The organism is Halorientalis litorea (assembly GCF_023028225.1).
In the GTDB taxonomy this organism is placed as follows: domain Archaea; phylum Halobacteriota; class Halobacteria; order Halobacteriales; family Haloarculaceae; genus Halorientalis; species Halorientalis litorea.
This window is the reverse complement of sequence record NZ_CP095482.1, coordinates 2,416,940-2,529,553: the sequence shown is the minus strand read 5'-3', so window position 1 is coordinate 2,529,553 and position 112,614 is coordinate 2,416,940. Positions and strand designations below refer to the sequence as shown.

The 112,614-nt window shown below is 65.7% G+C and carries 109 protein-coding genes and 1 tRNA gene (1 of these 110 running past the window's edge); 66 read left to right on the top strand and 44 right to left on the bottom strand.

Translation table 11 applies throughout. The annotated features are described in order from the left end of the window. From MUG95_RS13520 to MUG95_RS13510, 3 genes are all read right to left on the bottom strand, one after another. Positions 1-473, bottom strand: partial view of an ABC transporter ATP-binding protein gene (locus MUG95_RS13520; RefSeq protein ID WP_247008662.1) — the 5' portion only. The gene continues 211 nt to the left of window position 1, outside the view; 473 of the gene's 684 nt are visible here — the first part of the coding sequence; its start codon is at positions 471-473; the stop codon falls past the left edge of the window. Between the two features lie 517 nt (positions 474-990). Next, the gene (gene rdfA, locus MUG95_RS13515) at positions 991-1,614 is read right to left on the bottom strand and encodes a rod-determining factor RdfA (protein ID WP_247008660.1); all 624 of its coding nucleotides are present in this window, start codon (positions 1,612-1,614) and stop codon (positions 991-993) included. Positions 1,615-1,808: 194 nt separating this feature from the next. Then, the gene (locus MUG95_RS13510) at positions 1,809-2,573 is read right to left on the bottom strand and encodes an IclR family transcriptional regulator (protein WP_247008658.1); all 765 of its coding nucleotides are present in this window, start codon (positions 2,571-2,573) and stop codon (positions 1,809-1,811) included. Positions 2,574-2,688: 115 nt separating this feature from the next. Here MUG95_RS13510 and MUG95_RS13505 point away from each other — a divergent pair, with 115 nt between their 5' ends. The 3 genes from MUG95_RS13505 to MUG95_RS13495 are packed head-to-tail and all read left to right on the top strand — an operon-like array spanning position 2,689 to position 6,214. Beyond that, entirely contained in the window at positions 2,689-3,888 is a 1,200-nt protein-coding gene (locus MUG95_RS13505) for an acyl-CoA dehydrogenase family protein (RefSeq protein WP_247008656.1), read from the top strand. A 1-nt stretch (position 3,889) separates the two neighbouring features. Then, positions 3,890-5,230, top strand: a complete 1,341-nt coding sequence (locus MUG95_RS13500; RefSeq protein ID WP_247008654.1) for an MmgE/PrpD family protein — start codon at positions 3,890-3,892, stop codon at positions 5,228-5,230. A 54-nt stretch (positions 5,231-5,284) separates the two neighbouring features. Then, on the top strand, positions 5,285-6,214 hold the full coding sequence (locus MUG95_RS13495; protein WP_247008653.1) for an SDR family NAD(P)-dependent oxidoreductase: 930 nt from the start codon (positions 5,285-5,287) through the stop codon (positions 6,212-6,214). Here MUG95_RS13495 and scpC read toward each other — a convergent pair. The 5 genes from scpC to MUG95_RS13470 all read right to left on the bottom strand — a co-directional run bounded on the left by scpC (position 6,211) and on the right by MUG95_RS13470 (position 11,463). Then, positions 6,211-7,671 (bottom strand): succinyl-CoA:acetate CoA-transferase ScpC, encoded by a 1,461-nt coding sequence (scpC, locus tag MUG95_RS13490; RefSeq protein WP_247008651.1) that lies wholly within the window; start codon positions 7,669-7,671, stop codon positions 6,211-6,213. The genes MUG95_RS13495 and scpC overlap by 4 nt on opposite strands. Beyond that, a complete protein-coding gene (locus tag MUG95_RS13485; protein WP_247008649.1) occupies positions 7,664-8,242 on the bottom strand; it encodes a MaoC family dehydratase in 579 nt (192 codons plus the stop codon). The genes scpC and MUG95_RS13485 overlap by 8 nt, the downstream gene beginning before the upstream one ends. 461 nt (positions 8,243-8,703) lie before the next feature. Then, complete coding sequence (locus MUG95_RS13480; RefSeq protein ID WP_247008647.1) at positions 8,704-9,519, bottom strand: CBS domain-containing protein; 816 nt, start codon at positions 9,517-9,519, stop codon at positions 8,704-8,706. A 69-nt stretch (positions 9,520-9,588) separates the two neighbouring features. Next, positions 9,589-11,115 carry a DHH family phosphoesterase gene (locus tag MUG95_RS13475; protein ID WP_247008645.1) on the bottom strand — a complete coding sequence of 509 codons (1,527 nt, stop codon included), beginning with the start codon at positions 11,113-11,115 and terminating at the stop codon, positions 9,589-9,591. Positions 11,116-11,235: 120 nt separating this feature from the next. Next, a complete protein-coding gene (locus tag MUG95_RS13470) occupies positions 11,236-11,463 on the bottom strand; it encodes a hypothetical protein (RefSeq protein ID WP_247008643.1) in 228 nt (75 codons plus the stop codon). A 306-nt stretch (positions 11,464-11,769) separates the two neighbouring features. Between MUG95_RS13470 and MUG95_RS13465 the strand changes: the two genes are divergently transcribed. Both MUG95_RS13465 and MUG95_RS13460 read left to right on the top strand, forming a co-directional pair. Next, positions 11,770-12,438: an O-methyltransferase gene (locus MUG95_RS13465; protein ID WP_247008641.1), complete on the top strand. Its 669-nt coding sequence runs from the start codon at positions 11,770-11,772 to the stop codon at positions 12,436-12,438. 82 nt (positions 12,439-12,520) lie between these two features. Further along, entirely contained in the window at positions 12,521-14,179 is a 1,659-nt protein-coding gene (locus tag MUG95_RS13460) for a long-chain fatty acid--CoA ligase (protein ID WP_247008639.1), read from the top strand. 73 nt (positions 14,180-14,252) lie between these two features. Here the strand turns inward: MUG95_RS13460 and MUG95_RS13455 are convergent, their stop codons facing one another. Together MUG95_RS13455 and MUG95_RS13450 are read right to left on the bottom strand one after the other, a co-directional pair. Next, positions 14,253-15,983: a Na+/H+ antiporter NhaC family protein gene (locus MUG95_RS13455; RefSeq protein ID WP_247008637.1), complete on the bottom strand. Its 1,731-nt coding sequence runs from the start codon at positions 15,981-15,983 to the stop codon at positions 14,253-14,255. Positions 15,984-16,186: 203 nt separating this feature from the next. After that, complete coding sequence (locus MUG95_RS13450; protein ID WP_247008635.1) at positions 16,187-17,044, bottom strand: SDR family NAD(P)-dependent oxidoreductase; 858 nt, start codon at positions 17,042-17,044, stop codon at positions 16,187-16,189. A gap of 159 nt (positions 17,045-17,203) precedes the next feature. Here MUG95_RS13450 and MUG95_RS13445 point away from each other — a divergent pair, with 159 nt between their 5' ends. Beyond that, positions 17,204-18,352: an acyl-CoA dehydrogenase family protein gene (locus MUG95_RS13445; protein WP_247008633.1), complete on the top strand. Its 1,149-nt coding sequence runs from the start codon at positions 17,204-17,206 to the stop codon at positions 18,350-18,352. A 119-nt stretch (positions 18,353-18,471) separates the two neighbouring features. Here MUG95_RS13445 and MUG95_RS13440 read toward each other — a convergent pair whose 3' ends face one another. Beyond that, positions 18,472-19,224, bottom strand: coding sequence for a DICT sensory domain-containing protein (locus MUG95_RS13440; RefSeq protein ID WP_247008631.1), 753 nt, complete (start codon positions 19,222-19,224; stop codon positions 18,472-18,474). A gap of 223 nt (positions 19,225-19,447) precedes the next feature. Here MUG95_RS13440 and MUG95_RS13435 point away from each other — a divergent pair, with 223 nt between their 5' ends. From MUG95_RS13435 to lrpA1, 3 genes are all read left to right on the top strand, one after another. Further along, on the top strand, positions 19,448-21,361 hold the full coding sequence (locus MUG95_RS13435; protein ID WP_247008629.1) for a 2-oxoacid:acceptor oxidoreductase subunit alpha: 1,914 nt from the start codon (positions 19,448-19,450) through the stop codon (positions 21,359-21,361). A gap of 2 nt (positions 21,362-21,363) precedes the next feature. Further along, positions 21,364-22,299, top strand: coding sequence for a thiamine pyrophosphate-dependent enzyme (locus MUG95_RS13430; protein WP_247008627.1), 936 nt, complete (start codon positions 21,364-21,366; stop codon positions 22,297-22,299). Positions 22,300-22,417: 118 nt separating this feature from the next. After that, positions 22,418-22,846, top strand: a complete 429-nt coding sequence (gene lrpA1, locus MUG95_RS13425) for an HTH-type transcriptional regulator LrpA1 (protein ID WP_247008625.1) — start codon at positions 22,418-22,420, stop codon at positions 22,844-22,846. A gap of 21 nt (positions 22,847-22,867) precedes the next feature. Here lrpA1 and MUG95_RS13420 read toward each other — a convergent pair whose 3' ends face one another. Together MUG95_RS13420 and MUG95_RS13415 are read right to left on the bottom strand one after the other, a co-directional pair. Then, positions 22,868-23,431, bottom strand: coding sequence for a thioredoxin family protein (locus MUG95_RS13420; protein ID WP_247008623.1), 564 nt, complete (start codon positions 23,429-23,431; stop codon positions 22,868-22,870). Positions 23,432-23,470: 39 nt separating this feature from the next. Next, positions 23,471-23,887 carry an EamA family transporter gene (locus tag MUG95_RS13415; RefSeq protein WP_247008621.1) on the bottom strand — a complete coding sequence of 139 codons (417 nt, stop codon included), beginning with the start codon at positions 23,885-23,887 and terminating at the stop codon, positions 23,471-23,473. 130 nt (positions 23,888-24,017) lie between these two features. Between MUG95_RS13415 and MUG95_RS13410 the strand changes: the two genes are divergently transcribed. Then, complete coding sequence (locus tag MUG95_RS13410; RefSeq protein WP_247008620.1) at positions 24,018-24,731, top strand: YqjF family protein; 714 nt, start codon at positions 24,018-24,020, stop codon at positions 24,729-24,731. Positions 24,732-24,784: 53 nt separating this feature from the next. Then, positions 24,785-26,482, top strand: coding sequence for an AMP-binding protein (locus tag MUG95_RS13405; protein WP_247008618.1), 1,698 nt, complete (start codon positions 24,785-24,787; stop codon positions 26,480-26,482). 331 nt (positions 26,483-26,813) lie between these two features. On the opposite strand, the gene MUG95_RS13400 is transcribed toward MUG95_RS13405, so the two are convergent. From MUG95_RS13400 to MUG95_RS13385, 4 genes are all read right to left on the bottom strand, one after another. Then, a complete protein-coding gene (locus MUG95_RS13400; RefSeq protein ID WP_372608204.1) occupies positions 26,814-27,617 on the bottom strand; it encodes an energy-coupling factor ABC transporter ATP-binding protein in 804 nt (267 codons plus the stop codon). Between the two features lie 68 nt (positions 27,618-27,685). Beyond that, complete coding sequence (locus MUG95_RS13395; RefSeq protein WP_247008614.1) at positions 27,686-28,498, bottom strand: energy-coupling factor transporter transmembrane component T family protein; 813 nt, start codon at positions 28,496-28,498, stop codon at positions 27,686-27,688. A 2-nt stretch (positions 28,499-28,500) separates the two neighbouring features. Further along, entirely contained in the window at positions 28,501-28,824 is a 324-nt protein-coding gene (locus MUG95_RS13390) for a cobalamin transport operon protein (RefSeq protein ID WP_247008612.1), read from the bottom strand. Continuing rightward, positions 28,824-29,504: an energy-coupling factor ABC transporter permease gene (locus tag MUG95_RS13385; RefSeq protein WP_256463855.1), complete on the bottom strand. Its 681-nt coding sequence runs from the start codon at positions 29,502-29,504 to the stop codon at positions 28,824-28,826. The genes MUG95_RS13390 and MUG95_RS13385 overlap by 1 nt, the downstream gene beginning before the upstream one ends. A gap of 233 nt (positions 29,505-29,737) precedes the next feature. Here MUG95_RS13385 and MUG95_RS13380 point away from each other — a divergent pair, with 233 nt between their 5' ends. The 9 genes from MUG95_RS13380 (at position 29,738) to MUG95_RS13340 (ending at position 40,561) form a co-directional block, all read left to right on the top strand. Next, on the top strand, positions 29,738-30,226 hold the full coding sequence (locus MUG95_RS13380) for an Lrp/AsnC family transcriptional regulator (RefSeq protein WP_247008608.1): 489 nt from the start codon (positions 29,738-29,740) through the stop codon (positions 30,224-30,226). Beyond that, positions 30,226-31,365 (top strand): pyridoxal phosphate-dependent aminotransferase, encoded by a 1,140-nt coding sequence (locus MUG95_RS13375; protein ID WP_247008606.1) that lies wholly within the window; start codon positions 30,226-30,228, stop codon positions 31,363-31,365. The genes MUG95_RS13380 and MUG95_RS13375 overlap by 1 nt, the downstream gene beginning before the upstream one ends. A 183-nt stretch (positions 31,366-31,548) precedes the next feature. Then, positions 31,549-34,089 carry a type II/IV secretion system ATPase subunit gene (locus tag MUG95_RS13370; RefSeq protein ID WP_247008605.1) on the top strand — a complete coding sequence of 847 codons (2,541 nt, stop codon included), beginning with the start codon at positions 31,549-31,551 and terminating at the stop codon, positions 34,087-34,089. Position 34,090: 1 nt separating this feature from the next. Then, entirely contained in the window at positions 34,091-36,124 is a 2,034-nt protein-coding gene (locus MUG95_RS13365; protein WP_247008604.1) for a type II secretion system F family protein, read from the top strand. A gap of 211 nt (positions 36,125-36,335) precedes the next feature. Beyond that, a complete protein-coding gene (locus MUG95_RS13360) occupies positions 36,336-36,734 on the top strand; it encodes a DUF7287 family protein (protein WP_247008603.1) in 399 nt (132 codons plus the stop codon). Next, positions 36,728-37,348 carry a DUF7288 family protein gene (locus MUG95_RS13355; RefSeq protein ID WP_247008602.1) on the top strand — a complete coding sequence of 207 codons (621 nt, stop codon included), beginning with the start codon at positions 36,728-36,730 and terminating at the stop codon, positions 37,346-37,348. Before MUG95_RS13360 ends, MUG95_RS13355 begins: the two co-directional genes overlap by 7 nt. Next, complete coding sequence (locus tag MUG95_RS13350) at positions 37,342-38,304, top strand: hypothetical protein (protein WP_247008601.1); 963 nt, start codon at positions 37,342-37,344, stop codon at positions 38,302-38,304. Before MUG95_RS13355 ends, MUG95_RS13350 begins: the two co-directional genes overlap by 7 nt. Beyond that, on the top strand, positions 38,301-39,758 hold the full coding sequence (locus tag MUG95_RS13345; protein WP_247008600.1) for a PKD domain-containing protein: 1,458 nt from the start codon (positions 38,301-38,303) through the stop codon (positions 39,756-39,758). Before MUG95_RS13350 ends, MUG95_RS13345 begins: the two co-directional genes overlap by 4 nt. Then, positions 39,755-40,561, top strand: coding sequence for a DUF7289 family protein (locus MUG95_RS13340; RefSeq protein ID WP_247008599.1), 807 nt, complete (start codon positions 39,755-39,757; stop codon positions 40,559-40,561). Before MUG95_RS13345 ends, MUG95_RS13340 begins: the two co-directional genes overlap by 4 nt. A 48-nt stretch (positions 40,562-40,609) precedes the next feature. On the opposite strand, the gene MUG95_RS13335 is transcribed toward MUG95_RS13340, so the two are convergent. Next, positions 40,610-42,805: a vWA domain-containing protein gene (locus tag MUG95_RS13335; protein ID WP_247008598.1), complete on the bottom strand. Its 2,196-nt coding sequence runs from the start codon at positions 42,803-42,805 to the stop codon at positions 40,610-40,612. A 260-nt stretch (positions 42,806-43,065) separates the two neighbouring features. Beyond that, positions 43,066-43,137, bottom strand: a tRNA-Ala gene (locus MUG95_RS13330). A gap of 342 nt (positions 43,138-43,479) precedes the next feature. Between MUG95_RS13330 and MUG95_RS13325 the strand changes: the two genes are divergently transcribed. Genes MUG95_RS13325 through MUG95_RS13305 form a run of 5 tightly spaced genes read left to right on the top strand, consistent with a single transcriptional unit; the run spans position 43,480 to position 46,809 of the window. After that, on the top strand, positions 43,480-44,070 hold the full coding sequence (locus MUG95_RS13325; RefSeq protein ID WP_247008597.1) for a DUF7287 family protein: 591 nt from the start codon (positions 43,480-43,482) through the stop codon (positions 44,068-44,070). Position 44,071: 1 nt separating this feature from the next. Continuing rightward, positions 44,072-44,656: a DUF7288 family protein gene (locus MUG95_RS13320; protein WP_247008596.1), complete on the top strand. Its 585-nt coding sequence runs from the start codon at positions 44,072-44,074 to the stop codon at positions 44,654-44,656. Further along, positions 44,644-45,588, top strand: coding sequence for a DUF7261 family protein (locus MUG95_RS13315; protein WP_247008594.1), 945 nt, complete (start codon positions 44,644-44,646; stop codon positions 45,586-45,588). Before MUG95_RS13320 ends, MUG95_RS13315 begins: the two co-directional genes overlap by 13 nt. Next, entirely contained in the window at positions 45,581-46,048 is a 468-nt protein-coding gene (locus tag MUG95_RS13310; RefSeq protein WP_247008592.1) for a DUF7266 family protein, read from the top strand. The genes MUG95_RS13315 and MUG95_RS13310 overlap by 8 nt, the downstream gene beginning before the upstream one ends. After that, complete coding sequence (locus MUG95_RS13305) at positions 46,045-46,809, top strand: DUF7289 family protein (protein ID WP_247008590.1); 765 nt, start codon at positions 46,045-46,047, stop codon at positions 46,807-46,809. Before MUG95_RS13310 ends, MUG95_RS13305 begins: the two co-directional genes overlap by 4 nt. A gap of 33 nt (positions 46,810-46,842) precedes the next feature. Here MUG95_RS13305 and MUG95_RS13300 read toward each other — a convergent pair whose 3' ends face one another. Next, complete coding sequence (locus tag MUG95_RS13300) at positions 46,843-48,384, bottom strand: DUF7289 family protein (RefSeq protein ID WP_247008589.1); 1,542 nt, start codon at positions 48,382-48,384, stop codon at positions 46,843-46,845. Positions 48,385-48,682: 298 nt separating this feature from the next. Between MUG95_RS13300 and MUG95_RS13295 the strand changes: the two genes are divergently transcribed. Genes MUG95_RS13295 through MUG95_RS13280 form a run of 4 tightly spaced genes read left to right on the top strand, consistent with a single transcriptional unit; the run spans position 48,683 to position 51,197 of the window. Continuing rightward, positions 48,683-49,147: a 30S ribosomal protein S15 gene (locus MUG95_RS13295; protein ID WP_247008587.1), complete on the top strand. Its 465-nt coding sequence runs from the start codon at positions 48,683-48,685 to the stop codon at positions 49,145-49,147. After that, entirely contained in the window at positions 49,148-50,332 is a 1,185-nt protein-coding gene (locus tag MUG95_RS13290) for a hypothetical protein (protein WP_247008586.1), read from the top strand. After that, a complete protein-coding gene (locus MUG95_RS13285) occupies positions 50,329-50,547 on the top strand; it encodes a KEOPS complex subunit Pcc1 (protein WP_247008583.1) in 219 nt (72 codons plus the stop codon). Before MUG95_RS13290 ends, MUG95_RS13285 begins: the two co-directional genes overlap by 4 nt. Further along, positions 50,544-51,197 (top strand): 30S ribosomal protein S3ae, encoded by a 654-nt coding sequence (locus MUG95_RS13280; protein WP_247008581.1) that lies wholly within the window; start codon positions 50,544-50,546, stop codon positions 51,195-51,197. Before MUG95_RS13285 ends, MUG95_RS13280 begins: the two co-directional genes overlap by 4 nt. Before the next feature lie 52 nt (positions 51,198-51,249). Here the strand turns inward: MUG95_RS13280 and MUG95_RS13275 are convergent, their stop codons facing one another. After that, positions 51,250-51,690 carry a plastocyanin/azurin family copper-binding protein gene (locus MUG95_RS13275; protein WP_247008579.1) on the bottom strand — a complete coding sequence of 147 codons (441 nt, stop codon included), beginning with the start codon at positions 51,688-51,690 and terminating at the stop codon, positions 51,250-51,252. 86 nt (positions 51,691-51,776) lie between these two features. Between MUG95_RS13275 and MUG95_RS13270 the strand changes: the two genes are divergently transcribed. The 6 genes from MUG95_RS13270 (at position 51,777) to MUG95_RS13245 (ending at position 56,276) form a co-directional block, all read left to right on the top strand. Then, on the top strand, positions 51,777-52,046 hold the full coding sequence (locus MUG95_RS13270) for a hypothetical protein (protein WP_247008577.1): 270 nt from the start codon (positions 51,777-51,779) through the stop codon (positions 52,044-52,046). Between the two features lie 50 nt (positions 52,047-52,096). After that, positions 52,097-52,792 carry a protein sorting system archaetidylserine synthase gene (locus MUG95_RS13265; RefSeq protein WP_247008575.1) on the top strand — a complete coding sequence of 232 codons (696 nt, stop codon included), beginning with the start codon at positions 52,097-52,099 and terminating at the stop codon, positions 52,790-52,792. An 84-nt stretch (positions 52,793-52,876) separates the two neighbouring features. Next, positions 52,877-53,497, top strand: coding sequence for a peptide-methionine (S)-S-oxide reductase MsrA (locus MUG95_RS13260; RefSeq protein WP_247008573.1), 621 nt, complete (start codon positions 52,877-52,879; stop codon positions 53,495-53,497). An 85-nt stretch (positions 53,498-53,582) separates the two neighbouring features. Beyond that, complete coding sequence (locus tag MUG95_RS13255; protein ID WP_247008571.1) at positions 53,583-54,380, top strand: hypothetical protein; 798 nt, start codon at positions 53,583-53,585, stop codon at positions 54,378-54,380. A 38-nt stretch (positions 54,381-54,418) separates the two neighbouring features. Further along, positions 54,419-54,805, top strand: coding sequence for a rhodanese-like domain-containing protein (locus MUG95_RS13250; RefSeq protein ID WP_247008569.1), 387 nt, complete (start codon positions 54,419-54,421; stop codon positions 54,803-54,805). Positions 54,806-54,929: 124 nt separating this feature from the next. Next, positions 54,930-56,276 (top strand): HEAT repeat domain-containing protein, encoded by a 1,347-nt coding sequence (locus tag MUG95_RS13245; RefSeq protein ID WP_247008567.1) that lies wholly within the window; start codon positions 54,930-54,932, stop codon positions 56,274-56,276. Between the two features lie 33 nt (positions 56,277-56,309). On the opposite strand, the gene MUG95_RS13240 is transcribed toward MUG95_RS13245, so the two are convergent. Further along, complete coding sequence (locus MUG95_RS13240; RefSeq protein WP_247008565.1) at positions 56,310-57,464, bottom strand: RNA-guided endonuclease InsQ/TnpB family protein; 1,155 nt, start codon at positions 57,462-57,464, stop codon at positions 56,310-56,312. Between the two features lie 2 nt (positions 57,465-57,466). Continuing rightward, positions 57,467-57,856 carry an IS200/IS605 family transposase gene (gene tnpA / locus MUG95_RS13235; RefSeq protein ID WP_247010493.1) on the bottom strand — a complete coding sequence of 130 codons (390 nt, stop codon included), beginning with the start codon at positions 57,854-57,856 and terminating at the stop codon, positions 57,467-57,469. 192 nt (positions 57,857-58,048) lie between these two features. Here tnpA and MUG95_RS13230 point away from each other — a divergent pair, with 192 nt between their 5' ends. Both MUG95_RS13230 and MUG95_RS13225 read left to right on the top strand, forming a co-directional pair. Beyond that, positions 58,049-61,111 (top strand): FAD-binding and (Fe-S)-binding domain-containing protein, encoded by a 3,063-nt coding sequence (locus MUG95_RS13230; RefSeq protein ID WP_247008563.1) that lies wholly within the window; start codon positions 58,049-58,051, stop codon positions 61,109-61,111. A gap of 51 nt (positions 61,112-61,162) precedes the next feature. Next, positions 61,163-62,818 (top strand): phospholipase D-like domain-containing protein, encoded by a 1,656-nt coding sequence (locus MUG95_RS13225; RefSeq protein WP_247008562.1) that lies wholly within the window; start codon positions 61,163-61,165, stop codon positions 62,816-62,818. A gap of 7 nt (positions 62,819-62,825) precedes the next feature. On the opposite strand, the gene han is transcribed toward MUG95_RS13225, so the two are convergent. Next, positions 62,826-64,736, bottom strand: a complete 1,911-nt coding sequence (gene han / locus MUG95_RS13220; RefSeq protein WP_247008560.1) for a Hef-associated nuclease — start codon at positions 64,734-64,736, stop codon at positions 62,826-62,828. Positions 64,737-64,845: 109 nt separating this feature from the next. Here han and MUG95_RS13215 point away from each other — a divergent pair, with 109 nt between their 5' ends. Together MUG95_RS13215 and MUG95_RS13210 are read left to right on the top strand one after the other, a co-directional pair. After that, positions 64,846-65,346, top strand: coding sequence for a JAB/MPN domain protein-containing protein (locus MUG95_RS13215; protein WP_247008558.1), 501 nt, complete (start codon positions 64,846-64,848; stop codon positions 65,344-65,346). Further along, positions 65,343-65,780: an FAD synthase family protein gene (locus MUG95_RS13210; protein WP_247008556.1), complete on the top strand. Its 438-nt coding sequence runs from the start codon at positions 65,343-65,345 to the stop codon at positions 65,778-65,780. Before MUG95_RS13215 ends, MUG95_RS13210 begins: the two co-directional genes overlap by 4 nt. Before the next feature lie 151 nt (positions 65,781-65,931). Here the strand turns inward: MUG95_RS13210 and MUG95_RS13205 are convergent, their stop codons facing one another. Next, positions 65,932-67,125, bottom strand: a complete 1,194-nt coding sequence (locus MUG95_RS13205) for a pyridoxal phosphate-dependent aminotransferase (protein ID WP_247008554.1) — start codon at positions 67,123-67,125, stop codon at positions 65,932-65,934. Then, positions 67,122-67,523, bottom strand: coding sequence for a 6,7-dimethyl-8-ribityllumazine synthase (gene ribH, locus MUG95_RS13200; protein ID WP_247008552.1), 402 nt, complete (start codon positions 67,521-67,523; stop codon positions 67,122-67,124). Before ribH ends, MUG95_RS13205 begins: the two co-directional genes overlap by 4 nt. Positions 67,524-67,631: 108 nt before the next feature. Here ribH and MUG95_RS13195 point away from each other — a divergent pair, with 108 nt between their 5' ends. The 9 genes from MUG95_RS13195 (at position 67,632) to MUG95_RS13155 (ending at position 77,878) form a co-directional block, all read left to right on the top strand. Beyond that, positions 67,632-69,383 carry a flippase activity-associated protein Agl23 gene (locus MUG95_RS13195; RefSeq protein WP_247008550.1) on the top strand — a complete coding sequence of 584 codons (1,752 nt, stop codon included), beginning with the start codon at positions 67,632-67,634 and terminating at the stop codon, positions 69,381-69,383. Between the two features lie 46 nt (positions 69,384-69,429). Next, entirely contained in the window at positions 69,430-70,572 is a 1,143-nt protein-coding gene (locus tag MUG95_RS13190; RefSeq protein WP_247008548.1) for a 5-(carboxyamino)imidazole ribonucleotide synthase, read from the top strand. Then, complete coding sequence (locus MUG95_RS13185) at positions 70,569-71,210, top strand: AIR carboxylase family protein (protein WP_247008546.1); 642 nt, start codon at positions 70,569-70,571, stop codon at positions 71,208-71,210. Before MUG95_RS13190 ends, MUG95_RS13185 begins: the two co-directional genes overlap by 4 nt. Before the next feature lie 370 nt (positions 71,211-71,580). Next, positions 71,581-71,991 (top strand): NADH-quinone oxidoreductase subunit A, encoded by a 411-nt coding sequence (locus MUG95_RS13180; protein WP_247008545.1) that lies wholly within the window; start codon positions 71,581-71,583, stop codon positions 71,989-71,991. Continuing rightward, positions 71,988-72,686, top strand: a complete 699-nt coding sequence (locus MUG95_RS13175) for an NADH-quinone oxidoreductase subunit B (protein WP_247008543.1) — start codon at positions 71,988-71,990, stop codon at positions 72,684-72,686. Before MUG95_RS13180 ends, MUG95_RS13175 begins: the two co-directional genes overlap by 4 nt. Next, positions 72,683-74,353 carry an NADH-quinone oxidoreductase subunit D gene (locus tag MUG95_RS13170; RefSeq protein WP_247008541.1) on the top strand — a complete coding sequence of 557 codons (1,671 nt, stop codon included), beginning with the start codon at positions 72,683-72,685 and terminating at the stop codon, positions 74,351-74,353. The genes MUG95_RS13175 and MUG95_RS13170 overlap by 4 nt, the downstream gene beginning before the upstream one ends. After that, positions 74,353-75,402 (top strand): complex I subunit 1/NuoH family protein, encoded by a 1,050-nt coding sequence (locus tag MUG95_RS13165; RefSeq protein ID WP_247008539.1) that lies wholly within the window; start codon positions 74,353-74,355, stop codon positions 75,400-75,402. Before MUG95_RS13170 ends, MUG95_RS13165 begins: the two co-directional genes overlap by 1 nt. A gap of 46 nt (positions 75,403-75,448) precedes the next feature. Continuing rightward, positions 75,449-75,910: a NuoI/complex I 23 kDa subunit family protein gene (locus tag MUG95_RS13160; RefSeq protein WP_247008536.1), complete on the top strand. Its 462-nt coding sequence runs from the start codon at positions 75,449-75,451 to the stop codon at positions 75,908-75,910. A gap of 231 nt (positions 75,911-76,141) precedes the next feature. Continuing rightward, complete coding sequence (locus MUG95_RS13155; RefSeq protein ID WP_247008534.1) at positions 76,142-77,878, top strand: BGTF surface domain-containing protein; 1,737 nt, start codon at positions 76,142-76,144, stop codon at positions 77,876-77,878. 25 nt (positions 77,879-77,903) lie between these two features. Here the strand turns inward: MUG95_RS13155 and MUG95_RS13150 are convergent, their stop codons facing one another. Continuing rightward, positions 77,904-78,515 carry an ArsR/SmtB family transcription factor gene (locus MUG95_RS13150; RefSeq protein ID WP_247008531.1) on the bottom strand — a complete coding sequence of 204 codons (612 nt, stop codon included), beginning with the start codon at positions 78,513-78,515 and terminating at the stop codon, positions 77,904-77,906. Positions 78,516-78,566: 51 nt separating this feature from the next. After that, positions 78,567-79,871, bottom strand: a complete 1,305-nt coding sequence (locus MUG95_RS13145) for a S8 family serine peptidase (protein ID WP_247008529.1) — start codon at positions 79,869-79,871, stop codon at positions 78,567-78,569. 216 nt (positions 79,872-80,087) lie between these two features. Between MUG95_RS13145 and MUG95_RS13140 the strand changes: the two genes are divergently transcribed. Genes MUG95_RS13140 through MUG95_RS13115 form a run of 6 tightly spaced genes read left to right on the top strand, consistent with a single transcriptional unit; the run spans position 80,088 to position 86,100 of the window. Continuing rightward, a complete protein-coding gene (locus tag MUG95_RS13140) occupies positions 80,088-80,360 on the top strand; it encodes an NADH-quinone oxidoreductase subunit J (protein WP_247008527.1) in 273 nt (90 codons plus the stop codon). Beyond that, positions 80,357-80,692, top strand: coding sequence for a proton-conducting membrane transporter (locus MUG95_RS13135; RefSeq protein WP_247008525.1), 336 nt, complete (start codon positions 80,357-80,359; stop codon positions 80,690-80,692). The genes MUG95_RS13140 and MUG95_RS13135 overlap by 4 nt, the downstream gene beginning before the upstream one ends. 1 nt (position 80,693) lies before the next feature. Beyond that, positions 80,694-80,999: an NADH-quinone oxidoreductase subunit NuoK gene (gene nuoK / locus MUG95_RS13130; protein ID WP_247008523.1), complete on the top strand. Its 306-nt coding sequence runs from the start codon at positions 80,694-80,696 to the stop codon at positions 80,997-80,999. A 1-nt stretch (position 81,000) separates the two neighbouring features. Next, a complete protein-coding gene (gene nuoL / locus MUG95_RS13125; protein WP_247008521.1) occupies positions 81,001-83,055 on the top strand; it encodes an NADH-quinone oxidoreductase subunit L in 2,055 nt (684 codons plus the stop codon). Further along, complete coding sequence (locus tag MUG95_RS13120) at positions 83,056-84,588, top strand: complex I subunit 4 family protein (protein ID WP_247008519.1); 1,533 nt, start codon at positions 83,056-83,058, stop codon at positions 84,586-84,588. Beyond that, positions 84,589-86,100, top strand: coding sequence for an NADH-quinone oxidoreductase subunit N (locus MUG95_RS13115; RefSeq protein ID WP_372608176.1), 1,512 nt, complete (start codon positions 84,589-84,591; stop codon positions 86,098-86,100). A 165-nt stretch (positions 86,101-86,265) separates the two neighbouring features. Here MUG95_RS13115 and MUG95_RS13110 read toward each other — a convergent pair whose 3' ends face one another. After that, a complete protein-coding gene (locus MUG95_RS13110) occupies positions 86,266-88,422 on the bottom strand; it encodes an aryl-sulfate sulfotransferase (protein WP_247008515.1) in 2,157 nt (718 codons plus the stop codon). A 117-nt stretch (positions 88,423-88,539) separates the two neighbouring features. Here MUG95_RS13110 and mvaD point away from each other — a divergent pair, with 117 nt between their 5' ends. The 3 genes from mvaD (at position 88,540) to MUG95_RS13095 (ending at position 92,647) form a co-directional block, all read left to right on the top strand. After that, a complete protein-coding gene (mvaD, locus tag MUG95_RS13105; protein ID WP_247008513.1) occupies positions 88,540-89,514 on the top strand; it encodes a phosphomevalonate decarboxylase MvaD in 975 nt (324 codons plus the stop codon). Positions 89,515-89,555: 41 nt separating this feature from the next. Beyond that, a complete protein-coding gene (locus MUG95_RS13100) occupies positions 89,556-90,806 on the top strand; it encodes an NAD(P)/FAD-dependent oxidoreductase (RefSeq protein ID WP_247008511.1) in 1,251 nt (416 codons plus the stop codon). 83 nt (positions 90,807-90,889) lie between these two features. Continuing rightward, entirely contained in the window at positions 90,890-92,647 is a 1,758-nt protein-coding gene (locus tag MUG95_RS13095; protein WP_247008509.1) for a sensor histidine kinase, read from the top strand. Positions 92,648-92,658: 11 nt separating this feature from the next. Here MUG95_RS13095 and cysS read toward each other — a convergent pair whose 3' ends face one another. Together cysS and MUG95_RS13085 are read right to left on the bottom strand one after the other, a co-directional pair. Then, positions 92,659-94,140 carry a cysteine--tRNA ligase gene (cysS, locus tag MUG95_RS13090; RefSeq protein WP_247008507.1) on the bottom strand — a complete coding sequence of 494 codons (1,482 nt, stop codon included), beginning with the start codon at positions 94,138-94,140 and terminating at the stop codon, positions 92,659-92,661. A 33-nt stretch (positions 94,141-94,173) separates the two neighbouring features. Then, positions 94,174-94,668 (bottom strand): DUF7523 family protein, encoded by a 495-nt coding sequence (locus tag MUG95_RS13085; RefSeq protein WP_247008505.1) that lies wholly within the window; start codon positions 94,666-94,668, stop codon positions 94,174-94,176. Positions 94,669-94,826: 158 nt separating this feature from the next. On the opposite strand from MUG95_RS13085, the gene MUG95_RS13080 reads away from it, so the two are divergent. The 4 genes from MUG95_RS13080 to MUG95_RS13065 all read left to right on the top strand — a co-directional run bounded on the left by MUG95_RS13080 (position 94,827) and on the right by MUG95_RS13065 (position 96,652). Further along, positions 94,827-94,973 (top strand): hypothetical protein, encoded by a 147-nt coding sequence (locus MUG95_RS13080; protein ID WP_247008503.1) that lies wholly within the window; start codon positions 94,827-94,829, stop codon positions 94,971-94,973. A 49-nt stretch (positions 94,974-95,022) separates the two neighbouring features. Beyond that, complete coding sequence (locus MUG95_RS13075; protein ID WP_247008501.1) at positions 95,023-95,904, top strand: CbiX/SirB N-terminal domain-containing protein; 882 nt, start codon at positions 95,023-95,025, stop codon at positions 95,902-95,904. Positions 95,905-95,969: 65 nt separating this feature from the next. After that, a complete protein-coding gene (locus tag MUG95_RS13070) occupies positions 95,970-96,341 on the top strand; it encodes an ArsR/SmtB family transcription factor (protein ID WP_247008500.1) in 372 nt (123 codons plus the stop codon). A gap of 2 nt (positions 96,342-96,343) precedes the next feature. Then, on the top strand, positions 96,344-96,652 hold the full coding sequence (locus tag MUG95_RS13065; RefSeq protein ID WP_247008498.1) for a DUF7521 family protein: 309 nt from the start codon (positions 96,344-96,346) through the stop codon (positions 96,650-96,652). On the opposite strand, the gene MUG95_RS13060 is transcribed toward MUG95_RS13065, so the two are convergent. Next, entirely contained in the window at positions 96,649-97,842 is a 1,194-nt protein-coding gene (locus MUG95_RS13060) for a LolA family protein (RefSeq protein ID WP_247008496.1), read from the bottom strand. The two genes, MUG95_RS13065 and MUG95_RS13060, sit on opposite strands and share 4 nt — an antisense overlap. Positions 97,843-98,223: 381 nt before the next feature. Here MUG95_RS13060 and MUG95_RS13055 point away from each other — a divergent pair, with 381 nt between their 5' ends. Then, positions 98,224-99,315, top strand: a complete 1,092-nt coding sequence (locus MUG95_RS13055; protein ID WP_247008494.1) for a DR2241 family protein — start codon at positions 98,224-98,226, stop codon at positions 99,313-99,315. Between the two features lie 11 nt (positions 99,316-99,326). On the opposite strand, the gene MUG95_RS13050 is transcribed toward MUG95_RS13055, so the two are convergent. Both MUG95_RS13050 and MUG95_RS13045 read right to left on the bottom strand, forming a co-directional pair. Further along, positions 99,327-99,887, bottom strand: a complete 561-nt coding sequence (locus tag MUG95_RS13050; protein WP_247008492.1) for a DUF7524 family protein — start codon at positions 99,885-99,887, stop codon at positions 99,327-99,329. Positions 99,888-99,929: 42 nt separating this feature from the next. Next, positions 99,930-100,124 carry a methytransferase partner Trm112 gene (locus MUG95_RS13045; protein ID WP_247008490.1) on the bottom strand — a complete coding sequence of 65 codons (195 nt, stop codon included), beginning with the start codon at positions 100,122-100,124 and terminating at the stop codon, positions 99,930-99,932. A 155-nt stretch (positions 100,125-100,279) separates the two neighbouring features. On the opposite strand from MUG95_RS13045, the gene MUG95_RS13040 reads away from it, so the two are divergent. Continuing rightward, a complete protein-coding gene (locus MUG95_RS13040) occupies positions 100,280-100,564 on the top strand; it encodes a DNA-directed RNA polymerase subunit L (protein ID WP_247008488.1) in 285 nt (94 codons plus the stop codon). 2 nt (positions 100,565-100,566) lie between these two features. On the opposite strand, the gene MUG95_RS13035 is transcribed toward MUG95_RS13040, so the two are convergent. The 3 genes from MUG95_RS13035 to MUG95_RS13025 all read right to left on the bottom strand — a co-directional run bounded on the left by MUG95_RS13035 (position 100,567) and on the right by MUG95_RS13025 (position 102,837). Then, positions 100,567-101,439 carry a hypothetical protein gene (locus MUG95_RS13035; protein WP_247008480.1) on the bottom strand — a complete coding sequence of 291 codons (873 nt, stop codon included), beginning with the start codon at positions 101,437-101,439 and terminating at the stop codon, positions 100,567-100,569. Positions 101,440-101,441: 2 nt separating this feature from the next. Beyond that, positions 101,442-102,257, bottom strand: coding sequence for an imidazole glycerol phosphate synthase subunit HisF (hisF, locus tag MUG95_RS13030; RefSeq protein ID WP_247008478.1), 816 nt, complete (start codon positions 102,255-102,257; stop codon positions 101,442-101,444). Between the two features lie 76 nt (positions 102,258-102,333). Further along, positions 102,334-102,837, bottom strand: a complete 504-nt coding sequence (locus MUG95_RS13025) for a hypothetical protein (protein ID WP_247008476.1) — start codon at positions 102,835-102,837, stop codon at positions 102,334-102,336. A 96-nt stretch (positions 102,838-102,933) separates the two neighbouring features. Here MUG95_RS13025 and MUG95_RS13020 point away from each other — a divergent pair, with 96 nt between their 5' ends. Beyond that, a complete protein-coding gene (locus MUG95_RS13020) occupies positions 102,934-103,119 on the top strand; it encodes a DUF7550 family protein (protein WP_247008474.1) in 186 nt (61 codons plus the stop codon). Here MUG95_RS13020 and purL read toward each other — a convergent pair. The 4 genes from purL to MUG95_RS13000 form a co-directional block, all read right to left on the bottom strand. Continuing rightward, complete coding sequence (gene purL / locus MUG95_RS13015) at positions 103,116-105,260, bottom strand: phosphoribosylformylglycinamidine synthase subunit PurL (RefSeq protein ID WP_247008472.1); 2,145 nt, start codon at positions 105,258-105,260, stop codon at positions 103,116-103,118. The genes MUG95_RS13020 and purL overlap by 4 nt on opposite strands. Positions 105,261-105,348: 88 nt before the next feature. Further along, positions 105,349-107,151 (bottom strand): cbb3-type cytochrome c oxidase subunit I, encoded by a 1,803-nt coding sequence (locus MUG95_RS13010; protein WP_247008470.1) that lies wholly within the window; start codon positions 107,149-107,151, stop codon positions 105,349-105,351. Positions 107,152-107,315: 164 nt separating this feature from the next. Continuing rightward, positions 107,316-107,600 carry a DUF6684 family protein gene (locus MUG95_RS13005; RefSeq protein WP_247008468.1) on the bottom strand — a complete coding sequence of 95 codons (285 nt, stop codon included), beginning with the start codon at positions 107,598-107,600 and terminating at the stop codon, positions 107,316-107,318. A gap of 51 nt (positions 107,601-107,651) precedes the next feature. Beyond that, a complete protein-coding gene (locus tag MUG95_RS13000) occupies positions 107,652-108,068 on the bottom strand; it encodes a DUF7541 family protein (protein WP_247008466.1) in 417 nt (138 codons plus the stop codon). A gap of 103 nt (positions 108,069-108,171) precedes the next feature. Between MUG95_RS13000 and MUG95_RS12995 the strand changes: the two genes are divergently transcribed. Continuing rightward, on the top strand, positions 108,172-109,305 hold the full coding sequence (locus MUG95_RS12995; protein ID WP_247008464.1) for a halocyanin domain-containing protein: 1,134 nt from the start codon (positions 108,172-108,174) through the stop codon (positions 109,303-109,305). 33 nt (positions 109,306-109,338) lie between these two features. On the opposite strand, the gene MUG95_RS12990 is transcribed toward MUG95_RS12995, so the two are convergent. Further along, complete coding sequence (locus MUG95_RS12990) at positions 109,339-109,869, bottom strand: type II toxin-antitoxin system RatA family toxin (protein ID WP_247008462.1); 531 nt, start codon at positions 109,867-109,869, stop codon at positions 109,339-109,341. A 106-nt stretch (positions 109,870-109,975) separates the two neighbouring features. Between MUG95_RS12990 and MUG95_RS12985 the strand changes: the two genes are divergently transcribed. After that, positions 109,976-110,710, top strand: coding sequence for an NAD(P)/FAD-dependent oxidoreductase (locus tag MUG95_RS12985; RefSeq protein WP_247008460.1), 735 nt, complete (start codon positions 109,976-109,978; stop codon positions 110,708-110,710). Between the two features lie 94 nt (positions 110,711-110,804). Here MUG95_RS12985 and MUG95_RS12980 read toward each other — a convergent pair whose 3' ends face one another. Together MUG95_RS12980 and trpB are read right to left on the bottom strand one after the other, a co-directional pair. Further along, on the bottom strand, positions 110,805-111,323 hold the full coding sequence (locus MUG95_RS12980) for an SCP2 sterol-binding domain-containing protein (RefSeq protein WP_247008458.1): 519 nt from the start codon (positions 111,321-111,323) through the stop codon (positions 110,805-110,807). 110 nt (positions 111,324-111,433) lie between these two features. Then, positions 111,434-112,582: a tryptophan synthase subunit beta gene (trpB, locus tag MUG95_RS12975; protein WP_247008456.1), complete on the bottom strand. Its 1,149-nt coding sequence runs from the start codon at positions 112,580-112,582 to the stop codon at positions 111,434-111,436. Positions 112,583-112,614 lie beyond the last annotated feature (32 nt).

The window sequence follows — 112,614 nt, the reverse complement described above, 5'->3', positions numbered from 1 at the left end:
GGGTTGAGACCCGAGAAGATTTCATCGAGGAGCAGTAACTCGCCGTCCATGGCGAGCGCGAGGGCGACCCGCTTGCGTTCGTACAGCGAGAGGCTGTCTCCCTGTTCGTCGCGTATCTCTATCAGGTCGAGCGTCTCCATCAACTCCTTCGGGTCGGAGTTCGTCGCCGCGAGATTGACGATTTCGAGGACGGTCAACTCGTCGAACACGTCCGTCGACTGGAACACGCGGCGGATACCGTCCCGCGCGATGGAGTACGAGGCACGTCCGGTGATGTCCTCGCCGCGAAACCGCACCGACCCGCTGGTCGGGAAGTAAAAGCCCGTGATACAGTTGAACAGCGTCGATTTCCCCGCACCGTTCGGCCCGATTATCGAGTAGACTCTGTTCTCTTCGATGTCCAAGTCGACACCGTCGAGAGCCTGAATCGTCCCGAACTCTTTCGTCAGACCGCTTACTTCGAGCAACGCCATTGCCGGCCCGTTCGACGGGGAGTTATCTAACTGTTACGGCGATTCCGTGAGTGGGACCTTGGCTCGCCGACTCGGCGCGCCAGTCGTGTCCAGTGATTGCCCCACGTGACCACCCCACACAATTGTCCCGGATGCTCGAACACAGTGTGCCCCGAGAGAGACCTGTAGAAACCGTGTCCGGGCCGAGCTAACCGACACACTTCTTGCGGTTTTGCATAGTCCGTGCCAGCGAAGCCCCCCCCGATAGGTAGCGTCCACATAGTTCACGAATCAGCACGTGTCGACACACGCCCACTCGGGGGCCGTCTCGAAGGCTGAGTCGGGTAGATTGCCAGTCCGTCAGTGCCGACTGTGCGAGCGTTCGCACAGTCGGAACAATTGTCATCGGCTTTCACCGTGGACGGTCGACACGGTTCGGCGACGACAGTCGGACAGAGAAGGCAGACGCTACCCTCGGCCGTCCCCACGTCCATTACAAGATTATGTTTGTAATGGCGTTGCCCCGGTTCCGGTGGCCTCACTGACAGTCACAGCCACCGTTCCGGAGAAGGTCGGTGACGCCGTAGGTCCGCTGACAGTCGTTACAGGAGACGCGCACGTCGACGAAAACGTCGAAGTCACCGACCGATATCTCGTCGGCGTCGTGCAACGCGCCGACGGTGCGTTCTACGACGGCGTTCGTCCGGTTTCGGAGTCGTTGGATGGTCTCGGTGGCGTCGTCGACGCTCCGCTCCGTCTCGTTCGAGGGGCCCTCGACCTTCCGGTAGTCGGTGAGATAGGTGTGGACTGCCTGATGTGAGACGAAGTCACGCTTCACCTCGTCCACGTCCACGCCCGTGCGTGCCAGCCGACGCTCCGCCTCCGTCCGTGTCCCGCCGCTGACTTCGTCGCCGGTCAGGAGGTCGTAGAGGTTGGCCGCCTCGCCATCGAGGACCTGTTCGCCAGCGGCCGCCATCGCGGCTTCGAGGACCCGGCTGTTGAACCAGTCCGCGAGTTCCCGGAGGCTCTGCCGTTCCCCCCGGTCCCCCGTCCAGCGTCGCTCCAGTTCGTCCCCGAGGCCGTCGAGTTCCCGCTCCGCGATGACACGCCCGACCTTGCTCCGGCGGCCCGACGCTGTCCCGTCGTCTCCGTTGTCGGTCATCACATGCGAGTTCGCCGATGCGTCTGAAAACGGTTTCGACAGCATCGAAGGCACGATTCGTCGTTCGAGTCACCGGAACAGTTCGAATTTGCCAGCACGGCACCGCTATGTGTCCCGAAACAGGTCCAGCGCAACTCTCTTGCCGTTTTTTAACGTTTCTCGGACGGTCAGTTGTTCGATTATGTAGAACAGAGTCAGGAGTAGCGCAGGTTCAGTTCCATCTCGTTGGTGAACCCGAGGAGCATGTCGGGAAGGTCCTGCTCGAACCACTCACCCTTCATCCGGTTCGTCGGGCCGGAGACGCTGAGCGCGCCGATTGGCTGTCCATCAGGGCCACAGACTGCCACGCCGATGGCGCGAAGGCCGTCGATGTTCTCGCCTCGGTTGACCGCGTACCCGCGCTCGCGGGTCGCTTCGGCGGCGGCGAGGAGTTCGTCCACGTCCGTGATGGTCTCGTCCGTGTGCGAGGGGAGGCCCCACGTGTCGGCGAACTCGCGTATCTTCGCGTCCGACCACTCGGAGATGATGGCTTTCCCGGCAGAGGTGGCGTGGAGGTCGATACGTTTGCCGATGCCGGGGTCGGTCTGGACCGCGTGGCTCCCAGCCTTGCGGTGGACGTAGACGGCCTGTCCGTGTTCCTCGACGATGAACTGGGCGCGTTCGTCGGTCTCTTCGGCCAGTTCGGCCACTTTCTGCTTCGCCATCCGATAGCACTCGTCCCGGTTGCGTGCGTGTTCGCCCAAGTCAAGAAAGCGGAGACTCACGCGATAGGTGTCGCCCTCCTTGACGACGTAGCGGTCTGCGAGGAGCGTCTGGAGGTACCGATGGACGGTGCTTTTCGCCATGTCCAACTTCCCGGCCAATTCCGTCAACCGCATCCCGTCTTCTTCTTTCAGTGCCTCCAGTACGTCGAACGTCGTCTCGACGGCGGCGACGGTTCGTTTGGGTTCGGTGCTCATACCCGTGAGTGTGTTCGCCACCCACTTAACGTTCCGCTTGCTCGAACGGATGCCGAGCGACGCGGCCGCGGCCAGACCCGCTATCTTTTTGCTCGGGGGAACCCAAGCCGGGCCAATGAGTCCAGCGAACGACCAGTTCGTCGAGTTGACCGAGAACCAGCGGCTCGTCCAGAAGAGCATCCGGAACATCTGCGACGACTTCGACCGCGAGTACTGGCGCGAGCAGTCACAGAAGGGTGAGTACCCCCACGAGTTCGTCGACACCCTCGGCGAACAGGGGTGGCTGGGCATCCTCCTCCCCGAGGAGTACGGCGGGGCCGGAATGTCCACCAACGAGACAGTCGTGATGATGGAGGAGATAGCGGCGGGCGGTGGCGGGTTCGCCGCCGCACAGGCCGTCCACGGCGGGATCTACAACAGCGTCGCGCTGGTCAACCACGGCAGCGAGGACCTCAAAGAGGAGTTGGTCCCCGAACTCGCCTCGGGCGAGACGTCCCTCCAAGCGTTCTGCCTGACCGAGCCGAACGCCGGGTCCGACTCGACGGCCATCGAGACACGCGCCGAGAAGGACGGCGACGAGTACGTCATCAACGGCCAGAAGATTTGGACCTCGCGACTGGACGTGAGCGACTACGCCATCGTCGTCGCGCGCACGACACCCAAGGAGGAGGTGGACAAGAAGACCAAGGGCATCTCGATGTTCCTCGTGGACGTCGACGAGGCCGTCTCGGCCGGGACGCTCGACTACGACCAGATACACAAGTCCGCGAGCGAGTTCGTCCACTCCTACTCCGTCTACTTCGAGGACATGCGCGTCCCCGAGGAACACCTGCTCGGCGACGAGGGCGACGGGTTCTATCAGGTGCTCGACGGCCTCAACGAGGAACGGCTGGTCATCGCCGCCGAGTGCCTCGGACTGGGCCGCCTCGCCGTGGACCGCGGCGTGCAGTACGCCAACGAGCGGGAGGTGTTCGGGCGACAAATCGGCAAGAATCAGGCCATCCAGCACCCGCTCGCAGAGGCGTTCGCGAAGGTCCAAGCCGCCAAACAGATGACCTACAACGCCGCCGCACAGGGGGCGGAGGCGACGGACCTCGGCGCGCTGGCGAACATGTCGAAGTACCTCGCTTCGGAAGCGGCCTTCGAGGCGGCCGACGCCGCCGTCCAGACCCACGGCGGGTTCGGCGTCGCCACCGAGTACGACGTGGAACGGTACTTCCGGGAGGCACGGCTGACGCGGCTGGTCCCCATCACTCAGCAACTCGTCCTCAACTACATCAGCGAGCAGGTGCTGGGCCTGCCGCGGTCGTACTGAGATGGCGGGCCACGTCGCGGAGCGACTGGCCGAGTTCGTCGCGGAGACGGAGTACGCAGACGTCCCCGAGGAGGGCGTTCGCACCGTCGAGCGCGCGTTCGTCGACACGGTCGGCGTGACGCTCCCGGGGACGGCCGAACCCGCAGCCGAGAAGACGCGGGCCGTGTTCGCGCACGGCGGCGAGGCGAGTGTCCTCGGGACCGACCGCGACGCACCCGCCGACGCCGCCGCCCTCGTCAACGCCACCGCGGGCCACGCGCTGGACTACGACGACGTGGTCGGCGAGGTGTGGCACCCGAGCGTCACGCTCGTCGCACCGGCACTGGCCGTCGGCGAGTCCGCGGGGGCGTCGGGCCGTGCCCTCGTGACGGCATTCGCCGTCGGCTTCGAGACGGAGACGTACCTCGGTCGGTACCTCCTCCCGGCCCACTACGAGCGCGGGTGGCACTCGACGCCGACGCTGGGCGTCTTCGGCGCGACAGCGGCGGCCGCCTCGCTGTTGGGCCTCGACACCGACTCCGCGCGCCACGCCTTCGAGCTGGCGGCGTCGATGCCCAGCGGCCTGAAGGCGAACTTCGGGACGATGACCAAGCCCCTGCACCCGGGATTGTCCTCGCGGGCGGGCGTGACCGCCGCCCGTCTCGCCGCCGAGGGGTTCACCGCCGCCGAGGGTGCCATCGACGGCGAACTCGGCTTCCTCGACCTGTACGCGGGCGAGGGTGGCCCGGCGACGGACGTGACCCCGCCGGGCGACCCGTGGACGCTCGTGACCGAGGGCATCCGCGTCAAGAAGTACCCCTGCTGTTACTTCACCCACTCCAGCGTCGCCGCCGCACAGCACCTCGCGGCCGACCACGACATCGCACCCGGGGACGTGGAACGCGTGGCGGTCGGTGCCTCGAAAGCCGCCGACACCGCGCTCCACTACAGCGACCCCGACACCGGCCTCGAAGGGAAGTTCTCGATGGAGTACACCGTCGCCTCGGGCATCGTCCGGGACCGCCTCGGACTGGACGCGTTCACCGACGACGCCGTCGCCGACCCGACGGTGGACGCGGTTCGGGAGCGCGTTACGTTCGCCGTGGACCCCGACATCCCCGACGAGGGGTACAGCGCGCGCGTCGAAATCGAGACGACCGACGGGGAGCGGTACACGCGCTTCCAAGAGCGGCCACCGGGGACGCCGGCGAACCCGCTCTCCGACGAGGCACTCCGGGCGAAGTTCGAGGACTGCGTCGCACACGGCCCCGACGTGGCACCCGGGGCGGCCTACGACCTGCTCGACGGCCTCCGGGACGTGGACAGCGTTACGACCCTGACCGCCGCGCTCCGACCGGAGTGAGGCGGGGACCGCGACGTAGTTTTATTCCGTCGGCCGTCTTGGTGGGGAGTGACAATGATGGACGGGAAGGTAATCATCGTTACCGGTGCGGCCAGCGGTCTCGGGGAAGCGACGGCGAAACACCTCGCGGACCTCGGCGCGACGGTCGTCGTCGCCGACTTGGGTGCGCGCCCGCACGGCGAAGGCTCGAACGAGGGTGCCGTCGAAGCAGTGGCCGAGGACATCCGCGACGACGGCGGCACGGCGACGGTGAGTTTCGGCGACGTGACCGACGAGGCGTACGTCGCGTCGATGGTCGCAGACACCGCCGCAGAACACGGCCGCATCGACGGCGCGGTCAACTACGCCGGGTTCCTGCGCGACGCCATGACGTTCAACATGCCCTTGGAGGACTGGAAGGCGGTCCTCGACGTACACATGACGGGCCACTTCAACCTCATCAAACACCTCGGGGACCACTGGCGCGAGCGGTCGAAGGCGGACGAGTTGGACGGCCAACGCTCGTTCGTCGCCGTCTCCTCGGCGTCGGGTCGGGGGAGCGCGAGCCAACTCAATTACTCCGCGGCGAAGGCGGGCGTACTGGGCCTGACTCGCACGGCGGCCCGCGACCTGCACCGGTACGGCGTGCGCGTCAACGCGATGATGCCCGCCGCGGACACGCGGATGCTCCGGGCGAACGTGCCCGAGGACATCGTCGAGGGACTCCCGACCGAGCAGTTGGGGCCGGAGAAGGTCACGCCGCTCCCGGCAGTCCTGCTCTCTGACCACGCCGAGGACGTGACCGGCTGGACCTTCGCCATCGGCGGCGACACCGTCTTCACCGTCACCGACCCCGAGTTCGACCGGCAGGCGACGATGGCGGGCGGGTGGACGGCCGCGGCTCTGGCCGACGCGCTGGACGAGTTGCTGGCGGACGAACCACGGAGCAAAACTGAGCCGGGAAGCCTGCTGGAGGCACTCCCGGAGTCGGACGGTCGGAGTTAGCCGGTCCAGTCGTAGGCCGTTTCGAGGTCGTGAGGAACGTGTCCGCCCTGTTCGCGGGCGCGTTCGTAGTAGTCCCGGAGGTCAGCGCGGTAGTCCGGGTGGGCGCAGTTGTCGATGACTTCGAGCGCGCGCTCCCGCGGCGAGAGCCCGCGCAGGTCCGCGGTACCCTGCTCTGTGATGACGATGCCTACGTCGTGTTCGGTGTGGTCGACGTGGGGCACCATCGGAACGATACGGGAGATGTCGCCGCCGCTGGCCGTGGAGGGGAGTGCAACGGTGGCGACGGCCGAACTCCGGTTGAAGTCGCCGCTCCCGCCGAGGCCGTTGATGAGGTGAGAGCCGTTCACGTGCGTCGAGTTGACGTGCCCGTACACGTCGACTTCGAGCGCGCTGTTGACCGCGAACACGCCCATCCGGGCGATGAGTTCCGGGGAGTTCGAGATATCGGCCGGACGGAGAACCACCTCGTCCTCGTAGGCCTCGATGTTCCCGAACAGGCGGTCCTGTCCGTCCGCCGAGAGCGCGAGCGTCGTCGCGCTCGCCACGTCGAGGTCACCGGCATCGAGCATATCGAGCAGGCCGTCCTGAATGACCTCGCCGAAGTACGAGACGGTTCGGTCGCCGAACTCCGCGTCGCCGAGTTCGCCCATCAGCGCGTTGCCGAGACTGCCGACCCCGAACTGGAGGCGGACGGCCTCTGCGAAGACGGGGTTGCGCGCGATTTCGGCTTCGAGGAAGTCCCGGAGGTTCGCGGCGATGGCTGTGTCGTCGTCGGTCGGGTCGCGGAACGAGTACGTCGAGTCACGGCGGTCGGTGCGGACGACACCCCGGAGTGTGTCCGGGTCGAAGCTGACTTTCGCATCGCCGACGCGCTCGCCGGGGTCGGTTATCGGAATCGGCTCGCGGTTCGGCGGCATCGCCGGGCGGTACACGTCGTGGAAGCGCGAGAGGTTGCGGGGTTGGGTTTCGTTGACTTCGACGAGGAGTTCCGGGGCTTGCTCGACGAAGGCGGGGGTGTGGCCGATTGACGTGGACGGAATCAGCCAGTCCTCGCCGACGGCGACGGCTTCGACGACGGCCACGTCGGGACTCGCCAACTGCTCGAAGACGACGTCGTCACCGAGACTGCTGATGTGGCGGTCGTGCATGGCGATGGTGCCGTCGTTGACCTTCTCGCGCGCGATGGACGTAGCTTGGTACGGGAACCGACGGGCGATGGCCCCCGATTCGACCATCGCGGTGTCGATTTCGTCGCCCACGCTCCCGCCGCTGATGACCGTCAGTTCGAGGTCACGGCCGCTGTCGGCCAGCGCGAGCGGGACTTCCTTCGGGTAGCCGACGCTCCCGAACCCACTGACAGTCATCACCGCGTCGTCGGCGATGGTCGCCGCGGCCTCCTCGGCGGTCAGTTCCGGGATGCCCTCCGGGACGCGTGGGCCGTCGGACTCGCTACTCATCCGCACTCAACTCCGCCTCGGTCGTACCGACGCCCGCGGGCCATCCCGGCGGCTGTTCGGCGGTCGGTTCGGCGTACTCCCGCTTGAGAACCATCGGCGTGCGCTTCAGCGAGAGCACCTTCGTCCCCTCCTGATTGTACGCGCGCAGTTCTGTCGTGACCATACCGACGTGGTCGCGGGACTCACTCTCGCGTTTCGACAGCACTTCGCTCTCTGCGAAGATGGTGTCGCCGTGGAACACCGGCGCGTGGTGGCGTACCTCGTCGTACCCGAGGTTCGCCGTGGCGTTGATGGAGACGTCGATGACGCTCATCCCGACGGCCAGTGCGAACACGAAGGTACCGTCGACGAGACGTTCTCCGAACTCCGTCTCGGCCGCGTACGCCTCGTTGAAGTGCATCGGGTTCAGGTTCATCGTCACGTTGGTCATCCAGACGTTGTCCGTCTCGGTGACCGTCCGCCCGAACGGATGTTTGTACACGTCTCCGACCTCGAAATCCTCGTAGTACCGGCCCTGCCACCCGGTTTGGAGACGCCGCTCTGTCGCGTCGCTGCTAGCATCCTCTGCCATGCCTCTCACTCCAACCGTCGGCCACTTAGCTTTACTGACACCCGACCGCTCTGCCCGGAGTCGCCGCGAGGGTGACAGCGTGACAGAAGTCTCCGGAGTAAATACCATTTTTGTGACTTTTCAGCTCTTGTGTTTGATTTGCTATTTGAATTTCTGGCGGTGGGCACGCCACGACTTTCGACTAGGGCCTACCGTCGGAGGAGGTAGTGAAACGCTGTTTTGGACGCTCTGGTTCACTCTCTACGATTTTCACTCGAAACCGTCGACGCGACCGCGCCGCCTCGGCAGACTGGCAGTCGTATTCACACGAAACCAGTTCTCCTATCCGGAGAGGGCGTATGAAGCTACCACACACTACAGAATGTATTATGCACGGACGAGAGACAGTGATTCCATGGCAACAGACCGAGACGTGTCTGTGAGAATTTTGTACGCATTCTGTCTATAATCGATATCGTACACTATCGAGGCTGTTCCTCGTCGGAGTTCTGCAGGCGTTTCGTCGTCTCGACGAGGGGATGGTGTGCGTAGTCGACTTCTTCGATGTCGCCGATGTCGTTCAGGTTCTCTTTCTCGGCGGTTTCGGCCATTCCGAGGTCGACGCGTTCCGAGATGACGATGACGTAGGCGTCCATCTCGTCGATGCCCAGACTGTGGGCGGCCTTGACGCGGTGGTGGCCGTCAGCGAGGAGGAACTCGCCGTCGTTGTCGATGACGACGAGCGGTTCGGCCAGACCCCGCTGGAGTTCGTACCGTCGCCCCTCCAGTTCGTCGGCGTAGACGCGGCTCTGTGTGGGTGTCAGCTTCGCCAGCGGTACGTCGCGTCGCTCCTGTCGGGCCTCGATGCCGTGGATGTTTTCGAGCGTCCGGAGGAGTTTGTCCACCTTTCCGGGCGTGGCACGTTCGATGTGGCTCCGAATCACGTCGGCGTTGCTGATGATGCCGACGAGGTTGCCCGCGTCGTCGACGACGGGGAGCCGTTGGATGCCCGACCGGAGGATGACGCGACTGGCGTCGGTCAGTTTCATGTCGGGGTGGGCGACGAGTAGGTCGTTGGTCATCACCCTGAAAATCGGTTCGTGGTCCTCGGCGAGCAACAGGTCCCGGGCACTGACGAACCCCTCGACGTGTCGGCCGTCACAGACGGGGAAGCCGCTGTGTGCGTCGCTCTCTGCGATTCGTTGGGCCACGTCGGCGACGGTATCGTCGGGGGAAACCGTCGCCACGTCGCGTGTCATGTAGTCCCTGACTCGTGGTTTCTCCGCCTCGTCGTCCATCATCTGAGGCATCACCGTCCGCGAGCAAAACGTCTTCGCTGTCACGGAACTGCCCGCTGTCGAAGTGGGTTACAGGACGATATCGTCGATGTCGGTGGTCGGCCCGGCGTACAGTCCCGCAGTCTCGCGGTGCGGGCGGGAGTCGAGTGCCTCGTAGAACCGGCCGGTGATGAACGCCTCCAAGTCGCCGGCCACGTCGGCCGCGGCGAACGACGTGTCCATCTCGTCGCCGTCGTCCTCCTCGTGGTCGCTGTCCGGGTCCGTCGTCGGGTCGAGCGTCGTGTCCGTGACGAGAATCTGCGCCCCGGCCATGTCGGCGTGCCCGCCCGCGCTCCCGATTTGGTCGAAGGCGTTCCGGAGCGTCTCACCGAGGTCTAGGTCCGTCCCCCGGGCCCGTCCGGAGATGTAGATGACGCCGTCTTTCAGTCCGTAGACGACAGTGACGGCTACCCCGTCTAGTTCCAGCAGTCGTTCTGCGGCCTGTGCCAACGAGTCTCGGTCGGATAGGTCGCCGACGGAGCTAGTCACGACGGACCCGCGTCGCTGGCGGTTGGCAATCGCGCTGGCGATGGTGTCGAAGGTGTCGTCGCTGGCACTCGGTGACTCGATGCGTTCGAGCGTCCCGAAGTCGGCGTGGGGAGCGAGCGTCGCGGCGGCCTCGAAGTCTGCCGTCGATACCTCACGCGTGAAGTCGTCGGTATCCACGCGGATACCGAAGAGGAGACCCGTTGCCACCGTCTCGTCGATTTCGAGACCGAACGCCTGCAGGTACTGCACGAGGAGCGTACTCGTCGCGCCGACGTCGCTCCGCAGGTCGACGAACCCAGCGTCGACGGGTGCCCGGGGTGGATGGTGGTCGATGACGATGTCGACGGGCGTCTCCGCAGGCAACTGGTCGTTGACGCCCGGCCGGGAGTGGTCGACGAGGGCGAACCCACCGTACTCGGAGAGGTCGGTGTCGCCGTCGATTTGCGTGAGGTCGAACCCCAACAGGTTGACGAACGCGCGGTTCTCTTGGTGGGTTATCTCGCCGTAGTAACAGACTTCAGCGTCGACGCCGAGCGCGGTTGCGACGCGCCGGAGCGCGACGGCACTGGCGATGGCGTCGGGGTCGGGGTTGTCGTGCGTGACGATAGCGAGCGGGTCCGAAACGGAGCGGAACGCCGCGCGCAGTTGCCGGAGGTTGTGGCCGTCGTCGCCCGCCCGCTGGACGACGAACTCGGCCGTCGTCCGCGTCGGGTCGACCACCTCGTCGGCCGCCCTCCGGAAGTGGGAGAGGTCATCCTCCGTCGGGTCCGTTCCGGCGTAGGCGACCACGAGCGCGTCCGGGAACGCCGTCCTGACGGCCGTCACGCGGGCACGGTTCCGGGCAGGTTGCCCCCCGGCAACGAGGACAGTCGTCGCAGCTCCACCCTCTGCACGGAGCGTCTCGGGGTCGGTCAGGTCGGCCTGCTTCGCGCTGATGCCCGCCTCACGGAGTCGGGTGACGTGTCGCTCGTTCTCTTCGAGGACCAGCAGTTCGCCCGGCCGGTCCGCGAGGTCCTCGACCAGCAAGTGGCCGACCTGTCCACAGCCAACCACCAACCGGTCTACCATGGGTTCGAATCCAGTCGGCGAGACTGATAAACCCCACTAAGCGGGACGCCCCGAGGGGCTCGTGGACGTCGCTCTCAGCACGACACGGGAGCCGCGTCTGGCGGCGCGTGACGCTCGCGCTCACTCGACGCGGGGAGCGTCGGCGATGTGTGGCCGTCCAGTTCCCCACGACCCGACGCCGGAGACGAGTGCCGTCGTCATCGAGACGAAGAGGGCAGCGAGAGACAGGAAGAGGACCCCCGCACCGGCGGCAGCGAGGACGGTCAGCCCCGTCGCGTCACCAGCGAGCGTGGCCGCGAGCGCGAGCAACTGGACGACGAGAAGGCGGTGGTATAGTTGGTCAGTCATTGTTCGAAGAACGGTTTGGAGGGGGATAAGCCGCGCGGGGGTCGTGTCTGTGAGGGCCACGGTGCCACCGGGCACGGTAACTCTCGCCACCGTCTCGACGCGGTGAGGAGGGCGGACGGTAGTGAAGCGACCGCTGTGGTCCGTGCTGTTCGTCGTCGCCGCCGTTACCCTCGCCGGGCCTCTCGCCCCGTGCTGTCCCTCGTCGTCGGGAACCGGCCGAGCGTCGTCGCCACGACGTACGCGACCGCCTCGGACTCGGGTTCGGCGTCGCGTGGACTTTTCAGCCACCGCGACGTACCGCACCGCATGGACGGCACACTCCCCGACGCCATCGCGTCGTTCGCCCGGGCACTCGGTCCCGAACCGGACTCGGTCATCGCGGAGATGGACGAGCGGGCCGACGACGAGGGGTTCCCGACGGTCGGCCCGGCCGTCGGTGGGTGGTTGCAGATGCTCGCCCGCCTCGTGGACGCCCGGCGGGTCTTCGAGTTCGGCTCCGGGTTCGGCTACTCGGCGTACTGGTTCGCCCGCGCGCTCCCGGCGGACGGCGAGGTCGTGCTGACGGAAGTCGACGCCGGGGAACTCGACGCGGCCCGCGAGTACATGGCTCGCGGCGGGTTCGAGTCCATCGCACGCTACGAACTCGGGGACGCAATCGAGACGGTCGAAGACTACGAGGGTCCCTTCGACGTGGTACTCGTGGACAACGAGAAACACCGCTATCGCGAGGCCTTCGAGGCGGTTCGGGCGAAGGTACCGGTCGGTGGCGTCGTCGTCGCGGACAACGCGATGACTGCCGGTGTCGTCGATTTCGACGCGCTCCGACGACTCGTGGCCGGTGACGACGTAGCCGACGCGAACCGGCACACGCGCGGGGTGGCAGACTACGTACGCCGCGTCGGTGACGACCCCGCCTTCGAGACGACGCTCCTGCCGTTGGGGGAGGGCGTCGCGGTCAGTTGCCGGACCGAGTGAGCGGCCGCCGGGGACGAACGCATCACAGATGTGTCATTATTTCGGGGGAACAATCATTAGCGATGCACACGAGGTGTAGCCTATGCCTGGAGGGACAGACCAGACTCTGCGACCGTTCCTGTGGCGTGCCGAGAAACTGTACCCCGATACCGAGATTGTCTCTCGTACCCACGAAGGTATCGAGCGGTACACGTACAGCGAGTACGCCGACCGGACCGCACAGCTCGCACACGCGATGGACGAGGTGGGTATCGGTGACGGCGAGCGCGTCGCCACGTTCTGTTGGAACCACCACCGTCACTTCGAGACGTACTTCGCCATCCCGACGACTGGGCGGCAACTCCACACTATCAACCCGCTCCTGCCGGACGAACACATCCAGTTCATCGTCCAGAACGCCGAGGACCGTATCATCTTCGTCGACCCGTCGCTGGCCGAGAAGTTGGCGGCGGCACACGACCCCGAAGCGTTCGAGAGCGTCGAGCAAATCGTCGTCATGGGGTCGGAGACGCCCGACCTCGGCATGAACGCTGTCGACTACGAGTCGTTCATCGACGGCCACGACACCGGGTACGACTGGCCGGTACTGGACGAAGAGCGGCCCGCCGGGATGTGTTACACGTCGGGGACGACGGGCAAGCCCAAGGGCGTCGAGTACACCCAGCAGATGCTCTGGTCACACACGATGGCGACGATGACCCCGCAGGGCCTCGGCATCGGGGACGACGAAGTGGTGATGCCCGTCGTCCCGATGTTCCACGTCAACGCGTGGGGGATGCCGTTCTCGACCACTGCGGCGGGTGCGAAACACGTCTACCCCGGCCCCTCGCCGGACCCCGAGGACATCGCGGGTCTCATCGAGGACGAGGGCGTCACCATCACGGCGGGCGTCCCGACGGTGTGGCTGGGTCTCCAGGAGTACATGCAGGCCGGTAACGACGTGGACCTCTCGACGCTCGACACGGTCATCATCGGCGGGTCCGCCGCGCCGAAGGCCATGATAGAGTGGTTCGACGACCACGGCGTCAGCGTCACGCACGCGTGGGGGATGACCGAGATGAGTCCCATCGGGAGCGTCGCCCACCTCAAAGGCGGCCTCGCGGAGGATTTGACCTACGAGGAGCAACTCGAACGCCGGGCCAAGCAGGGCCTCGTCGTCCCCGGATTGGAGTTCCGCGTCATCGACGACGACGGCAACGAGGTACCGTGGAACGGCGAGGACTTCGGCGAACTCCACGTCCGTGGCCCGTGGGTCACACAGGAGTACTTCAAGCGACCCGAAGCGAACGAGACGGACTTCGAGGGGAACTGGCTCAAGACCGGTGACGTGGTCACCGTCGACGAGGACGGCTACATCCAGATCGTCGACCGGGCCAAAGACGTCATCAAGTCGGGCGGGGAGTGGATTTCCTCGGTCGAACTGGAGAACGCAATCATGGCCCACGACGACGTGGCCGAGGCCGCCGTCGTCGGCGTCCCCCACGAGCGTTGGCAGGAACGACCCGTCGCGTTCGTCGTCCCCGGGAAAGGGGTCGACGTGGACACGCTCGAACAGAACCTCCGGGAGATGATTAGCGAGGAGTATCCGAAGTGGTGGCTCCCCGACGACTTCATCGAAATCGACGAGGTGCCCAAGACGGCGACCGGGAAGTTCTCGAAGAAGGACCTCCGGGAGGAGTACGCCCAAGAGTCACTGGTCGAAGGACAGGTGCCCGAAGAGGCCGCGCCCGACAGCGAGTGATCGGGTAGCCTCGTTCTGTCGAAGTCGGCTCGCTCGACCCACACCGAGCGCGCTCGGTGTCCGTCACCACCCCTCAGTACGGGATCACCTGGAATCCCACCGGCAGGAGGAATCCGCCGAGCAGGAATAGGAGGGCGGAGATGCCGGCCGTGCCGAGCGCGTAGGGGATCTGGGTCCGGATGTGGACCATGTGGTCGCTCCCGCTGGTCGAGGACGCCAGCACCGTCGTATCGCTGATCGGTGAGGTGTGGTCGCCGAAGATGCCACCGCTGAAGACGGCACCGAGGACCAGCGGGAGGTTCGCGCCGGTCGCGAACGCCAGCGGGACCGCGATGGGGAACATGATTCCGTAGGTCGACCACGAGGACCCGTCGGCGAAGCTGACGAAACTCGTCACGAGGAACACGCTGACTGGGATTATCCAGGCCGGTAGCCCGCCGAACACGTTGGTGACGAACGAGGCAATCCCGAGCAACGAGACTGCCTGCTGGATGGAACTCGCGAACGTCAGGATGACGGCCGCCATGAGGATGCCCTTGAACCCGACGAGTAGCGCGTCCGTGGCGTCCTTGTTCGAGGGAACATCACCGCGGAGTCGGTACAGTGCGAACGCGACCACGAGAGCAGTGAACGAGGCGACGCCGAGTTGGACGCCACCGATGTTGAACGCCCACGGCCCGCTGGGCGGGGCAACGAGTTGCCAGCCGCCCAGCGAGAAGAGCGTCGCCCCCGCCCTCCCCTCGACGAAGACGACAGGGCTGCTTCGCCAGAACATCGCGCCGAGGCCGACGACCACCATCGTCAGGAGCGGGATGGCGAAGTTCCGCCAGTCCGGCGTCGCCCCCTCGTACATCTCGTACTCGTCCATCTCTTCGGAGATCATTGGGTCGGCGTCGGGACCGAGGACGCCGTCACCAGCCCGAGCGCGCTCCTCCTCGCGTTTCATCGGCCCGATGTTGGGAACTAACTGCCAAGCAACCAGAGCCGCGATGCCCAAGGCGACCCACGAGTAGAACCCGGTGAACAGTGTGTTGAAGAACAACGGCCAGACGGCCCCCGTCGCGGCACTGACGCTCTCGCCCCCGGTGCTGACGAAATCGGCCATCCGGCTCGGAAGCAGGCCCTGCTTGTGTGCCTCGGTGAGCCCGCCGCCGATGAATCCGACCATCGCCGCGCCCCACGTCGAGTAGAAGGCCAGTCTGGCGGCCGGGGACCCGGCCGAATCGACGTAGTACGCGAGTTTCGCCCGCGAAACGTCGTAGGCGTCGGTGAGCGGGCGCATCATCGACCCGACCACGAGGCAATTGAAGTAGTCGTCTATGTGGATGGCGATGCCCGCCAGGAACGCCGCCTTCTCGGCGTCGGCCGCGGATTCGACCCGCGACGTCAGCACCTCGAGGACGCCCTGAATCGCGCCCGCGCGAATCATCAAGCCGATCATCCCGCCGATGGCGAAGATGGCGAGCAACACGTTCTCGACGTACCACGCGCCGAACATCGGCGCGGTGGCCATGATCTCGGGGACGAGCTTCAACCCGAACAACGCCCCGAGCACGACACCGCCGACGCCGATGGTCCACGGATCGCCGTCGTCTTGGGGACTCATCGTTCCGAGGTCGCCGCCGACCGTCACCAGATCGGACGGCACCCCGACCGCCTGCGGGTGGAGCGCGCCCAGAATCACGCCCGCGGCGACGATCCCCGTGAACAGTCCAATCAGTGCGTCCCGCGTGTACCAGGCCAGACTGATCGCGAGTAACGCGGGAACTATCGACCACGGTCCCGCCGCGACGCCCTGTACCATATCCCCTATTTATCCATGTCTGGTTTATTCACTCTGGTATCCATTATTCTAGAGCAGAGAGCACTTCGGCTTCGGACTCCGACCGGAATCGCCACACACCGCCCGAGTCGACCGACCGTGGTCCGGGAAGTGGTTGTTCTACTAACGTAACGGGAGGGCGATAGGATACGGGAGCCGACAGTGGAACGCGAACCGTCGGGGTGTCAACCCAGCAGTTCGTCGAACCGCTCGCTCAGTTTCTCGACGGTCCAGCCCTCGGAATCGACCATCGAGTTCTCGTCTTCCGGGTCGGCCACCAGCGACACCATGTCGCCCTGTGCGCGGACGGTCTTGCCGTTGACGCCCTCGGCGGCCTCGCTGACGAGGTAGCCGACGACGGGCGCGACCTTCTCCGGCGGGAAGTCGTCCTCGCCGAAGGGCTGGTGAGGCATGTCCTCGATCATCCGGGTGTAGGCGATGGGCAAGAGCGCGTTCGCGCGGGCGTCGAAACGGGGCAACTCCGCGGAGGCGGTGCGTATCAGCCCCAGCACGCCGGCCTTGGCGGCCGAGTAGTTGGCCTGCCCGGCGTTACCCAGTGCCGAGGGGCTGGTGACGCCGACGAACGCACGCTCGCGGTCGGCATCGTCGGCCGTCTCGTCCCAGTGGCGCGCGAGGTTCCGGAGCAGGGCGAAGTGGCCCCGCAGGTGCACGTCGATTACCGTGTCCCAGTCGTCACCGGTCATCTCCGTCAGGTAGGCGTCCCGCAGGACGCCAGCGAAGTTGACGGCGGCGTCGACACGGCCGTACTCGGCCACCGTATCGGCGATCAGCTCCTCAGTGTAGTCGAGTTCGGTCACGTCCCCGAAATGCGCCATGGCAGTCCCACCAGCGTCGCGAATCGCCGCCACGGTCTCGGCTGCGGGTTCCTCGCTCGCGCCGTCGCCCTGCAACGAGGTCCCGAGGTCGTTCACGACGACCGTCGCGCCCTCACTAGCCAGGTGCTCGGCCGTCGCCTCGCCCAGACCGCGGCCGCCACCAGTCACGATACAGACCGTCCCGTCGAGCGGACCTGTGTCCGTCATTACCGGAGTCGGCGTTCGACTCCGTGATAGGAGTGTCGACAGCGACGCGTCCCGGTACGCTGGGCACCCGCACGGGCGACGGAAGAAACTCGAACTTAGTTTACAATTTACAATGTTCCAGTCTGTTTTTGTTTGTGCAGCCCTTGTTAACTTCCGGTCATGGAACTGCTAACGGAAGACGTGGTGCCGGAGGGTGCCCGCGACGTCAAACAGGAGGCCCGGGAGTTCGCGGCGGAGCACATCGAGCCGGCGGCGGCGGACTACTACGAATCCGGCGAGTACCCGTGGGAGATACTGGAGGCGGGGATGGACGCCGGCCTCGTCGCACAGGACATCTCCGAGGAGTACGGCGGCCGCGGCCTCTCGCTGACGGAGATACTGGCGATGGCTGAAGAGTTCTATCGTGCCGACGCCGGTATCGCGCTGACGCTCCAGTTGGCGAGTTTCGGTGCGGAAATCACGGACGAATACGGGTCCGAGGAGCAGAAGGAACGGCTCCTCCGGCCCGTCGCGGAGAACGAGCAGATAACCGGCCTCGCGGTGTCCGAACCCGAGACGGGGAGTGATCTCGCGGGGATGCAGACCACCGCCGAGAAGGACGGCGACGAGTACGTCCTGAACGGCGAGAAGTACTGGGTCGGCAACGGCGTGGAGGCGGACTGGGTGACACTCTACGCGAAAACGGACGACGACGAGGACAACCGCTACGGCAACTACTCGCTGTTCGCCGTCCCCACCGACACCGACGGCTACGACGCCGAACACATCCCCGAGAAGATGGGCTTTCGCGCCTCGAAGCAGGCACACATCGAACTGAACGACGCGCGCGTCTCCGAGGAGAACCTCATCGGGACGGAGGGCGCGGGGTTCTACATGCTCGCCGACTTCTTCAACCACGGGCGCGTCGTCGTCGGCGGGCACGGCCTCGGCCTCGCGACGGCGGCCATCGAGGAGGCACACGAGTTCGTCCACGGACGGACGGCGTTCGGCCGGGACGTGAGCGAATTCCAGAAGGTCCAACACACGCTCGCTGACATGCGGACCGAGTTCGAGAGCGCGCGCGCACTGAACTGGCGGGCGGCGAAGAAGGTTACAGACCACGACAACGCGGGACTGTGGGCCGCGATGGCGAAAGTCAAATCCACCGAGACGGCGACGATGTGTGCCGAGCGCGGGATGCAACTCCACGGCGGCCGGTCGGTGCTGACCGAGAACCGCATCGCCCGCGTCTACCGGGACGTGCGCATCCCCGTCATCTACGAGGGTGCCAACGAGATACAGCGCAACCTCGTCTACGGGCAGTGGTAGACAACAAGAGCCGTCCGTAGCGTCGGCAGTCCGGTGAACGGCGGAGGGCCGACACGCTCCCGTCCGATGCCCCCTTTCGTGCCGATACCCGGCCGGTCGCAGTCACGTCGCCCGGTCGGTCACTGTTCGACGGCCCCGTAGGTCGATTCGAGGTAGTCGAGAATCCAGTCGACCGTATCCGGGTCGTACGTCCAGAAGCCGTAGAACTGCCGCGGCTCGCGTTCTTCCGCCAGCAGGGCGCACTTGTTGTCCGTCGCGTTCGCGGTGTCGCCGCGCCCGGCGGCGGACTCACCGCCGTCGAAGACCACGAACCACGACTCCTCTATCTCGCTCGCCCGCTCGATGTGGAGCGTGAGGCCCTCGTTCTCCGGCGGGTCCTCGTCGGGCGCGCCGTACGCGTGGATGTCGAGGTCCTTCGACGCCAGTCGTTCGTAGACAGGGAGTTCGCCCCGGAGCGTCGAGAGGTACTGGAAGCCGGCGTGGACCGTCCCCTCACCGACCCGCCACGCCCGGTCCTCGATTTCACGGGACGCCTGGACCATTTGCTCGATGCTCCACGACGTGAACATCGTATCGTCCATGTGGTCCAGAATCGGACGGTACGGGCTGTCAGAGAGGCCCATTGCCGCGTCCGTCTCCGCCAGCATCTGCTCGAGGTCGCTCAACGACGTGGCCGTCAGTACCTCACCGTTCTCGCTGAGCGTGACGAACTCACCGGGCTTTCCGCTCGGCGTGGACTCGCTCGTGACGGTGACGTTCCGGTCGGCGAAACGCTCGCGTAGTTCGGAGAGAACCGCGTCCTCCTCCGCGTTGAACACAGTAAGCGTCTTCTCGTGTTCCTCGACACCAGCGATGAGTTCCGATAGGGACATTCGCCTCGCCTGAGACTCGGCCTCCGTCCTTTTATGCGTTGCGAGGGTTCGGACCACCGAGCGACCACAACCGCGTGACGCCGCGGTGAAATCTTCCGACTGTCCCGGGGCACGATCGTCCGTCGCAATGCTCATCATTAATGTATGTGAACACGTAGCAAACTCTTTTGTCTCGGCGGGTAGTTTCTCCAATACGGCGGCCGTTTCCGGCCGATGATTTACCATGACAGACAGGGAACTCATGTGGCGAATCGCAGGCGGTTCCGGGGACGGAATCGACTCGACGAGCCAGAACTTCGCCAAGGCGTTGATGCGGGCCGGGTTGTGCGTGTTCACGCATCGGCACTACCCGTCCCGAATCCGTGGTGGACACACGTACGTCGAAGTTCGGGCAGACGATGCCCCCGTACGCTCGCGTGGCAACGGCTTCAATTTCCTGCTGGCACTGGGCGACAGTTTCGCCCGAAACCCGCAGGCAGACCACGACACGATTTACGGCAACGAGGAGGTGAAACCGCTGGCCGAGAACCTCGACGAGCTCAACGAGGGCGGCATCATCGTCTACGACGAGGGCCTCCTCGACGAGGAGACACTGGCGGCGGCGGGCGTCGACCTCGAAGCGCGCGCCGAGGAGAACGACTGGCACGTCTACCCGCTGGACTTGCGTGGATTGGCGCGAGAACACGGCCGCGAGGTGATGCGCAACACCGCCGGCGTCGGGGCGACGGCCGCACTGCTCGACATGGACCTCGACCACATCGAGAGCCTCATGGAGGACGCCATGTCCGGGGAGATACTGGAGGCGAACCTCGAAATCCTCGAAACCGCCTACGAGTCGGTGAAAGCCGACTACGAGTTTACCCACGACTGGCGCGCGCCGACGGGCGACCACGACGAGCAACAGGTCCTCATGTCCGGGTCCAACGCCATCGCTTACGGTGCGATGGACGAGGGCTGCCGGTTCATCTCCGGGTACCCGATGACCCCGTGGACCGACGTGTTCACCATCATGTCACAGCACCTCCCGGCAGTCGGCGGCGTCTCCGAGCAAGTCGAGGACGAAATCGCCGCTGCCGCGCTCGCGCTCGGAGCCTCGCACGCCGGTGTAAAGGCGATGTCCGGGTCCTCGGGAGGCGGGTTCGCGCTGATGTCCGAGCCGCTGGGACTCGCGGAGATGACCGAGACACCGCTCGTCCTCGTCGAAGCGATGCGTGCCGGGCCGTCGACGGGGATGCCGACCAAACCCGAACAGTCCGACCTCGAACACGTCCTCTACACGAGTCAAGGCGACTCGACGCGCGTCGTGTTCGCGCCGGCCAACATCCGGGAGTCCTACGAGCAGACGCGGACTGCCTTCCAGGTGGCCTACAACTACCAGATTCCGGTCGTCGTCGTCTACGACCAGAAGATACAGGGCGAACTCCGGAACGTCGACGAAGCCTTCTTCGACCGGGAACCGAACCCCGACTTGGGAGCGACGCTCACCGAGGACGAAATCGCCGAGGCCGCCCACCACTCATCGGGGAAGTTCCAGCGGTTCCGACACGACCCCGAGAACGGCGTCAGTCCGCGGTCCATCCCCGGCCAGCAAGGAGGGCGGTTCCTCGCGACGGGGAACGAACACAGTCCGGAGGGACACATCAGCGAGAGTCCCACGAACCGCGTCGCACAGGTGAACCGACGGCTCGGGAAACTCGACACCATCCGGTCGGAACTCGACGAACGCGACCACAGCCACCAGACGACCCACGGCCCCGCCGACGCCGAGTACGGCATCATGACGTGGGGGAGCCAGCAGGGGACCGTCTTCGAGGCGGTGGACCGCCTCCGGGAGGCGGGCCACTCGGTGAAGGCACTCGGCGTCAGCGACCTGATGCCGTACCCCGAGGCGGAAGTGACCGAGTTCGTCGAGAGCGTCGAGGAGTGTCTGGTGGTCGAGATGAACGCGACGGCGCAGTTCCGTGGCCTCACCCAGAAGGAACTCGGGCGGTTCGGCCCGAGACTGGCCAGCCTCCTCAAGTACAACGGCGAACCCTTCGAGCCACGGGAAGTGGTCGAGGGGTTCGAGACGAGCATCGACGGGGAGAGCACGCTCCCCCACGAGAGCATGAAGTTCGTGCCCGCGGCAGGTGACTGACAATGAGTGTATTCAGTGCAATCGACGACGACCGAGAGATAGACCAAGAAGAGTTCACGCCCGGCATCGAGCCACAGGCGACGTGGTGTCCGGGGTGTGGCGACTTCGGCGTCCTGAAGGCACTGAAACAGGCCATGCCCGACGTGGGCCGGACGCCCGACGAGACGCTGTTGGTGACCGGCATCGGCTGTTCCGGCAAACTCTCCTCGTACTTCGAGAGTTACGGCTTCCACTCGATTCACGGGCGGTCGCTCCCGGTGGCGCGGGCGGCGAAACTCGCCAATCCCGGCCTCGAAGTCATCGCTGCGGGCGGTGACGGCGACGGCTACGGTATCGGCGGCAACCACTTCATGCACACCGCCCGCGAGAACCACGACATCACCTACATCGTGTTCAACAACGAGATATTCGGGCTGACCAAGGGTCAGACTTCGCCCACCAGTCCGAAGGGCCACAAGTCGAAGACCCAACCCCACGGGAGTGCCAAAGACCCGGTTCGTCCGCTGTCGCTGTCGCTGACCTCGGGGTCTTCCTACGTCGCCCGGACGGCCGCCGTCAACCCCAATCAGGCCCGCGAGATTCTCGCCGAAGCCATCGAACACGACGGGTTCGCCCACATCGACTTCCTCACGCAGTGTCCCACGTGGAACAAGGACGCCAAGGAGTACGTCCCGTACGTCGACGTACAGGACTCCGAGGACTACGACTTCGACGTGACGGACCGTCGGGAAGCCGCCGACATGATGTTCGAGGCGGAGAGCAAACTGCACGAGGGGGAGGTCCTGACGGGGCGGTTCTACGTCGACGGCGACCGGCCGTCCTACGGCGCGGAGAAACGGGCGGTCGGCGAGATGCCGGAGGAACCGCTGGCCGAGCGGTACTTCGACGAGGACGCCGAGTGGGAGCGGTCGGCCGACTTGCTCCATCACCACCGCTAATCGCCGGTTCCGGGCGTCTGAGCGGTACACCCGTCACCGGCCCAATGCTGGTACTCGGTTCGTGACGACTGTTTTCGGGTTCGGAAGATATTTTTTCACGGACCCAAAAGTAGTGTGCATGGCCGCCGAGTCAACGGAGGAACGCATCCTCTCTGTCCTCGAAGAGGACGCGCAGGCCTCCTACGCAGAGATAGCAGACCGGGCAAACGTGTCGAAGCCGACGGTCCGAAAGTACATCCAACGGCTGGAGGACGAGGGCGTCATCGTCGGGTACTCCGCCGACGTGGACCCGAAGAAACTCTCCTCGAAATCCATCGCCATCGTCGGTATCGACGTGGAGAGCGAACGGTACGTCGAGGTGACACGCACGCTCAAGGGTATCGACGAGATAGAGGCACTGTACACGTCGAGCGGTGACCACACGCTGATGGCGGAGGTCCACGCGTCCGACGGGGACGCGCTGGGCGACGTCATCAACGACGAAATCGTCTCGCTCGACGGCGTCGCCGCCGCCCACCCCTCCTTCCTGCAGGAACGGCTGAAGTAGTTCCGTCCGGCAGTCTGTTCGTCAGTCTCGCCACTTTATCGAGCAGCCACGGCTCGGCCGGAACTCGTCGTCTATCTCCTCCCCGGCGAGCAGTCGGTCGATGATGTCCCGCATCTCCATCTCGGTCGGTTCCTCGTCGGGATTCGTCGCGTCGTCCAGCCGGCCGTGATAGACGAGTTCGAACTCGCCGTCCGCGTTTTCGAACAGGAACGGGTCGGGCGTGCAGACGGCTCCGTAAGCCTCGGCGACGGCCTGTGACTCGTCCCGGAGATAGGCGTCGTACTCGATGGTGCCATCGGCGACGAGTTCCTGCATGCGCTCGAACGAGTCGTCGGGGTACTCTTCCGCGTCGTTCGGGTTGATACCCACGACGGCTACGTCGTCGTACGTCTCGGCGATGTGGTTGAGTTCGTCGAACTTGGCCTTGGCGTACGGGCAGTGGTTGCAGGTAAACACGACCAAGAGAGCGTCCCTGTCGGCGAAGTCCGCGAGGGAGTAAGACTCATCGCTGGCGGCGGGGAGTTCGAAGTCCGGTGCCGATTCGCCGCGAGCGATGGCGTCGTCTTCGGAATCGAGTGCGACCATGACGGGCCTCACTACAGTCGGGACGGGCAAAAACGTACCCTACTCCACGGAGGTGAGATACACCGCGACGACGGCGAGAGCGACGCCGGCCGCCTTCCGTGCCGTGAGCGGTTCGTCGAGGAACGCGATGCCGACGATGGAACTGGTGGCGATGAACATCCCGAAGATGGGGACGACGACGCTCACCGGCCCCGCCGCCAACGCCCGGTAATACGAGACGATGCCGACAGTCAGCGCGACGCCCGCACCGTAGGCGTAGATGGCCCGGTCGTGTGTCAGGTATGGCGCGACAGACACGTCCGAGACGAGGATGATGCCGACAGCGGCGAGGACTAAAATCCCGTTCGAGACCAGCAACACCACGTCGCTCGGGATGTCGGCCGTGGCGAGTTTCACGAACGGAGGGACCAGCGTGTACGCGACGAGAGCCAGCAGTGCCCACAGGAGATAGCGCATATCCGGACCGTGATTCGGGCCACCCTAAGCAGTTGCGGGCCGGAACAGTCGCGGGTGACCAGCGGCGAGCAGTCCCGGGGCACCCCGCCGGGACCGACAGGTGAAAACCCCTCGAACACGTACCGTAGATATGTTCAGTCCGTCGTTGCTGTCGATGCGCTGGGCGGACGTGCTGTTCGCACACTGGGCCGTCGACCCGGCAGTGGTCGAGGAGAGTCTCCCCGAGGGTCTCTCGGCGGACACGTACGACGGCGACGCCTACCTCGGCGTCGTCGGCTTCCAGATGGAAGACATCCGGCCACGTGGGGCACCAATCGGACGGTCCTTCCCCGAACTGAACCTCCGGACGTACGTGACTGGACCGAACGGGCCGGGCATCTACTTCTACAACCTGGACGCCGACGACGGACTGAGCGTCGGCGTCGCCCGTCGAGTGTTCAACTTGCCGTACTACCGCGCCGCGATGTCCGTCGAAGGGACCGGCGACGGCATCCGACTCCGCAGTCAGCGGACCCACGACGGCGTCCCGGCGGCGGATTTCGATGCGACGTATCAGCCGACGGGCGACCCGACGCCGGCCGACCCGGGCACGCTCGATGCGTTCCTGACCGAGCGGTATCGCTTCTACGCCGCCTCGGACGGGGGCACGCTGTACGCCGGCCCGGTCGAGCATCCGCCGTGGGACCTGCAATCGGCGGCCCTGACGATACGCGAGAACGACCTGTTTCAGGCCAACGGGTTCGACCACCCCGGTGGCGACCCGCTGGTTCACTACAGCCCCGGCGTCGACGTGCGGGCGAGTCTGATTCGTCCGGTCGGGTCGTCGCTCCCGATTCCGCCGTGAGTAGCGGGTCGCGACCCGAAAGGTGAAATCACCCGGCGTTCCACCACTCCCGTATGCCATGGACGGTGATGCCGGACTTCGACTCCTACGAGGCGGCCCGCGAGGAGTTCTCGTGGGACCTCCCCGAATCGTTCAATCCGGCGGTGGACTTTCTGCGGAAACACGGCGAGGCGTCGGAGACACCCCGTGGAGAGGGCGACGCCACCGGACGGGACCGGACCGCGCTCGAACAGGTCTACCCCGACGGTCGCCGCGAGTCGTTCACCTTCCGCGAACTCGACGAGCGGTCGGACAGGCTCGCCGCGGGGCTCTCCGAGTTGGGTGTCGGGCCGGGTGACCGCGTGGGCGTCGTCGTCCCGCAGAAGCCACAGAACCCGCTCACGCATCTGGCCAACTGGAAACTCGGGGCGGTGTCGCTCCCACTGACGGTGCTGTTCGGCGAGGACGCACTCCAGTACCGCCTCGCGGACGCGGGTGCGAATACGGTTGTCATCGACCCGGCCGTGCGCGAGGAAATCGCGGCCATCCGCGACGACTGCCCGGCTCTCGACGACGTGGTGGAAATCGAGACGAGCGACCCAGCGGACGACATCCGGGCGTTCGAGGACGTGTTGGCGGCACCCGGAACCGAGGTCGCGGCCCACGACGCGACGCCGGAGACGGAGACGGCCATCATGTACACGAGCGGGTCCACCGGGCCGCCGAAGGGCGTTCTCCACTCGCACGCGCTCTGGTTGGGGCGTGCGGCCGCCGCGTACAACTACTTCGACCAGGGCCTCGGCCCGGACGTGACGGTGTGGACGCCCGCGGACTGGGCGTGGGGCGCGGCACTCGGCGGGACGCTGTTCGCCACGTGGCACCACGGCGGGACGATGGTCGGCTACCCGGCCGAGGGGTTCGACGCCGAGACGGCCTTCGAGTTGCTCGCGGACTTCGACGTGACCCACTCGTTCATGCCGCCGACGGCACTCCGGATGTTGATGGAAGTCGACGACCCCGCCGGAACCTACGACTTGGACGTGCAGGCGTTCGCCGCGGCAGGGGAGCCGTTGACGCCGGAAATCGTCACGTGGGTCCGGGAGGCGTTCACCGACGTGTCCATCAACGAGTTCTACGGACAGACGGAACTCAACCTCGCCGTCGGCAATTCGGGCCAGTGGTTCGACACGCGTCCGGGGAGCATGGGCAAACCCCTGCCGGGGTACGACTTCGCCATCCTCGACCCGGAGGCCGCCAGCGCGGGCGAAGTCGAGCGGCTCGGGACCGGCGAGACGGGCGAAATCGCGCTTCGCCCGCACGACCGGCGCGTGTTCTTCGACGAGTACTGGAAGATGCCCGAGAAGACCGCCGCCAAACAGGTCGGGGAGTGGTTCCTGACCGGGGACCTCGCGGAGCGCGGCGAGGACGGCTACGTCCGGTTCAAATCGCGGAAGGACGACGTCATCATCACCGCCGGGTACCGCGTCGGCCCGATGGAAGTCGAGGAGACCATCCTCGAACACCCCGACGCGGTGCAGGCCGGCGTCGTCGGCGTCCCCGACGAGACGCGGGGAGAAATCATCAAGGCGTTCGTCGAACCGGCGGCGGGCGTCGCGGAGACCGACGACCTCCGCGCGGAGATACAGGAACTGGTCCGTGACCGCCTGGCGGAGTACGAGTACCCGCGGGAAATCGAGTTCGTGGACGAACTGCCACAGACAACGACCGGGAAGATACGGCGGTTGGAACTGCGCGAACGCGAGGCCGAGTGACCGCCGAGGGCGGAGGCTTCGGGGTGAGCGTCGAAGCCCGATATGCAGGGCGGCGGTGGAACCGTCGGCGTCCGCGGGCGATGACACCAGTGACGTGAGAGCCCTGTTTCCGTGTGGATGCCTCCGTTGAGTTTTAATCTGCTGATATATTTTTCGAGGTCTCACTGAAGACGGAGCGCGAATCCCGCGCGGTCGCAACTCGAAGATCAGAGCTAACGGGAGCCCCAGTACGATGCTGCCCCCGCGATATCGGGCAGGAAGACCGCTCATACGGACCGCAGGCTCCTGCTCTCGCCCTGACGAGGGTGGTGGGAGCGAATCCGGAAGAGCGTCAGACGTCTTCTGCCTCTTCGAATCGGGGGGTTCGTTTGGCGTCTGAATCACCGGCTCCCGCGAGAAGCGCGACGAGATCGGCTTCCGTTACTGGCCGTGCGGTCGAATCCAATCCTACATCGCGAACCACACGAACGGCACTGGGTGGGTGAAGGTTCGCTTCGGCTAGCAGCGTATCGTCGTAGAACACCGTCCGTGGCGTGCCACTCCCGACGATGTTTCCGTCGACCATCACACAGACACGGTCTGCAACTTCGGCGGCGAATTCGAGGTCGTGTGTCGACAGGACGACACTGATACCCTCTTGGTGAATCTGCTCGATTCGATCGGCAACCAGATCGGAGCGCTCCGGGTCAAGCCCTGCGAGTGGTTCGTCCAGCACGACCACGCTCGGTTCGAGGACGAGCACGCCGGCGAGGCCGACGAGGCGTTTCTCGCCACCGCTCAGGTAGTGAGGGATCCGGTCTTCGAGGTGGCTCGCGTCGACGGTCGCGAGTGCCTCACGAGCGCGCTCTCTCGCTTCGTCACTGGGGACGCCGTAGTTCTGGAGGCCGAACATCACGTCATCGAGGACCGTGGGCGCGACGAGTTGCGTATCGGCGTCCTGGAAGACGAAGCCGACTTCCCTCCGTGCGTGTGCCTTGTTGTCTTCGGTGATCGACGTGCCGTCGACGACGAGTTCGCCGTCGTCGGGAACGAGCGTCGCGTTCAGGTGTTCGAGGAGTGTCGACTTCCCGGCACCGTTGCCGCCGACGAGTACGACGACTTCGTCGGGGTACACCGAGAAGTCGACGTCGTGCATGCCGACCGTCCCGTCGGGGTAGGTGTGGGCCTCACACTGGAGATCAACCAGCGGTGAATCGTCTCGACTCACAGTCTCACCCCGTAGACCGCGACTGCCGCGTAGCCGACGACAGCGAGATACGACCCGGCAACGATGAGTAGTTCGTGGATCGGTGGCCGCGAGACGTCGCCGTACAGCGTGATGTCGCCGTTGTAGCCACGGGCTTCCATCGACTTGACGAGTCGTTCGGACTGCTCGATCGCCGACAATATCGTCATTCCGAGGATTCTGGCGTACAGTCGCTTGTTCGACCAGAAATCCGAGAAGTTCGCCCCCCGGGAGAGTGCGGCTTTCACCAAGTCTTCGAGCGTCTCGAGCATCACGAACGTGAACCGGTAGGTGAGCAACGCGACCTGGTCGATCGGTCGCGGCAGCAACCTCCCGATCATGTACGCGACGTCGGTGTATTTTGTCGTCATCGACGCCGTCAGGGCGAACGTGACCACCGTGAGTGACCGACAGGCGAGTTCCCCGAAGAGGACGAGCCCCGCCCACGTGACCGAAAGTTCACCGACCGGTGTCGAGAGCGCGCCGCCGACAGGCGTCCCCGGTTCGAGAAACGCCAGCGGCCCGGCGACCGAGACGATGAAAAGCATCGGGAGCGTGTACCAGCCAGCTAGCCGTCGATATGGCATCCCCGCGAGTCCATAGACCACCAGTACGGCTCCGTACAGTCCCGCAAGGAGCGCGAGGCGGTCGAACACCGTGACGGCGAGGACGAGTGCGCCGACGACGCCGACCTTCGTCCATGGATTGACGCGGTGCAACGGTCCGTCTCGCCGTTCGGCGAACGCCGTGATGAGCCGCGGGTCGGGAACGTGATTCGAGAGTGTCGTCACGGTTACCGAGCCGGGCGTTCTCCGTCCTCGAGGCCGCCGTAGCGGTCGACGTAGACGTACAGCCCGATACCGAGGACAACTAGCACGAGGACGAGCGCGCCGAATTCGAGCATCAGCCCGCCGTTCCGAATGGGGCCGGCCACCACGATACCGCGGCCGAAGTCGACGAGCGAACCGCCGCCCTCCTGCACACCGCGCTGGAGGGCCTTCGCAGAGCGTTTAGCCCACGGCAGGGCACCGCCGGTCGCGGTGAAGCCCCAGTACCCAGCGGCGAGAAAGGCAGCGAAGAGGCCGGCCAGGCCACCGTACTGCTTCCAGTGTTGCATCAGGCGGTCACCCCAGTCGGTTCCTCCTGGGTGTCACGGTCGGCGAGGCCGACGAGGTCGGGACGAACGGAGGCGAGGAATTGAACGATAAAGCCCGTCAGGATCCCCTCGATGACGGCGACACCGAGGTTGAGCCCCACGAGACCGGCGACGGCAATCGTCAGGTCACTACGCGGCAGCGCGCTCCCGTTCACGCCGCTGACGACGATAATCGCCCCCATCAGGAACGCGCCTGCTGAGAGGCCGAGTGTCGCGGCACCCGCGCTGGCGGGGAAGACGTCCCAGTCCATCCCCATCAGCGTCTTAAACGCGTAGTAGGCGACGATAGCTTCACTCGCGTTGACAAGCGTATTCGCCCCAAGCAGGCCGACTGCACCGTGGCCGAGGGCTGCCGAGAAGATGTTCACGACCAGTGCGATGAGTGCCCCGAGCAGCGGCCCGGCGAGGATTCCGACGAGGCCGGTGAGGTTCATGTGGATGCCGCCCCAGATGGGGATGTTCAGCTGGAACACCGCGAAACTTGCTGCAGCACCGATCCCAGCTAGAGCGATCTGATGCGGTTTGATGCCGCCACGTCGGACGCGGTGGACGACCGCGGCAATGAAAGTCACACCGAGAGCGGTCCAAAGTGCCAGTGCCCATAGCGGGAACGAACCTTCGCCGAGATGGATGTGTGCCATCAGTTATTAAGATCAAATTCTAAAATAATAAAATTGGCTATTTCAGACTTAGCTGTTGTTAACACGAGATTGAAAGGGTCAGACAGTCGCTGGTACCACTATGACTGTCGAGTTGAGATCATTCGTCCTGCTGAACTCACCCTCTGTATGCAGCGAGCGTTTCCCGTCCAAGGATTTCGACGGAGCCGCGCAGATGTAGCAAGCCTTTAGTCCGCGCCCGGGTGGGGTATAGTATGAGCAGTCGCGGCGAGATTCTGGCGATACTGCGAGAGAACGCGCGCACGTCGACGGAGGATATCGCGCGCCAGACGGGGGCGGACCCCGAAGAAGTCGAGGCAGTCATCGCCGACCTCGAAGCCGAGAGCGTCATCTGTGGGTACCAAGCCATCGTCGACTACGGCGAACTCGAAGACGAGAAGGTCCGCGCGCTCGTCGAACTCAACGTGACGCTCGACCGCGAGACGAGTTACCGGGACATCGCCGACCGACTGGCGAAGTTCCCCGAAGTGACCTCGCTCCGTCTCGTCAGCGGTGACTACGACTTCGACATGTCGGTCGAAGGCGACTCGATGAGCGAGGTGTCGCGGTTCATCAGCGAACAGGTCGCGCCGGTCCCCGAGATAACCCAGACGGTCACCCACTACGTGATGGAGGCCTACAAGGAGCGGGGCATCGAGTTCGGCGACGGCGACGACGAGGACAGACTGTCGGTCTCACCATGATGGAGGTTTCGGACCGCGTCGACAGCGTGCCGCCGTCCGGCATCCGACGCTTCTTCGAGCTCGCCGAGGAGATGGACGACATCATCTCGCTGGGCGTGGGTGAGCCGGACTTTTCCGCACCGTGGAGTGCCCGCGACGCCGCTATCGGCTCGCTCGAACGGGGACAGACCTCCTACACCGCCAACCGCGGCAAGAAGGAACTCCGGGAGGCCATCGCCGCCGACCAACGGAACCGCTACGGCCTCGACTACGACCCCGACGAGGAAATCGTCGTCACCGCCGGGGCGAGCGAGGCACTCGACCTCGCGTTCCGCGCGCTGGTCGACCCCGGCGACACGGTGGCAGTGGTACAGCCGTCCTACGTCTCGTACGTCCCGGGCGTCATCTTCGCGGGCGGTGACCCGCTCCCGGTGCCGACCCGGGCCGAAGACGAGTTCAAGCTAACCTACGAGGTGTTGGCGGAGTCGGGCGCGGCCGAGGCCGACGCCCTCGTGTACTGCTACCCGAACAACCCCACCGGGGCGACGATGACCGGCGACGAACTGGCGGAGGTAGCCGAGTTCTGCCGGGAACACGACCTCGTGGTCCTCTCCGACGAGATATACTCGGAGTTGACCTACGAGCACGACCACACGTCCATCGCCACGCTCCCGGGAATGGCCGAGCGGACGATCGTGTTCAACGGCTTCTCGAAGGCCTACGCGATGACCGGCCTCAGACTCGGTTACGCGATGGGGCCGCCCGAGGCCATCGCGGGGATGAACCGCATCCACCAGTACACGATGCTGTCGGCACCGACGACGGCACAGTACGCGGCCCTAGACGCGCTCCAGAACTGCGACGACGACGTACAGCAGATGGTCGGGGAGTACGACCGCCGCCGGAAGTTCGTCCTCTCACGGTTCGAGGAGATGGGGCTGGACTGCTTCGACGCCGCGGGCGCGTTCTACGCGTTCCCCGAGTGTCCGGGGGACGACGCCGAGGCGTTCGCGGAGGAGTTGCTCCGCGAGGAACGCGTCGCCGTGGTTCCCGGGACAGCGTTCGGCGAGGGCGGTGACGGCCACCTCCGCGTCTCCTACGCGACGGGGTTGGGCCAACTCAAGCAGGCGATGGCCCGCATCGAGTCGTTCATCTCCTGACCCGAGCCGTAGCGTTTCCTGTACAGTGATATAATTCGGAACAAACGGTGCTTACGAGCGAGAATACAGAGTCTTATCGGGCGAAGCAGTTGGACGCTTGTGAGGATATTCCCGGGAGAGAGTGCCTCAAAATCGATAACCTCGTCATAAGCTTTTTTTGCTCCTGTCACGACGGGTGGATCAATGGCAACTGATGACAAAGAGGGGGGCGACCCGTCGGACGCCGAGGAAGTCCTCGCCCGGGTCGAGCGAGCCACTGTCGGCGAGTACACGTGGGAGGACGTTCGCCGGGAGTTCCACACGGGCGGTCCGTTCGACAGGACGGAGTTCCTCGGGTTCGACCCTCGGGAGACCGAAGAGCGATTGCAACGAGGGGCGCGGGCGGCCGAATCTATCTACAAGCCGCTCCAGCGGGAACTCAACCCCGAGGAGATGCCGGTGCGCAAGGGCGAGTACACGTGGGAACACTTCAAGCGCGAACACTACTACGACGACGAGGGCGAGCCGCCGCGGACGAGCGAGGGGGAGAAAAAGCCGTTCGAACCGGAGGAGTACCTCGGGTTCGACCCCGACGACACGGAAGGAATACTGAGCAACGCCGAGAACATCGCCAGTACGCTTACGGAGACGGTCGACGAGTTCACCGTCGACGTGAACGAGGAACTCGACGAGGACATGTTCTTCTCGGACGTGAACGGGAACACGACGGTCACCAACCGGTACGACATCGAGAAGGCGGTCCCCATCGAGAAGAAAAAGCACTTCCAAGAACTCGAACGGTACTGGGTCAACAAACCATACGCCTGTGTCATCATCTTCCACTCGCGGAAGGAAAACGAGAAGAAATACTACGTCATCGAGCCGTACCTCAACGCCATCGAGCGCGACCTACAGGACTTCCTCTCCGGCAAACTCAAGACCGCCATCAAGTACTCCGAAGACGATGTCGTAGTCCAAGGCGACGAGTCCGACCGGGCGGAGGTCATCCAGCGCGAATCCGAGCGACTGCTCGAACGGTACGACATCTACGACGGCGGGAGTCCGAGCGGCAGTTCCACCAACGGCGACGGCGGCGCGCTCGTCGCCGTCAAGTCGATGCTGGGGATGGGGCCCGAGGGAGAGTCAGCGGAGGAGAGCGGGCTAGACGGTATCAGCGCGCGACCCGAGCCGGCAATCATCGAGGAAGACCCGAGCACACTCAACGAGTATCAGGTCGAGAAACTCCTGTACAACCTGAAACGGGACTTCATCGGGTTCGCCAAAATCGACCCCATCAAACACGATATCAACGTCGAGGACATCTCGTGTAACGGGTACAACAGTCGGGTGTTCGTCTACCACACCGACTACGAACAGATTATCTCGAACGTCGAACACGGCAAGGAGGAACTCGACGACTTCGTCGTGAAACTGGCCCAGCGGTCCGGGAAGGGTATCTCGAAGCGTCAGCCACAGGTCGACGCGACGCTCCCGGACGGGTCACGCTCGCAGTTGACCCTCGGTGCGGAAGTGTCCGACCACGGGACCAACTACACCATCCGGCAGTTCAAGGACGTGCCGTTCACGCCCATCGACCTCATCAACTGGAACACCTTCTCACTCGACCAGATGGCGTTCCTGTGGCTCTGTATCGAGAACCACAAGTCGCTCATCTTCGCGGGCGGTACTGCCTCGGGGAAGACCACCTCGCTGAACGCCGTCTCGCTGTTCATCCCCTCGAACGCGAAAATCGTCTCCATCGAGGACACCCGCGAGGTCGAACTGCCGCAGCGCAACTGGGTCGCGTCCGTCACCCGGCCGTCCTTCGGTGAGGACGATACGGGCGACGTGGACGAGTTCGACCTGCTGGAGGCCGCACTGCGACAGCGACCAGACTACATCGTCATGGGTGAGATTCGTGGCGAGGAGGGCCGGACCCTCTTCCAGGTCATGTCCACGGGCCACACCACCTACACGACGTTCCACGCCGACTCGGTGGGCGAGGTCATCAAGCGGTTCACTACCGACCCAATCAACGTCTCGAAGACGCTGTTCACGGCACTCGATTTGGTGTCTATCCAGACCCAGAGCCGGACGGACGGCAAGAAGGTCCGCCGGAGCAAGACCCTGACCGAAATCAACGAGTACTCCGCCGAGAACGACGAAATCAACGTCAGGGACGTCTACCAGTGGCAGGCCGAGACGGACACGTTCATCCAGATGGGCCAGTCCAACACGCTGGAGGAAATCAAGTTCGACCGTGGGTGGACACAGGAACGACTGGACGAGGAGTTGTTCAAGCGCAAAATCGTGCTGGCCCACCTCATCCAGAACGGCATCAACACCTACCAGCAGGTGGCGGCGACGATTCAGGCGTTCATCAACGACCCGGACACCATCCTGACGCTCATCGCCCACGACAAACTCGAAGAGAGCCTCGAAGACCTGCGGGACATGGAGTCGGTCATGATCGACATCGACCCCGAGAAAGAGGAGATGGTCCCGCGGCCGTCGGCGAGTGAGGAGATGCTCGAAGAGACGAACGAGATTCTGGAGAACGCACAGCCGATGTTCGACCAGTACAAGAGCATGGAGACGCCGGAAATCGTGAAGGCACTGGGTGGTATCGAGACGCAGGAGAACATCGAACCGGTCCAACAGGACGACGACGAAGACGAAGACGCCGAAATCGACTTCGGCCAGTTCGTGACCAAGGCCGGAACGGAAGCAGGAGAAGGGGAGTGAGATGAGTCTCGACACGCGTGACGGGCAGTCGTTCAGCGGCGGCGGCTCGTTCGGTGACACGTTCTACCCGCTCTATCAGTACCTGTTCAACGAGAACAGCGACTTCGTGGCCGGTGTAGAGAAGAAACTCGCGCAGGCGCGTATGCCCCAGAACGTCGAGTTGTTCGTCGCGCGCGCGTTGGGGGTCGGCGTGCTGGCGGGCCTCGTGTTGTGGATAATGGGGTCGCTTCTGGGCTACGCCATCTTCGTCCTCTTTCTCGAGGACGCACCGACTCTGCTCGGGATTCCCGTGGAGTCGGTTCCGGAAATCCTGCTCGCGCTGAAGATACCGATTCTGGTGTTCATCACCGGCATCGTCTTCGGCCTCATCGGCTTCGGTATCGGGTTCGGGTCGATGGTCTCGATTCCGTACTTCCGGGCGGGCGGACGGAAACGCGAGATTAACGTCCTGCTGTCGGACTCCATCTCGTTCATGTACGCGCTGTCGGTCGGGGGGTTGAACCAACTCGAAATCCTGCAGGCGATGGCCAAAGCCGACGACACGTACGGCGAGGTTGCCCAAGAGTTCCAGTCGCTCGTCCTCGAAACCGAGTACTTCGATACGGACTACCGGACGGCCATCAGGAACCAAGCACTCCAGACGCCGAGCGACGAACTCGCGCAGTTCCTGACGGACATGCTCTCCATCGTCAACTCCGGCGGTGACATGACGAGTTTCCTCGAAGACCAGAAGGACAAGCACATGCGGACCGCCAAGCAGGAGCAAGAGCAAGTGCTAGAGACGATGGAACTGTTCGGCGAGATGTACATGACGCTCTCGCTGTTCCCCCTCTTGCTCATCATCATCCTCGTCATCATGCAGATGATGGGCAAGTCCCAGCAGATGCTCCTGCTGGGCACGGTGTACGGGCTGATTCCGCTCACGGGGGTCGGGTTCCTCGTGATGGTGTCGACGGTCACGCAGGACGAAATCGGCGACGGCTACCTCACGCCGGACGGGCAACGCGACGACGTGGTCGTCCAAGAGGGGCTGGGTATCTTCAACCTCGGCCTCGTCGAGAACTTCACCGGCGGGTACGGCATCTTCGACAAGGTGAAGAGCGGAGAACGGTCCTACGAGTTGGGCCAAATACTGAAGAAGCCACACATCTTCTTCCGTGACCACCCGACGGTGGTGTTGGGCCTGACAGTTCCGCTGACGATAGTGGTGATGGCGGGGTCGGTCGTCGCCGGCTTCGCACCGCTCAGCATCGACGGGATGGTCAGTAAGCCAGTCATGTCGACGTTCTTCTGGGTGTACGTCCCGCTGTATATCAACTTCCTCCCGCTGACCATCTTCTACGAGTGGAACGTCCGGTCGCGACGTGGTGTCGTGACACAACTCTCGGAGAATTTGCGGAAACTATCGAGTGCCAACGACACGGGGCTGACGCTCCTCGAATCGCTGAACACCGTCTCGAACACGTCTTCGGGGCGGTTGGCCGAGGACTTCGAGACGATGTACGCGAAGGTCAAGTACGGGACCAGCCTCAAGGACGCGATGCGGGAGTTCAACAACGAGTACCACATCCCGCGGCTAGCCCGGACGGTCAAACTCATCAGCAAGGCACAGGAGGCGTCCAGTCAAATCGAGGACGTGCTGACGACGGCCGCACAGGCCTCGGAGAATCAAGACGACATCGACCGCGAGCGCAAGTCCCGCACGCGGATGCAGTTGGTCATCATCATCATGACCTACATGACGCTGCTGGGCGTCATGGCACTGCTGAAGACGCAGTTCCTCGACGTGATGGCCGGGCTTGCGAACACCGGCGGCGGTGGCGGCGGTGGTGCTGCCCCCGGCGGCGGACAGAGTTTCGGTGGCGGTGTCGACACCGAACTGCTCTCGCTGCTGTTCTTCCACGCAGTGACGCTGCAGGCCATCATGTCGTCGTTCATCGGCGGCTACATCCGGAACGTCGACCTCATCTCGGGGGTGAAGTTCGCGGTCATCCTGCCCACGTTCGCGCTCATCACGTGGATTGCCGTCGGGTGAGCACGGACGTTACTATCAGTCGGTCGACTGTTTCTGGCTGAACCATACCGCGGACGATGCCAACTGGCCCGGCGGTGGTTTTATATACTTGTTGCCAAAAGGTATTTTACTCACTACGTAACTCACGATGAGTTAGTCAGCATTTAGGGGTGACAGGAAGGGGCAGACGCTTCAGGATTTCGCGCTCGGTATCTCGCTGTTCCTCATCACGGTGACGTTCGTCTTCGGGTTGTTCCCGAGTTATCTCGAACCGTTCACCGCGGGGATAGACGACAGCGACGGGATGCGAGCGGATAGGCTCAGCCAAGACCTGATTCGAGAACACGCGACGGCGGAGGGCGAGAATATTCTCAACGAGACAAAACTCAACGCGACGCTCTCACAGAACCAGTCGCAACTCCGGGACCAATATGGGTTCACACGCGGGACAGCCATCAACATAACCGTCAGGGAAGGGGGCAGTCGGTCGCTGGTAACCGTCGACGGGACGCCACTCGCGACGGAGAAAGACAGCCGAAACCAGCCAGCGGCGGCGCGTGCGCGTATCGTTTCGCTCTCGAATCGGACGCGCTGTGACCCGAGTTGTCGCTTGGTGGTGAAAGTATGGTGACGGGCGAAGACAGGGGACAGGCGTTCACCTTGGAGGCCGTCATCGGGTCGGTGGTTATCCTCTCTGCAGTCCTCTTTGCGATACAGGCCATCATCATCACGCCGACGACGGGCGGGACTGTCGACCCCGAGATACGGTCACAAGTCCAGACAGAGGCCGACGACGTGCTCAGGCTGACGGCACAGAACGAGACGTTCGGCCTCTCCGAGTACGTCCGGTACTGGTCGCGCAACAGGCTCGCGTTCGTGGGCGCGGTCAACGAAGAAATCGGGTACGGGAACCGGAAACCACCGAGACAACTGGGCGAGGTGTTGAATCAGACCTTCGAGTCACGGGGCCGCACGTACAACATCGTCCTCCGGTACCAGAACGAGTCGTCGGGGACGGAGACGCTTCCGATGGTGTACCGTGGTGAACCGTCGGACAACGCCGTGACGGCGACCAACCGCGTGACGCTGTACGACAACCAGACGCTGTCGGGGCCGAACGCGACGCGGGTGCAGTTGACCGACCTCGGGACGAACGCCACCGGGGACCGAGGGTACTACCCGATCCCGAACGCCATGGACGGACCGGTGTACAACGTCGTGGAGGTGCGCCTGACAGTATGGTAGCGACCGACGACCGCAGGGCGCAACTCATCCTCGTCGGGGCCGTCTCGCTCGCGCTCATCATCATCGGCCTCACCGTCGTCCTGAACACCGTCCTCTTCACGAGTACGGTGACGACGGACGTGACGGTCGACGCCAGCGACGACGCCGTCCGGTTCGACCAGACGGCACGGGAGGGCACACGGTCGCTGGTCCTCCGAATGAACCACCGGGACAAGAACTTCTCGCGGCCACAACTCCGTGACAGCGTCGTCAGAAACGTCACGAACTACACGCGGCTATTGCGCGAGAGTTACACGGTGAGCCGACCGGTGTTCGTGAACGTCTCGTACAACAACGTCACGTACGGCCAACGCGTCGTCCAGAGCGAGGACGGGACCTTCGAGTCACCGACGACACCCAGTGTCTCGGACTGGGAGGTTGTCGAGAACAGCGACCGAGTGGCGGTTGGCCGGTTCGTCGTCAACCTGAACGTCTCAGGGATGAACAGCGACGAATTCAATATCACGATACGAAACGCGAGCGAATCAGTAGACATTGGCATCCAGCGTAACAATACAGGAGGAGCCACGAAGGTCGACATCAGTACCGAGCGGACACACGGCCCCAACACGGGGAACGTGCAGTGTTTCGCGGTCCGTGGTCGGGTGCTTCTCGACGTACTCGACGGAGAGAGTTTCAACAGCGAGTGTGCGTTCAACGCGACCGAGAACCTCGACCCGCCCTACAGTGTCGAGATATCTGACGGCGGCAGAGCTAACGGTCGGTACAGTCTCGTGGCACGGTCGAACGTGAGCGCGAACTTCGGCGGGTCGTACGACTTCTGCGGCGACCCGGCGGTGACCGGCTTCACCGACCCGTGCCAAGTGCCGGCCATCTGGAGCACGAACGTCACCATGGCGTACTCCTCGACCGAGATAGACTACGAGCGGAGGCACAACCTGAGCATCTACCCATGAGATGGACGATACGCACGGACCGACGGGGGGCGGCGTCGCTCGTCAACCACATCCTCGCTATCGGTATCACGACCATCCTCATCACCGGTTTGCTCGTCGCGGGCGGGTCGTACCTCAACAACCAGCAGGAGTACGCCGCACAGTCGGGACTGGACACCATCGGGAACGAACTCGCCGAGACGATAACCCAACTCCAGCGACTGTCGGCCGGGAACGGGTCGGCGACGATACAGGTCGACCTCCCGGAGCGAGTCTCCGGGTCGTCTTACTCCGTCCGCATCGTCAACGGGTCCGAGTGTACCGAGCTACGGTCGACGCCGAACTCGTGTCTCGAACTGGAGGTCACGCGGCTCGACGTGGTTCGGAACATCCCGCTCTCGGTCAACGAGACGGACGTGAACATCTCGACGGTGAGTGCCAGCCACTACCGTCTCGAATGGAACGGGAGTTCCGCTCCCGGAACCATCGACGAGACAGGGGCGACTGACGCGCCGCTGCGGTTGGGTATCGGCGGCGACGTTGCCAAGCAGCGAACGGGCGGGAGCATCATCGGGGAGACGAACCTCCCGCCGACGAACGTCTCGTTCACCGTCGACCCCGAGTACCCCGACACCAACCGGGGCGTGACGTTCACCGCCAATGCCGAGGACCCGGACCCCGACAATCCCGCCAGTCCCGGCCTGAACTACAGTTGGGACTTCGACGGGGACGGAACCTACGAGGAACAGAACCTGAACACCGCGACGACCACCCACACGTACGGCGGTGGGAACTACGGCCCCCAAAACGTGACCTTGCGAGTGACCGACGAAGAGAACGCTTCGACGTGGCACTCGCATAACATCACTGTCGCCGGACTAGCACCACTCACGCTCACACGTACGCCAGCCGACGACAGGACGCGGGCCGGGCAAAACGTCGACTTCGATGGCGACGATATCATGGTTCGGTTCGAGAACACTCACAGCAACGACATCACTATCACCGGTGTATTCTTCGACCCCGAAGGCACAGGCGGAGAGATGATTGCAGAGGACCGATACGTCTGTACCTCGTACAATTTCTTCGGAAATTGTATCAACAGCAATTTCTACTATTTCCCCGAGATTCGTATCAACACGAACGAAAACGAGGACAACGACTACACTGATACCGAGGACGAACAGGTGTATATCGGGCGGAAAGACCTCGGCTGTGAGGGCCTCACAATTCCTGATGGAGGGGTATCGATGTCCGCGTACGCTATCTACGGTTCGGGAACGTATTACGAGTGTGACTTCGACCCGCGAGACCGGGTCGAGATAGACGTAGAGGACGGAGGCAACCTCGCTATCCAGTACCGTGCTGTCGAGGGACTCCCGGCCGACCCCGATTTCACCATCGGTGTCCGCTATCGCGTCGGTGGCGAGACGTACACGACCCGATTCACCGAGGAGGTCGGTGGACTGCCATGACTGGGCGAAAAAAGCACAGTGGCAGCGAACCGGAGTCCGACCGGGCGGTCAGTGACCTCGTCGGGTTCGTGCTGGCGTTCGCCGTCATCATCACGTCCGTCGCACTCGTCTCGACGTTCGGGTTCGGCGCGCTCGAAGACGCCCGGGAGGCCGAACTCGCCACGAACACGGAGCGGTCGTTCGTCCTGCTCGGACAGAACTTCAAGGAGTTGGAAACCGGCACCGCCGAGCGGCGGACCAGCGAAATCGAACTCCGGAGTGGGAGTCTGCGACTCGTAGACGGACCGAACATGACGTTCGAAATACACCGGTCCTCTGGACCGAACTTCAACACGAGCGTGGAGATACGCCGCCTGCAGTACCGGATTAGCGGCGAGCACATCGGGTACGAGAGCGGTGCGACGTTCCGGGGTGCCATCGGCAGCAACAGCAGCATCATGCAAGTCGAACCGGGCTTCACTTGTGGTGACGGCCACGCCGTCGTCTCGGTAGTCCGGTTGACCGGTAACACGGAGCGAATCGTCAGCGGTGGCGTCGCCCGAATCTCCGGACGGCAGCACAACTCCAGTCTGCTCTACCCAGAGAACCGAACCGGGGCCACCGCCAACACGGCCGCGAACGGGACGCAACTGAACGTGACTATCAACTCGACGTTCGATGGAGGGTGGGGCCGGTACTTCACCCGTGACGAGAACGGGTGGGAGGAGTCGAGTGTCGAGGACGACACGTACGTCTGCGATGTCGGTGAGAGCGGTGTCGTCTACATCAGACGTGCCGTACTCGGCATCGAAATCGAACGGTAACGGACGACAGCCAGGGAGCACGGCGAGGACGGCTGTCGCGGCGTGGCGTCAGGATTCGTCTTCTATCCGCACGTCCCGGATTTGGAGGTACCCCACGGGTGGCCGTGCTTCGCCCTCCGAGAGGCCCACCTCGTAGAGGACCGGCATCCGATTCCAGTCCCAGTCGTGCCCACTCTCGACGCTAAAGTTGAACACGACCAGCACCTGATTGCTCTCTAACTGGGTGTGGTTGTTGCTGTCGAGGAGGTTCTCGGATTCGAGTTTCTCGTACATCGTGTCGTCCCACGATGGCGAGTTGTCCGTCAGGAGCGGGCGCGGCCCCTGTTCTGCGTCGTAGCCGTCACGATAGACGCCGATGTGGTCCGGGCCGATGAGGTCGGCGTTGCTGACGTTGGCACACCGTGCGACCGGCGTGCCGCCAGCCGTCAACGGGACCGTCTCGTACTCCTCACAGGCCGTATACGTCGCGTTCAGTTCCACGCTGTCACCGTTCCGAACGATGAACGTCTGTTGGAACTGCGACGGTGCGGTCGGGTCGTTGACGTTCGGGAACGCGCGGCCACCGTTCCGAATGCGGGCGATGTCCTCGTCGTTACCCGCGATAAAGGGTGGCTGGACGGCGTTGTTCCGAGTGGCGTTCACCGTCAGCGGGACGTTCGTAATCCGCTCCTGCTCGACGATGTTCGTGGCAGAATCCCTGAAGAACTGGCGAAGTTCGTCGGGGCTACTGGAGAAGTTGTACTCGCCGCCGGTGATGTTGGTAATCCCCGGTTGGGAACAGCTAACTCCGCGACCACCCAATAGGCACTCGTTAACGTCGGCTTGTGTACCGAACCCGGCAGCGTAGATAGTGACGTTTTGGGCGGCCGCTCGGCGTGCCATGTCCCGCGTTCTACTGTTCATGTTGGGCGTCGATTCCCACGAGACGTCGTTACGGCCGTCACTGAGGAGGATAATGGTCTTGTTCCGCGTCTGGTTGCTACTCGTCGCGTACATGTCCAGTGCCTTCCGAATCCCACAGTTGATACACGTGCCACCGCCCGCCGAGAGTCCGTTGATGGTACTCTCGACGCTGTTGGGGCCACGAAGGGTATTCGTCAGGAACTGTCCACCCGAGGTGAGCATGTCTGCCCTGCTGTTGTATTCGACGACGCCAGCACGGTCGGTGGTGTTCAGAACGGACAGCGAGTCGATGGCCGCTTGCTTCGCGTCGGTTATTTTCGTCCCGGACATCGACCCGGACGTGTCGAGGACGTACACGACATCGGTGGGGTTCGAGTTCCCGAGGTCGGCTGTTTTGAACGTCGTCTTGTTGGCGATACTGGTCGACCCGTTCCCGATGGGGCGCGTCGAGACGCGGTATGACGTCGTCGCGTTCTTCGAGATGGAGATGTTCTCCGCCGTGACGTTCACCTCGTTCATGTACGACGCGCTCGCGGAGAGATTGACGACGCGGTTGAGTTCGTCGTTGGTCGCCTCCGGGAGGTCCTGCTGTCCGAAGAACACCTGAACCGTCTGGTTGTTCTCGTAGGTCTGCACCGGCCGGTCCGTCTGTTCCTCGAAGTAGTCACCCCAGGCCCTGAAGAACGTACTCTGTACCTGCAGGGTCACGTTGTCCGGGCGCACGCACTCTCCCTGGAACAGTTGGTCGTTGAGTCGGTCGGTCTCTCGACTGGACGAGGACACGTTGAGGAACGCCGTGTTCCGGGACTCGTCGATTTCGCCGGTCAGGTTGAGCAACTGTAACTGTATGACACCGTTCTGAACGTCCGCATCCGGGGACGTGACAGTCGAACTCCGGTTCGAGCGTTCCTGTCTGAACACGCCGCCGGCCTCGTAGGCGATGACCGTCTCGTCCTGTGTCTCGTACCGAATCGACGTCAGTGGCACGCCGTCTCGACTCGGATAGCTCGCCCCGAGGCTACACGTCTTGTTTTGATTGACCGTGATGTTCACGTGCCCGGCCCGTATGATGTCGACCCGTCCCGGATTCAGGTTCGCCATCTCGAACTCGACTTGGGTCACGTCCGCTTGATTCGAGAGCGAGGTGAGCTGTGAGTCCACTTCCTGAAGCGCGATTTCGACGGTCCGCTTGTCCGTCTGGTCTTGGACCTGTTCGATGGACGCGGAGCCGTAGACGACCACCAACAGCGCGCCTATCGACACCATCCCGATGAGTAGTGCGAACCCCAGTACCTCCGATACCCCCCGTTCGTCGCCCGCCGCGGACCCGTAATCGGCCATAAGAGTAATTAGTGGATCCTTTTTGGCAATCGGGTTATGTAAAACCATCGGCGAGGTCGCTGGCCGTCACGCCCGGCGAATTACCCCGGGACCACTCAGCGACACCCCTCGACGGACTCACGGAATTGCCGTCCGTGAACGGCTCGATGGAGCACCCAGTCGCGTCCGACGGTCGGCAGTCTCGGTCGAAAACCTGCTTCGATGGACTCGTGGGGGTCCCGCGAGTAGAACGAGCGGGACAACGCGAGGAAACGAGGGAGTGGACTCGCGGGGATTTGAACCCCGGGCCTTCCCCGTGCCAGGGGGATGATCTACCGCTGATCTACGAGCCCTCGTAATCCACCGTATCCGGTGTGTTTTCTTAAACCCATCGAAGGGCCATCCACAGCGAGAGATGGCACCACGCGACGCCCGCGAGTTTATCGGCACGTCTTCGATTATCAGGAATGATGACGGGAGAGGGCCGTATAAATCTTTGGCCACAAGTAATATGAAGCTAAACTGCCGAAAGTACGCCCCTGAGACGTATTACGACCTAGTTATGAATCGGCCACAACGGTTATGCAACACATTGACCAATCTTAAAATAGCTGAAAAAGTGCCTCGAGAGGACATTGCTTCGACACTGGCCGGAGCAGAAACTGTGGATTCGGTAGCGGGGGGTCCCTAATCCGATGTCCGACCGGCGAGTCGTCGGGTCGAGCGCGCGGACTGGTCGTCGAACACGGGCACAGACAACGCTCGATTTCGCCGTCGGAGTGAGTATCTTCCTGCTCGCGCTGACGTCCGTCCTGCTGTTCATCCCGGGTACGATCTCCCCGTTCGTCGAAGGCGGACAGGAGGAGATAGTCACCGCAAATCGCGTTGCGGACAGTCTCTCGGAAGGACTGCTCGGTGACCCGAAGACACCCCACGTCGTCAACACGACGTGTACCGTGAAGTTCTTCGAGGACACGAGCCCGGGGTACTGTGGGTTCACCGGCAACAACCTGACGGAGCGAATCGGCGTCAGGAACACGCAGTTGGCGAACGTGAGCATCGAGTCGAACCTGACGAACGACGCCGACGGGGGCAACGTCCTCTGTTGGGACGAGGACAGTTCACCGCCCGAGTTCGTCGAGAAGGACAGCGGCGATTGTGACAGTTCCGAAACCCGGACGGCCATCGGCCCCGCGCCACCGCAACGTTCCGGGACGACGGTCACCGCACGGAGAGTCGTCGAATTGAACGACACCGACGCGACGCTCGTTGTTGAAATGTGGTAACATGGACCGAGGACAAGTACACACGCTCGAATCCATCATCGCCGGGTTGCTGTTGCTGACGAGCGTCCTGTTCGCACTCCAGATGACCGCCGTCACGCCGCTGTCGGCGAGCACGTCGAGCCAGCACGTCGAGAACCAACAGCAGGCGAGCGTCGAGGGCGTCCTCGCGGGTGCGGCACAGGCCGGCGATTTGAAGCGTGCCGTCCTGTTCTGGAACGCGTCTGACGACCGGTTTTACAACTCGAGCGGCGAGGACTTCTACACGAGTCGGGCACCCCCGAACGCGTTCGGTGACCGCCTCGAACGGGCCTTCGGCGAGCGCGGTATCGCGTACAACGTCTATCTCACGTACTACACCCCGACAGACGCCCGGCGGACCACGGAGATGGTGTACCGCGGGCAGCCGAGCGACAACGCCGTCCGGTCGGCCAAGACGGTCATCCTGACCGACGACGATAGGCTCTACGACCACACCGGTGCCCGGACGTCGACACCACTGGCGGGGAACTTCTACGCACCGGACTACGCGCCGGACACGCCGACGTACAACGTCGTCCGAGTCGAGGTGGTCGTATGGCGAATCTGAGCGACCGGACCCGCCGAGGGCAGATACTGCTGGTCACGGGGTTCGCACTCGCCGTCGCGTTCATCGGCCTCGCGCTGGTGCTCAACTCCGTCATCTTCACCGAGAACCTCGCTACCCGGAGCGAAAGCACGACCACCTCCGACGCCATCGCACACGCGAACGTCGTCGAGACGGCCACCGAGAAGTTGGTCACGTACGTCAACACGTACAACACGACGAACTCGTCGTCGTACGACGCCGTCGACCGGAACCTCACCAGAGGGTTCGAGAACGTCTCGTCGGTGGCGACGGAACACCAACTGTTCGACGGGCAGGTTGTCAACGACACGCTCCGCCGGTACGACGAGGGGACGCTGGTACAGCAGACGAACGAGAGTCGCAACTTCACGAGTGACGACCACGCGAACAACTGGGTGCTAGCCCAGAATCCGGACGGCGCGCGTGAGTTGCAGGTGAACGTCGGGAACGTCGATACGAGCCTCCTTCCCATCGCTAGCCCGGAGTTCAGCGTCGTCGCCACGAACGGCACCGACACGTGGCAGTTGAACGTGACCGACACCGGCGACGTCGAGGTCATCGAGAACGGCGTGACCATCGGGTCCTGCGGATACTCTACCACACCGTTCTGGGTGAACGTCTCGGCGGGAACAGTCGACGACAGTGACTGTCCATACGTCGACGTGTTCCGTGAGAGAGGGCTTTCTGGAGCGGACACCCTCGAATTCAGGAACGCGAAGATAATCACGGACGGGACGTACAGCACCATCGTCAACGAGAGTTTCTCGGGCGTGGAAGACGACAACCCGTGGGTCGCCGACCAGCCTTACATCCAACCGGCCGTCTACGCCGCCGACGTGAGCGTGGCGTACAACAATCAGGTGATATCGTACGCGACGGAGCTACGGGTTGCTCCGGGTGAGAGCGATGACTGACCGCTTCGAGTCCGACAGGCGCGGGCAGTCGATTACTCTCAGCTACACGCTCGGTATCGGCATCGCGACGATTCTCGTCACGGGGTTGCTCATCGCAGGTGCCGGGTTCGTCAGCGACCAGCGCGAGCAAGCCGCGGAGGTCGAACTTCGCGTCATCGGGCAGCAACTGGCCTCGGACGTGGAAGCGACCGACAGACTCGTGCAGTCGGGCGACCGGAACACGGCCGTCTCGATTAGCCGCTCGTTCCCCCAATCCGTCGCCGGGTCGGGCTACACCGTCGCCATCGTCGAGCAAGCCGACCCGTACGTCCGTCTCAGGTCCCAGCAACAGGACGTCACGGTTCGAGTCGAGTTCAGCAACCGGACCACCGTGGACGGTACCGAGATTACCGGTGGACAGGTGATGGTGAACTACACGGCCGGTGGCCACCTCCGTCTCGAAGGGGGTGAGCGTCGATGAACGAGCGCGCGGTGAGCGACGTTATCGGGTTCATCCTCATCTTCAGCCTCGTCGCGACGACGGTTGCTATCGTCTCGATAGCCGGCGTCAGTACGCTCGAAGACGTCAGATACGACGAGCAAATCAACAACGCCGAGCGGGCCTTCGACGTCTTCGCGGACAATCTCAACGACGTCCACCGTGAAGGCGCGCCGAGTCGTGCGACCGAGATAAACCTGCAGGACGCGCAGTTGAACACAGTCGAGGTCGCAAACATCAACGTCAGTGCTCGCTCGGGAACGGGGACGAACTTCAGCGTCAACGTCACCTCACGGGTCGTGCGCTGGCGGAGTGTGCGCGACGAGGGGACGACAATCGACTACACGTTCGGCGGTGTCCTCCGGAGCCAGCGAAACGGCGGGCTCTTCGTCGAGTACCCGCCGATGGACTTCGACCCGAACCAAACTTACATCCCCATCGTACGGACCATCGCGCGGCCGCCGGAGTCGTTCGGCGGGAGTACGGCACGCATCCGGGCGGTCCGTGGGACGCCCAACATCATCCACCGCGGTGACGCGTCAGTGTACGACAGCGGGTCGATGTGGGTCAACGTCACGACACAGAACAACGAGACGTGGGAGCGGTACCTCGACCGGCGACCGGGCGTGTCCTGTTCCACGGTGCCCCTTCCCGGCGAGCGCGACAGGGTCGAGTGTGAACTCCAGAACCGCGACAAACTGTTCGTCGTGGTCCACCCGATAGAGATAGAGATAGAGCGGTGACGGGCCGGGGCAGTCCGGGAAACGGCAGCCCACTCAGTCGAAGTCGACCTCGACCTCGTTTTCGGTGACGTGCAGATACGTGATGAACTGCGCGCCTTCCGCCTCGGCGTAGTCGAGGACACCGAACGACAGGTCCTCGTCGACGAGCTGTGACCCGCCGTTGTTGTTCGTGTTCCCCTCACAGTTCGTGGCACTCGCGCCCTGACTGTCCGTGACCTGGAACTCGAAGTCCTGCCCCAACTTCGAGATGTAGTGGTTGGTCGTCCAGTTGAGAGTCGCAGTGTCTCCCGTCGTGAGGTCACTACCAGCGTTGAACTCTGGGTTCGTCGCTTGGTCGTCGTAGGTTCCGTGGTCGTCGACCGTCACGGGTTCGTCCGGCGAGTTGTTGTCGATGGAGCTTGCGAAGCAGTACTTGCCAGAGGCCGCCCCGTTCACCGTGATGTCGGTGTACTCTACCGTCTCAGTCGTACTCGTCAGGTTGAGGTGCAACTCGTCTATCTTGTTCCCGTCTTCCGTACACTGGTAGGCCGAGCTAGACGTGTGGTCGAGGTTCGTCGACCACTCCTGATACGTACCGGTCGAGGTGTTGTGGTAGTAGTACTGGAGGTTGAGCGGGCGACAACCACCGCCGTTGTCCATCTCGACGTGTATCTCGAACTCGTCTTTGTCGGTCACGCTGTAGAGCGACCAGTGACTCTCACCGTTTGAGTTGCCCCCCTCTTCGAGCGTGAGGTTGAAATTCTGAATTGGGTGGCCCGTCGCGACGGCACTGACGTCTTGGCTGCCCGCACCGCTGTCGCTGGGGAGTTGGAACCGCCCGATGCTCCCGCCGAGACTGACGAGTTCGATGCGGGCGGTGTTGTTGTTGTGGAACGTCCGCACGTCACCGGCAGTGCGCTGGCGGAAGTACTGTGCCCAGCCCTCGTAGTACCGACTGTGAACGTCCACGTAGATAGTCCCGTTCTCGACGGGGTTCGTGAAGTTCGACTGGAGCGTGTTGTAGCTGGCCGACTGGTTGGGAAACAGGAGCCGTGCCTGCTGTCTGGAACTCACGGTGACGGACGGTGCCCCGCTCCCGGCCGTCTCACCGAGCAGGCGGATGACCGGCAGCGTCAGCGTCGCCTGCCGGTAGTGGAACTCCGGCGGCGACACCATCGTCGCGGCCCCGTCCCGGTCGAGGCGCCAGACGCCACCACCCTGATACGCCATCCGGGTGTTCTCGTTCTCGTAGACCATCGCCCCGAGCGACTCGTTGTATATCTCTTGAGTGTTCCCGGCGTTGTCGTAGTCGACGTGTTTGATAGCCATCCAGCCGTAGTCGGGTTGTGTGTAGAACTGGCCGCTGTCCGTCCCGAAATCGAGGGTCTGTGAGTCCGAGGTACCCAGCGCGACCATCGCAGCCCGGGAGTCGAACAGCGTCATCGAGTGTTCGGCACGGCGGAGTTCCGACTGGCTCTGTGTGTCTCCCAGTGCGGAGGACCCGATGACGACGATGGACGTGACCGCGAGTATCACCATCGAGATAACGAGGAGGTAGCCCAGCGGGCTCGTCACCCCGCGCTCGTCACCCCTCAAGTTCGGCAGTATTCCCGATAGAGACATAATTGTCGCCTCTTTGTACTCACCCTGTATAAGCGCGCTGGCCGATTATCAGTCGTCGAGTCGGGGTTACGTGTGCGACTGAAGTAGTAACGGTAAAGTGTGCGAGCGAGAAGGTGACGATGGGAACAGCACGGCCGCAACTCCGACAGTGCCGCTCTCTCCCTTCGGGGAGTCCTTTCGGCGGCTTGGGATTGCGGTAGTGTTTCGGCGATTCGCCGGACTGCAGTGCCGGATACGCCGGACAGTAGCCAGTGCGGTTCCAATCAGAACAATGGCACGAATGCACACACGCCGCCGCGGCTCGTCCGATTCGGACAAGCCCGTGGCAGACGAACCGCCGGAGTGGAGCGACGTCGACGCGGACGCCATCGAGGAGCGCGTCGTCGAACTAGCAGAGCAGGGGCACAGCCCGAGTGAAATCGGCCTGAAGCTCCGTGACGAGGGCGTACAGGGGACGCCGATTCCCAACGTCAAACTCGCGACGGACAAGAAGGTCACGGAGATTCTCGAAGAGCAGGCGGCCGCACCGGACCTGCCCGAAGACCTGCGGAACCTGATGGAGCGAGCCGTCGGCCTCCGCGAACACATGGCGGAGAACCCGAACGACCACCAGAACAAGCGCGCCTTGCAGAACACGGAGGCGAAGATTCGCCGTCTCGTCGACTACTACCGTGGCGACGAGGTTGCGGCCGACTTCACCTACTCCTACGACACCGCGAAGGACCTCCTCGAATAGATGTCTACCGCCGACCGTCACGGGGAGTCAGCCACCGCGGCCAGCGACATCGCCAGCGTCTGTCGTGACGCTGGCCTCGTCCGCCTCGTCGCGGCCCCCGACGGCGACGCACTCGCGGCGACCGGTGTCCTCGCGCGGGCACTCGACGCCGCCGACCGGCCCTTCCAGGCCAGCGTCGCCGCCGACCCCGACGCCGCGAGCGTCACCGACGCCGACGCCACCGTCGCCGTCGGCCACGACGCGACGACGGCCGACTGCACGCTCGAACCCGGCACGACACCGGTGAGCGAGCGAGCCTTCGCCGTCGCGGCCGAACTCGGCGAGGCCGACCCGGTGCTGGCACTCGCCGGCGCGACGGCGAGCGACGTGACGGCGAGCGGCGACGTACTCGACGCGGCGCGGGATACCGACGGGAACGGCGTCGAACGCCGCCCCGGCCTCGGTGTCCCGACGGCTGACCTCGTGGACGGCCTCGCCCACTCGACGCTCGTCTACGGCCCATTCTCGGGCGACGTGGACGCGGCGCGGGCGGCACTGGCCGACTGCGACCGGATGCTCGCCGCCGAGGACGCGACGGGACTCGACGAGACGGACCACCGCGCCATCGCGTCGCTGGTCGCCATCAGGACGACGACGGCGGACGACGTACCGCCGAGGGCCGCGACGGCCGTCGAGCGAGTGCTTCGCCCGCACGTCGGCGGTCCGTTCGGGACCGTCGAAGGGTACGGCGACGTTCTCGACGCCGTCGCCCGCGAGCAACCCGGGACCGGCATCGCGCTGGCACTGGGACACGACGCGCGCGACGCTGCACTCGACGTGTGGCGTGACCACGGCGAGCGCGCCCATCGCGCGCTGACGAGTGCGACGACGGGCCGTTACGACGGCCTGTTCGTCGCTCGTGGCGACGCAGCCGACCTCGGCATCGACGGGGCGGACGCGGCGCTCGTCCCGGTCGGGACGGCCGCGCGACTGCTCCGTGACTTCCGGTCGCCGGAACCGGTCGCGCTGTTCGTCACCGACGGGCGCGCGGCCGCGGCGGCGACCGAGGGCCACGACGTGGCGTCGGCGATGGCGACGGCCGCCGACTCGGTCGGTGGCGTGGCCGCTGGCTCCGGTCGGCGGGCGCGTGCGACGTTCGAGACGGATACGGCGGCGTTCATCATGGCGTTCAGGGAGGCACTATGACCCGGCGCGCGACGGTCACGACCCGGCACGGCGACGACGAGAGTGCCGAACGGGTCGCGGCCGCCCTGCGCCCGGACAACACCGCGGAGATGGAGACGACAACGGACGACGACGCCGTGCGCACGGTCATCGAGCGCGACTCGACCGGCGGCCTGCTGTCGACGGTCGACGATTACGTCGTCAACGTACGGATAGCGGATACACTACAATCATGAGCGAACGTTCAGTTTCACGGCAACGACAGGGCAAGCAGTGGTACACCGTCATCGCGCCCGAGGAGTTCGAGCGCGAGGAACTCGGTGACACGCCCGCAGACGAATCGGAGAAGGTCCTCGGACGGACCATCGAGACCACGCTGGGCGACCTGAAAAACGACGCCAGCGAGAACAACAAGAAACTCACCTTCAAGGTGAACGAAGTCGCCTCGGACTCGGCGTACACGGAGTTCACGAAGTACGAACTCACGCGCGACTACGCGCGGAGCCTCGTGCGCCGTGGCTCCTCGAAGGTCGAGGCGTTCATCACCGTCCTCACGACGGACGACTACCGCCTGCAGGTCCAGCCGGTGGCACTCACCACGAAGTCGGCCGACGAGAGTCAGGAGCAGGCCATCCGCCGGACGATGATAGACCTCGTCGAGGACGCCGCCGCCGAGCGGACCTTCGAGGACCTCGTGGACAGTGCCGTCACGGGCCGTCTCTCCTCGGCCATCTACAACGAGGCCAAACAGATTTACCCGCTCCGCCGGGTCGAAATCCAGAAGGTGACCCTCGAAGCCCACCCCGAAGAGGTCGCCGCCGAAGAGGAGACGAGTGTCGACGTGGACGAAGAAGACGTCGACGTGGACGAGGACACCGAGGCGTAACCGCCTTTCAGTTCATTCTTCGACTCGCTTCGAGAGCGACGGCACCGGCCAGTCAGTCGAGCGGCGTTCGCGTCGCATCCTCGGTGACTTCGACGACGCCGAACATCCCCGCGGCCTCGTGTGGGATGCAGTAGTACCGATACGTGCCGGGCACTTCGAAGGTGTGTTCGTAGCTCTGGCTCGGTTCGAGCGCGCCCCCGTGTCCCCCGTTCCACGCCTCGACGGCGGCCGCCTGCGAGTCGTGGCCACCGGAGGTGAAGTAGTCGGCCTCGTCGGGTATCTCGTCGTCGAGGGCGGTCACGGTGTGGGAACTCTTGCTGGTGTTGTACCAGCGGACGGTCGTCCCGGGAGCGACGGCGTACTCGACTGGCCGGAACGCCGAGGTGGACATCCCGATGTCGTAGTCCGCGTCTCCCGAGGCACCGGCTCCGAAACAGCCTGCGAGTGCCACTGTCGACGACCCGGCCGCCGCGAGGAAGGCCCGTCTGCGCATAGTCGTCTCTCGGGACCGGAGAGACAAATGTCGCGCGGTTTGCGGGCGATGGCTGGACTTATGCGCCCGGCCAGCCCAGAGGGAGTATGGCGAATCAGAGACAGTTCGGGCGCGGCACCGTCGTCGTCGCTCTCCTCACGGCCGCGCTGTCGGTGTGGCTGTTCGACCACCAGCACACCCCCCTCGCGGTCGTCGGCGCGGTGACGGCACTCGGCCTCGCGACGGTGAGCCTCCCCGCCGCGGTTGGTCGGGGCTTCGACGCCGAGAGCGGCAATCAGGTTCGCGGCGTCCTCGCGGTGTTCGGGACGATGTCGGCGTTCGGCCTCGGTGTCACGGCACTGTTGTTGGTCGTCTGACCCGGGTCGCTATCGAACGGACTAAGACGGCGGTGTGCGGAGCGGGAGGTATGAAACCGCGGTTCGTCGGCCGGTTGGGCCTCGCCGATGCCGTGACCGTCGCCAACGCAGCACTCGGGTTCGCGGCCGCGGTGGCCGCCACCATCGACCCCGGCATCGGCGCGCGTCTCATCCTGTTGGCCGCGGTCGCCGACGGCCTCGACGGCGTCCTCGCCCGAGCGTTCGGGAGTACCCCCGTCGGCGAGTTCATCGACTCGCTGGCCGACGTAGCCTCGTTCTGTGTCGCACCGGCGGTGTTCGTGTTCAGCGTCGCCGCCATCGAGTGGGATCTGACACTCTCTGCGGCCGACCCACCGCTCCAGTTGGCCGGCGCGTTCGCGCTCCCCGCGCTGTTCGTCGGCGCGGGCGTCGTCCGCCTCGGGATGTACACGGCCTACGACCTCGGGAACCGCAGTACCGAGGGCGTCCAGACGACGCTCGCGGCGACGATTCTCGCGGTGGTGTACCTCGCTGGCTTTCAGGGGGCGACGCTGCTGGTCGGACTGGCCGCCCTGTTCACCTACCTGATGGTGACGACAGTCGAGTACCCCGAACTGCGGGCCAGTCACGCCCTCGGGATGGGCGTGGTGCAGGCGGGCGCGATACTCGCACCGACTGCGTTCCGGCGCGTCTTCCCGCGAACGCTGCTGGTGATGGCCGTTCTCTACCTCGTCGGGCCGTGGTTCTACCGGCGGTATCTGGTCTGAGGGAGTGAGCGGTGTCTCGACAGTCACCGCACCACCGCTCGGAGTGACCGCACACCCTAACCGTCCGGCCGCCGTACCTGTGGTATGGACCTGTCTCCGACGCTCGTCAAGGAGTACGACCGCGCTGTGCCCGACGCGACAGAGACGGCGACGTTCGCGCTCGGGTGTTTCTGGGGGCCGGACGCACAGTTCGGCGCGCTCGACGGCGTCGTCCGCACGCGTGTCGGGTACGCCGGCGGGACGACGGCCGACCCCACGTATCACGCGCTGGGCGACCACACCGAAGCCGTCCAACTGGAGTACGACCCCGACCGCATCGCGTTCGGTGAGTTGGTGGAGCGCGTCCTCGCCTCCCACGACCCGCATACCCCGACCCGGAAGACCCAGTACCAAAACGTCCTGTTCGCGGCCGACGCGGACCAACGGTCGAGCATCGCCGCCGTCCTCGGCGAGCATGGATTGGACCCCGACGCGATGGCGACCCGCGTCGAGCAGTTGAATCGCTTCTATCCCGCAGAGCCCTACCACCAGAAACACAGTCTCCGGGGGACGCCCGGCCTCGTGGGTGTCTTCGAGGCGGTGGGCTACGACGACGAGGCACTCCGGGAATCGCCGGCAGCGGCGACACTCAACGGCCACGCTGGGGGCCACGAAATCGGCGGCGACTTTCGAACGGCCCTCGACCGGCAGGCCGGCCCACGGTGAGCGGTCGAGGCGCGACACGTCCTGACACACAAACGTCGGTTTGTGCTTCGAGCACCTATTTACCGGTCCCTCGGTTTGGTTCCGTATGGACCGCCGGTATCTCGTCGTCGCTTTCGTCGTACTCGCTGTGGTGGTCGCGGCAATCGCCCTCAGCCCGCTTTCGTCTCCGGCATCGGGGCCGTCTGCGCCCGACGGAACGTACCCTGCGGGGGCAGGACCGGACCACATCGACTTCTCGGCCCTCGAATCTGACGACGCTAACGTCTCACACACTCCCCGGGAGTACTGGGACTCGTACGCAATCGTCTACACGGCACCGCCGGAGCGGCCGCTCGTCGAAGGGGACTACTACATCGACGCCACGACCGGCGAGAGCATCGCCGAGCGACGATACAACGCTACGGTCTATCGCAATGGGACGACGTACGCGTTCCGCCAACCTGCCGACAGCCTCCCGAACGAACGCCAACGGGAGGAGTTCGAAGCAGACGACGCGTTCGTCTACGACGAGTCCTCGAACGCGTACTATCGGTACGACCCGCACTACGGACAGCTAGCACCCACGAACATCGGCCGGCACACCGACATCCTCGACGCGTACACGTGGGAGGCTGTCGGCACAGCGACCCACCACGGAGTTCCGGTGACGACGTACCGAGCCACGGGAGAGCGGACGAACGACACCCGGGCCCCGCCGGTAATCAACGGGACGCTCCGACTCGGGTCCGAAGACGGCATCGTCTACACGTACGACCTGACGGTCGATGCGGGCGAACGCACCGACACCTACACGTACGAAGTCAGGCCGGCCCCGTTCCCCGAACACGACTGGGTGGATACCGCCCGCACTCTCGCGGCTGGAAACACCAGTACCGAGGGGTAACCGCCACGAGTTTGTCCTCGGAGCACGACGCTGAGACCATGAGCAACATCCGTCCGGCGGAACTGGACGACCGCCTCGGGTCGCCATCGGGAGACGAGCCGTTCGTCCTCGACATCCGCCCGGAGTCGGCGTTCGAGTCGGCGGCAATCGACCGGAGTCACAACGTCCCCGTCTACGACGACTTGCGCCGCGGCGACGAGTCGACACTGCGCGACCGGTTGGGCGACGTGCCGGCCGACCGGGACGTAGTCGTCGTGTGCAAGATGGGTATGGTAGCCAAGCGCGCGACGACCGTCCTCAGAGACGAGGGGTACGACGCCTCGACGCTCCTCGGCGGCATGAGCGGGTGGAACGGGTATCGGAACGACTCGCTGAGTTACAAGTTCCGGTCGCTCGTGTGGCGGCTCCGGTCGCTCGGGGAGTGAACCGGCGGGCACGGGCGCGCTACGGGCGTCGTCGATGCTCCTGCGCTCGACATCGTTATCCTGACGTCGTGACGGGGCCGGACGAATAGAAACGCCTTTTGGGTGGACCTCGGAAGGGATAGGCATGAGCAACGGCGACGACGGGGAGACGGCCGACGAGGCGGCCACAGACTCCGACGCCGACGAGACCGAGGAACCGGCCGATGAGGCGGCCGAAGAACAGGCGAGCGAGGACGAAGAGAGCGGGGCACCGGTCAGAGACCCGGCCGACCGACTCGACGACGCCGAGGCCGCACTCGAGGACGCGGCGACCGAAGCCGACCTCGACGACGTGGAGGCGACCCTCGACGGAATCGAGGCCGACCTCCCCGCGGAACCCGAGGACGACGAGGAGGAGGACGAGGCCATCGCCGAGGCACGCGACCGTCTCGCGGACCTCCGTGACGACATCGACGCCGAACGCGGTCCCTACGCCGAGGACATCGTGGCGGAACTGGAGACCGCAGAGACGACCCTCACGGACGGCGAGTGGACCGAGGACGGGGAACTCGACGTTATCCCAGCGGTCGAGGCGTTCCTCGACGCCGCCGGCGAGCAACTGCTCGACACCTTCGAGGCCGAGAGCGACGACCCCGCGGACCTCGCGGCCGCCGTCGCGGCGGCCCGCGAAGCGGTGGCGGAGGCGGACCTCGACCCGGACGAGGACGACGACACCATCGCGGACCTGCTCGGGGCCGCGGAGACGCTGACCGACGACCTCGACGCCGCGGAGGTCTGGGACGACCTGACGGTCCGGGAGCAACTCACCGCCGAGGGGTTCTACGACGTGCTCGAATCCCAGAATCGGAAGGACTTCCCGGCCGAGTGGAACGCCGTAAAACTCTACGAGAAGGCGTACAAGGAGGGCGACAGCGAGGCCATCGAGCCGATTCTGCTCGCGTTCGACAAACTCAACTCGGAGTTCATGGAGGAGAATATCCTCGACTCGCTGCGCCGCATCGCGCCGCCGGAAGCCTACGACGACCTCGCCGCGATGGCCGAGAAGCGCGACCGGGACGCCATCGAGATTCTCGGGAAAATCGGCGACGAGCGTATCGTCGACACCCTCCACGAGTACGTCGACGGCGGCGACGCCGCCCTCCGGAAGACGACGCTGCGCGCGCTCGGAGCCATCGGGAGCGACGAGTCGGTCCAGCCAGTCGCGAACCAACTGGCCGACGAGAACGCCGAAATCCGGAGTACCGCCGCCCGGACCCTCGGCCTGCTCGGTGACACCCGCGCAATCGACCCCCTCGCCGACACGCTCGCCGACGACGACGCCGACGAGGTGCGGGCCAGTGCCGCGTGGGCACTCAACGCCATCGGCACGGAACGCGCCAGCGACGTGGCCGCCGAGTACGCCGACGACCGGTCCTACATCGTCCAGACCGAGGCCGAGAAGGCCCGCGAGACGGGCGAGCAGACCGCATAGTATGGCCGCCTCTTCTCTGACATCCTCCCACGGCTAAAGCCGTGGGGTTCCCCCACTGGGGGTTGAACCCACGGATACGGAGAGGTTCGCAGGTTCGTCGTCGCGTGGGACGATGACCTGCGTTTCGGGCCCTGCCAGTACGGCCCCCGCCTCGGACAGCGGTTTCGAGAACTTGCCCAAGGCTCGTTTGCCGATGTTCAGCGCACCGTTCTTGTCGGCGTTGTCGTCCAGCCCACACTCGGGACACTCAAAGCGTCCTTGCATCTCACGGACGCCCTCGCAAGCACAGCGGTTGCACGTCTTCGACGTATCGTATTCTTCGACCAATTGCACGTCGATGCCTGCGTCGTAGGCTTTGTACTCGATGTAGTTGAGCAGGCGGGCGAACGGCATCTTGTGGGTCTTGTCGTTGACGTACCGCCCTTTGTCGTTGTCCTTGCGAATCCCGCCGAGGTCGCCCACGACGATGATTGCGTTCCGTTCTTCGGCGTCCTCCACGATTTGGCGAGCAATCTTGTGGAGGCGGTCGTCCACCTTCCGCGCTTCCGCGTCCCCGATACGCTCGACCACTTGCTGTCCCTGTCGGGGTTTCGCTTTCCCGATGGACTTCCGCAGTTGCTTGTAGTGTTCGCGGATACGACGCACTTCCTCGCCGTAGAACGTGGTTTTGCGGTCAGAGAGGAACGCGCAGGTAGCGACCCATCGTGCGCCCATGTCGATAGCCAGCACGTCGTCGTACTCGTCTTGGACGGTCACAGACCGCTTCACGACGAGATGAACGTACCAGTCACCGTCACGGCGCACCAGTTCACTGTCCCGAACGTTGCCCTCTCGGACGAGTTGTTCGTCCTTCTGTGGGACGTGAGCGGGGCACCAGATGGAGTTGCCCCGTCCACGCTTGGGGTCGTAGACGGGGACTTTGACCCACCACGATGACAGGACAGTATCTTCGTCGTGGGCCACGTTGAACACGTCGTTGCGGAGGACGACGGGCTGTTCGGTGTCGGGGTTTGGGTCTTTTTGTCGCTGGACTTTCGACGCCTGCTGGTCGGTCGCGGAGTAGAGGTTGGCGTCTCCGCCGTGTACCTCGGTCTGGAACGCCTCGTACTCACGGGCGAGCAGGTCGGCTTTCCTGTTGGTCAGCGAGTGGAGTTTGACCCGCACCGTGGTTGAGACGTTCCGTTGCATAACTACTCACCTGCTTGGGCGTCGATGTACTCCTCGATGACTTCGCTGGATACGTCACCCGCACTTGAGACGAAGTACGAGCGCGTCCACAGCGAGGGAAGGCCGAAGTCGAACTCGTCGCGGAGGTGGCGCGAGGAGTAGCCCTTGACCTGTTGCATGATCTTGTTCGGCGCGAGTGTCGGGTCGCCCGTGATGAACAGGTGTACGTGGTCGGGGCGAATCGCCAACTCGAAGATTTCGAGGTCGAGTTCGTCGGCCTTCTCCTCGATGAGTTCTTCGAGACGGTCACGTACCTCACCCTCAAGCACCGATTTGCGGTACTTCGGACACCAGATGAAGTGGTACTGGAGTTTGTGAATGTTGGTACGTTCCCTGTCGAACCCACGAGGCATCGCCAGTATGTAGAAGTTGCTCACCTAAAGATGTCACTCAGACATCCAACCCCAGCCGTGGCTATGAGCGTGGAGAGATTCCCAGTTGTCGGCTTCATCCCACCCCTGAAGGGGTGGGCTTTCGCCTCGCTACCGCTGTAAACGCCTTCTGCGAGCGTCAACTGTTTGTGGCTGCCGGACGGAAGCACGGACATGGCCACCGAACGGGACCGCGACCCCGCGAGCGACGGGCGCGCCGGCTACGACTACGCCGGCGGGGACATCGCCTGGCCGGGCCTCGTCGATGACCTCGATGGGTTGGTCGACGGCGAGGTCAGGTTCGACGACTACTCCCGGCAGTTGTACGCCACGGACGCGAGCATCTACCAGCGGACGCCGATTGGCGTCGTCTTCCCGCGCCACACGGCGGACGTGGCGGCTGTCGTCGGCTACTGCGCAGAGCGAGAGATACCGGTCCTGCCCCGCGGCGGCGGGACGAGTCTCGCCGGGCAGTCGGTCAACCGTGCCGTCGTCCTCGACACGTCCCGACACATGGACGGCCTCGTCGGTTTCGACGCCGAGGAGCGACGGGCCCGCGCCCAACCGGGCATCACGCTCGGCCGTCTGAACGCCGAACTCGCCGAGTCGGGCCTGAAGTTCGCGCCCGACCCAGCGTGGGGTGACAAGAGCGTCCTCGGCGGAGCCATCGGCAACAACTCGACGGGTGCCCACTCTCTCCAGTACGGCAAGACTGACGCCTACGTCGAAGAAATCGAGGTCGTTCTCGCCGACGGCACTGTCACGACGTTCGGCGAACTGTCCCGCGAGGAACTCGACGCGCGCGCCGACCCAGACGGTGACCTCGAAGCGCGCATCTACGCCGAAGTCGGCCGGATTCTCGATCAAAAAGGGGACGCCGTCGAGTCGGCGTATCCCGACCTCAAGCGCAACGTCTCGGGCTACAACCTCGACTGGGTGGTCGACCGCTACCGCGAGGAGGGCGTCGTGGACGTGGCCGGCCTGCTCGCGGGGAGCGAGGGGACGCTCGCCGTCGTCACCGAGGCCGTCGTCTCGTTGGAACCCGTTCCCGAGACCAAGGCACTCGCCTTACTCCGGTACGAGGACCTGCTCGACGCGATGGCCGACGTGGCACCGATTCTCGACCACGACCCGGCGGCCGTCGAGGTACTCGACGACGTGTTGCTGGACTTGGCGCGCGACACCGCGGAGTTCGGCGACCTCGTCGACGAGATGGTTCCCGAAGGCGTCGGTGCCGTCCTGCTCGTGGAGTTCTACGCCGACGACGACGCCGCGGGCCGGGAGAAGGTGGCCGACCTGCTGGCGGACCGGGCACCCGACACGGAGACACTGGCCGACCCGAACGGCGGGGTGGTGACCGACGACGAAGTTCGGGCACGCTCGGCCGCCGAAGCCCACGACGAGGCCCGACGGACGCAGTTCTGGAAACTCCGGAAGTCCGGTCTGCCGATACTGCTCTCGCGGACGAGCGACGCGAAACACCAGTCCTTCGTCGAGGACACCGCCGTCCCGCCCGAGAACCTGCCGGCGTTCGTCGCGGACTTCCAGCAGGTGCTCGAGGACCACGACACCTCCGCGAGTTTCTACGCGCACGCCGGACCGGGCGTGTTGCACATCCGGCCGCTGGTGAACACCAAGACGGACTCCGGTGTGGCGACGATGGAGTCAATCGCCGACACGGTGACGGACCTCGTCGTCGAGTACGGCGGGAGCGTCTCCGGCGAACACGGCGACGGCCGCGCACGCACACAGTGGAACAAAAAACTCTACGGCGAGGACCTCTGGGAGACGTTCGCCGACCTCAAGACGGCGTTCGACCCGGACTGGATTCTCAACCCCGGGCAAGTCGTCTCTCGCGCCGACCGGGGCGGCCACACCGACATGACCGAACACCTCCGCGCGCCGCCGGACGGGGACTTCGACGCCGGGTTCGAGTCCGAACTCGCGTGGGACAACGAGAACGGCATGCAGGGGATGGTCGAACTCTGTCACGGCTGTGGCGGGTGTCGTGGCCACCAAGACACCACCGGGGGCGTCATGTGTCCGACCTACCGCGCGGCCAACGAGGAGGAGTTGTCCACCCGCGGCCGGGCGAACATGCTCCGCGGGGCGATGACCGGAGACCTGCCCGAAGAGCAGTTCACCGACGAGTTCGTGACCGAGGTACTCGACCTCTGTATCGGCTGTAAGGGCTGTGCGAAGGACTGTCCGAGTGGCGTCGACATGGCGAAGCTAAAGGCAGAACTCACCCACGAGTACCACCAGCGCGAGGGGACGAGTTTCAGGGAGCGGCTATTCGCGGACATCGACCGCTTCGCGTCGCTGGGGAGTTTGCTCGCGCCGCTGTCGAACTGGCTCCCGAAACTCCCCGGGGCGCGGGCCGTGATGGAGCGGACGCTGGGCATCGCCAGCGAGCGGTCGCTCCCGACGTTCCACCGGCAGTCCTTCGCCGACTGGTTCGGAGAGCGCGGGCCAGCGGTCCCGGCGGCAGACGCCGACCACCGCGTTCTCCTCCTGCCCGACACGTACACGAACTACAGCCGACCCGACGCGGGGAAGGCCGCCGTCCGCGTCCTCGAAGCCGCGGGCGTCCACGTCGACGTACCTGCGGAATTGACCGACAGCGGCCGCCCGGCGTTCTCGAAGGGCTTCCTCGACAGAGCGCGTGCGACTGCGCGGGAGAACGTCACCGCACTCGCGCCACGCGTCCGCGAAGGCTGGGACGTACTCGCCGTCGAACCGTCCGACGCGGTGATGTACCAGTCGGACTACCTCGACTTGCTCGGGGCGGACGCCACCGACGACGCCACGCGGGCGGACGCCGAAACGGTCGCCGCGAACACCTACGGCGTGCTGGAGTACCTCGACGCACGGCGACTCGACGACGGAATTTCCTTCGACGCCCCCACGGAGGACCTCACCTACCACGGCCACTGTCACCAGAAGACCGCCGGAAAGGACCACCACGCCGTCGGCATCCTCCGGCGGGCGGGCTACGCCGTCGACCCGCTCGACTCGGGGTGTTGCGGGATGGCCGGGTCGTTCGGCTACGAGGCCGAACACTACTCCATGAGCCGCGCCATCGGGTCGATTCTGTTCGACCAAGTAGCCGACAGCGACGGCGACACCGTCGTCGCGCCCGGTGCCTCCTGCCGGACCCAACTCGGCGACCGACCCGACGCGGACGCCGAGCCACCGCACCCCATCGAGAAGGTCGCCGCCGCGCTGGGCGACTGATTCGGTATCGCGGACGAAGGTTTATCACACAACACGGGGCCAAGCGGTGCCGTGTCACCGCGACTCCACGTATCGCTCGTGTTTGCCACGCTCGCCTGCTGTGTGTTGGTGGCGTCCGGAGCAGGGGCCACACCGCAGACGAGCAACGAGTCGGTCCGCCTCGCCGGTGCCTACCCGAACCCGGTCGCCGACGGGGACGCGGGCGAGTTCGTCGTCCTCGAAACGGACGGACCCACGTCGCTCGACGGATGGACACTGGCCGACGGCGACCGACAGGCGACGCTCCCGAACCGCACTGTCGGCGGTCGACTCGCGCTCTCCTCGACGCCAAACGTGACGCGGAACGTAACCGACACGCCAGTCGTTCCCCTGTCGGACGGTCCTCAGTTGGCCAACGGTGGCGAACAGCTGACACTCCACCACGACGGCCACACCGTCGACACGCTGACCTACACCGACGCACCCGAGGGCGAACTGGCGACGGCGACGGGCGATGGCCTCGCGTGGAGACCCCTCGGCGCGACGGACTACCCGGTGACCACCGGCGACGGCGGTTCCGTCCACGCGTTCGTCCTCCCCGACAGCCCCCGACTCCCCGTCGAAACGCTCCGGCGAGCGGAGCACCGACTCCTGCTGGCTGGCTACACGCTCACGTCCCGGCGCGTCGCGGACGCGCTGGTCGCCGCGCGCGAACGGGGCGTCGGCGTGGCGGTACTGGTCGACGGGAACCCGGTCGGCGGCCTCACCCAGCGGCAGGCCCGCGTCCTCAACCGACTCGCGGCGGCGAACGTCTCCGTCACCGTCCTGACCGGTGATGCGGCCCGCTACCGGTACCACCACGCCAAGTACGCCGTCGCCGACGGCCGGGCACTGGTCACCACCGAGAACTGGAAGCCGGCAGGCACCGGCGGCCACGGGAGTCGTGGCTGGGGCGTCGTCGTCCGGGACGCGCGCGTCGTCGACGGCCTCGCCGACACGTTCGCGGCGGACAGTAACGGCCGCGACGGGGTGGCGTGGCGACGATTCCGCGAGGGAAGGGCTTTCGAGCGCGCCGACGCCCCGCCCGCGAACAGTTCCTTCCCGACACGGTTCCCCGCGGAGCGCGTGCGGGCCGAACGCGTCGAACTGCTCCGCGCACCGGACAACGCCGAGCGACGAGTCGTCTCCCTCGTAGGTAACGCCAGCGAGTCGGTTCGCGTCCAGCAGGTCAGCGTCGGGGGTCGCTCACAACCGTTCCTCAGGGCGACGCTCCGGGCCGCCCGCCGCGGGGCCGAGGTCAAGGTCCTCCTGAGTGATGCGTGGTACGTCCGGGAGGAGAACCGGGCACTCGTCGCGTGGCTGAACGAGGTAGCGGACGGCGAGGACCTCCCGCTGTCGGCACGGGTGGCGGACCCGGGCGGTCGGTACGAGAAGATACACGCCAAAGGGGTCGTCGTGGACGGCGACAGCGTCCTCGTCGGGTCGCTCAACTGGAACAACAACTCCGCCCGCGAGAACCGGGAAGTCGCGCTCCTCCTGCACGGCGAGGGTGTCGCCGGGTACTACCGGGCGGTGTTCCGCGCGGACTGGCTCGGCGGTATCTGGACGGTTCCGGTTGGGCTGCTCGTCGCCGTCGCGTTGGCGGCGGCTGTCGCGGTCGGCGTCGGCCGTCACATCACCTTCGAGTCGGAGACGGAGCCGGGCGTCAGTCCAGGCCGAGAGACGTGAGAAGGACTCAGTCGTCGGTCGAGAGGGTCGCAGAGAGGTCCTCGTCGAGTTCGGCGTCGGCCATCTTCTCGACGAGGGCGTCGATGACCTCCTCGCGCATCCCGGCGACGAACTTGATAGACCCGACGACGAGGTGGCCGCCACCGGAGACGCCGCCGCCGTCGACTTCCTCGGTGAGTTCCTCGACCATTACCGGGATGTCGAGGCGCACGCCGTCCGAGCGTAGAACGGCGAAGTCGGGACCGTAGCCGATGGTGATGACGGGGTCGCCGGTCTCTGCGACCTTGCGGTCGTGTATCTCGCCGGTCGTCTTTCCGGGCGCGGGGTAGGTGAACCGGTGGGCGTGGTTCTCCACGTCGATGCGGTAGAGGTGGGCACTGTTGTCCAGCCGCTCGTGTTCGACGTGGGGCATCGCGGCGTCGAGTTGTTTCTCCACGTCGCGTTCGGCACGGTCGGCGAGGAACTCGACCAGTTCCTCGTGGCGGGACCGGTCGTCACAGGCGACGTTGAGCACGTCGTCGATGAGTTCGCGGCCGTCGTTGTACTTCAGCCAGTGGGTGGCATAATCGAGGGCCTCGCCCACGTCCCGGAGGTCGGACTCCTCGTACCCGCGCTCGCTGGCGAGGGCGAGGAAGTCGTCCATCGCGTCGGCACTGGACCGGTCCGAGAGGCCGGCGACGGCGGGGACGTGTTTGAGTTCGTCGGTCAGCGACGGGTCTATCATCCGCGCGAGTTCGACACACATCATGCCCGTCGTGATGCGGTAGTCCTCGTCGTGCAGGTACGGGTTGACGTGGTCGGCCACGAGCGGTTCGACGGCCTCCGGGTCGGGGTGGTGGTGGTCGACGACGACGATGGGCACGTCGTAGTGGGCGAGGTTCCGGTAGGCCGGGGTGTCCTCCTCGGTGGACCCGTTGTCCAGCATCAACAGGAGCGGCAGTCGCTGGCCGTGTCGCTCGCGGTTCTCCAGCGCGAAGTTCAGGTCCCGAGTCACGTCCTCCATCTCGTAGAACGGGGCCTTGCTCGGTAGACGCTTGAGGAGGTGCCGGGGGGCCTCCGGGTCGTGGTGGTGTTCGGCGATGAACCGCTCCAAGGCGAGTTGGAGCGGGACGGAGGCACAGAGGCCGTCGCCGTCGGCGTGGTGGCGCATCCGGATTGGGCGGCCGTCGAGTACCGCCGCGCGCAGTCGCTCCGCGACGCGTTCGAGGTCCGGACGGAGTTTCTCGAAGGCCGGCCACTCGACCAGCGGCTCCACGTCGTTCGGTTCGGCGCGGGCGGCGAGTGCCTCGTCGAGGCGGTCCCGGGCGGCGTCGGCGTCCTCGCCGGTCGTCCGTTCCAACCCGTCGACCTCTATCTGGACGGACGCCTCGCGGCGTTCGACGCGGCCGGTGACGCAAACCACGTCGTCGAGTTCGACCTCGGGGTGTGCCCGGACGCCGGCCTCCTCGAAGGCCGCACAGGGCACGACGCCGGACTCGTCACGGACGTGGAAGATGGTCGGGCCGCCGGTCTGTTTTATCTGGACGACGACGCCTTCGACGGTGACGGTCTCCCCGACGGCGTCTTCGAGGCTCTCGACGGCGACATCGGCACCGGTGTCGACGTGTTCGGTCGTGTAGTCGGCCAGTTCCACCTCGCCGAAGGCCACGTCGCCGTTCTCGCGTATCTCGGCGAGTTCGACCACGAGTTCGTCGCCGACTTCGTGGGTTCCCAGCAGGTTCGATTCGTGGACGAGACCGGAGACGGCGTCGGAGACGTCGACGAAGATACCGTAGTCGACGATGCCGTTGACTGTCGCGTGGTAGTAGGCGTCCTCCTCGATGTCGTCGATGGTACAGCCGTCGGCGAGGTCGTAGACGAGTCGCTCCCCGTCGGCGGATACGTCCGCCCCGTCGTCGGGGGTCTGCGAGTGAGTCATGCTCCGACGTTCGGCGTTCGCGGCTTTCAACCTTTGGAAGTCACCGCCGGACCCGAGCCTAGCCGCGTGTTCCGGAAGCCTTAGAAGGCGACCGAACGGACCTAGAATCATGCGGCTGTTCCGGTCCGGGGAAATTCTCGGTATCGCCGAGGACGCGCTGGAGTTCGCCCTCGAAGCGTCGGAGGACGCCCATCCCGACGAGTACATGGGCTTGCTTCGCGGCGAGGACGCACGGACGCTCGGCCTCGACCGCGACGGCACCGTCATCACCGACGTACTCGTCATCCCCGGTACCGAATCCAACCCCGTCAGCGCGACGGTCAAGACCAACATGGTTCCCAACGACATCCGCGCGGCCGGGTCGGTCCACTCTCACCCAAACGGGGTTCTCCGCCCGAGCAACGCCGACCTCGGAACCTTTCACAAGGGCAAGGTCCACATCATCATCGGCGCGCCGTACGGGAAGACCGACTGGCAGGCCTTCGACACCGAGGGCGAGCCACGGGACCTCGACGTGTTGGACGTGGAAATGCCCGACGAGCAGTTCTTCGACTTCACGCAGGCCGACATCGACGCCGAACTGCGCGACGAGGACGGGGGGCTCCGATGACGGACGGGACCACCGTCGTCGCGCAGGGGACCTTCGACTTGCTCCACCCCGGCCACGTCCACTACCTGAGCGACGCCGCCGCGATGGGGTCGGAGCTACACGTCATCGTCGCCCGGCGCGAGAACGTGACCCACAAGACTCCGCCGGTTCTGTCGGACCGACAGCGCCGGGACATGGTCGCCGCGTTGGCTGTCGTCGACCACGCACGCGTAGGCCACCCCGACGACATCTTCGTCCCCATCCACGACATCGACCCCGACATCATCGCCCTCGGCCACGACCAGCACCACGAGGAAGAGTCCATCGCGGCCGCCCTCGACGAGGAAGGCATCGACTGCGAGGTGCGCCGCGCCTCACCCCGTGAGCCGACCGACGAGGACGAACTCCTCTCGACGGGGCGCATCATCGACCGCATCTGCGAGCGACGGTGCTGACATAGTTGGCGGCCCGTCCGCGCACTAACGAGTTCGTCGTCGGCGGTACTGTCGGGTCGACCGGTCGGCGTGGACGGCAACTGACGTACTTCGATCTCGATAGTGCCGGAAATCGGGGACCGCCCGCAGAGAAATCGAACGCTCGCGTGCGTCAGAGCAGGTCCGCGTCGGCCAGTCGCTCGACGCCCTCCTGCAACCGTTCCGTGCTGGCCGCGTAGGAGAGGCGGGCGTAGCCGGGCGTCCCGAACGCGCTCCCGGGGACGGTGGCGACGTGTGCCTCGTCGATTGCCGCCTCACACCACGACTGGTCGTCCTCGTCGACGGGGAGCATCATGTAGAAGGCTCCGTCGCCGACCGGCACGTCGACGCCGTGTTCGGCGAACAGGTCCGCGAGCATGTCCCGACGTTCCTCGAACGCCTCGCGCATCTCGACGACCGCCTCGTCGGTGTTCTCCAGTGCCTCGACGCCCGCGTGTTGGACGAAGTTGACGGCACACGAGACGGAGTGGCTGTGGAGTTTGCCGGCCTGTGAGACCAGTTCTTCGGGGCCGGCGAAGTAGCCGAGTCGCCACCCCGTCATGGCGTAGGCCTTCGAGAAGCCGTTGAGGGTAATCGTCCGGTCGCCCATTCCGTCGAGCGAACCGAGACTCGTCTGTTCGACGCCGTAGGTTATCTCCTTGTAGATTTCGTCGGAGATGACCGTGATGTCGTGTTCGACGGCGAGGTCACGGACGCCTTCGAGGGCGGCGTCGGAGTACACTGCACCCGTCGGGTTCGAGGGGGAGTTGACCACCAGCAGTTCGGTGTCGTCGGACACCGTCGCCGCGAGTTCGTCGAGTGCCGGTTCCAGTTGGAACTCGTGGGGCGAGAGGTCGACTCGGGCGAGCGACCCGCCGGCCATCTTGACCATCGCCTCGTAGGAGACCCACGCCGGGTCGAGCAGGCACACCTCGTCGCCAGAGCGGGACGAAGTCCCGCTAGATGACGGGTGTGACCCGTCATCGCCGTCGATGGTGGACATGAAAATCTCGAACAGTGCCTGCTTGCCCCCGGGCGTGACGATGATGTTCTCGGGGTCGTGGTCGAGACCGTCGGCCCGGAGTTTGTCGGCGATAGCCCGCTTCAACTCGGGGATGCCGTTCGAGGAAGTGTAGCCCGTGTGCCCGGCGTCGAGGGCGTCCTCGGCGGCGGCCTTGACGTTCTCGGGGGTGTCGAAGTCGGGTTCCCCGACGCTCAGGTCGACGACGTCGACGCCGTCGGCTTCGAGTTCGGCGGCCCTGTTGCTTATCGCGAGGGTCGCGCTCGGTTCGACTCGCTGCACGCGGTCTGCGAAGTCCAGTGTCATAGTGATTCTACGAGGTCGACGGCTCCGTCCAGTGCTTGCGCGCCGTAGTCGAGGCGGGCGTGGGCCTCGTCCATGCTCATCCCGGGTCCGGTGACGCCCAGCGTGACGGGCGTGTCCCGGTCGAGGCTCACGTCGGTCAGTCCCTGTGCCATCGCGGTGCCGATGACTTCGTCGTGGTCGGTGTCGCCCGACTTGATGGCTCCGACGACGGTCACGGCGTCGATGTCCTCACGACGGGCGAGGCGGTCGGCCGCCAGCGGCGTGTCGTACGCGCCGGGGACGTGAACCGTCTCGACGACGTCCACGCCCCGCTCGTCGGCCGCGTCGAGGGCCTTCCGCTCCATCTCTTCGGTGACGTCGCGGTTGAACTGCGCGACCACCAGTCCGAGCCGTACCATGTCTCCGCGATGGAAACGGGCACCTAAAGAAATACCGTTCGGGACTCGCGCCTGCCGCCGCGCTGACAAACACAAGGATTCTAATCCCCGGGAGCGTCCCCTGGTACAATGGCAACGGTCGAGGACGACGAGACCACGCCCACCGCCCGCTGGTCCGAGACCGAGACACGCTTCGGCGTCGACCGCCTGACGCTCGCCGTCGTCGGCGTCGTACTGGTCGCCCTCCTGCTCCGTCTGGTCGCGCTGGGCGAACGGACCGCTCACTGGGACGAGGGCCGCGTCGGTTGGTGGATTCTCGAGTTCGTGCGAACCAACAACTACGAGTACGACGCCATCATCCACGGCCCCTTCTACCACCACGTCAACCGGGTCCTGTTCGGCCTGTTCGGCAACACGGACGCGGCGATGCGGCTCGCGCCCGCGGTCCTCGGCGGCCTCCTCCCGATGTCAGCGTTGGGCCTCCGACACCGCCTCCGTGACAGCGAGACGCTGCTCGTGGCCGCCTTTCTCGCCGTCACGCCCATCGCCCTCTACTACTCGCGGTTCATGCGCGGCGACCCCATCGTCGCCTTCTCGATGTTCGCGGCGTTCGTCCTGTTCGTCCGCGTCGTCGACTTCGGGAGCAAGCCCGCGTTCTTCGGGGGCATCGCGCTCGTCGCCGTCGCCTTCACCGCAAAGGAGAACGCCATCCTCTACCTCGTGACGTGGCTCGGGGCGGCCGTCCTCCTGCTCGACCACCGCTTGTTCGTCGCCGCCGACGAGGGCGAGGACTGGACGGACGTGACCGGGGGTCACCTGCGGCGCGTCGGCGGTGGCCTCCGGCGGTGGTGGCCGTTCCTCGTCGTCGGCCTCGCCGAGTTCCTGTTCGTCGTGGTGTGGTTCTACGCGCCGCGGGCTGGCGACCCGACTGCGATTGGGTTGAACAACGTCGCGGCGAACCCCTCGATACTTCCGGAGGTGCTTCGGGAGGCGACGGTCGGGTCGTGGACGGAGTTCTACTCCTCGTGGGTCGGCGGCGGCCACCAAGACCACGCCTACCTGCCGTATCTCGGTGACTTCGTGCGGACGCTTGCCTACGGCGCGCCGGTCGTCTGTCTGCTCGCAGTCGTCGGGTTCGTGGTCGACCGCTACGCCGAGGCGGGGCCGAGTGACCTCGTGTCCTTCGCGGCGTACTGGGGGTTCGTCTCGGTGCTCGGCTACCCAATCGTAACCGACATCATGGCACCGTGGGCGACGCTCAACGCCGCCGTCCCGCTCGTGATACCGGCGGCCGTCGGCGGGGCGTTGCTGGTCCGCTGGGGGCGCGGCGCGCTCGCGGAAGACGACCACCTCGGCGTCGGCATCGCCGCCGTCCTGCTAGTCGTCCTCGTCGCGGGCATCGCGGGGGCGAGCGTCTGGGGCGTCTACCTCGCGCCACAAGCCGAGGAGAACGAGATAGTCCAGTACGCCCAACCCGGCGACAACCTCCAGCCGGCACTGGACCGAATGGAGGTCGCGGCCGCGGCCAACAACGGCACTGACGTGTTGCTGTACGGCGACTACTTCGTCGACGGAGATGAGGAGGCAGAGCGTACCCCGGCGTGTGCAGCGTGGTTCGACTCGCTGCCACTCCCGTGGTATTTCGCGGCCCACAACGCGACGGTCGACTGTGCCGAGACGAGTGCAGACCTCCCCGAGAAAGCCGCCGAGAACCCACCCATCGTCATCACGCGCCAGTCCGAGAACGCCACCGTCCGCCGGCAGTTCCCCGACTACTGGACTGCGACCTACGAACTGCGGACCTACAACACGGAGACGCTGATTCTGTTCCACCCGGACTACGTGAACGAGTCGCGACAAGAGGTCGAACCGCCGTCCTGACCCGGCTTGGCAACTCTTAAGCGAGTCGGTGGGGAAGCCGTCCGTGATGACACTCACGTCGCCAGGGCCGACGCTCGGGGTCGTCGGCGGCGGACAGTTGGGGCGGATGCTCGGCGAAGCGGCCGCGCCGCTCGGCGTGGAAGTCGTCGTCTCCGACCCCACGGCGGACGCGCCCGCCGCACCCGTCGTCCGCGACCAACTCGTCGGTGACTTCGACGACGCGGCGACCGTGGACGAACTCGCCGCGCGCGTCGACTATCTCACGTTCGAGATCGAGTTGGCCAACCCCGACCTGCTGGCGCAGGTGAGCGAGGACCACGACGTGCCGGTCCACCCACACCCAGACACCCTGCGGCTCATTCAGGACAAACTCGTCCAGAAGCAGAAACTGGCCGAGGCCGGAGTTCCGGTGCCGGAGTTCCGGCAGGTCGACTCGGAGGCAGACCTCCGGGCGGCACTCGAAGAGTTGGGCTACCCGGCGATGCTCAAAGCCCGACAGGGCGGCTACGACGGCCGCGGGAACGTCCTCGTCGAGACGCCCGAGGACGTGGCGCGGGCCTACGCAGACATCGCCGGCCCGGCGATGGTCGAGGAGTTCGTCGACTTCGAGCGGGAACTGGCGGTGATGGGCTGTCGCGGAACGGACGAGCGGGACACCTTCCCCGTGACCGAGACGGTCCACGAGGCGGAGATTCTCCGGTCGACCGTCTCGCCGCCGCGGGCCGACGCGGGGCGGCGTGACGCCGCGCGCGAAGTCGCGCGCGACGTACTCGACGTGATGTCGGGCCGCGGTGTCTACGGCATCGAACTGTTCGACACCGGCGACGAGATACTCTTGAACGAGATTGCTCCCCGGCCGCACAACTCGGGTCACTGGACTATCGAGGGGTGTCACACCTCGCAGTTCGAGCAACACGTCCGGGCCGTGACGGGGCGACCGCTCGGGTCGACCGACCGCCGGTTCCCGACGGCCTCGGCGAACCTCCTCGGCGACGTGGACGAGCGCGTCCGGGCCGAACTCCGCGGCGAGGACGCGGTGTTCGAGGCGGACCGCGCTCACCTCCACTGGTACGGGAAACGCGAGGTGTACCCGCTCCGGAAGATGGGGCATCTGACCGTCACCGGAGCGGACCGCGACGCGGTACTGCGTCGAGCACGGGACCTGCGTGACCAACTCACCTTCCAATGACAGACAGCGTTCAGTCACTCATCGACGACCTGCGAGCAGAGGCACAGCGTGACAGAGACCCAGAGGAGACCCCGGAAATTGGCATCGTGATGGGCTCGGACTCGGACCTCGACGTGATGGCCGGGTCCGAGTCGGGGCGGCCCGGAGCCTACGACGTGTTGACGGAGGAACTCGGCTTCGCGGAACTGACCGACTACGACGACCCGCCGGAAACACGTTTCACCTTCGAGACGTACGTCGTCTCGGCACACCGGACGCCGGAACTGATGTACGCGTACGCGGAGACGGCCGAAGACCGGGGGCTCGACGTCATCATCGCGGGTGCGGGCGGCAAGTCGGCGGACCTCCCGAACATGACCGCCTCCATCGCGTACCCCCTGCCGGTCGTCGGCGTCCCGGTACAGGAGAAGTCGGTCGATTCGGTCATCGGAATGCCACAGGGCGCGCCGCTGGTGGCCGTCGACGCCGGGAAGTCCTTCAACGCGGCACTCTCTGCGGTCCAGATGCTCGCACGCCAGCACCCCGAACTCCGCGAGCGGTTGGTGGCATACCACGAGGGACTCCAGCGCGACGTGGGCGACGTGTCCCGCGCCCTCCACGAACTCGGAACGCCGGGCTTCCGCGAGCGTGAGGACTGACGCCGGGTTCCGACTCACTGTCCCTGCCTCGTCGTCGGACGGTACTGCCGCCGAGATTTTTGATTCCACCCCTACGTGTAAAATCATCAGTCAGGGGCGGGTACGCCGGTGCTTCTGCGTGTGAGGACTCGACAGGTCGGCATCTCCACGGGGTCCGGACGAGAAACGACAGTGACGGCAACGTGGAACTCGACATCGCTGTCGACGAGTTCGAACGCCCCTGAAGCGGCCGCGCTTTTTCACGCGTCAGGGAGGCATAGCGGCGGTGTCGGCGGGAACGGACAGCAGCTCGCCCGTATCGCAACGAATCTGGAACAATGAACCCTTATGTACCGGCGTTCCTAACCGGCAAAACGATAGGTGTACACGGATGGGTAATCCATGGATAGCCATCGGGGCGCTGGCGCTGGTCGGCCTCCTCATCCCACTCGGGATGATGGCGGTATCGAAACTTCTCCGGCCGAGCGTGCCCGAGCAAGGAAAGCGGTCCACGTACGAGAGCGGCGAGATACCGACGGGTGACACCCGCATTCGGTTCAACATCCAGTACTACATGGTCGCACTGCTGTTCGTCGTCTTCGACATCGAGACTGTCCTCATCTTCCCGTGGACGGTCATCTACCGAAGCGCGCTCGAGAGTGGTGTGAGCCTCACGACCGTACTGGTTCCGATGCTCGTGTTCATCGGTGTTCTCGTCGTCGGTCTCGGGTGGGCATGGCGTAACGGCGCGGTCAAGTGGGTCCGCTCACCGCGGACCGAGACACGGAACGTGAAACAATGAGCAGTCAGGACCAACCAGACGGTTCGAGTACCGAGTTGCAGTCCACACAGGAGGCCCGGATGGGCACTGGCGCGGACAACCGGTTCAACTCTCCCCTCCGAGAAGCACTGGGAGCGTCCCCGTTCATCCTCACCAAGTTCGACAAGTTCATGAACTGGGTTCGGGGCTCTTCGATGTTCATGTTGCAGTTCGGTATCGCCTGCTGCAGCATCGAGATGATACACACCTACGCCATCAAGCACGACCTCGACCGCTTCGGCGCGGGTGTCCCGCGGGCCTCCCCGCGACAGGCCGACGTGATTATCGTGCCGGGGACCATCGTCTCGAAGTTCGCCCCGCGGATGAAGCGAGTCTACGACCAGATGCCCGAGCCGAAGTTCGTCGTCGGCATGGGGTCGTGTACGATTTCCGGTGGCCCGTTCCAAGAGGGCTACAACGTCGTCAAGGGCGCGGAGGAGGTCATTCCGGTCGACATCCACGTCCCGGGCTGTCCGCCCCGTCCCGAAGCCCTCGTCTACGGCGTCGCGAAGCTTCAAGAACGCATCGCCAACGGCGAGTCCGCCCCGGTGACGGTCAAGCCGTACGAACTCGAAGAGTTCGGTGACCTCGAACCGGACGAACTCGTGAACAAACTCGCCGACCAAATCGACGAGGACGACCTCGTCATGCGGTACAACTGGACTGATTCGCCATGAGCCTGGAGAAACCGAGCCCCAGCGAAGTCGGCGTCACGGAGGACGGCCTCGACTACGACGCGCTCGCGGCCTTGCTGGGCGACGCGGTCATCGACCGCGAGGAGCACGTCAACGCCGAAGGGTTCGTCATCCGCCCGGACGCGGTACAGGACGTCCTCTCGACGCTCAAAAACGAGGCTGGCTTCGACCACCTCTCGCTGGTCACCGCACAGGAGTATCAGGACCGCTACGAGTCTATCTACCACCTGAAGAAGTTCGACGACCCGACACAGCAACTCTCGGTCGTCGTCCCGACCAGCCGTGACGACCCGGTCAGCCAGAGTGCCAACGACGTGTTCCGCACGGCAGACTGGCACGAGCGGGAGGCCTACGACCTCGTCGGCATCGAGTACGAGGACCACCCGGACCTGCGCCGCATCCTCCTGCCCGAGACGTGGCAGGGGCACCCGCTCTCGGAGGACTACAACCAGACCCAGCCACAGATTGTCTCGCTCCGAGAGCACGCGAACCCGCTGGAGGAGGACCACAGCCGGGGTGACGACTCGGACACGATGTTCGTCAACATCGGTCCCCACCACCCCGCGACACACGGCGTCCTCCACGTGAAGACGGTGCTCGACGGCGAGCAGGTCGCCGACATCGAACCGGACATCGGCTACCTCCACCGCTGTGAGGAGCAGATGGCCCAGCAGAGCACGTACCGGCACCAGATAATGCCGTACCCCGACCGCTGGGACTACACGGCGAACCTCATCAACGAGTGGGCGTACGCCCGCGCAGCCGAGTCGCTAGCGGACATCGACGTGCCCGACTACGCGCAGGTACTACGGACGCTGTCGGCGGAACTCTCGCGGATGACGGGCCACTTCCTCGCGCTCGGGACGTTCGCGCTGGACGTGTACGGCGACTTCACCGCCATCTTCCAGTACGCGTTCCGTGACCGCGAAGTGGCACAGGACATCCTCGAAGACCTCACGGGCCAGCGGATGATGTACAACTACTTCCGGCTCGGCGGGGTCGTCTGGGACATTCCCGAGCCCCGGGAGGAGTTCTTCGAGAAGACGCGTGACTTCCTCGACGACCTCCCGGAGAAGTTGGAGGAGTACCACAACCTCATCACGAGCAACGAGATATTCCAGATTCGGTGCGTCGACACCGGGATTCTGGAGCCCGAAACCGCCAAGAACTACGGCGCGACGGGGCCGGTCGCTCGCGCGTCGGGCATCGACTACGACCTGCGCCGCGACGACCCGTACGGCTACTACCCCGAACTCGACTGGGACGTGGTGACGGAGGACGGCTGTGACAACTACGCCCGCGTCCTCGTGCGGATGCAGGAAGTCGAGGAGTCGGCCAAAATCGTCGAGCAATGTATCGACCTGCTCGAAGACTGGCCCGAGGACGAACGCGAAATACAGTCGAACGTGCCGCGCACGCTCAAGCCCGACCCCGACACGGAGGTGTACGAGGCCATCGAGGCCGCGAAGGGCGAACTGGGCGTCTACATGCGTTCCGACGGCACCGACAAGCCCGCACGGTTCAAGATTCGCAGTCCGTGCTTCTCGAACCTCCAGACGCTGCCGGTGATGTCCGAAGGCGAGTTCATCCCCGACATGATTGCCTCGCTCGGTAGCCTCGACATCGTTCTCGGGGAGGTGGACCGGTAATGTCGAACCACACGCTACCGGACATACTGGCTGGGTTGCTCGGCCTGAACGCCGACGACCCCGGCCAGTTCTTCCTCGTCTCGCTCATCGCCGCGGCACTGGTCGGCACGTTCATGCTGACCAATACCGCGCTGGTCATCTGGGCCAAGCGGAAGATTACCGCCCGGTTCACCGACCGCATCGCCATCAACCGCGTCGGGCCGTTCGGCCTGATGATTATCATCGCGGACGCGGTGCGCCTGCTGTCGAAGGAACTCATCGTCCCGGAGAACGTCGACCGGCCGGCCTACGACCTCGCGCCCCTCGTGCTGGCGAGTTCTGCCCTGCTCGGGTTCGCGGTCATCCCGATGGGCAACGGCATTCAGGTGGCCGACCCCGAGACGGGGCTGGCCTACGTCTTCGCCGTCGCGTCCATCGCCTCGGTCGGGCTGGTGATGGCCGGCTACGCCTCGAACAACAAGTACTCGTTCCTCGGGAGTCTGCGCGCCGTCGCGCAGAACCTCGCCTACGAGATTCCGCTCATCCTGACCGGCGTCTCGGTGGTGCTGTTCGCGGGGACGCTCCAGATGAGCGAAATCGTCGCCGCACAGACCGAGACGCTCGTCTCGGTCGCGGGCGTCTCGATTCCGTCGTGGTACGCCTTCGTGAACCCGTTCGCGTTCGTGCTGTTCATGGTGGCGAACCTCGCGGAGGTCGGACGGAACCCGTTCGACATCCCCGAGGCCCCGACCGAAATCGTCGCGGGGTACCAGACCGAGTACTCCTCGGTCTACTTCGTCCTCCTGTACTTGGGCGAGTTCATCCACGTGTTCCTCGGCGGGGCCATCGTGGCGACCATCTTCCTCGGCGGGCCGGCCGGCCCGGTGCTGCCGGGCATCGTCTGGTTCGTCATCAAGATTTGGGCCGTGTTCCTGTTCACGCAGTGGGCACGGTCGGCACTCCCGAGGGTTCGTATCGACCAACTCATCCAAATCGGCTGGAAGGGACTGCTCGTCCTCTCGCTGGCCAACCTCGTGCTGACGGCCATCATCGTCGGGGTGGTCGTCTGATGGCCCGCGCCGCCGCTTCGACGACCACGACCGGAGGTGACCACCAATGATAGGACTGCTCAAATCGATGGCAACGACGATGAAACACGCGCTCGAAGGGGACACGTTCACAGTCGCGTACCCCGAAACCGCACCCGACGTGAGCCCCCGCTTCCGTGGGGTCCACAAGTTCAGTCAGGAGCGGTGTATCTGGTGTCGGCAGTGTGAGAACGTCTGCCCGAACGACACCATCCAAATCGTCATGGACGAACAGCGTAACGGCGAGCAGTACAACCTCCACATCGGCCAGTGCATCTACTGTCGCCTGTGTGAGGAGGTCTGTCCCGTCGACGCTATCCTGCTGACGCAGAACTTCGAGTTCACTGCGGACACGAAAGACGAGTTCGTCTACGACAAGGAACAGCTCAAGAACGTCCCGTGGTACAAGGACATCGACCCGCTCGAATCCCGCGAACCCGACCGCGGTGCGTGGATCGGCGAGGGCGAAGGCGAAGTGGATTATCAGTAGCCGCTCCGAAGCCGAGTGGAACGAGGCTTCGGTTTTTGCTCCAGCTTTTTCGAGGAACGGGTCGCGACCCCGAGGGGAAAAGCGTAGTCGCACTCAATCGATTTTTTGAGCTATCGGCGTGACTATTTATAGTAGGTCCGAAGCGACGGATGGCATGAAACCGAGCCCTCCACCGAAGCGGAGTCGGTCGACACAGAGACAGCGCGCCGCCCACGCGACGGGGGTGTTGCCGTGACTCGCACCCGCGCCATCGCCGTCGCGCTCACGGTCCTCGGCGTGACACTCGGCGGTGCCGGGTTGGTCGTCGGGATGGACGGCGGAGCGACGGCGCAGAACGACACTGCGAGTATCGTCACCGACGGTGACGAGTTGACGCTGACTGCGGCGTCGAACAGCACGCTCGACGGCGAGACGAACCTCGCTGCCGGGTCGACGGTGACGGTTCGACTCACTTCCACCGGCGGGTCGCCGTTCCTCAGGACGACGAACGCGACGGTCGGCGAGGACGGAACCTTCACCGCGACGGTCGACCTCGCGAGCGTCGAGCCGGAGACGGAGTTCAACGTCACGGTCCGCCACGACGGGACGGACATCGGCGAGGCAACCGGCACGGTCGTCGCGTGTGAGGACTGCGAGCAACAGGCGACAGAGACGGACGGGAGCGGGACCTCCGTCGTCACCGACGGTGCGGTGCTTCGGCTCTCGGCGGGACCGGGCCAGACGGTCACCGGGCAGTCCGACCTCGCGGCCGGGACGGTGCTGACGGTCCGCCTCCGGTCCGCCTCCGCGTCGGCCCCGTTCCTGCGCTCGGCGGAGGCGACGGTGACGGACTCGGGGACGTTCGAGGCGACGTTCGACCTCCGGGAAGCACAACCCAACACCTCCTTCGAGGCCGTCGTCCAGCACGACGGCGACCGACTCCACGAGACGAACGGTGTCGTCGTCGACTGTGTGGGCGACTGCGAGCCGACACCGACACCGGCGGAGAGCGACGAGGGGTGGGAGTCGTCGGCGTCTGCCGTGGACACGGACAGCGTGGCGATATCGGCAATCGCGAGAGGCGTCTCCGGCGGGACGGTCCCCATCAACGTCTCCGTCGGACAACGGGACGCGGTGGCTGTCTCAATCGGCGGAAATGACGTAAACTACGTCCTCAACGCAACCGTCCGTGACGGGGACGACGACGGGGTGGTGCGTCTCCAGTTCGACACCAGTGCCGCTGGCCACGACGCGGCGACGGTGACGGCCGCGTCGGCCGCGGATTCGGTCGAAGTGCTCGACGAGACCGACCTGCCGGCGCGGAACGGGGCACTCGACCCGGCCGGGTACGCGATGCAAGTGTTCGTCGGCGAGGACCCGGGCGGCGCTCCGGTCGACAACGGACGGCTGATTCTCCTCGCGGGCGACGACGCGTCGGCGTCGGGTGACGGCGAGGCCGCTGACACCGGCGGAACCGGCGACGAGTTCGGCCTCTCCCAGTCACTCGTTCGGACACAGAGCGGCCAGCAGGCGACACTCCGCGTCAGTGTTGCCGAGTCGGACGCGGCGACGGTCGCCATCGGTGGCTCCGAAAGCGGATTTCGGCTGAACGCGACGCTCCGTGACAGCAACGGCGACGGCGAAGTCGTCGCGCTCTTCGACGCAACGGCGGTCGGTGACGACGGCCGGGCGGCACTGCTCCCCTCGGACAGTGCCGACGAGGTGAGGGTGACGGACGAGGAGAGTGCGTCGACGCCCCTTCCGGCCGGGCCGTACGACATCGACATCTATCGTGGGACGAGTGTCGACGGGTCCCCGGCAGATGTCGGAACGCTCGTCGTCGGCGAGAGCGGAGCGACGGAGAGCACGCCCGCGAACGGCAGCACCGCCGAAAGCCAGTCGGCACTGCTCGGCGGCGGCGCGCTCCTCGCGGGCGGCCTGCTCGCCGTCGTCGGCCTCGGGTTCGTCCTCGGTGTGTTCCGCGACTGACCGGCCGCGTCCGTACCTCGATTTCTCACTGACGGGTCCACAGGGCCGTCACTGCCGCCAGAACGAGGCAGGCGACGAAGAAGAGCACGCCGGGTTCGATGACCTCGAAGACGACCCAACCGACGGAGCCGTCGGGGAAGGCGGGACCGGTGGTGCCCGCCGGCCCCGCCGCACCGAGCGTCGCAGACCGGGAGCGGACCAGCAGTTCCGCACCCCACTGAACGAGCAGTGAGGCGACTGCCAGCAGCCCCAAGCCGCCGACGACTTCCGTGAGCGACCGCTGTATCGAGGTCGTTCGGTCGTCGTCGCCGACGAAGACGAGCGGGTCGTTGGCGGGGCCGTAGACGGTCATCTCGTTGCCTTTCTCGGAGTAGACGGTGTCGACCGGTTCGACCAGCCCCGTCTCCTCCAGACTCGTCAGGTGGTAGTCGACGTTCTGGATGGACGTGTCGAGTCGGTCGGCCACCTCCGAGGGCGTCCGCGGTTCCTCGAACAGGAGGCGGAACGTCGCGCGTCGCGTCTCCGAACCGAGGGCGTCGAGCACCTCGTCGGCGTCACCGTCGGCGATTTCGATGACTCGCGGGTCGTCGGTCTCGGGGACTGCTCGGTTCTGGATGCGTTCGATGAGGCCCGACATGGCGGCGTAGGTATTCCTTTCGACAGGTCGTACAAACCGTTGTCCGTAGCTTCAATCCTGATTTGAGCGATTGCGCGCGGCCCGGACGGCCCGGGCTGGCCGCAACCGACCGTACCCGATCCGTGGATGGGGGGTCGTCTCCCGGATTCGGTCGGCGGTTCGTTCGAGGAGACGCTCGACCGCTCGCGGGGTGTGGTCGGACCCGGCGTCGAGGACGAGCGCGGCCGTGCCGGCGGTGTACGCCGCCGCGGCGGACGACCCGGTGAAGCCGTCGGGGTCGGTCGCCGTCGTGTGAGTCTCGGGGGCGACGGCATCGACGCCGACGCGTCCGTCACGGGTCGGCCCGGCGGAGCTAAACGGTGCGACGCTTGACTCCGCCCGGTCGTACGCGCCGACGGTGAGAACGCGCGGGGCGGTCGCCGGTGCGGCGATACTCCGCCCGGACGACCGAAACTGGAGGGCGTGGGTCGGCGACTCGACGGTGATTCGGGCGTCGGTGGCGTTCTCGGGACCGGTCACGCGGACGTAGTAGGTGCCGTCGCCGACGCGGGCGACGACGCGCTCGTTGGGGAGGCCGTCGGCCGGGTACGGCTGTGAGCGGGCGACGAGGCGTCTCTCGGTGCCGTTCGTCCAGTAGAGTTCGGCCGTGTAGTCCTCCGAGCGGTGTCGGCGGTCCCACGAGAGCCAGAGCCTGAGCCGCGTGTCACCGCTCGTCCGAATGTAGTTGCGCGTCCCGCCGTCGAACTGGTGAACGCCGTCCTCCGTCGGGCGGTACCGGCCGGTCCAGTGACCACGCGCGAGGTTCCCGGAGGGCGCGACGAAGACGACGCCGCGCGCGGCGGCGCGTCGCGCCACCATCGCGACGTTCGACGTACCGTCACGGGGTTTGCCGTAGAACGTGACGGGCGCGACGACGACGTCGACATCCGCCTCGATTAGCCACCGGACCGCCGCCTCGTAGCCGTCGGCGGTGTCGAACGTAGCGAGGTACAGGTCGCTGTCCGGTGCGGTGCGGGCGACGACCGACGCGGCCGCCGTCCCGTGTCCCGTCCGCCCGCCGTTGCGAACGGTCTCGCCGGGCGCGAACGACCGCGCGGCGACGACCCGGTCCGACAGTACCGGGCGAGTCGTGTCGAAGCCGGTCACGTCGACGACGCCGACGGTCACGTTCGCCCCCGAGATGCCCGCCGCGTGGACTGCGGCGAGGTCGGAAGACTCCTCGGGGACGGCTGGCGTCCCCTCGGCTGGCTGGCTTGGGAGGCCGGTGAACGGGTCGGCGACGGCGAGGGCACCGATGGCCGCGAGGACGAGCGCGACGCCAACCGCTACCGAGAGGAGGAGTCTGTCGGGGCCCACGTGTGCGTTCGACTGGTGTGACCGGCCGCGATAAAAGTTCTCGTACACCAGTATACCGCGGAAAAACGGCATAGAGACGGGACACAACCCGCTGTAAGCCCATTTCGCCGGCCAAAACGCCGGGGGTTCGCGGCCGGAGACGGGCGTCGCAGGTCGCTCACGGGTGAATTTGAGAAAGAAATCTTCAAAGGCCCGCCGAAAGGAGAACCACGTAAGATGGTGTACGACCTGATAGCGTTCGGACTATTCGCGCTCGTCACAGTAGCGAGCGCCCTCGGCGTCGTCCTCTTAGAGGACGTGTGGCACGCCGCGCTCATGCTGGGCGTCGCGCTGTTGAGCGTCGCGGTTCACTACGTGATGCTCCAAGCCGAGTTCGTCGCGACGATGCAGATCCTCGTCTACGTCGGCGGGGTTCTCATCCTGATAACGTTCGGGGTCATGCTCACCCGCAGAGAGAGCGCGGGTCAGCCCGACGAGGTGGCGTCATGACGACGCGCCCCCGGATTTCGAGTAGCGGCAACTGGGTCGCCGGCATCGCCGCCGTCGGCCTGTTCGCCGTCATGGCCGCGGTGTTCCTGACCGCGACGATTCCCGCACCGACCGGGTTCGAGGAAGGGTCGATTACCGCATCCATCGGCTACGCGATGTTCGACCTCGTCGAGTTGGCCGACCACGCCAGCGAGCCGTTCCTCGTGGCGTTTCTCCTCATCGCGGTCGTTCTCGACGCCGCGCTCGACGGGTCCGTCATGCTCGCAAAGCGCGAGGAGGAGTCCGACGTAGCGACCGACGGCGGTCGGAGCAACACAGGGGGGCGGAACTGAGATGGCAGTCCCAGCCGAGTACTATCTGGTGCTGTCGGCCGCCCTGTTCTGTGTCGGTCTGTTCGGCATCCTGACCCGCCGGAACGCCCTCTTCTTCCTGATGTCCGTCGAGTTGATGCTCAACGCGGCGAACATCAACCTCGTCGCGTTCTCGCTGCAGTGGGGCAACATCACCGGGCAGGTGTTCAGTCTGTTCACGATGGCACTGGCCGCCGCCGAGGTGGCCGTCGGCATCGGCATCATCCTCGTCCTCTACCGGAACTTCGAGGACGTGGACGTCACGAAACCGACGAGTATGAGGTGGTAACATGACGGCAGAAGCACTCACAGTCTACGGATTCGTCCCGGCGATAGCAGTCCTCCCGCTGGTCGCGTTCCTCATCGCCCTGCTGTTCGGCGACTACATGCCGAAAGGCGGCGCGCTCGCGGGCATCTTCGCCATGTTCGGGTCGCTAGTAATATCGATTGCGACGGTGCTGACCGTCGCCGGAATCCTCCCGGGCGAGACGGCACACCAGGCGACGCTCTGGCAGTTCGCCACGGGCGTCGAGACGTTCGACCTGACGCTGGGCATCTTCATCGACCCGCTCTCGGCGTTGATGCTCACCATCGTCTCGCTCATCTCGCTGCTGGTGTTCGTGTTCTCGCTGGGGTACATGAACGACGAGGGCGAAATCGGCCTGCCGCGGTACTACGCCGCGCTCTCGCTCTTTAGCTTCAGCATGCTCGCGTTCGTCTTCGCGGACAACATCCTGATGGCGTTCATGTTCTTCGAGCTGGTGGGCCTGTGTTCGTTCCTGCTCATCGGCTTCTGGTTCCGCGAAGACGCCCCGCCGAGCGCGGCGAAGAAGGCGTTTTTGGTCACCCGCTTCGGTGACTTCTTCTTCCTCGTCGGCGTCGTCGGCATCTTCGCCACGTTCGGCACGGGCTTGTTCGTCGGCGAGTCCGGCTTCCCACACCTCGCCGAACAGGCACTCGAAGGCGGGCAGACGTTCTTCGGCTTCGGTGCCGAGACGTGGTACACGGTGCTGGGTCTGCTCGTGTTGGGCGGTGTCCTCGGGAAGTCCGCGCAGTTCCCGCTGCACACGTGGCTCCCCGACGCGATGGAGGGTCCCACGCCCGTCTCGGCACTCATCCACGCGGCGACGATGGTGGCGGCCGGTGTGTATCTGGTCGCGCGGATGTACGGATTCTACCTGCTGACGCCGACGGCACTCGGCGTCATCGCCTTGGTCGGCGGGTTCACCGCGCTGTTCGCGGCGTCCATCGCCGTCGTCAAGCGCGAAGTCAAGCAGGTGCTCGCGTACTCGACGATTTCCCAGTACGGGTACATCATGCTCGCGCTGGGGACGGGCGGCTACGTCGCCGCCGTCTTCCACCTGACCACCCACGCCGTGTTCAAGGCACTCCTGTTCCTCGGCGCGGGGTCGGTCATCATCGCCATGCACCACAACGAGAACATGTGGGACATGGGCGGACTGAAGGAGAAGATGCCCGTGACCTACTACGCGTTCCTCTCCGGGTCGCTGGCACTCGCGGGCATCCTGCCCTTTGCGGGCTTCTGGTCGAAGGACGAGGTGCTGTACGAGGCACTCATCCACGGCCTCGGGAGTCCGCTCCTGCTGGTCGCGTGGGCGATGGGCCTGCTCGCGGTGTTCGTCACCGGGTTCTACACCTTCCGGATGGTCCTGCTGACCTTCCACGGCGAACCGCGGAGCGACACCGCCGAGGACCCCGAGCCGGTGCGCTGGAACGTGAAGGTGCCGCTGGCGATTCTCGGCGTCCTCGCGGCGACGGTCGGGTTCATCAACATGGCCCCAGTCGCCAAACTCATCGGCCAGCCAATCGACCTCCTGCACACGTGGCTCGGTGGGTCGGAACTGGTCGGCGAGGAGTTCCTGACCGGCCTGCACCACTACGAGGTCCTGCTGGAGGAGGCCGCGGGCATTCAGGCGACGTACATCGCCGGTGAAACGGGGACGATGCTCCTCTCGGCGGCCGTGTCGCTCGGGTTGGCACTCGCCGGTGCGGGACTGGCCTACCGCCTCTACAGCGGTCCCGAACCGACCGAACACACGCAGAAACTCGGCGGACTGCAGACACTGCTCATGCACAACTACTATCAGGACGAGTATCAGGTCTGGCTGGCCGAAGGCGTCACCCTGCCGGTGGCGCGGGCGGCCGACCGCTTCGACCAAGGAATCATCGACGGTATCGTCAACGGCGTCTCCAGCATCTCCCTGTTCTCGGGTGACCGCGTGCGCCGTATCCAGACGGGCATCGTCAGCAACTACGCGATTCTCCTGACGCTCGGGTTGGTCGCGCTGCTGGTCGCCTTCGGCCTCGTCGGGGGGTGGTTCTGAATGCTGATAGAACTCCTCCTCGCGGCGTCGCTCGTCGCGGCCGCCGTCGTCTTCTTCGTCCCCAACGAGTACGCCGCGAAGGTGGCGACGGCACTGAGTCTCGTGCCCGTCGTCGGAAGCCTCCTGATGTACTTCAACTTCGAGGGGTCGGGCAACGCACTGCTCGCCGGTGCGGAACTGGGCTACGAGACGACCATGCAGTGGGTCACACTCGGGCCGTACACGCTGAACTACCACGTCGGTGTCGACGGCGTGAGCCTCCCGCTCATCGTCCTGACGACGATTCTGACGACGCTGGCGATGGTCAGCGCGTGGACGCCCATCGACAGCCGCCAGTCGGAGTTCTACGGCCTCGTGCTGTTCATGGAGGCGGCACTAATCGGCGTCTTCTCCGCGCTCGACTTCTTCCTCTGGTTCGTCTTCTGGGAGGCCGTGCTGGTCCCGATGTACCTGCTCATCGGCATCTGGGGCGGGCCGCGCCGGAAGTACGCCGCAATCAAGTTCTTCGTCTACACCAACGTGGCGAGCCTCGTCATGTTCGTCGGGTTCTTCGCGCTGGTGTTCGGCCTCGGCGACTCGGTGACGACGCTCGACTTGCCCGCTATCGCCCAAGCACTGAACGCGGGTGAACTGAACGCGCTCGCCGGTATCGACCCGGCGACGCTGAAACTGGTCGCGTTCGTCGCGCTGTTCGCCGGATTCGCGGTCAAGGTGCCGGTCGTTCCCTTCCACACGTGGCTCCCGGACGCACACGTCGAGGCTCCGACGCCGGTGTCGGTGCTGCTCGCGGGCGTCCTCCTGAAGATGGGGACCTACGCGCTGTTGCGGTTCAACTTCACGATGCTCCCGGACGTGGCGGTGGCGAACGCCGAAATCATCGCCATCTTCGCCGTCGTCTCGGTCATCTACGGGGCACTGCTCGCGCTCGCACAGCAGGACCTCAAGCGCGTCGTCGCGTACTCCTCCATCTCCTCGATGGGGTACGTCATCCTCGGCCTCGTCGCGTTCACGCCCCATGGTCTCGGCGGCGCGACGTTCCAGATGGTCAGCCACGGACTCATCTCCGGGCTGATGTTCATGGTCGTCGGCGTGATGTACAACGAGACGCACACGCGGATGCTCGGCGACATGTCCGGGATGGCCGACCGGATGCCCGTCACCGCGGGCGTGTTCGTCGCCGCCGCGTTCGGCTACATGGGCCTCCCGCTCATGAGCGGGTTCGCCGGCGAGGTGCTCGTGTTCCTCGGCGCGTTCCAGTCGACGGCGATTTCGGCCGCGCCGCTGTTCACCGGCATCGCGATGTTCGGCATCGTCATCGTCGCGGGGTACCTGCTCCGCGCGATGCAGAAGACGCTGTTCGGTCCGTATCGGCTCGAAACCGACTACGACATCGGGCGCGCACCGCTACAGGACGTGGCACCGCTGGTCGTCCTCCTGTTGCTGGTCATCGCGCTCGGTGTCGCCCCGAACCTGTTCTACGAGATGATAGGCGACGCCGTTGCACCCATGCTGTCACTGGGAGGTGGTGTATAGATGATGCCGCTCCAGACAGGGTCGCTGCCGACGTGGACGGCACTCGGGCCAGCACTCCTGTTCGCGCTGACGGCACTCGTGCTGTTCGTGGTCGACTCCATCGACCCGGACAGTGACGCGTCGGGACTGCTCGCCGGCATCGCGACGGCCGGGTCGCTCGCGGCCGCGGCCGTCAGTGGCTGGTTCCTGCTGGCAGGGACCGGCATGGAACGGACCGGCGGCGCGATAGACCTGTTCGGCGGACAGGTCATCGTCGACGGGATGACGCTGTTCTTCACGTTCATCTTCGCCAGCGTGGCCGCGCTGGTCACCGTCGCGAGCTACGACTACCTCGCCGACCACGAGTATCAGGCGGAGTTCTACTCGCTGACCCTCCTCGCGGCGACGGGGATGTCGATGCTGGCGGCGTCCAACAGCCTCGTCACGGCCTTCGTGAGCCTCGAACTGCTCAGTCTCCCGTCGTACGCCCTCGTGGCGTTCCTCAAACACAACCGCGGGAGCGTCGAGGCCGGACTGAAGTACTTCCTCATCGGCGCGCTCTCCTCGTCGGTGATGGCCTACGGTATCAGCCTCGTCTACGCCGCGACCGGGAGCCTCCAGTTCGGTGCCGTCGCCGAAGCCATCACGGGCGGCGGCGTCCTCGACAGCGGTATCCTCGGCGTCGGCGTACTGATGGTCGTCGGCGGCGTGGCGTTCAAGACAGCCTCCGTGCCCTTCCACTTCTGGGCACCGGAGGCCTACGAGGGCGCGCCCGCACCCATCTCGGCGTTCCTGTCCTCGGCCTCGAAGGCCGCCGGGTTCGTGCTGGCGTTCCGCGTGTTCGTCGTCGCGTTCCCCCTCGACGCCATCGTCGGAACGATCGACTGGGCACTCGCGTTCACCGTCCTCGCGCTGGTGACGATGACGCTCGGGAACTTCGCGGCCGCCACCCAAGAGAAGGTCAAGCGGATGCTCGCGTACTCGTCCATCGGACACGCGGGCTACGCGCTCATCGGACTGGCCGTCCTCTCGGGGACGACGGACGGGAGTTTCGCGCTGGGAGCGAGCATGATGCACCTGCTCGTCTACGGGTTCATGAACACCGGCGCGTTCCTGTTCGTGGCCCTCGTCGAGTACTGGGGCGTCGGCCGCACCTTCGAGGACTACAACGGCCTCGCGTCGCAGGCACCCGTCGCCTGCGCCGCGATGACCGTCTTCCTCTTTAGCCTCGCCGGCCTGCCGGTGGGCGGCGGCTTCTTCTCGAAGTACGCCCTGCTGGCCGCGACGGCCGAGGCGGGCGCGTGGCTGCTCGCGCTCGCCCTCATCGTCAACAGCGCGCTGTCGCTGTTCTACTACTCCCGAGTGGTCAAGGCGATGTGGATAGAGGAACCGAGTGCGGGCCTCGAAATCGACTCCTACCCGACCGGGCTGTACGCCGCCGTGGTCGTCGCCGCCGTGGTGACGTTCATCCTGCTCCCGGCGTTCAACCCCGTCTCCTCGACGGCAGTCGAAGCGGCCGCCGCACTGTTCTAACTCCCGCCGTCTTTCTCACGTTCGTTCGCTCGCGTAGTGGCGACACTGTGTGGCTCCTCGACTGCCCTCGTCGCCGACTCGGTAGTCACCACGCTGGGTACCGAGGGACGCAGTGAACGCGACACGAGACCAGGGAGTGGCGTAAAACAGGACGCGGTGCCGCCCTCAGTCGACGGGCTGTTCCCGGGTGTCGGCGTGGGCCGTGGCCGTCCCGTCGCTCCCAGTCCCCGGAGCCGAACGGAGCAGGCGCGCCACACAGAGGACGAACAGACCGACCGTGAGCGGGTGCAGGAGGTTCAGGTCGGAGCCGACGCCGGCGATAGCACCGAGACCGAGCAGTTGGAGGACGACGCCGGCGGCCAGCGCGAGCCACGCGGGGCGCAGGAGGTACCGAACCAGCACCGCGGCCGTCTGCAGCGTCGGGCCGGCCCCGGCCGACGCCCGGGCCATCGTCCGGTCGCCCGCCAGTAGGAGAGCGAACGCGAGCAGGACGTACGACGCCGGGACGACGGTGGCGTCGAGTCCGAACCCGAGGACGGCGAGGCTGACCAGCGCGACGGCCAGTCCCGCGGCGTACGCGAGTCCGGACCGCCAGCGACCGACGGTCAGCCCGGCTACGTCACCGAGCAGTCCCGGACGGCGGACCAGTTCGAGGAGCGCGAGGGCACCGACACTGCTGAAGGCGAGCAGGCGTTGCGGGTTCGAGATGCGATGGGCACCGCGATAGACGCCGACGAGGAACGCCAAACCGAGCGCGAAGACGAGCGTCACAGCGACGAGAGCCACGCGGGCGTACTCGGCGCGAGTGTCCCACGGTGACTGGAACACGTCGCGGAGCCGGGCTGTCCCTTCGAGCAGTAACAGGAGGCCGACAGCGTGGTACGCCGGGTCCCAGAACCACCACGCGACGGTCACGTCGGTCAGCGAGTCGCCAATACGGATGCCCGAGAGCGTGCTGATGGCGAGGACGGCGACACCAGCCAAGAGGGTCGCCCCGGTCAGGAGTGGACCGACGTACGGTATCGAGCGGTCGCGCAGGCGTGTCCCGCGGGTCCGTCGGACCACCGCGTCACGGAGTTCGACGTTGCCCCACGCGAACAGGAGGGCGGCAGCCGGGAGCAGAAGCGCGAACGCACCCTTGCCGAGCCACCACGGCAGGACCCAGCCGGCGGTGTTGTAAATTCCCTCGAACCCGGCGACGAGCGCGGCCACCGGTCCACGGTCCGGAGCGGCGTCGCGGGCACTGTCGAACTGGTCGCGGTACTCGACCATCGACGGCCCCCGCTGGCTGTCACCCTCACCGATGCGTTCGCTGTCGTAGAGGTACTTGGGGACGCGCACACCCCAGACGATTTCGCGGTCCGGCGTCACCTCGATCGCCTTCCGGCTGTCGACGATGAGCGTGTTGCCGTTGTCCAACCGGTCGGCGTCGCGTGGCCAGACGAGGTCACCGGAGTACTCCCAGACGAGGTCCCACTCGCCGTCAGGTTGGCGACGGTACTCGACCGCGCGGTCGTTCTCGCTGTCCGCGACGAGGACCGTCGGCGGGTCCGTCTGGATGAGGTCGGGGTTGTGCTGTTCGTAGAGCGTCGAGTAGTTGTCCTCCTCGCCGAGCGTCCACTCCGTCTCCTTGGTGGCGCGGTCAACCAGCACCACGCGGTCGAAGTTGCGGGGGCTGAGCAGGAACTTCGTGGCGTTGTCCACGGGGTCGATGTCGTTGAGGTGCGTGTAGTCCCCCTCGTAAGAGTCGGGCGGGCCGTTCCCGGCACTCGGCGGGTAGTGGTCGGAGAAGTTGTACTGCCAGACCGTCTCGCCGGTCGAGTAGTCCCACACCACTGCCCTGTCGCCGGTTCCGTTGACCCACGCGTAGCGGTCGTCGCCGAGCGAGTCCACGTCGTGACTCCCGTCGGGGAGTTGGAACGAGCGGTACACCTCGCCGGTCTCCCAGTCGCGCTCGTAGGCGTAGGTGGACCCGTTCTCGGTGACGCCGATGTAGAGCAGTGTCGACTCGTTCAACACGTCCACGTCGTAGTACGTGGTGTGTCGCGTCCACTCTTGGACTGTCTCTCGACTCCCGCGCTCGACGAGGATGAGCCGGGAGTCACCACCGCTCGACACCTCGTCCCCCTGTGTGGCGATGACGGTGATGTTCGCCGTCTCGGCGACTGTCGTGGGCGACCCGCCGTCGAGCGACGCGGGCCGGGGACCGTGAAACAGGCCGCTGGCGACAGTCGGCAGGAGGAGGAGGAGGACGAGGCCGAGAACGACCAATCGAGTGCGACGCTTCGCGGGCACGAGCGACGAGACATCGGCTTCGGACACGTTGCCGAGGCTACTGGTCGGTTCGTATAAATAGACTGCGCTCGGGCCACGGGTGTCGGTCGGCAGGACACGCCCGGTTCCGCAACCGCCAAGAGTGTTCCGCGTGCAGGGGGCGGTATGAAGGCGACTGCGAAGGCTCACCCGATACAGGGGTTGGTCAAGTACCACGGGATGCGGAACGAGGAGTTGCGCATGCCATACCACGACTCCATCAGCGTCTGCACCGCACCGAGCCACACGAAGACGACCGTCGAGTTCGAACCCGACCGCGACGCCGACAGGTACGTCGTCGACGGGGAGCAGGTCGACGGCCGGGGGGCCGAACGTATCCGTGCCGTCGTGGACCACGTCCGGGAACTCGCCGGGTTCGACCACCGCGTGCGGTTCCACAGCGAGAACTCCTTCCCGACGAACATCGGGTTCGGGTCCTCGGCGTCGGGCTTTGCGGCCGCGGCGCGGGCACTCGTCGCCGCCGCCGACCTCGACATGACGCACCCGGAGATTTCGGCGGTCGCCCGCCGCGGCTCCGCGTCGGCGGCGCGGGCGGTCACCGGCGCGTTCTCGCACCTGCACACTGGCCTGAACGACCACGACTGCCGGTCGACCCGCATCGAGACCGGACTGGAAGACGACCTGCGCGTGGTCGCCGCCGAAGTCCCAGCGTACAAGGAGACCGAGGAGGCCCACCGCGAGGCCGCAGAGAGCCACATGTTCGACGCGCGGATGGCCCACATCCACGAGCAGATTGCGGCGGCGCGCGACGCGCTCCGAAACGGCGAGTTCGACCGCGCCTTCGAGTTGGCCGAACACGACTCGCTGTCGCTGGCCGCGACGACGATGACCGGCCCCTCCGGGTGGGTCTACTGGCAACCGCGCACCATCGCGGTGTTCAACGCGGTCCGGGAACTGCGCGCGGAACATGACGTGCCGGTCTACTTCTCCGTCGACACGGGTGCCAGCGTCTACGTCAACACCACCGCGGACCACGTCGACCGAGTCGAGCGCGCCGTCGCTGACTGCGGCGTCGACACGCACGTCTGGGAGGTCGGCGGTCCCGCTCGCGTCCTCGACCCCGACGACGCGCTGTTCTGACCCGGGCGAGGACTTTAGCCCGCGGCGCGCCAACTGTCGGTATGAACGTCGCCGTCTTCGGTGCCGGATACGCCGGACTCGCGCTCGCTCGCCGGTTGGAGCGACGCCTTCCCCCAGAGGCCGAACTGGTCGTCGTCGACGAGGACGACCACCACCTCGTCCAACACGAGATTCACCGGGCGGTCCGCCGGCCCGGCGTCGCGGACGACCTGCGGATTCCGCTGGACGACGTTTTCGACCGTGTGGAGGTCCGGCAGGCACGCGTCACCGACGTGGACTCCGAGGCGGGCGTCGCGACATTTGCCGACGGCGGAACGCTGGCCTACGACATCGGCGCGGTCTGTCTCGGCGCGGAGACGGCGTACTACGACCTGCCGGGCATCGAGGAACACGGGCACCCGTTGAAACGCCTCGAACACGCGGCGGCCATCCGCGAGCGGTTCAGCGACATCGTCGCGGCGGGCGAGGGGTCGGTCGTCGTCGGTGGTGCCGGTCTCTCTGGGATTCAGGTCGCGGGCGAACTCGCCGCGCTGGCTCGCGAGGAGGGCGTCGAGGACAGTGTCGAGGTGTGCCTGCTCGAACAGGAGGCGACCGTCGCACCGGCGTTCCCCGAGCAGTTTCAGACTGCCGTCGCCGAGGAACTCGCGGCACAGGGCGTCACCGTCCGCACGGGTGTCCCAGTGGAACGGGCCGACGCCGACGCGGTCCATCTCGCCGACGGGTCGGCCGTCGACGCCGACCTGCTCGTCTGGACTGGCGGTATCCGTGGCCCGGCGGCACTGGGCGGCGAGCGACCGGTCGTGCAGAGTGGGTTGCGGCTCTCGGACGACACCTTCGTCGTCGGCGATGCCGCTCGGGTCGTCGACGAGGACGGCGCGGCAGTCCCGGCCAGCGCGCAAGCCGCCGTGCGGGAGGCGGACGTGGCTGCCGACAACGTCGTCCGACTCGTCGAGTACCGACTCGGCGACCGGGACGGGTTCGAACCGCGACTCGACCGCTATCGCTTCGACTCGCTCGGGTGGCTGGTCAGCGTCGGTGACGGCGCGGTGGCACAGGTCGGGTCGGCCGTGCTGACCGGCCCGGCGGCCGTCGCGCTGAAATCGACCGTCGGTGCGGGCTATCTGACTACTGTCGGGTCGGTCCGACAGGCCGTCGAGTTGGTCCGAGAAGAACTCGGTCCTCCACCGGGTGACGCGGCCGCCGAGACGCCAGCCGACGACCACAGCGAGGCGGCGGACGACACCGTGCCCGTCGAGGAGGGCGGCGACGACGGCCCCGCCGGCAAGTCGTGACGGGCAGGCCGCAGTCGGCCGCCCACGGTTGCGTGCGGTGAGGTGACCGAAAGGCACGTGAGGACGGATTCCGCAGGGACGGTATGGCTGTGACGACCCTCTGGCCGGTCCTCGGTTCGTTCGCGGCGGCCGGGGGGACAGTCGCACTCGGGGCGTATCTCTGGCGGCGGCGGGGGCAACCCGGCGCGACGTGGTTGCTCGCCGTCTTCGGGGTTCAGTTCCTCCTGACGGCGGGATACGGGGTCGGGTTCCTCGTCTTCGACGGGACGCTACGGTTGGGGATAGAGATGCTGTTCTGGGTGTCGTACATCTGGCTCGGGACGCTGTTCGTCGGCTTCGGACTCACCTACACCGGGCGCAGGTACGTCATCCGGTCGCCGTACTTCGCCGCGCTCACGCTGTTCTCCGTGGCCCTGACTCTGCTCGTCGTGACGAACCCGGTTCACAACCTCGTCTGGAGTGAGTTTACTGTCGTGTCTGTCGGCGGCCTCTCGGCCGTGACGTTCGAGCGGCAAGCCGGTGCGCAGTTGATTCTCGGGGTGACGAGTCTCGGGGCGAGCGTCGGGACGCTCCTGCTCGTCGACACCATCCTCAGCTACGGGAAGTTGTACCGGAGGGAGGCACTCGCAGTCGCGCTCAGCCCGCTCCCGCCGGGCATCGGCTTCGTCGTCTGGACCTTCGGGGTCAGCCCGTTCCCCGGCATCAACATCGCGCCGGTCCTCTTCGTCCTCCACGTCGTCCTCGACGCGTACGCGTTCGTCGGGAGCGGGATGTTCGAGTTCCACCCCGCGACGCGCCGCGTCGGCAACCGGGCGGCCATCGCGGACCTCGGGAACCCCGTCGTCGTCGTCGACGACCAGCGTCGGGTCGTCAACCTCAACCCGGCGGCAGAGGACGCGTTCGGGTTGTCCCAGCAGACCGTCCTGACGCGACGGTTCGAGGACTGCTACACGGGCGACACCGTCGACCCGACCGTCGACAGGCAGGACGTCGAGGTCAGGACCGACACCGGACGGCGGGTGTTCCGGGTCACGTCGACGGGCCTGTACGACAGCACGGAGACGCATCTGGGCCACACCCTCGTCTTTCAGGACATCACCGACGAACGCCAGCGCGAGCAACGCCTCGCGGTCCTGAACCGCGTCCTCCGGCACAACCTCCGCAACGACCTCAACGTCGTGAAACTCCACCTCGACCACATCGGTCAGCAGACCGGCGAGGACCTCGAAAACAGCGTCGAGACTGCTCGACGGAACGTGGCGGACCTCGTCGCCCTCGGCGAGAAGGCACGGGCCTTCGAGCGCGTGGCCGACGCGGGCGAGGACGACGTTGTCGCCGTCACCGAGGTGGTCGAGGACGTCGTCTACGACGCGCGGACGGACGCCGAGGCGACGAGCATCGAGGTGCGGGGGACCGACTCGGCACTCGCCCGGACGAAGCGGCCGATGCTCGAAGTCGTCCTCTCGAACCTCGTGGAGAACGCGGTACAGCACGGGACGCCCGACGCGGCGCCCCAGCAGACGGCCCGGGCCGACGGCGCGACCGCTGACGGCGAGGCACGGGGCGACCACCCCGACGTACTCGTCACGGTAGCCGCCGACCCGGAGACTGTCTCGGTACGCGTCAGGGACTGGGGGCCGGGGATTCCGGAGCAGGAACTGGCGGTCATCGAGGACGGGGACGAGTCGGCACTCGAACACGGGAGCGGCCTCGGACTGTGGCTGGTCTCGTGGGGCGTCACGTCGCTCGGCGGCGACCTGTCCTTCGAGACCGGTGCGGACGGAACGACCGCGATAGTCGAGTTGCCCGTCGTCGCCGCTGACTCCGCGGTCACCGAGTGACCGCCGCGCGCTCAGAACCGCGCGACGGGGCCGTCGTCGGTGTCCTCGACGGTGACGCCGAGGGCTTCGAGTTCGTCGCGGAGTTCGTCGGCACGCTCGTAGTTGCCGGCCTCGCGTTCGCGCTCGCGGACCGACAGCACGAGGTCGGCCAGTTCCTGTGCGACCCGGACCTCGCCCTCGGTGTCGCCCGCGAACGAGAGGCCGAGGACACCCTCGCCGAACTCCTCGAACGTCTCGACGGCCCGGCGGAGGCCGACGTAATCGTACGCGTCGTGGTCGTCGACGTGGGCGTTGACAGCACCCGCGAGTTCGAGCAGGGCCGCCAGCGCGGCGCGGGTGTTGAAGTCGTCGTTCATCGCCGTCTCGAACTCCTCGCGGGTCTCCGCGACGGCCGCACGGAGCGTGTCGTCGGCGGCCTTCGTGTGTGCGTCGACGCCGTCGGCGGCCTCGACGGCGCGGCGGTACCCACCGTCGAGTCGGTCCCACCGCTCGCTGGCCTCCCGCACCGTCTCGGTGCTGTAGGTGGCCCGTCCCCGGTAGGCCGTCGAGAGCAGGAGCGTGCGGGCGACGTTCGTCCCGTGTTCACCGACGAACTCCGCGACGGTGGAGAAGTTGCCCAGCGAGGAAGACATCTTCTCGTCTTTCGTTTCCAACAGGCCGACGTGGAGCCAGTAGCGCGCGAACGGCTGGCCCGTCGCGGCCTCGCTCTGGGCGATTTCGTTCTCGTGGTGGGGGAACACGAGGTCCTGTCCGCCGACGTGGATGTCGATGGTGTCGTCGAGGTGCGTCGTACTCATCGCCGAGCACTCGATGTGCCAGCCGGGCCGTCCCTCGCCCCACGGCGAGTTCCACGTCTGAGCGGTCGTACAGGCTTCCTCGGCGGGTGCGGCGTCCTCGTGCTGGTGGTCCGCGATGTCGCCCGGGGCGACGCCGTCGGCCTTCCAGAGCGCGAAGTCGGCCGGGTCGCGCTTCTCCCCGTGTTCGTCGGCGTCACCCTGGGCGTCAAGTTCGTCCACGTCCTGATTCGAGAGTTTGCCGTACTCCTCGAAGGCGGAGACGTCGAAGTAGACGGAGCCGTTGGCCTCGTAGGCGTAGCCCCGTTCGAGCAGTCGCTCCACGAGGTCGACTATCTCGGGGACGTGCTCGGAGACGCGGGGGTACACGTCGGCGCGCAGGAGGTTCAGCGACCGCATGTCCGCGATGGTGTCGGCGACGTACGAGCGAGCAACCTCGGCCTCGTTCGCCCCGTCCTCGCCGACGCGGGCGACGATTTTCTCGTTCACGTCGGTGAAGTTCTCGACGTGGCGCACGTCGTAGCCCAGCCACTCCAGCCAGCGGTGCATCACGTCGACGTGGACCCACCCGCGGGCGTGGCCCAAGTGTGCCGGGTCGGAGGTCGTCAGCCCGCAGTAGTAGAGCAGAACCGAGTCGGGGTCTGCAGGCTCGAACGCCTCGCGTTCGCCGGTCAGCGTGTTGGTCACGCGTAGCGTCATTACCAGCGACAAGCGCGGGCCGCGATTTCAACGCTACGGTCCCGTGGGGACGGCGTCGAGCGCGTCCTCGACGACCCGAAGCGCGTCGGCCCCGTCGCGTCGTTCGACGACGACGATAAGCGTCTCCGTGCCGACGCCCGCCGCCGTCGGAGTCACGTCGGCCGTCGCCAGTCGTCCGAGGACGTGCGTGAGTACGTCGGCGTCGACGGCCCCGGTCGCGACGATGGCCGTCAGCGACCCGGCCCCCGGGGCGAGCGACGTGTCGCCCACAGTCAGGAGCGCGTCGTCGCCCTCGTCGGCCGGGCCGAGACCGCTCTGCATACTCACAGGCGCGTCGGTTGCGACCGTTTGGCGGTCCGGGAGGTCCTCGGCGTACCGACGGAGGGCCGCGACGACGGCGTCCCGGTCGTCGGACCCCACGTCGAGGTAGCGCGCGGCGGCGGCGTAGTTCACCACGCCCGCCCGGAGTGCCGCGTGGAGGAACGGTTCGGCCGCGACTGCCTCGCGGGTCCGTTCGGCGAGTGTCATACCCGTTGCGGGGTCGCCCGGCGAGAAAAACACAGGGGGTCGCGGAGCGGGGGTAATAAAGGCCCACAGGACTGTGGGCGGGAGGCTATGGATGATACTCCCTACCACATCAGATGTCAGCGGTCGTCCGGGAGTTCGGACGGCCGGACACCACAACCATGACCGACTCACTACCAGACTGCGCGACGGACTGCCCGCATCGCAAAGACGTAAGCAACGCCTGTGGCCACGAGTTCGGCCAAGCACTCGTCGGCGAGTTCACCGAGAACCCCGGGATGACCTGCCCGTTCACGGAGGGGGACTGACGAGGGCGGAGACGAAGTTCCTAAGGCCGCTGTCCCCGTACACGCATCCATGGAAGAGGCTATAGTCGTCGTCGCTCACGGGTCACACCTCAACGCCGGGTCGAGCGCGCCGACGTTCGCCCACGCCGACACCGTCCGCGCCGCCGACGCGTTCGCGGAGGTTCGTGAGGGGTTCTGGAAGGAAGAACCGTCCTTCCGCGAAGTGTTGCGGACCGTCGACGCCGAGGAGGTGTACGTCGTTCCCCTGTTCATCAGCGAGGGGTACTTCACCGAACAGGTCATCCCTCGGGAGTTGCGCTTGGAGGAGTGGGACGAGAACGCGTGGGAGTCGGACGGCACCTCCGCCACCCACGCCACGCTCACTGCCGCCGATACCGGTCAGACCGTCCACTACTGCGGGCCGGTCGGCACCCACGACGCGATGAGCGACGTCATCGTCCAGCGCGCCGAGTCCGTGACCGGCGACCCGGACGTGGGCGACGGGTTCGGCCTCGCCGTCGTCGGCCACGGCACCGAGCGCAACGAGAACTCGGCGAAGGCCATCGAGTACCACGCCGACCGCATCCGCGCGATGGACCGCTTCGACGAGGTGCGGCCGCTCTACATGGACGAAGACCCGGAAGTCGACGACGTGACCGACTTCTTCGAGAGCGAGGACATCGTCGTCGTCCCGCTGTTCATTGCGGATGGCTACCACACGAACGAGGACATTCCCGAGGACATGGGGCTGACCGACGACTACCGGACGGGGTGGGAGACGCCCGCCGAAGTCGACGGTCACCGTGTCTGGTACTCGGGTGCGGTCGGCACGGAGGCACTGATGGCCGACGTGATACTCGAACGTGCCGCCGATGCCGGGGCCGACGTGGACGACGCCATCGAGCGGGTCCGCGAGCGAACGAGTAGCGGCGAGTCCGCCGTCGGTGACTGACCGCGTTTTTCAGACCCGGAAACCGACGGCTGTTATTTAAACGCTAGCCGGTCGTCTGTCGAACCGTGAGTGAGGATTGGGAGTTGGCCGAGGTCCTCGACCTCCTCAGCGATGAGTACGCCCGCTCTATCCTCGCCGCGACGAGCGTCGAACCCATGTCCGCCAAACAGCTCGCAGAACAGTGTGACGCGTCCCTCCCGACCATCTACCGCCGGGTCGAGCGACTGCAGGAGTACGACCTCCTCGAGGAGCGCACGCGCGTAGACCTCACCGGCAGCCACCACAAGATGTACTCCGCGACGCTCTCGGAGTTCTCGATGGACCTCGAAGACGGCGGCTACGAGGGGACCATCGAGCGCGTCTCCCGCGCGGATTTCCCGGGCGAGGACGAGACCGACACCGCAGACCGATTCACCGAGATGTGGGAGAACCTCTGACCATGCTCGGGACTGCACTCCTCGACTGGGCCATCGTCACCCTCGCGTTCGGCTCGACAGTCGTGGGGAGTTACGTCGGCTATCAGGCCTACCGTGGGTTCCGCCGCAACCGGAGCAGACCGATGCAGTTCCTCGCCGTCGGGCTGTTCCTGCTGACTGCCGTGTCCTTCGTCCTCGCGTTCGTCGGGTCGGTCCTCCTCCGGCAGGGGCTCCTCCCGCTGGTCTACGACCGACCGCTGACCCTCGTGACGCGGGCTATCCAGTTCCTCGGCGTCCTCTTCATCGCGTACTCGCTACACCAGCGGCCCTAACTACAGGCGACCGACTCCGCCACAGCGAGGACGCGCTCGCGCGAGACGCCCGACCCCCGGACCGTGTACCGGTAGGCCGGGCAGTTCCACGAGACGGAGACGGTCGAACCGAGCGACAGCACCGCTTCCCGTCCCGCGACGGTCACCCGCTTGTCCCCGCCACGCACCGGATACGTGAGGTTGTACTTGGCGACGGAGAGCGTCGACGTGGCGTTGACGTACTGGAGGCCGACACCGCGGGCTTTTCCGGTCGTCTGTGACGCGTACACCAACTCGAACGTCGCCGGTAGGTCGGGGTCGGGGACCGAGATGTCGGTCGAGGCCCGGAGCGCGGCGATGCTCCCGTGGGTCGTCACCTCCGGCGTCGGCGGACGTTCGACGGTGGCGTTCCGGGGCGGGTCGAACTGGAACGTTTCCGGCGAGAGGCCGGGGTCGAAGGTGACGTTCGTGTACGTCGTCGTCACGGTGACGCGCTCGCCGTCGTCCGTCCACGCGGTGCGGTGTTTCAGCGGGAAGAAGTGTTCCGTGTCGACCCACAGCGTCTGCTCGTACCCCGACGAGGCGGCCGAAGTGAGACGGAGGACGTACGTCTCCCGGCCGTCAACGCTCGCAGTCCCGTTGTAGCTGACGCCGTGATTGGCAGAGCCAGTCACTGATTCCGACACCGGCGGACCCGCCCCGGAGTGAGGGACGACCGGGAGCGGGTCGACGCCCGGCGTCACCGGAACCGCAGTCGTCTCGTCGGGGTCGGTCACGTTCAGTCGAGTAAACAGTCGCTCGATGCGGGCACCCCGACTCGTCGCGTCGGTGTCGGGCGAGAGCGGAAGCATCGTCGCGGTGTTCCCGTCGCGGTCGTAGAGCCAGAGGACCGTCCCGTTCGAGACACGCCGCTCGTATCGTCGACTCGGGCCGTGCGTAATCACCGTCCGTTGCTTCCCGGTCCCGGGCCGGAGGGAGACGTGCGCGACGGTTCGACGCCGCTCGTCGCCGTGCTCGATGACTGTCGTCTCCGTCGCGTCGAGGCCGTCGAGTGCGGCGTACCGTTCGGAAGCGTTCGTCCCGAGCGGCGTGCTGTCGGTACTGCTCGCGGCCCCCGGAAACCACAGACCCAGAACGAGGACGGTCCCGACGAGTGTCACGCCGACGAGGGTGAGGACCGTGCGCCCGGCGGGGAAGGAGACGGACGGCATCGGTCGTTGACGGTTGGTTAGAGAGCAGTCACATAGTCGTTTCGAGATTGACAGGCCAGCCGCTCGGCCGGGACGAGGCCGTGGTCGGAGGGAAGCGTGGCGAGGTATCGAAAGGCAGGTGGGAGGGGTGCGTGGTCGGGTGACCAACCGTGTCTACCGGGGACCGTCGGTGGAGGGCCGAAACGGAGACGGGCGGGCATGGCCCCGGATAGACCGGGCGACGTGCCACGCAACTTCTCGTAGATGCCCTATCCATGTAAACCGGCGTCGAGGCTTTCCGACCCGGAAAGTGGCCCAAAAGTTTAAATACCACAAGCAGTCGTCGGCCGGTGTTCGGACCGAAGGGGCGAGTTTATTCGGCTGGCGTCCCTCGAATCGGATATGACCGAACGGGCGGTAGAGCGTCTCCTCGACGCCGCGGCCGACGGTGTGGAGTGCGACGGGCTACGGGCGACGACCACCGACGAGGGCTACACGTTCGAGACTCCCGACACCGAGCGTGCGGGCCTCACCGAGGCGGAGTTCCGGGCAGTCGCCGCCGACCACGAGGCGTACGTCACCAACTGGCTGTTCTGGACCGACCGCGCCCCGCGAGGCGAGGCGCGCCGTGCGTTCCTCCGATGGCTCGAAGCGGCCGACGAGCGGTCGGTGCCCGAACGGGACGACGCGCTCAGCGAGGGTCTGACCCGGGAGTGGGGACAACTCCACCTCACCGTCGAACGCGTGGACGGTGACCGCACGTACCACGTCCGTCACGTGGACGACACCGGGACGGACGCCGCCGAGTTGGAGCAGTACGAGGACTCGCTCGACGCCCGGACGCTGGCGAAACACGACGACGACGGCCGCTATCGGCCGCTGAAGACCGCACCGACGCTCCAGACCGGGTGGCACTACCCCGACCTCGGACCGACCGACGCCGTCGAAGTGGTCGAGTTCCTCTACCCCGCGACGATAGCGAACTGGTACCAAGAGCGCGAGGGCGAACTCGACGTGACCCACTGGCACGAGACTGTCGAACGCCAGACCGGTATCTACGGCGTCATCGAGACGTGGGACCGACAGGACGGCCACGACCACGTCGACCGGGTCGCCGAGGCCTGCTGTGCCGACTCACAGTGTCTGAAGCGGCGCGAGTGGGAGTACGACGAGGACACCGACCTCGACGTGGACGGCGGCGACGGGACGTTCCCCTGTCGGGAACCCTGTTCGCTGGTCGTCGCGGCGGCACGCCAGTGGACGAAACTCGAAGGCGAGCAGTCACGGACCTACGAGTTCGAGTTGACGCCGAGCGAGAAAGAGCAACTCGAAGACATCGTCGACGCCGTCGCCGACGGCCGGACGGACGAGATACGCGAGGCCGACGTGTACGACGGCGCGAACCGCTACCGGACCCGCTACTTGCGTGCGAAACTGTTCGACGACGACGGGAACCTCTGTGGCGTCCCAACGGAACAAGAGAACGGCGACTGAACGTCCAGCGGCTACCGGAACAGCGTCAAACCGGCCACGAAGACGGCGACGACGACGGCGACGGCACCGACGGTGACGAGGAGGTTGTCGACGAGGACGGCCGCACCGAGCGCGAGGGCGAGGGCGACGGCAGCGAACACGAGGAGCGGCAGGGTCGGTCGGTCGGCGAGTGGAGACTGCTCTCTCGGCCCGGACTCGTACCGCTCCGGTTGTGGCTTGCCGAGTTCCTCGTCCACCTCGACGCCGGTGTCGTCGTCGGACTCGGTGACGCGAACGTCGACCCAGCGAGTGACCGCACCGTAGCCCGAGACGATTTTTATCTTTCCGCGGACCGGTCCGGCACCGTGCACTGCGACGGGAATCTCCGCCGTCTCGTTGGCCCGGACGTAGTGGTTCGTCGCCTCGACGGCCGCTATCTCCGAGAGTCCGTCGTCTAAGTGGACGTGAACCCTAGACGCCTCACCGTGGTTTCGGACGGCGAGGACGAACGAGTCGTCCGTCTCGAAGGCGTCCGGCACCTCGAGCGAGTGGAGGTCCCGCTGGTTGAGATGCACGGGTAGCGTATCGGGCACGGACGACAGTGCGCGTGGCGGGGAGAAAAAGGTTCAGGGCGGTTACGCCGGGGACCCCTCGCGCATGTCCGGCGGCAGGAGGTTCGGCACGCCGTCCTCTATCGGGTACGCCTCGCCACACTCCGTACAGACCAGTCGACCCTCCAGTATCTCGTCGTCGTCCTCCCGAATCGTCTCCAGTTCGAGGTCGTGCTTGTCGAGTGGGCAGCAGATGATGTCCATCAGGTCCTCGCGCATACGCACATTCGGGCGCGGCGACTCAAAAGCGTACTGCTACCCGGCGGCCCGTCCGGACGAGAGGGGACGGACTGCACGCGGCCGTGGCGACGACGCTCGCGCCCGCGAGTGTCGGCTTCGTAACCTTCAATGCCGCCAAGGGTCAGGTGATGGGTATGGAACTGCGGGTCATCGAGAACACCGACACCGAACTCTCTATCGAAATCGCGGGCGAGGACCACACGTTCATGAACGTCCTGAAGGGCGCGCTGTTGGAGATGGACGGCGTCGAGGCCGCCACCTACGACGTGAACCCCGAGCAGTCCGGGGGACAGACGGAACCGATTCTCACCATCAAGACCGAGGAAGACGTGGACGCACTGGACGCACTGGAAGACGGTGCCGAGCGTGTCATCGACAAGGCGGCCGACTTCCGGGACGCCTACCAAGGCGCGGCCTGACTCTAGCAGACCAGTTGGGCGACGAACACGCGCCCGTCCGGTCCGGCGTGGACATCGACTCCGGTGAGCCCCCGCTCCGCCGCAATCGTCGGGTCCGGTGCGTCCGGGGCGGCGAGCAACTCCTCGGCGAAGTCCGTCGCCGTCGTGTCGGCCGACCCCTCACCGAGTGGCGACGCCGTCGAGAACTGCACGAGCGAAGGCGTCACGTCGCCACAGGCGTCACCGAGTTCCGAGCGCACCCGGTCGCCCGCTGGCCCGTCACCGTTATCGTAGGTCGCCCGCACCCGCTCCTGGTTGATGTACGTCGCCGCGTCCCGCAACTGCTCGTCGCGCGTGAGTTCGTCGCCGCCCTCGGCGGTCCGGCGGTCGTTCAACCCTGCGACGTAGGCCGTCCCCACCTCGGACAGCGAGATGCCGTTCGCAGTCGTCGCGTTGCCCGGGACTGGCCCCGGTGGCGTGATACCCGGGACAGTCACCACGCCGAGGAATCCCAGCGCGAGGACGACGACGAGGGCACCGACGCCGACGAACCCGAGGACGAGTTTCGCGTCGAGCACGTCGAGGTAGCCCACGTCCGCGCTGGGCGAGCGGTCACCGTTCGTCTCGTCGAGCATCTCCGAGACGACTGCCTCCTCGTCGAAGGTCTGTTCGCGGCGTTCGAGCGGACCGCTCCCACAGCGGTCACACGGCGGCGTGTTCTTCGGGTGGTCGTTACCACACTCCGTACAGACCCAAACGTACGTGGTCGCCGCGTCGTCGTCGGCTTCGGGTGCCATCGGGACGACCGCCTTCTCGAACTCGCTGTGCCCACAGTTGTCACAGGGCGGGTCGTTGCGCTCGTGTGGCTTCCCGCAGTAGGTACATCTGAACTTCACGGCTACAGCCGAACGGGGACGCCCCGCTCGTCGAGATACTCCTTGGTCTCGCGGATGCTGTACTCGCCGAAGTGGAAGATAGAGGCCGCGAGGCCAGCGTCCGCGCCCGCCTCGGTGAACACCTCGTACATGTCTTCGGGGCCGCCACAGCCGGAGGAGGCGATGACGGGCGTCGAGACGGCGTCACAGACGGCCGTCGTCAGCGGGATGTCGTAGCCGTCCTTCGTGCCGTCGGCGTCGATGGAGTTGACGAACAACTCGCCCGCGCCGCGCCGTTCGGCCTCCTCGGCCCACGATACCACGTCGACGCCCGTGCCCTCGCGGCCGCCCTTGACCGTACACTCGAACCAGCAGGACTCGCCGTCGACGTCGACGTAGTGGTCCCCCTGCTCGTCGTACCTGCGGCGGGCGTCCACGCTGATGACGATACACTGGTTCCCGAACGCCTTCGCCCCCTCCGTGATGAGTTCCGGGCGTTCGAGCGCGCCGGTGTTGATAGATACCTTGTCCGCGCCCGCCCGTAGCGTTTCCTTGATGTCCTCGCGCGTGCGGATACCCCCACCGACGGTCAGCGGGATGAACACCTCGTCCGCGATGGACTCGACGACGTGGAGCATCGTCTCCCGACCCTCGGCCGAGGCGGTGATGTCGAGAAAGACGAACTCGTCGGCTCCGGCCTCGTTGTACTTTTTGGCCATCTCCACTGGGTCGCCGGTGTACTGCAGGTCCTCGAAGTTGACACCCGTGTACACCGCCGGGTTCCCGTCCTCGTCCACGTCCACGTCGATGCACGGGATTATCCGCTTCGTCAGGGTCATTCCTACCCGGGCGTACGCGGCCGGCTCTCAAAAGGAGTCCGACACGTGTGCCGCGACACCGCCCGGGGGCCGGCCCTCACTGCGACGGGTCGGTTCCGGTGCCGACCGACTGCTCCGTCGCGTCGTGGTCCGGGTCGGGACCAGTGGCCGACAGGCCGGCTTGCCGGTAGCCGAGGACGGCCGCGCCGACGAACAGTAGCGCGCCCAGCGCGAGCAGGTACGGTTCCGCACCGAAGACGCGTCGTCCCGTCGTACCACCTGCGACCGGCAGGCCCGTGTAGAGTTCGGGCGTCAGGTAGTAGCTAACCGCACGGCCGACGTAGAACAGGACGATGCCGCCGACTGCGAGGGGGAGGACGGCCGCCCGTCGCCAGCGGGCCGACGCGAGCGCGCCGACGAGGGCGAGTCCGCTCAGACGGGCGAGGAGACGCTCCTCGTGGTTCAGGTCCCGACCCCACCCCGTCACGATGGTCGAATCGTACATCGGTCTGAAGTGGAGCAGTTCCGTGTGAATACCGACGACGACCGCGGCGAGCCCGGCAGCGGCGACACCGGCCGGGAGGAGGGCACGGTAGTTCATACCACGACAGAGGCGGGTGGTGACAGTAAATCTATGGGTTGGCAGGGGTCGGTCAGTTCCGACATACAGAAGTACGTCCCGTCGGAACGGGCGGGTATGAGCGACGACCACGACGAGGACCGGCCGGAGTACGACCCAGAGAGCCCGACGGTCCCGGAGAAGGAACCACCGCTCCGCAGTACCGCCCCACAAAGTGAGTTCACGATGAGTCAGGTCGGCTTCGGGTTCGTCGTCCTCGTCGTCGGCCTCGCCGTCACGTTCGGCCTGCCGCTCCTGTTCTAACCGTCGAGTTCGCGCTCGATGACCGACCGCAGGTCCGCTATCGCCTCGGCCCCGTAGTGGAGCGTCTCGTCGTCCGCCGTCAACGAGAGCGCGCCCGAGTCGTCCGCCGCCCCGATACGCTGGACGGGTGCGATGCCGTCGAACGCATCCTCGACGGTATCCGGGTCCGCCGTCTCGACGACGACGCGGCCGGGTTGCTCGTGGAAGAGTCGGTGAGCGGGTGTCCCCGCACCGTCGAGAGTCACGTCCGCGCCGGTGTCGCCGGTGACCATCTCGGCGAGCGTCGCCGCCAGCCCGCCGTGACTCGCGTCGTGGACGGCGAGCGTCTCCTCGAAGTCCGCCACGTCGGCCAGTGTCTCCACGAACGCCGGTCGCTGGTCGGGGAGTTCGGGGAAGCGGTCGCTCCCGCCGAACTGTGCGAGGTACTCCGACCCGCCGAGCCGTGGGTCGGCCGCACCCGCCACGGTCCGGTCGTTGACGACCAGAATCTCGCCCTCACCCGAGAGTTCCGCCGGCGGGGCGTCATACCCCTCCTTGGTGCCGACCATCGCGAGCGTCGGCGTCGGCGGGATGGGGCCGCTCGGGGAGTCGTTGTACAGCGAGACGTTCCCGCCGACGACGGGCACGTCGAGTTCGTCGCAGGTGTCGGCGAGGCCGTCCACGATGCTCTTGAACGCGCCGTACACGTCCGGTTTCTCGGGATTGCCGCCGTTGAGGCAGTCGACGGCCGCCAGCGGCGTCGTCCCCTTCGCCGCGAGGTTCGTCGCGTTCTCCAAGGCGACGGCGCGCGCGCCGTCGTACGGTGCCGTGTCGGTCCAGTTGGGGTCCGCACCGGACGAGAACGCGAGGCCAGTCTCGGCGTCCCTGACGGCCAGCAGTGCCGCGTCGTCGCCCGGCGGGACGGCCGTGCGGACCTGCACCTCGTGGTCGTACTGGCGGTACACCCACCGCTTCGAGGCGGTGTTCGGACTGCCGACGACGGCCTCGAACGCCGAGTCGAGGTCCGGGGCCGGCAGGTCCCGGTCCGGTTCGGGCGGTTCCTCGGCCGGGAGGTCGTTCATCGGCGCGCCGTCGCCGAGGAACTCGGCGGGGGCGTCCACGACCGTCTCGCCCTCGAACTCACAGACGTAGTTGCCCTCGGTCACCTCGCCGATGACCGAACAACCGAGGTCGAACCGCTCGGCGATGTCCGCGACGGCGTCGACGTTCTCGGGGGTGACTTCGTAGGCCATCCGCTCTTGGGACTCGGCCAGCAGAATCTCCAGCGCGTTCATGTTCGGCTCACGCTGGTGGACGCGTTCGAGTTCGATGTGCGCGCCGAGGCCGCCCTTGGCCACCAACTCGCTCGTCGCGCCGCCCAGTCCCGCCGCGCCGAGGTCACGGGCCGACTCGACGAGGCCCTCGTCCACGAGTGCCTCGTTTGCCTCGATGAGGAGCTTCTCGGTGTAGGGGTCACCCACTTGGACGGCGGGGCGGTCCTCGGTTTCGGCGTCCTCGGAGAGGTCCTCGCTGGCGAAGGAGGCCCCACCGAGTCCGTCGCGACCGGTCGCGTTGCCGACGAGGACGAGTTTGTTCCCCGGGTCCTGTGCCTCGGCGGTGACGAGTCGCTCCTCGTTCGTCAGGCCGATACAGGCGACGTTCACCAGCGGGTTCCCCTCGTAGTCCTCGTGGAAGGCGACGCTCCCGGTGACCGTGGGGACGCCAATACAGTTCCCGTAGTGGCTGATGCCCTCGACGACACCCTCGAAGAGGTACTTGGAGTGTTCGCGGTCGAACTCGCCGAAGTACAGCGAGTCCGCCAGCGCGATGGGGTAGGCACCCATCGAGAGGGTGTCCCGAACGATGCCGCCGACGCCCGTCGCCGCGCCGTCGAACGGGTCGACGTACGAGGGGTGGTTGTGGCTCTCGATGCCCAGCGTGATGTACGTCTCGCCGTCGGGGAGCGCGACGACGGCGGCGTCGTCACCCGGCCCGACGACCACGTCGTCGCTCTCGCTCTCGAAGGCCGAGAGCAGCGGCCGCGAGGAACGGTACGCGCAGTGTTCGCTCCAGAGGTTCTCGAAGAGCGCGGCCTCTGCCGGCGTCGGGTCGCGGTCGAGTTCCGCGGTGACCAACTCGCGGTCCGCGTCGGACAGACTCATTGGGAGTGGGTAGCCACAGGCCGGCTAAATCGCTTTCCATGTCGACAGTGCGGGTCGGCGAATCGGCGCGTCTGAAAAGGGAGCGCGGTTACTCGTCCGCTGCGTCCGGAGCGTCTTCGTCGGCGGCGTCGGTCGGTTCGCCGCCGTCGGTTGCCACGTCTTCTTCCTCACCGCCGTCCGCGAGGGCGGTTTCGAGGCGGTTCTCGTGCCAGACGTACTCGCGACCGTACAGTTCCGGGGCCTCCTCCTTGAGGTTCCACGGGTCCGGTCCGACGTGGGGGCCTTCGAGCCACGACTGGACGATGTTCCAGACGAATATCAACTGGCCGACCAGCAGGATGGTCGCGCCCACCGTCGCCACGAGGTGGAAGTTGATGACCTGCGCCAGCGGCGCGATGGCCGCGTCGAACTCGTAGGTGGCGTACCGGCGGGGCATCCCGAGGTAGCCCAGCACGAGCATCGCGAAGAACGTGATGTTCGTGCCGATCATCGAGAGCCAGAAGTGCCACTTGCCGAGTTTGCGCTGGTACATCCGGCCCGTGAAGATGGGGAACCAGTAGTAGATGCCCGCGAAGACGGCGAAGCCGATGACCCCCATCACGATGTAGTGGAAGTGGCCGACGACGTAGTACGTGTCGTGGAGCACCTTGTCGACGGGAATGGCGGCGAGGAACACGCCGGTCACGCCACCGATGATGAAGTTCGAGACGAACCCGATACAGAACAGCATCGGGGCGGTCAGGCGGATTTTCCCGTTCCACAGCGTCGTAATCCAGTTGAACGTCTTGACTGCACTCGGTATTGCGATTGCTAAGGAGACAGCCATGAACGAACTGGCCAGGCGCACGTCCATGCCCGTCGAGAACATGTGGTGAGCCCAGACGCCGAAGCTCAGGACGCCGATGGCCAGCGTCGAGTAGACGACGAACTTGAACCCGAACAGCTTCCGGCCCGCAAAGCGGGGCAGGATGTAACTGACGAGTCCCATCGGCGGGAGGACGAGAATGTACACCTCGGGGTGGCCGAAGAACCAGAACAGGTGTTGCCACAGCAGTGCTCCGCCGCCGTCGACGGTGAAGAACGTCGTGGCGAGGTTCCGGTCCATCAGGAGCATGATGAGCGCGCTCCCCAGCAGCGGGAACGCGAACAGGATGAGTGCGGACTGGGTGAGGATGGTCCACGAGAAGATGTCGAGGTTGGCCCAGTTCACGTCGTCACCACGCTCGGTGAAGATGGTCGCGATGAAATTGATTGCCCCCATCGTGGCCGCGACGCCCGTGAGGTGTAGGCCGAGCAGCATCAGGTCCGCCCCGGCCTGTGTCTGCTCGATGGAGAGGGGTGCGTACATCGTCCACGACGTCTGTGAGGCACCGATTCCGGGAATGAGGAACCCGCCCCAGACGAGCAGGGCACCCGGCGGGAGGAGCCAGAACGCGATGGCGTTGATGCGCGGGAACGCCATGTCGTCCGCACCGATGAGCAGCGGGACGAAGTAGTTCGCGAAGGCCGCGATTATCGGCGTCCCGAACAGGAACAGCATCGTGATGCCGTGACTCGTCAGAATCGCGTTGTAGAACGAGTTCTCGATTATCGCACCGCTCGGCACGACCAACTGGGCACGGATGAGAAACGCCATGAGGCCGCCAACCGCGAAGGCAAGGACAGCGTACACTCCGTAGAGAATGCCGATGTCCTTGTGGTCGACAGTCGTGAGCCACCGCACGATGCCAGCCGGTTTCTCCCGGTGAACGGTGGTCGATTCCTCGCCGAGAGCACCGCCGCCAGCGAGCGGGGTGTACGACCGCCAGTTCTCGAGGCGCGTCGAGAGCGCCACGATAGCCACGAGGAGCGCCCCCATGAGTACCGTCAACGCTAGCTGTTCTCCAGCCATGTTATCCGACTCTCAGGACTGAGGGATAAAGAAAGGTTCCATTCGCCGCCCGGTCAGCGACCGGTGGTCGTCGTGCCATGCGATTCGTCCCGACGACGCGCGCCGGAGTGGCGGCTCTGCCCTGTCGCCGAATCGACGACCCCGTACTGCGCACTAGAAGAGCGTCAGGCGGTCGATTCGTCGGTTTCCGCGTCGGTACCTTCGGCGGCTTCGGCGGCCTCCATCTCCGCTTCCGCGTCGGAGATGGCTTTCCCCGCGTAGTAGGTGAGGATGGTGAGAAGGACGAACATACTGCCGACGATGGCGAACTGGATGGTCGAGATGACCGGGTCCCAGCCGAACGGGTTCACCACGATGAACGCGAGGATGAAGAACCCGAGGATACCGAGCGGGATGACGTTGACAGTGAGGTCGAGCAACGTTTCCCGGTCGAACGGAGTCAGTCCCATGATTCGGGATTTCAGGAGGACAGTAAATAGAGTGTCGAAATCGGACGGTGGTCAGGCCTCGACGACGGAGGTGTCGAGTGCGCGGCCCGTCCCACCGGCCACGAGGAGGATTGCACCGGCGAGCGCGATTGCGAGCGCGCGCGGAACGAGGGTCCCCGCGGTGCCGGGGCTGGCGACGGCAGCGGCCATCACGTCGAACGCGAACCCGACCTCAGAGACGACGAGGCCGCCACCGATGGCCGAGAGCGCGATGCCGAACCCGACGAGTGGCCACCAGAGTCCGGCGGTGTACCCGGACTCGTTGAGGATGCCGGCGACGCTCCCGGCGAACAGCAGGAGACCACCGACCGCGATGGCGAAGATGCCGACGATGATACCGACCTCCGAGAGTGCGAGGCCGACGGCGACGAACACCGGCCACGGGCTCGCTCTTCGGTACTGAGCACTCAATCCGGGGTCTTCGTCCATACAACCGTGTTAGGACTTGCCCGACAAATGCCCGTCGGAACCGGCCGACGCGAGGCGAGAGTGAATCAACATATTCACTACGGCCCCCACCAAACGCCCGAGCATGAGCAACCGTAACGCGGGCGTCTCGCGGCGCGGGTTCCTCGCCGGCGCGGCGGGGGGCGCGGCAGTCGCGACAGCAGGGACTGCGGCCGGGCAGGAAACGACGACGGGACAGGGCACCGACGCCGGGACGGCGACGGGCACTGCCGAGGGCGAGGAACGCCCCGACTTCGGCGGCTACCTCGACGACGTGGGGAACTTCACGGGTATCGAGGACCTGCGCGGAGAGGACGAGGTGACCGTCGAAGTCGGGGCGCAGGGCAACGGCGGCGCGTTCGCGTTCGCCCCGCCGGCTATCCACGTCGACCCCGGAACGACCGTCGTCTGGGAGTGGACCGGCGAGGGCGGCCAGCACAACGTCGTCCACGAGGGCGGCGACTTCGAGAGCGAACTGGTCGGAGACGCGGGGACCACCTTCGAGTACACCTTCGACGAAGACGGCGTGTACAACTACTACTGCCAACCACACAAGGCACTCGGGATGAAGGCAGCCGTCGTCGTCGGCTCCGACTACCCGACGACGACCGACCCGCTCCCGGGACAGGACAGCACCGAGACGCCCACCGAGGGAGGCGGTGGAGAGGGCGACGGCGAGAGCGGCGGCGGTGGCGGCGGTGAACCCGACTTCGGCGGCTACCTCAGCGACGCGAACAACTACGACGGCGTGGTCGACGCGACCGGACAGGACGAGGTGACCGTCGACGTGGGTGCTGGCGACACGGGCCTCGCGTTCGGCCCGGCGGCGGTCCACGTCGACGCGGGCGCGACAGTCGTCTGGGAGTGGACCGGCGAGGGCGGTGCCCACAACGTCGTCGCCGAAGACGCCGACTTCGAGTCGGGGTCGCCCGTCGGACAGGCCGGCAACACCTACGAGTACACCTTCGAGGAGGACGGCGTCTACAACTACTACTGCCAGCCTCACAAGGGCAGTGGCATGCTCGGCTCCGTCGTCGTCGGCACCGACTACCCCACCGTCGGCGGCGATAGCGGTGGCGGCGGTGGCGGCGGTGGCGGACCGTCGTTCCCCGACAGCGCGCTGTCCATCGGCGTCGCGACGTCGTTCGTGATGTCCGCGACGCTCGGCCTCGCGTACTTCTTCATGAAGTACGGTGGCGACTACGAGACACCGCAGTAGCGACGACGAGAATCAGCAGTCGGCACAGCCGCCTCACACGGAGTCCGGCGTGGCGTGTATTTCTAAGTCGACGGGTCGCGTCTCCCCTTCGAGGTCGGCGACGATTCGCTCGACGACCCGCTCCGCCTCGCCCTGAATCAGCGGTTTCGCCTTCTCGATGACCCAACTGATAGAGACGAATCGGGGCAGTTCGAGGGTGTCCGAGTCGGCGGAGTCGGGGTGAAACGTCACCCGGAGGCGGACCCGGCAGGCGTGGTCCTTGCCGTCGGGTGCCGCCTCGGGGAGTGGTTCGACGTTCCAGTGCCCCTCGGCGTCGATGTCTTTGATTATCTGCCAGTCCACCTGGTGTGGCGGGTCGATATCGGTGACCTCCGAGTGGGCAGTGTAGGTCAGTTTCCACCACGCGAACTCCATGTAGTACCGGGTTCCGGGAGTGCCGTCACCGGTGGCCCGCACCCGCTGGAGGTACTTCGAGTAGTTCGCGTACCCCGGGAAGTCCACGAGGAACTCGTACACTTCCTCGGGCGGCACGTAGACCACGGTGCTGACTTCGACTTCGTCCACACACAGATGTCGGCTGTCGGACCCGTAAGTATTCCGCAGGTCGACACGGCGACAGTCACGCCAACCCGACACCTTCTATTTCGGGTGGGTCGAACCCCGACCTGTCATGACCGAAACGCGAGACGTTTGCGTGGTCGGCGGGGGCGTCGCTGGCCTCACCGCCGCCGTCTACACCGCACGGCACGGCCTCGAAACGACCGTCTTCGACGGGGGCACGTCACTGCTCCGTCGGAACGCCCACCTCGAAAACGTCCCCGGCTTCCCGGCGGGCGTGAACTCGCGGCTCTTTCTCGACTTACTCGCCGAGCAGGCTGACCGGGCGGGGTGTGAACGGCGTGAGCAGACAGTCCAAGCGGTGTCCATCGCCGACGGGGGGTTCCGCGTCGAGACGGGAGACGGTGACACGCTCCGGGCAGACCACGTCGTCGCGGCGACGAAAAACGAGACGGACTACCTCGCGGATGTCGAGGGTGTCGGGTTCGTCCAACGTAGCAAGACGTTCGTGGACACGGACGAGCGGGGACGGACCGGCGTCGACGGCCTGTACGCCGCCGGGCGGCTGGCGGAGAAACCGCACCAGACGGCCGTCTGTGCGGGCCACGGTGCGGAGGTTGCGGTCACGCTCCTCGAAGAACACGACAGCGGCTTCTACCACGATTGGGTCGTCCCGGAGGGCTACTTCACTGACCGGGGGCGTGAGGTGCCGCCGGGCTGTGAGGAGATAGACGAGCGCGAACGCGAGCGACGCGAACAGGAGTCGCTGGCCGTCCTGCGGGAGTTCGTCGCCGACCCACACCCTGACGCCCCGGAGCAACATCCGAGTCTCGTAGACGAGGACTGAGGGCGGAGAGCGGTTCGGAGCGAGTCGCGTCGCTGGCCGGGTACTGTCCGAAAGAAAGCGTCGTTCGAGCGACCCGACGCCGAGGGCGACGGTGTTACTTGCCGTAGGCTTCGTGTGCGAACTCGGAGTCGATACCGGCCGCGACTTCCGTGAGGAGCGTCGCGGAGTCGGTGTACTGCAGAACTTTCTGCATGTCGCCGTCGAGGTCGAACTTCCCGGACATCATGCCATCGACGGCACCGATGTTGCCCTTGGTCAGTTCGACCCAGTTGTCGTAGGTCCCTTCGAGGACGAATCCGGCGTCTACCTCGTCGGGGCCGTGGATGAGTTCGGCACCAGTACACTCGCCGTCCTCCAGTCCGACGTAGGAGTACCCGACGTAGCCTTCGCCTTCCTGCTCTTCGATGTACTCGTCGAGTTCGTCCTGCAGGTGTTCGGGCATGGCGTCGATGTCGAGGTCGTCGACCGGCATGTTCGTCACCTTGAAGATAAAGTCGCCGTTGAAGTCGACGCCCCACCCTTCGGAGGATTCCGCGTACTCGTCGTTGTTGTTGATTGCGTCTTTATACGCGTCGAACCACTCTTGACTCGGGAATGAAATCTTGTCTGTCATGGCGTCACAAAATCCACAGGCTAGCCTCCTAAGTCTTCGTACATAATTTTATGGTGCATTTATACGGCCGGAAGGAGACGGGCGTTAAGGATGTTCCCGTCTTGTTGTTCTCACGACAAGTCGAAGTGTTCGGCGGCGGTCTGCATGTCCTTGTCACCGCGACCGCAGAGGTTCACGAGTAGGGTGTCGTGTTCGTCGGCGAGTTGCTTCGCGAGGGCGATGGCGTGGCTCGGCTCCAGTGCGGGGATGATGCCCTCGGCCCGACTGAGTTCGCGGAACGCGTCGAGTGCCTCGTCGTCGCTGATTGCGTGGTACTCGGCGCGCCCGAGCGACTGCAGCGCGGCGTGTTCGGGACCGACCGCAGGGTAGTCGAGGCCAGCACTCACCGAGTGGTTCTCGGTGTCCTCGTCGATGACCTTCGTCTTCATCCCTTGGAACACCTCGGTCTCCTCGGACTTCGAGAGGGGTGCGGAGTGCTGGTGCTCACCCTTGCCGCCGGGTTCGGCTCCGTGGAAGGCCACGTCGTCGTCTTTGAACGCGTGGAACAGCCCGATGGCGTTCGAGCCGCCACCGATGCAGGCGACGCAGGCGTCGGGCAGGTCACCGTGGAGTTCCTGAATCTGTTCGCGGGCCTCGTGCCCGATGACCGACTGGAACTCCCGCACCATCCGCGGGAACGGGTCCGGACCGACCGCGCTGCCGACGAGATAGTGGGTGTCGTCCATGTTCTCGGCGAAGTCTTCGAGCGAGGCGTCGACGGCCTCCGCGAGGCCCTCGTTGCCGCGGGTAACCGGCTCGACTTCGGCACCGAGCAGGCGCATCCGGAAGACGTTCATCTCCTGTCGGTTCATGTCCTTCCGGCCCATGTATACCTTCGTCGGGATGTCGAGGAGCGCGCCGACCATCGCCGTCGCGGTGCCGTGTTGGCCCGCACCCGTCTCCGCGATGAGCCGTTCCTTCCCGGCCTTCTTCGCCAGCAGTGCCTGCCCGAGCGTGTTGTTCAGTTTGTGCGCGCCGCCGTGGAGCAGGTCCTCGTGTTTGAGGTAGATGTCCGCGCCGTACATCTCGCTCAGCGTCTCGGCGTAGAAGACGGGCGTCGGTCGGCCGGCGAAGTGTCTCAGGTAGTACTGCAGGTCTTCCTGAAACTCCTCGGTATCGACCGTCTCGTCGAAAGCGTCGGCGAGTTGCTGGAGCGGTTCTTCGAGCGGTTCGGGGACGTGTCTGCCGCCGAACTCGTGGAACGTATGGGCGGGTGGCATACGGCCGTAGTTGCGAGCCATCCCGCATATGT

Bases quoted from the DNA above. Each gene is read 5' to 3' on its own strand.
- rdfA (WP_247008660.1), bottom strand. From the start codon at position 1,614: ATGACCGACAACGGAGACGACGGGACAGCGTCGGGCCGCCGGAGCAAG.
- MUG95_RS13510 (WP_247008658.1), bottom strand. From the start codon at position 2,573: ATGAGCACCGAACCCAAACGAACCGTCGCCGCCGTCGAGACGACGTTC.
- MUG95_RS13505 (WP_247008656.1), top strand. From the start codon at position 2,689: ATGAGTCCAGCGAACGACCAGTTCGTCGAGTTGACCGAGAACCAGCGG.
- MUG95_RS13500 (WP_247008654.1), top strand. From the start codon at position 3,890: ATGGCGGGCCACGTCGCGGAGCGACTGGCCGAGTTCGTCGCGGAGACG.
- MUG95_RS13495 (WP_247008653.1), top strand. From the start codon at position 5,285: ATGATGGACGGGAAGGTAATCATCGTTACCGGTGCGGCCAGCGGTCTC.
- scpC (WP_247008651.1), bottom strand. From the start codon at position 7,671: ATGAGTAGCGAGTCCGACGGCCCACGCGTCCCGGAGGGCATCCCGGAA.
- MUG95_RS13485 (WP_247008649.1), bottom strand. From the start codon at position 8,242: ATGGCAGAGGATGCTAGCAGCGACGCGACAGAGCGGCGTCTCCAAACC.
- MUG95_RS13480 (WP_247008647.1), bottom strand. From the start codon at position 9,519: ATGGACGACGAGGCGGAGAAACCACGAGTCAGGGACTACATGACACGC.
- MUG95_RS13475 (WP_247008645.1), bottom strand. From the start codon at position 11,115: ATGGTAGACCGGTTGGTGGTTGGCTGTGGACAGGTCGGCCACTTGCTG.
- MUG95_RS13470 (WP_247008643.1), bottom strand. From the start codon at position 11,463: ATGACTGACCAACTATACCACCGCCTTCTCGTCGTCCAGTTGCTCGCG.
- MUG95_RS13465 (WP_247008641.1), top strand. From the start codon at position 11,770: ATGGACGGCACACTCCCCGACGCCATCGCGTCGTTCGCCCGGGCACTC.
- MUG95_RS13460 (WP_247008639.1), top strand. From the start codon at position 12,521: ATGCCTGGAGGGACAGACCAGACTCTGCGACCGTTCCTGTGGCGTGCC.
- MUG95_RS13455 (WP_247008637.1), bottom strand. From the start codon at position 15,983: ATGGTACAGGGCGTCGCGGCGGGACCGTGGTCGATAGTTCCCGCGTTA.
- MUG95_RS13450 (WP_247008635.1), bottom strand. From the start codon at position 17,044: ATGACGGACACAGGTCCGCTCGACGGGACGGTCTGTATCGTGACTGGT.
- MUG95_RS13445 (WP_247008633.1), top strand. From the start codon at position 17,204: ATGGAACTGCTAACGGAAGACGTGGTGCCGGAGGGTGCCCGCGACGTC.
- MUG95_RS13440 (WP_247008631.1), bottom strand. From the start codon at position 19,224: ATGTCCCTATCGGAACTCATCGCTGGTGTCGAGGAACACGAGAAGACG.
- MUG95_RS13435 (WP_247008629.1), top strand. From the start codon at position 19,448: ATGACAGACAGGGAACTCATGTGGCGAATCGCAGGCGGTTCCGGGGAC.
- MUG95_RS13430 (WP_247008627.1), top strand. From the start codon at position 21,364: ATGAGTGTATTCAGTGCAATCGACGACGACCGAGAGATAGACCAAGAA.
- lrpA1 (WP_247008625.1), top strand. From the start codon at position 22,418: ATGGCCGCCGAGTCAACGGAGGAACGCATCCTCTCTGTCCTCGAAGAG.
- MUG95_RS13420 (WP_247008623.1), bottom strand. From the start codon at position 23,431: ATGGTCGCACTCGATTCCGAAGACGACGCCATCGCTCGCGGCGAATCG.
- MUG95_RS13415 (WP_247008621.1), bottom strand. From the start codon at position 23,887: ATGCGCTATCTCCTGTGGGCACTGCTGGCTCTCGTCGCGTACACGCTG.
- MUG95_RS13410 (WP_247008620.1), top strand. From the start codon at position 24,018: ATGTTCAGTCCGTCGTTGCTGTCGATGCGCTGGGCGGACGTGCTGTTC.
- MUG95_RS13405 (WP_247008618.1), top strand. From the start codon at position 24,785: ATGCCATGGACGGTGATGCCGGACTTCGACTCCTACGAGGCGGCCCGC.
- MUG95_RS13400 (WP_372608204.1), bottom strand. From the start codon at position 27,617: ATGCACGACGTCGACTTCTCGGTGTACCCCGACGAAGTCGTCGTACTC.
- MUG95_RS13390 (WP_247008612.1), bottom strand. From the start codon at position 28,824: ATGCAACACTGGAAGCAGTACGGTGGCCTGGCCGGCCTCTTCGCTGCC.
- MUG95_RS13385 (WP_256463855.1), bottom strand. From the start codon at position 29,504: ATGGCACACATCCATCTCGGCGAAGGTTCGTTCCCGCTATGGGCACTG.
- MUG95_RS13380 (WP_247008608.1), top strand. From the start codon at position 29,738: ATGAGCAGTCGCGGCGAGATTCTGGCGATACTGCGAGAGAACGCGCGC.
- MUG95_RS13375 (WP_247008606.1), top strand. From the start codon at position 30,226: ATGGAGGTTTCGGACCGCGTCGACAGCGTGCCGCCGTCCGGCATCCGA.
- MUG95_RS13370 (WP_247008605.1), top strand. From the start codon at position 31,549: ATGGCAACTGATGACAAAGAGGGGGGCGACCCGTCGGACGCCGAGGAA.
- MUG95_RS13365 (WP_247008604.1), top strand. From the start codon at position 34,091: ATGAGTCTCGACACGCGTGACGGGCAGTCGTTCAGCGGCGGCGGCTCG.
- MUG95_RS13355 (WP_247008602.1), top strand. From the start codon at position 36,728: ATGGTGACGGGCGAAGACAGGGGACAGGCGTTCACCTTGGAGGCCGTC.
- MUG95_RS13350 (WP_247008601.1), top strand. From the start codon at position 37,342: ATGGTAGCGACCGACGACCGCAGGGCGCAACTCATCCTCGTCGGGGCC.
- MUG95_RS13345 (WP_247008600.1), top strand. From the start codon at position 38,301: ATGAGATGGACGATACGCACGGACCGACGGGGGGCGGCGTCGCTCGTC.
- MUG95_RS13340 (WP_247008599.1), top strand. From the start codon at position 39,755: ATGACTGGGCGAAAAAAGCACAGTGGCAGCGAACCGGAGTCCGACCGG.
- MUG95_RS13335 (WP_247008598.1), bottom strand. From the start codon at position 42,805: ATGGCCGATTACGGGTCCGCGGCGGGCGACGAACGGGGGGTATCGGAG.
- MUG95_RS13325 (WP_247008597.1), top strand. From the start codon at position 43,480: ATGTCCGACCGGCGAGTCGTCGGGTCGAGCGCGCGGACTGGTCGTCGA.
- MUG95_RS13320 (WP_247008596.1), top strand. From the start codon at position 44,072: ATGGACCGAGGACAAGTACACACGCTCGAATCCATCATCGCCGGGTTG.
- MUG95_RS13315 (WP_247008594.1), top strand. From the start codon at position 44,644: ATGGCGAATCTGAGCGACCGGACCCGCCGAGGGCAGATACTGCTGGTC.
- MUG95_RS13310 (WP_247008592.1), top strand. From the start codon at position 45,581: ATGACTGACCGCTTCGAGTCCGACAGGCGCGGGCAGTCGATTACTCTC.
- MUG95_RS13305 (WP_247008590.1), top strand. From the start codon at position 46,045: ATGAACGAGCGCGCGGTGAGCGACGTTATCGGGTTCATCCTCATCTTC.
- MUG95_RS13295 (WP_247008587.1), top strand. From the start codon at position 48,683: ATGGCACGAATGCACACACGCCGCCGCGGCTCGTCCGATTCGGACAAG.
- MUG95_RS13290 (WP_247008586.1), top strand. From the start codon at position 49,148: ATGTCTACCGCCGACCGTCACGGGGAGTCAGCCACCGCGGCCAGCGAC.
- MUG95_RS13285 (WP_247008583.1), top strand. From the start codon at position 50,329: ATGACCCGGCGCGCGACGGTCACGACCCGGCACGGCGACGACGAGAGT.
- MUG95_RS13280 (WP_247008581.1), top strand. From the start codon at position 50,544: ATGAGCGAACGTTCAGTTTCACGGCAACGACAGGGCAAGCAGTGGTAC.
- MUG95_RS13275 (WP_247008579.1), bottom strand. From the start codon at position 51,690: ATGCGCAGACGGGCCTTCCTCGCGGCGGCCGGGTCGTCGACAGTGGCA.
- MUG95_RS13270 (WP_247008577.1), top strand. From the start codon at position 51,777: ATGGCGAATCAGAGACAGTTCGGGCGCGGCACCGTCGTCGTCGCTCTC.
- MUG95_RS13265 (WP_247008575.1), top strand. From the start codon at position 52,097: ATGAAACCGCGGTTCGTCGGCCGGTTGGGCCTCGCCGATGCCGTGACC.
- MUG95_RS13260 (WP_247008573.1), top strand. From the start codon at position 52,877: ATGGACCTGTCTCCGACGCTCGTCAAGGAGTACGACCGCGCTGTGCCC.
- MUG95_RS13255 (WP_247008571.1), top strand. From the start codon at position 53,583: ATGGACCGCCGGTATCTCGTCGTCGCTTTCGTCGTACTCGCTGTGGTG.
- MUG95_RS13250 (WP_247008569.1), top strand. From the start codon at position 54,419: ATGAGCAACATCCGTCCGGCGGAACTGGACGACCGCCTCGGGTCGCCA.
- MUG95_RS13245 (WP_247008567.1), top strand. From the start codon at position 54,930: ATGAGCAACGGCGACGACGGGGAGACGGCCGACGAGGCGGCCACAGAC.
- MUG95_RS13240 (WP_247008565.1), bottom strand. From the start codon at position 57,464: ATGCAACGGAACGTCTCAACCACGGTGCGGGTCAAACTCCACTCGCTG.
- tnpA (WP_247010493.1), bottom strand. From the start codon at position 57,856: ATGCCTCGTGGGTTCGACAGGGAACGTACCAACATTCACAAACTCCAG.
- MUG95_RS13230 (WP_247008563.1), top strand. From the start codon at position 58,049: ATGGCCACCGAACGGGACCGCGACCCCGCGAGCGACGGGCGCGCCGGC.
- han (WP_247008560.1), bottom strand. From the start codon at position 64,736: ATGACTCACTCGCAGACCCCCGACGACGGGGCGGACGTATCCGCCGAC.
- MUG95_RS13215 (WP_247008558.1), top strand. From the start codon at position 64,846: ATGCGGCTGTTCCGGTCCGGGGAAATTCTCGGTATCGCCGAGGACGCG.
- MUG95_RS13210 (WP_247008556.1), top strand. From the start codon at position 65,343: ATGACGGACGGGACCACCGTCGTCGCGCAGGGGACCTTCGACTTGCTC.
- MUG95_RS13205 (WP_247008554.1), bottom strand. From the start codon at position 67,125: ATGACACTGGACTTCGCAGACCGCGTGCAGCGAGTCGAACCGAGCGCG.
- ribH (WP_247008552.1), bottom strand. From the start codon at position 67,523: ATGGTACGGCTCGGACTGGTGGTCGCGCAGTTCAACCGCGACGTCACC.
- MUG95_RS13195 (WP_247008550.1), top strand. From the start codon at position 67,632: ATGGCAACGGTCGAGGACGACGAGACCACGCCCACCGCCCGCTGGTCC.
- MUG95_RS13190 (WP_247008548.1), top strand. From the start codon at position 69,430: ATGACACTCACGTCGCCAGGGCCGACGCTCGGGGTCGTCGGCGGCGGA.
- MUG95_RS13185 (WP_247008546.1), top strand. From the start codon at position 70,569: ATGACAGACAGCGTTCAGTCACTCATCGACGACCTGCGAGCAGAGGCA.
- MUG95_RS13180 (WP_247008545.1), top strand. From the start codon at position 71,581: ATGGGTAATCCATGGATAGCCATCGGGGCGCTGGCGCTGGTCGGCCTC.
- MUG95_RS13175 (WP_247008543.1), top strand. From the start codon at position 71,988: ATGAGCAGTCAGGACCAACCAGACGGTTCGAGTACCGAGTTGCAGTCC.
- MUG95_RS13170 (WP_247008541.1), top strand. From the start codon at position 72,683: ATGAGCCTGGAGAAACCGAGCCCCAGCGAAGTCGGCGTCACGGAGGAC.
- MUG95_RS13165 (WP_247008539.1), top strand. From the start codon at position 74,353: ATGTCGAACCACACGCTACCGGACATACTGGCTGGGTTGCTCGGCCTG.
- MUG95_RS13160 (WP_247008536.1), top strand. From the start codon at position 75,449: ATGATAGGACTGCTCAAATCGATGGCAACGACGATGAAACACGCGCTC.
- MUG95_RS13150 (WP_247008531.1), bottom strand. From the start codon at position 78,515: ATGTCGGGCCTCATCGAACGCATCCAGAACCGAGCAGTCCCCGAGACC.
- MUG95_RS13140 (WP_247008527.1), top strand. From the start codon at position 80,088: ATGGTGTACGACCTGATAGCGTTCGGACTATTCGCGCTCGTCACAGTA.
- MUG95_RS13135 (WP_247008525.1), top strand. From the start codon at position 80,357: ATGACGACGCGCCCCCGGATTTCGAGTAGCGGCAACTGGGTCGCCGGC.
- nuoK (WP_247008523.1), top strand. From the start codon at position 80,694: ATGGCAGTCCCAGCCGAGTACTATCTGGTGCTGTCGGCCGCCCTGTTC.
- nuoL (WP_247008521.1), top strand. From the start codon at position 81,001: ATGACGGCAGAAGCACTCACAGTCTACGGATTCGTCCCGGCGATAGCA.
- MUG95_RS13120 (WP_247008519.1), top strand. From the start codon at position 83,056: ATGCTGATAGAACTCCTCCTCGCGGCGTCGCTCGTCGCGGCCGCCGTC.
- MUG95_RS13115 (WP_372608176.1), top strand. From the start codon at position 84,589: ATGATGCCGCTCCAGACAGGGTCGCTGCCGACGTGGACGGCACTCGGG.
- mvaD (WP_247008513.1), top strand. From the start codon at position 88,540: ATGAAGGCGACTGCGAAGGCTCACCCGATACAGGGGTTGGTCAAGTAC.
- MUG95_RS13100 (WP_247008511.1), top strand. From the start codon at position 89,556: ATGAACGTCGCCGTCTTCGGTGCCGGATACGCCGGACTCGCGCTCGCT.
- MUG95_RS13095 (WP_247008509.1), top strand. From the start codon at position 90,890: ATGGCTGTGACGACCCTCTGGCCGGTCCTCGGTTCGTTCGCGGCGGCC.
- cysS (WP_247008507.1), bottom strand. From the start codon at position 94,140: ATGACGCTACGCGTGACCAACACGCTGACCGGCGAACGCGAGGCGTTC.
- MUG95_RS13085 (WP_247008505.1), bottom strand. From the start codon at position 94,668: ATGACACTCGCCGAACGGACCCGCGAGGCAGTCGCGGCCGAACCGTTC.
- MUG95_RS13080 (WP_247008503.1), top strand. From the start codon at position 94,827: ATGACCGACTCACTACCAGACTGCGCGACGGACTGCCCGCATCGCAAA.
- MUG95_RS13075 (WP_247008501.1), top strand. From the start codon at position 95,023: ATGGAAGAGGCTATAGTCGTCGTCGCTCACGGGTCACACCTCAACGCC.
- MUG95_RS13065 (WP_247008498.1), top strand. From the start codon at position 96,344: ATGCTCGGGACTGCACTCCTCGACTGGGCCATCGTCACCCTCGCGTTC.
- MUG95_RS13060 (WP_247008496.1), bottom strand. From the start codon at position 97,842: ATGCCGTCCGTCTCCTTCCCCGCCGGGCGCACGGTCCTCACCCTCGTC.
- MUG95_RS13055 (WP_247008494.1), top strand. From the start codon at position 98,224: ATGACCGAACGGGCGGTAGAGCGTCTCCTCGACGCCGCGGCCGACGGT.
- MUG95_RS13045 (WP_247008490.1), bottom strand. From the start codon at position 100,124: ATGCGCGAGGACCTGATGGACATCATCTGCTGCCCACTCGACAAGCAC.
- MUG95_RS13040 (WP_247008488.1), top strand. From the start codon at position 100,280: ATGGAACTGCGGGTCATCGAGAACACCGACACCGAACTCTCTATCGAA.
- hisF (WP_247008478.1), bottom strand. From the start codon at position 102,257: ATGACCCTGACGAAGCGGATAATCCCGTGCATCGACGTGGACGTGGAC.
- MUG95_RS13025 (WP_247008476.1), bottom strand. From the start codon at position 102,837: ATGAACTACCGTGCCCTCCTCCCGGCCGGTGTCGCCGCTGCCGGGCTC.
- MUG95_RS13020 (WP_247008474.1), top strand. From the start codon at position 102,934: ATGAGCGACGACCACGACGAGGACCGGCCGGAGTACGACCCAGAGAGC.
- purL (WP_247008472.1), bottom strand. From the start codon at position 105,260: ATGAGTCTGTCCGACGCGGACCGCGAGTTGGTCACCGCGGAACTCGAC.
- MUG95_RS13010 (WP_247008470.1), bottom strand. From the start codon at position 107,151: ATGGCTGGAGAACAGCTAGCGTTGACGGTACTCATGGGGGCGCTCCTC.
- MUG95_RS13005 (WP_247008468.1), bottom strand. From the start codon at position 107,600: ATGGGACTGACTCCGTTCGACCGGGAAACGTTGCTCGACCTCACTGTC.
- MUG95_RS13000 (WP_247008466.1), bottom strand. From the start codon at position 108,068: ATGGACGAAGACCCCGGATTGAGTGCTCAGTACCGAAGAGCGAGCCCG.
- MUG95_RS12995 (WP_247008464.1), top strand. From the start codon at position 108,172: ATGAGCAACCGTAACGCGGGCGTCTCGCGGCGCGGGTTCCTCGCCGGC.
- MUG95_RS12985 (WP_247008460.1), top strand. From the start codon at position 109,976: ATGACCGAAACGCGAGACGTTTGCGTGGTCGGCGGGGGCGTCGCTGGC.
- MUG95_RS12980 (WP_247008458.1), bottom strand. From the start codon at position 111,323: ATGACAGACAAGATTTCATTCCCGAGTCAAGAGTGGTTCGACGCGTAT.
- trpB (WP_247008456.1), bottom strand. From the start codon at position 112,582: ATGCCACCCGCCCATACGTTCCACGAGTTCGGCGGCAGACACGTCCCC.